Origin of the sequence: Ancylobacter moscoviensis, assembly GCF_007559435.1 — a bacterium.
GTDB lineage: Bacteria > Pseudomonadota > Alphaproteobacteria > Rhizobiales > Xanthobacteraceae > Ancylobacter > Ancylobacter moscoviensis.
On sequence record NZ_VMBP01000004.1, the window covers coordinates 1 to 110,811 of the forward strand.

At 66.3% G+C, this 110,811-nt stretch carries 116 protein-coding genes, 3 tRNA genes and 2 riboswitches (1 of these 121 only partly in view); of the genes, 64 read left to right on the plus strand and 55 right to left on the minus strand.

Annotated elements, in window-relative coordinates; genetic code table 11:
- From FO470_RS12365 to FO470_RS12525, 33 genes are all read left to right on the plus strand, one after another.
- Window positions 1-76, plus strand: a 76-nt coding sequence (locus tag FO470_RS12365; RefSeq protein ID WP_144343697.1) for an EF-Tu C-terminal domain-related protein, incomplete at its 5' end; no start/stop codon positions are given.
- Window positions 77-177: 101 nt separating this feature from the next.
- Window positions 178-486: a 30S ribosomal protein S10 gene (gene rpsJ / locus FO470_RS12370; protein ID WP_013166261.1), complete on the plus strand. Its 309-nt coding sequence runs from the start codon at window positions 178-180 to the stop codon at window positions 484-486.
- A gap of 22 nt (window positions 487-508) precedes the next feature.
- Complete coding sequence (gene rplC, locus FO470_RS12375) at window positions 509-1,261, plus strand: 50S ribosomal protein L3 (protein ID WP_144343291.1); 753 nt, start codon at window positions 509-511, stop codon at window positions 1,259-1,261.
- Entirely contained in the window at window positions 1,261-1,881 is a 621-nt protein-coding gene (gene rplD / locus FO470_RS12380; RefSeq protein WP_144343292.1) for a 50S ribosomal protein L4, read from the plus strand. Before rplC ends, rplD begins: the two co-directional genes overlap by 1 nt.
- Window positions 1,878-2,174: a 50S ribosomal protein L23 gene (locus FO470_RS12385; RefSeq protein ID WP_144343293.1), complete on the plus strand. Its 297-nt coding sequence runs from the start codon at window positions 1,878-1,880 to the stop codon at window positions 2,172-2,174. Before rplD ends, FO470_RS12385 begins: the two co-directional genes overlap by 4 nt.
- A gap of 23 nt (window positions 2,175-2,197) precedes the next feature.
- A complete protein-coding gene (gene rplB / locus FO470_RS12390) occupies window positions 2,198-3,031 on the plus strand; it encodes a 50S ribosomal protein L2 (protein ID WP_144343294.1) in 834 nt (277 codons plus the stop codon).
- 17 nt (window positions 3,032-3,048) lie between these two features.
- Window positions 3,049-3,327, plus strand: a complete 279-nt coding sequence (gene rpsS / locus FO470_RS12395) for a 30S ribosomal protein S19 (RefSeq protein ID WP_144343295.1) — start codon at window positions 3,049-3,051, stop codon at window positions 3,325-3,327.
- A gap of 10 nt (window positions 3,328-3,337) precedes the next feature.
- Window positions 3,338-3,718, plus strand: coding sequence for a 50S ribosomal protein L22 (gene rplV / locus FO470_RS12400; protein ID WP_144343296.1), 381 nt, complete (start codon window positions 3,338-3,340; stop codon window positions 3,716-3,718).
- Window positions 3,718-4,425, plus strand: coding sequence for a 30S ribosomal protein S3 (rpsC, locus tag FO470_RS12405; RefSeq protein WP_144343297.1), 708 nt, complete (start codon window positions 3,718-3,720; stop codon window positions 4,423-4,425). Before rplV ends, rpsC begins: the two co-directional genes overlap by 1 nt.
- A gap of 30 nt (window positions 4,426-4,455) precedes the next feature.
- The gene (gene rplP, locus FO470_RS12410; protein ID WP_144343298.1) at window positions 4,456-4,869 is read left to right on the plus strand and encodes a 50S ribosomal protein L16; all 414 of its coding nucleotides are present in this window, start codon (window positions 4,456-4,458) and stop codon (window positions 4,867-4,869) included.
- An 11-nt stretch (window positions 4,870-4,880) separates the two neighbouring features.
- Entirely contained in the window at window positions 4,881-5,090 is a 210-nt protein-coding gene (rpmC, locus tag FO470_RS12415) for a 50S ribosomal protein L29 (RefSeq protein ID WP_144343299.1), read from the plus strand.
- Window positions 5,091-5,100: 10 nt separating this feature from the next.
- Window positions 5,101-5,349 (plus strand): 30S ribosomal protein S17, encoded by a 249-nt coding sequence (rpsQ, locus tag FO470_RS12420; RefSeq protein WP_013166271.1) that lies wholly within the window; start codon window positions 5,101-5,103, stop codon window positions 5,347-5,349.
- A 76-nt stretch (window positions 5,350-5,425) separates the two neighbouring features.
- A complete protein-coding gene (gene rplN / locus FO470_RS12425) occupies window positions 5,426-5,794 on the plus strand; it encodes a 50S ribosomal protein L14 (protein WP_018390610.1) in 369 nt (122 codons plus the stop codon).
- Window positions 5,794-6,111 carry a 50S ribosomal protein L24 gene (rplX, locus tag FO470_RS12430; RefSeq protein ID WP_144343300.1) on the plus strand — a complete coding sequence of 106 codons (318 nt, stop codon included), beginning with the start codon at window positions 5,794-5,796 and terminating at the stop codon, window positions 6,109-6,111. Before rplN ends, rplX begins: the two co-directional genes overlap by 1 nt.
- Window positions 6,104-6,661: a 50S ribosomal protein L5 gene (gene rplE / locus FO470_RS12435; protein WP_144343301.1), complete on the plus strand. Its 558-nt coding sequence runs from the start codon at window positions 6,104-6,106 to the stop codon at window positions 6,659-6,661. Before rplX ends, rplE begins: the two co-directional genes overlap by 8 nt.
- 59 nt (window positions 6,662-6,720) lie before the next feature.
- Window positions 6,721-7,026, plus strand: a complete 306-nt coding sequence (gene rpsN / locus FO470_RS12440) for a 30S ribosomal protein S14 (protein WP_144343302.1) — start codon at window positions 6,721-6,723, stop codon at window positions 7,024-7,026.
- Window positions 7,027-7,039: 13 nt separating this feature from the next.
- Window positions 7,040-7,438, plus strand: a complete 399-nt coding sequence (rpsH, locus tag FO470_RS12445; RefSeq protein ID WP_144343303.1) for a 30S ribosomal protein S8 — start codon at window positions 7,040-7,042, stop codon at window positions 7,436-7,438.
- Window positions 7,439-7,458: 20 nt separating this feature from the next.
- A complete protein-coding gene (gene rplF, locus FO470_RS12450; RefSeq protein ID WP_144343304.1) occupies window positions 7,459-7,992 on the plus strand; it encodes a 50S ribosomal protein L6 in 534 nt (177 codons plus the stop codon).
- 12 nt (window positions 7,993-8,004) lie between these two features.
- Window positions 8,005-8,367 carry a 50S ribosomal protein L18 gene (gene rplR, locus FO470_RS12455; RefSeq protein WP_144343305.1) on the plus strand — a complete coding sequence of 121 codons (363 nt, stop codon included), beginning with the start codon at window positions 8,005-8,007 and terminating at the stop codon, window positions 8,365-8,367.
- Between the two features lie 42 nt (window positions 8,368-8,409).
- Complete coding sequence (gene rpsE / locus FO470_RS12460; protein WP_013166279.1) at window positions 8,410-8,961, plus strand: 30S ribosomal protein S5; 552 nt, start codon at window positions 8,410-8,412, stop codon at window positions 8,959-8,961.
- Between the two features lie 26 nt (window positions 8,962-8,987).
- Window positions 8,988-9,179, plus strand: a complete 192-nt coding sequence (rpmD, locus tag FO470_RS12465; RefSeq protein WP_144343306.1) for a 50S ribosomal protein L30 — start codon at window positions 8,988-8,990, stop codon at window positions 9,177-9,179.
- A 20-nt stretch (window positions 9,180-9,199) separates the two neighbouring features.
- Window positions 9,200-9,691 carry a 50S ribosomal protein L15 gene (gene rplO / locus FO470_RS12470; protein ID WP_144343307.1) on the plus strand — a complete coding sequence of 164 codons (492 nt, stop codon included), beginning with the start codon at window positions 9,200-9,202 and terminating at the stop codon, window positions 9,689-9,691.
- A gap of 58 nt (window positions 9,692-9,749) precedes the next feature.
- Window positions 9,750-11,081 carry a preprotein translocase subunit SecY gene (gene secY, locus FO470_RS12475; protein ID WP_144343308.1) on the plus strand — a complete coding sequence of 444 codons (1,332 nt, stop codon included), beginning with the start codon at window positions 9,750-9,752 and terminating at the stop codon, window positions 11,079-11,081.
- Complete coding sequence (locus FO470_RS12480; protein ID WP_144343309.1) at window positions 11,078-11,662, plus strand: adenylate kinase; 585 nt, start codon at window positions 11,078-11,080, stop codon at window positions 11,660-11,662. The genes secY and FO470_RS12480 overlap by 4 nt, the downstream gene beginning before the upstream one ends.
- Window positions 11,663-11,851: 189 nt before the next feature.
- Window positions 11,852-12,220: a 30S ribosomal protein S13 gene (rpsM, locus tag FO470_RS12485; protein ID WP_013166284.1), complete on the plus strand. Its 369-nt coding sequence runs from the start codon at window positions 11,852-11,854 to the stop codon at window positions 12,218-12,220.
- Window positions 12,221-12,336: 116 nt separating this feature from the next.
- Window positions 12,337-12,726 carry a 30S ribosomal protein S11 gene (gene rpsK, locus FO470_RS12490; RefSeq protein WP_144343310.1) on the plus strand — a complete coding sequence of 130 codons (390 nt, stop codon included), beginning with the start codon at window positions 12,337-12,339 and terminating at the stop codon, window positions 12,724-12,726.
- Between the two features lie 129 nt (window positions 12,727-12,855).
- A complete protein-coding gene (locus tag FO470_RS12495; RefSeq protein ID WP_144343311.1) occupies window positions 12,856-13,872 on the plus strand; it encodes a DNA-directed RNA polymerase subunit alpha in 1,017 nt (338 codons plus the stop codon).
- 74 nt (window positions 13,873-13,946) lie between these two features.
- Window positions 13,947-14,378, plus strand: a complete 432-nt coding sequence (gene rplQ / locus FO470_RS12500) for a 50S ribosomal protein L17 (RefSeq protein WP_144343312.1) — start codon at window positions 13,947-13,949, stop codon at window positions 14,376-14,378.
- Between the two features lie 135 nt (window positions 14,379-14,513).
- Entirely contained in the window at window positions 14,514-15,962 is a 1,449-nt protein-coding gene (locus FO470_RS12505; protein WP_144343313.1) for a DegQ family serine endoprotease, read from the plus strand.
- A gap of 7 nt (window positions 15,963-15,969) precedes the next feature.
- Complete coding sequence (locus FO470_RS12510; RefSeq protein ID WP_144343314.1) at window positions 15,970-17,286, plus strand: replication-associated recombination protein A; 1,317 nt, start codon at window positions 15,970-15,972, stop codon at window positions 17,284-17,286.
- Between the two features lie 15 nt (window positions 17,287-17,301).
- The gene (crcB, locus tag FO470_RS12515; RefSeq protein ID WP_144343315.1) at window positions 17,302-17,685 is read left to right on the plus strand and encodes a fluoride efflux transporter CrcB; all 384 of its coding nucleotides are present in this window, start codon (window positions 17,302-17,304) and stop codon (window positions 17,683-17,685) included.
- Between the two features lie 48 nt (window positions 17,686-17,733).
- Window positions 17,734-18,825: an RluA family pseudouridine synthase gene (locus FO470_RS12520; protein WP_144343316.1), complete on the plus strand. Its 1,092-nt coding sequence runs from the start codon at window positions 17,734-17,736 to the stop codon at window positions 18,823-18,825.
- Between the two features lie 125 nt (window positions 18,826-18,950).
- Entirely contained in the window at window positions 18,951-19,739 is a 789-nt protein-coding gene (locus FO470_RS12525) for a polysaccharide deacetylase family protein (RefSeq protein ID WP_144343317.1), read from the plus strand.
- Window positions 19,740-19,831: 92 nt separating this feature from the next.
- On the opposite strand, the gene FO470_RS12530 is transcribed toward FO470_RS12525, so the two are convergent.
- Window positions 19,832-19,916: transfer RNA gene (locus FO470_RS12530), tRNA-Leu, on the minus strand.
- 187 nt (window positions 19,917-20,103) lie between these two features.
- On the opposite strand from FO470_RS12530, the gene lipB reads away from it, so the two are divergent.
- Window positions 20,104-20,859 carry a lipoyl(octanoyl) transferase LipB gene (gene lipB / locus FO470_RS12535; RefSeq protein ID WP_144343318.1) on the plus strand — a complete coding sequence of 252 codons (756 nt, stop codon included), beginning with the start codon at window positions 20,104-20,106 and terminating at the stop codon, window positions 20,857-20,859.
- Here lipB and FO470_RS12540 read toward each other — a convergent pair.
- From FO470_RS12540 to FO470_RS12555, 4 genes are all read right to left on the minus strand, one after another.
- A complete protein-coding gene (locus tag FO470_RS12540; RefSeq protein WP_144343319.1) occupies window positions 20,843-21,265 on the minus strand; it encodes an ATP-binding protein in 423 nt (140 codons plus the stop codon). The genes lipB and FO470_RS12540 overlap by 17 nt on opposite strands.
- A gap of 50 nt (window positions 21,266-21,315) precedes the next feature.
- Window positions 21,316-21,651, minus strand: a complete 336-nt coding sequence (locus FO470_RS12545; protein WP_144343320.1) for an STAS domain-containing protein — start codon at window positions 21,649-21,651, stop codon at window positions 21,316-21,318.
- Window positions 21,652-21,825: 174 nt separating this feature from the next.
- Window positions 21,826-23,535 carry a uracil-xanthine permease family protein gene (locus FO470_RS12550; RefSeq protein ID WP_144343321.1) on the minus strand — a complete coding sequence of 570 codons (1,710 nt, stop codon included), beginning with the start codon at window positions 23,533-23,535 and terminating at the stop codon, window positions 21,826-21,828.
- Between the two features lie 194 nt (window positions 23,536-23,729).
- Window positions 23,730-24,929: an EAL domain-containing response regulator gene (locus FO470_RS12555; RefSeq protein WP_144343322.1), complete on the minus strand. Its 1,200-nt coding sequence runs from the start codon at window positions 24,927-24,929 to the stop codon at window positions 23,730-23,732.
- A gap of 362 nt (window positions 24,930-25,291) precedes the next feature.
- Between FO470_RS12555 and FO470_RS12560 the strand changes: the two genes are divergently transcribed.
- Window positions 25,292-25,579, plus strand: a complete 288-nt coding sequence (locus FO470_RS12560; RefSeq protein ID WP_144343323.1) for a hypothetical protein — start codon at window positions 25,292-25,294, stop codon at window positions 25,577-25,579.
- 66 nt (window positions 25,580-25,645) lie between these two features.
- Here the strand turns inward: FO470_RS12560 and FO470_RS12565 are convergent, their stop codons facing one another.
- Together FO470_RS12565 and FO470_RS12570 are read right to left on the minus strand one after the other, a co-directional pair.
- Complete coding sequence (locus tag FO470_RS12565) at window positions 25,646-25,897, minus strand: GlsB/YeaQ/YmgE family stress response membrane protein (RefSeq protein WP_144343324.1); 252 nt, start codon at window positions 25,895-25,897, stop codon at window positions 25,646-25,648.
- A gap of 93 nt (window positions 25,898-25,990) precedes the next feature.
- Window positions 25,991-26,884 carry a LysR family transcriptional regulator gene (locus tag FO470_RS12570; RefSeq protein ID WP_144343325.1) on the minus strand — a complete coding sequence of 298 codons (894 nt, stop codon included), beginning with the start codon at window positions 26,882-26,884 and terminating at the stop codon, window positions 25,991-25,993.
- A 165-nt stretch (window positions 26,885-27,049) separates the two neighbouring features.
- Between FO470_RS12570 and FO470_RS12575 the strand changes: the two genes are divergently transcribed.
- On the plus strand, window positions 27,050-28,096 hold the full coding sequence (locus FO470_RS12575; RefSeq protein ID WP_144343326.1) for an NAD(P)-dependent alcohol dehydrogenase: 1,047 nt from the start codon (window positions 27,050-27,052) through the stop codon (window positions 28,094-28,096).
- A gap of 114 nt (window positions 28,097-28,210) precedes the next feature.
- Here the strand turns inward: FO470_RS12575 and FO470_RS12580 are convergent, their stop codons facing one another.
- The 4 genes from FO470_RS12580 to FO470_RS12595 are packed head-to-tail and all read right to left on the minus strand — an operon-like array spanning window position 28,211 to window position 31,735.
- Entirely contained in the window at window positions 28,211-29,056 is an 846-nt protein-coding gene (locus FO470_RS12580) for a metal ABC transporter permease (RefSeq protein ID WP_144343327.1), read from the minus strand.
- A complete protein-coding gene (locus tag FO470_RS12585) occupies window positions 29,053-29,874 on the minus strand; it encodes a metal ABC transporter permease (RefSeq protein ID WP_272482975.1) in 822 nt (273 codons plus the stop codon). Before FO470_RS12585 ends, FO470_RS12580 begins: the two co-directional genes overlap by 4 nt.
- A 35-nt stretch (window positions 29,875-29,909) precedes the next feature.
- Complete coding sequence (locus tag FO470_RS12590) at window positions 29,910-30,815, minus strand: manganese/iron ABC transporter ATP-binding protein (RefSeq protein ID WP_144343328.1); 906 nt, start codon at window positions 30,813-30,815, stop codon at window positions 29,910-29,912.
- Window positions 30,812-31,735, minus strand: coding sequence for a metal ABC transporter substrate-binding protein (locus FO470_RS12595; RefSeq protein ID WP_144343329.1), 924 nt, complete (start codon window positions 31,733-31,735; stop codon window positions 30,812-30,814). The genes FO470_RS12590 and FO470_RS12595 overlap by 4 nt, the downstream gene beginning before the upstream one ends.
- A 132-nt stretch (window positions 31,736-31,867) precedes the next feature.
- A riboswitch (cobalamin riboswitch) is annotated at window positions 31,868-32,067 on the plus strand.
- A 114-nt stretch (window positions 32,068-32,181) separates the two neighbouring features.
- Between FO470_RS12595 and FO470_RS12600 the strand changes: the two genes are divergently transcribed.
- Both FO470_RS12600 and FO470_RS12605 read left to right on the plus strand, forming a co-directional pair.
- Entirely contained in the window at window positions 32,182-35,049 is a 2,868-nt protein-coding gene (locus FO470_RS12600; protein WP_144343330.1) for a ribonucleoside-diphosphate reductase subunit alpha, read from the plus strand.
- Window positions 35,050-35,177: 128 nt separating this feature from the next.
- A complete protein-coding gene (locus tag FO470_RS12605; protein WP_144343331.1) occupies window positions 35,178-36,299 on the plus strand; it encodes a ribonucleotide-diphosphate reductase subunit beta in 1,122 nt (373 codons plus the stop codon).
- 58 nt (window positions 36,300-36,357) lie between these two features.
- On the opposite strand, the gene zigA is transcribed toward FO470_RS12605, so the two are convergent.
- The 3 genes from zigA to metE all read right to left on the minus strand — a co-directional run bounded on the left by zigA (window position 36,358) and on the right by metE (window position 40,827).
- Entirely contained in the window at window positions 36,358-37,572 is a 1,215-nt protein-coding gene (zigA, locus tag FO470_RS12610; protein WP_144343332.1) for a zinc metallochaperone GTPase ZigA, read from the minus strand.
- A 127-nt stretch (window positions 37,573-37,699) separates the two neighbouring features.
- On the minus strand, window positions 37,700-38,455 hold the full coding sequence (locus FO470_RS12615) for an acyl-CoA thioesterase (RefSeq protein ID WP_144343333.1): 756 nt from the start codon (window positions 38,453-38,455) through the stop codon (window positions 37,700-37,702).
- Window positions 38,452-40,827: a 5-methyltetrahydropteroyltriglutamate--homocysteine S-methyltransferase gene (gene metE / locus FO470_RS12620; protein WP_144343334.1), complete on the minus strand. Its 2,376-nt coding sequence runs from the start codon at window positions 40,825-40,827 to the stop codon at window positions 38,452-38,454. The genes FO470_RS12615 and metE overlap by 4 nt, the downstream gene beginning before the upstream one ends.
- A 113-nt stretch (window positions 40,828-40,940) precedes the next feature.
- Window positions 40,941-41,145: riboswitch (cobalamin riboswitch) on the minus strand.
- A gap of 154 nt (window positions 41,146-41,299) precedes the next feature.
- Here metE and FO470_RS12625 point away from each other — a divergent pair.
- Window positions 41,300-42,625 (plus strand): NAD(P)/FAD-dependent oxidoreductase, encoded by a 1,326-nt coding sequence (locus tag FO470_RS12625; RefSeq protein WP_144343335.1) that lies wholly within the window; start codon window positions 41,300-41,302, stop codon window positions 42,623-42,625.
- A 15-nt stretch (window positions 42,626-42,640) separates the two neighbouring features.
- Here FO470_RS12625 and FO470_RS12630 read toward each other — a convergent pair whose 3' ends face one another.
- Genes FO470_RS12630 through FO470_RS12640 form a run of 3 tightly spaced genes read right to left on the minus strand, consistent with a single transcriptional unit; the run spans window position 42,641 to window position 46,563 of the window.
- Entirely contained in the window at window positions 42,641-43,900 is a 1,260-nt protein-coding gene (locus FO470_RS12630; protein ID WP_144343336.1) for an MFS transporter, read from the minus strand.
- Entirely contained in the window at window positions 43,897-44,295 is a 399-nt protein-coding gene (locus tag FO470_RS12635; protein ID WP_144343337.1) for a hypothetical protein, read from the minus strand. Before FO470_RS12635 ends, FO470_RS12630 begins: the two co-directional genes overlap by 4 nt.
- Window positions 44,296-44,298: 3 nt before the next feature.
- On the minus strand, window positions 44,299-46,563 hold the full coding sequence (locus tag FO470_RS12640) for a TonB-dependent receptor (protein WP_144343338.1): 2,265 nt from the start codon (window positions 46,561-46,563) through the stop codon (window positions 44,299-44,301).
- Between the two features lie 190 nt (window positions 46,564-46,753).
- Here FO470_RS12640 and FO470_RS12645 point away from each other — a divergent pair, with 190 nt between their 5' ends.
- Window positions 46,754-47,716: a helix-turn-helix transcriptional regulator gene (locus FO470_RS12645; protein WP_144343339.1), complete on the plus strand. Its 963-nt coding sequence runs from the start codon at window positions 46,754-46,756 to the stop codon at window positions 47,714-47,716.
- A 15-nt stretch (window positions 47,717-47,731) separates the two neighbouring features.
- Here the strand turns inward: FO470_RS12645 and FO470_RS12650 are convergent, their stop codons facing one another.
- On the minus strand, window positions 47,732-48,619 hold the full coding sequence (locus FO470_RS12650) for a helix-turn-helix domain-containing protein (protein ID WP_244616645.1): 888 nt from the start codon (window positions 48,617-48,619) through the stop codon (window positions 47,732-47,734).
- Window positions 48,620-48,826: 207 nt separating this feature from the next.
- Between FO470_RS12650 and FO470_RS12655 the strand changes: the two genes are divergently transcribed.
- The 6 genes from FO470_RS12655 to FO470_RS12680 are packed head-to-tail and all read left to right on the plus strand — an operon-like array spanning window position 48,827 to window position 57,613.
- Window positions 48,827-51,073: a TonB-dependent siderophore receptor gene (locus tag FO470_RS12655; protein ID WP_144343340.1), complete on the plus strand. Its 2,247-nt coding sequence runs from the start codon at window positions 48,827-48,829 to the stop codon at window positions 51,071-51,073.
- Window positions 51,074-51,086: 13 nt separating this feature from the next.
- On the plus strand, window positions 51,087-51,896 hold the full coding sequence (locus tag FO470_RS12660) for an ABC transporter ATP-binding protein (RefSeq protein WP_144343341.1): 810 nt from the start codon (window positions 51,087-51,089) through the stop codon (window positions 51,894-51,896).
- Entirely contained in the window at window positions 51,893-52,786 is an 894-nt protein-coding gene (locus tag FO470_RS12665; protein ID WP_144343342.1) for an iron-siderophore ABC transporter substrate-binding protein, read from the plus strand. The genes FO470_RS12660 and FO470_RS12665 overlap by 4 nt, the downstream gene beginning before the upstream one ends.
- Window positions 52,779-54,737, plus strand: a complete 1,959-nt coding sequence (fhuB, locus tag FO470_RS12670; RefSeq protein WP_144343343.1) for a Fe(3+)-hydroxamate ABC transporter permease FhuB — start codon at window positions 52,779-52,781, stop codon at window positions 54,735-54,737. Before FO470_RS12665 ends, fhuB begins: the two co-directional genes overlap by 8 nt.
- On the plus strand, window positions 54,730-55,827 hold the full coding sequence (locus FO470_RS12675) for a siderophore-interacting protein (RefSeq protein ID WP_144343344.1): 1,098 nt from the start codon (window positions 54,730-54,732) through the stop codon (window positions 55,825-55,827). Before fhuB ends, FO470_RS12675 begins: the two co-directional genes overlap by 8 nt.
- A 49-nt stretch (window positions 55,828-55,876) precedes the next feature.
- On the plus strand, window positions 55,877-57,613 hold the full coding sequence (locus tag FO470_RS12680) for an ABC transporter ATP-binding protein (protein WP_144343345.1): 1,737 nt from the start codon (window positions 55,877-55,879) through the stop codon (window positions 57,611-57,613).
- A gap of 36 nt (window positions 57,614-57,649) precedes the next feature.
- Here the strand turns inward: FO470_RS12680 and FO470_RS12685 are convergent, their stop codons facing one another.
- The 9 genes from FO470_RS12685 to FO470_RS12725 all read right to left on the minus strand — a co-directional run bounded on the left by FO470_RS12685 (window position 57,650) and on the right by FO470_RS12725 (window position 65,315).
- Window positions 57,650-58,819, minus strand: coding sequence for a mandelate racemase/muconate lactonizing enzyme family protein (locus tag FO470_RS12685; RefSeq protein ID WP_144343346.1), 1,170 nt, complete (start codon window positions 58,817-58,819; stop codon window positions 57,650-57,652).
- A gap of 52 nt (window positions 58,820-58,871) precedes the next feature.
- Window positions 58,872-59,216, minus strand: a complete 345-nt coding sequence (locus tag FO470_RS12690; protein WP_144343347.1) for a RidA family protein — start codon at window positions 59,214-59,216, stop codon at window positions 58,872-58,874.
- A 30-nt stretch (window positions 59,217-59,246) separates the two neighbouring features.
- Entirely contained in the window at window positions 59,247-60,734 is a 1,488-nt protein-coding gene (locus FO470_RS12695; RefSeq protein WP_144343348.1) for an FAD/NAD(P)-dependent oxidoreductase, read from the minus strand.
- Window positions 60,731-61,042 carry a (2Fe-2S)-binding protein gene (locus FO470_RS12700; RefSeq protein ID WP_144343349.1) on the minus strand — a complete coding sequence of 104 codons (312 nt, stop codon included), beginning with the start codon at window positions 61,040-61,042 and terminating at the stop codon, window positions 60,731-60,733. Before FO470_RS12700 ends, FO470_RS12695 begins: the two co-directional genes overlap by 4 nt.
- A complete protein-coding gene (locus tag FO470_RS12705) occupies window positions 61,023-62,147 on the minus strand; it encodes an NAD(P)/FAD-dependent oxidoreductase (protein WP_144343350.1) in 1,125 nt (374 codons plus the stop codon). Before FO470_RS12705 ends, FO470_RS12700 begins: the two co-directional genes overlap by 20 nt.
- A 62-nt stretch (window positions 62,148-62,209) precedes the next feature.
- Entirely contained in the window at window positions 62,210-63,046 is an 837-nt protein-coding gene (locus tag FO470_RS12710; RefSeq protein WP_144343351.1) for a lysine/arginine/ornithine ABC transporter substrate-binding protein, read from the minus strand.
- 31 nt (window positions 63,047-63,077) lie between these two features.
- Window positions 63,078-63,893, minus strand: coding sequence for an ABC transporter ATP-binding protein (locus tag FO470_RS12715; RefSeq protein WP_144343352.1), 816 nt, complete (start codon window positions 63,891-63,893; stop codon window positions 63,078-63,080).
- Window positions 63,886-64,620: an ABC transporter permease gene (locus FO470_RS12720; RefSeq protein WP_144343353.1), complete on the minus strand. Its 735-nt coding sequence runs from the start codon at window positions 64,618-64,620 to the stop codon at window positions 63,886-63,888. Before FO470_RS12720 ends, FO470_RS12715 begins: the two co-directional genes overlap by 8 nt.
- Window positions 64,620-65,315: an ABC transporter permease gene (locus tag FO470_RS12725; RefSeq protein ID WP_144343700.1), complete on the minus strand. Its 696-nt coding sequence runs from the start codon at window positions 65,313-65,315 to the stop codon at window positions 64,620-64,622. The genes FO470_RS12720 and FO470_RS12725 overlap by 1 nt, the downstream gene beginning before the upstream one ends.
- A 208-nt stretch (window positions 65,316-65,523) precedes the next feature.
- Here FO470_RS12725 and FO470_RS12730 point away from each other — a divergent pair, with 208 nt between their 5' ends.
- Window positions 65,524-66,423: a LysR substrate-binding domain-containing protein gene (locus FO470_RS12730; protein ID WP_272482973.1), complete on the plus strand. Its 900-nt coding sequence runs from the start codon at window positions 65,524-65,526 to the stop codon at window positions 66,421-66,423.
- Window positions 66,424-66,707: 284 nt separating this feature from the next.
- Here the strand turns inward: FO470_RS12730 and FO470_RS12735 are convergent, their stop codons facing one another.
- Complete coding sequence (locus tag FO470_RS12735) at window positions 66,708-66,938, minus strand: hypothetical protein (RefSeq protein ID WP_144343354.1); 231 nt, start codon at window positions 66,936-66,938, stop codon at window positions 66,708-66,710.
- A 193-nt stretch (window positions 66,939-67,131) separates the two neighbouring features.
- Between FO470_RS12735 and FO470_RS12740 the strand changes: the two genes are divergently transcribed.
- A complete protein-coding gene (locus tag FO470_RS12740) occupies window positions 67,132-68,205 on the plus strand; it encodes a sensor histidine kinase (protein ID WP_144343355.1) in 1,074 nt (357 codons plus the stop codon).
- 56 nt (window positions 68,206-68,261) lie between these two features.
- Here the strand turns inward: FO470_RS12740 and FO470_RS12745 are convergent, their stop codons facing one another.
- From FO470_RS12745 to FO470_RS12780, 8 genes are all read right to left on the minus strand, one after another.
- Window positions 68,262-69,575 (minus strand): aspartate aminotransferase family protein, encoded by a 1,314-nt coding sequence (locus tag FO470_RS12745; RefSeq protein ID WP_144343356.1) that lies wholly within the window; start codon window positions 69,573-69,575, stop codon window positions 68,262-68,264.
- On the minus strand, window positions 69,572-70,609 hold the full coding sequence (locus FO470_RS12750; protein WP_144343357.1) for a phosphotransferase enzyme family protein: 1,038 nt from the start codon (window positions 70,607-70,609) through the stop codon (window positions 69,572-69,574). The genes FO470_RS12745 and FO470_RS12750 overlap by 4 nt, the downstream gene beginning before the upstream one ends.
- A gap of 59 nt (window positions 70,610-70,668) precedes the next feature.
- Window positions 70,669-71,604: a proline iminopeptidase-family hydrolase gene (locus FO470_RS12755; protein WP_144343358.1), complete on the minus strand. Its 936-nt coding sequence runs from the start codon at window positions 71,602-71,604 to the stop codon at window positions 70,669-70,671.
- Between the two features lie 2 nt (window positions 71,605-71,606).
- Window positions 71,607-72,434, minus strand: a complete 828-nt coding sequence (locus FO470_RS12760; RefSeq protein WP_144343359.1) for a DeoR/GlpR family DNA-binding transcription regulator — start codon at window positions 72,432-72,434, stop codon at window positions 71,607-71,609.
- 24 nt (window positions 72,435-72,458) lie between these two features.
- A complete protein-coding gene (locus FO470_RS12765; protein ID WP_186291947.1) occupies window positions 72,459-73,259 on the minus strand; it encodes an ABC transporter permease in 801 nt (266 codons plus the stop codon).
- Window positions 73,259-74,164, minus strand: coding sequence for an ABC transporter permease (locus tag FO470_RS12770; protein WP_144343360.1), 906 nt, complete (start codon window positions 74,162-74,164; stop codon window positions 73,259-73,261). The genes FO470_RS12765 and FO470_RS12770 overlap by 1 nt, the downstream gene beginning before the upstream one ends.
- A gap of 3 nt (window positions 74,165-74,167) precedes the next feature.
- Window positions 74,168-75,289, minus strand: coding sequence for an ABC transporter ATP-binding protein (locus FO470_RS12775; RefSeq protein ID WP_144343361.1), 1,122 nt, complete (start codon window positions 75,287-75,289; stop codon window positions 74,168-74,170).
- Between the two features lie 273 nt (window positions 75,290-75,562).
- The gene (locus tag FO470_RS12780) at window positions 75,563-76,717 is read right to left on the minus strand and encodes an ABC transporter substrate-binding protein (protein ID WP_144343362.1); all 1,155 of its coding nucleotides are present in this window, start codon (window positions 76,715-76,717) and stop codon (window positions 75,563-75,565) included.
- 257 nt (window positions 76,718-76,974) lie between these two features.
- Here FO470_RS12780 and fabG point away from each other — a divergent pair, with 257 nt between their 5' ends.
- Window positions 76,975-77,754, plus strand: coding sequence for a 3-oxoacyl-ACP reductase FabG (gene fabG / locus FO470_RS12785; RefSeq protein ID WP_144343363.1), 780 nt, complete (start codon window positions 76,975-76,977; stop codon window positions 77,752-77,754).
- Window positions 77,755-78,162: 408 nt separating this feature from the next.
- Here fabG and FO470_RS12790 read toward each other — a convergent pair whose 3' ends face one another.
- A complete protein-coding gene (locus FO470_RS12790; RefSeq protein ID WP_186291948.1) occupies window positions 78,163-79,104 on the minus strand; it encodes an Lrp/AsnC family transcriptional regulator in 942 nt (313 codons plus the stop codon).
- 448 nt (window positions 79,105-79,552) lie between these two features.
- Here FO470_RS12790 and FO470_RS12795 point away from each other — a divergent pair, with 448 nt between their 5' ends.
- The 6 genes from FO470_RS12795 (at window position 79,553) to FO470_RS12820 (ending at window position 86,236) form a co-directional block, all read left to right on the plus strand.
- Window positions 79,553-80,980 carry a cytosine permease gene (locus FO470_RS12795; protein WP_144343365.1) on the plus strand — a complete coding sequence of 476 codons (1,428 nt, stop codon included), beginning with the start codon at window positions 79,553-79,555 and terminating at the stop codon, window positions 80,978-80,980.
- Between the two features lie 66 nt (window positions 80,981-81,046).
- Window positions 81,047-82,126 carry an LLM class flavin-dependent oxidoreductase gene (locus FO470_RS12800; protein WP_144343366.1) on the plus strand — a complete coding sequence of 360 codons (1,080 nt, stop codon included), beginning with the start codon at window positions 81,047-81,049 and terminating at the stop codon, window positions 82,124-82,126.
- Window positions 82,126-82,650 (plus strand): flavin reductase family protein, encoded by a 525-nt coding sequence (locus FO470_RS12805; protein ID WP_144343367.1) that lies wholly within the window; start codon window positions 82,126-82,128, stop codon window positions 82,648-82,650. Before FO470_RS12800 ends, FO470_RS12805 begins: the two co-directional genes overlap by 1 nt.
- On the plus strand, window positions 82,647-82,958 hold the full coding sequence (locus FO470_RS12810) for an EthD family reductase (protein ID WP_144343368.1): 312 nt from the start codon (window positions 82,647-82,649) through the stop codon (window positions 82,956-82,958). The genes FO470_RS12805 and FO470_RS12810 overlap by 4 nt, the downstream gene beginning before the upstream one ends.
- Before the next feature lie 22 nt (window positions 82,959-82,980).
- The gene (locus FO470_RS12815) at window positions 82,981-84,480 is read left to right on the plus strand and encodes an aldehyde dehydrogenase family protein (RefSeq protein ID WP_144343369.1); all 1,500 of its coding nucleotides are present in this window, start codon (window positions 82,981-82,983) and stop codon (window positions 84,478-84,480) included.
- A 103-nt stretch (window positions 84,481-84,583) separates the two neighbouring features.
- Window positions 84,584-86,236, plus strand: a complete 1,653-nt coding sequence (locus FO470_RS12820) for an amidohydrolase (RefSeq protein WP_144343370.1) — start codon at window positions 84,584-84,586, stop codon at window positions 86,234-86,236.
- A gap of 133 nt (window positions 86,237-86,369) precedes the next feature.
- On the opposite strand, the gene FO470_RS12825 is transcribed toward FO470_RS12820, so the two are convergent.
- Window positions 86,370-87,134 carry a tetratricopeptide repeat protein gene (locus tag FO470_RS12825; RefSeq protein ID WP_186291949.1) on the minus strand — a complete coding sequence of 255 codons (765 nt, stop codon included), beginning with the start codon at window positions 87,132-87,134 and terminating at the stop codon, window positions 86,370-86,372.
- A gap of 490 nt (window positions 87,135-87,624) precedes the next feature.
- On the opposite strand from FO470_RS12825, the gene FO470_RS12830 reads away from it, so the two are divergent.
- The gene (locus FO470_RS12830; RefSeq protein WP_144343372.1) at window positions 87,625-87,909 is read left to right on the plus strand and encodes a hypothetical protein; all 285 of its coding nucleotides are present in this window, start codon (window positions 87,625-87,627) and stop codon (window positions 87,907-87,909) included.
- Between the two features lie 255 nt (window positions 87,910-88,164).
- Here the strand turns inward: FO470_RS12830 and FO470_RS12835 are convergent, their stop codons facing one another.
- The 13 genes from FO470_RS12835 to otnC all read right to left on the minus strand — a co-directional run bounded on the left by FO470_RS12835 (window position 88,165) and on the right by otnC (window position 98,906).
- A complete protein-coding gene (locus FO470_RS12835; protein ID WP_244616642.1) occupies window positions 88,165-88,908 on the minus strand; it encodes a GntR family transcriptional regulator in 744 nt (247 codons plus the stop codon).
- Between the two features lie 150 nt (window positions 88,909-89,058).
- Window positions 89,059-90,135: an aldo/keto reductase gene (locus FO470_RS12840; protein ID WP_144343373.1), complete on the minus strand. Its 1,077-nt coding sequence runs from the start codon at window positions 90,133-90,135 to the stop codon at window positions 89,059-89,061.
- A 35-nt stretch (window positions 90,136-90,170) separates the two neighbouring features.
- Entirely contained in the window at window positions 90,171-91,085 is a 915-nt protein-coding gene (locus FO470_RS12845) for an SMP-30/gluconolactonase/LRE family protein (protein ID WP_144343374.1), read from the minus strand.
- A gap of 58 nt (window positions 91,086-91,143) precedes the next feature.
- A complete protein-coding gene (locus FO470_RS12850; RefSeq protein WP_144343375.1) occupies window positions 91,144-92,091 on the minus strand; it encodes a 3-hydroxyacyl-CoA dehydrogenase in 948 nt (315 codons plus the stop codon).
- 137 nt (window positions 92,092-92,228) lie between these two features.
- Window positions 92,229-92,648 carry a Rid family hydrolase gene (locus FO470_RS12855; protein ID WP_144343376.1) on the minus strand — a complete coding sequence of 140 codons (420 nt, stop codon included), beginning with the start codon at window positions 92,646-92,648 and terminating at the stop codon, window positions 92,229-92,231.
- A 24-nt stretch (window positions 92,649-92,672) separates the two neighbouring features.
- A complete protein-coding gene (locus tag FO470_RS12860; protein ID WP_144343377.1) occupies window positions 92,673-93,434 on the minus strand; it encodes an SDR family NAD(P)-dependent oxidoreductase in 762 nt (253 codons plus the stop codon).
- A 53-nt stretch (window positions 93,435-93,487) separates the two neighbouring features.
- The gene (locus FO470_RS12865; protein ID WP_144343378.1) at window positions 93,488-94,231 is read right to left on the minus strand and encodes an amino acid ABC transporter ATP-binding protein; all 744 of its coding nucleotides are present in this window, start codon (window positions 94,229-94,231) and stop codon (window positions 93,488-93,490) included.
- Window positions 94,228-94,884, minus strand: a complete 657-nt coding sequence (locus FO470_RS12870; protein WP_144343379.1) for an amino acid ABC transporter permease — start codon at window positions 94,882-94,884, stop codon at window positions 94,228-94,230. Before FO470_RS12870 ends, FO470_RS12865 begins: the two co-directional genes overlap by 4 nt.
- 2 nt (window positions 94,885-94,886) lie before the next feature.
- Complete coding sequence (locus tag FO470_RS12875; RefSeq protein WP_144343380.1) at window positions 94,887-95,549, minus strand: amino acid ABC transporter permease; 663 nt, start codon at window positions 95,547-95,549, stop codon at window positions 94,887-94,889.
- A gap of 54 nt (window positions 95,550-95,603) precedes the next feature.
- Window positions 95,604-96,428, minus strand: coding sequence for an ABC transporter substrate-binding protein (locus FO470_RS12880; RefSeq protein WP_144343381.1), 825 nt, complete (start codon window positions 96,426-96,428; stop codon window positions 95,604-95,606).
- A gap of 62 nt (window positions 96,429-96,490) precedes the next feature.
- Window positions 96,491-97,582, minus strand: coding sequence for an LLM class flavin-dependent oxidoreductase (locus FO470_RS12885; RefSeq protein ID WP_144343382.1), 1,092 nt, complete (start codon window positions 97,580-97,582; stop codon window positions 96,491-96,493).
- A 48-nt stretch (window positions 97,583-97,630) separates the two neighbouring features.
- The gene (locus FO470_RS12890) at window positions 97,631-98,140 is read right to left on the minus strand and encodes a flavin reductase family protein (RefSeq protein ID WP_144343383.1); all 510 of its coding nucleotides are present in this window, start codon (window positions 98,138-98,140) and stop codon (window positions 97,631-97,633) included.
- Between the two features lie 91 nt (window positions 98,141-98,231).
- Window positions 98,232-98,906 (minus strand): 3-oxo-tetronate 4-phosphate decarboxylase, encoded by a 675-nt coding sequence (gene otnC / locus FO470_RS12895; RefSeq protein ID WP_246659582.1) that lies wholly within the window; start codon window positions 98,904-98,906, stop codon window positions 98,232-98,234.
- A gap of 69 nt (window positions 98,907-98,975) precedes the next feature.
- On the opposite strand from otnC, the gene ltnD reads away from it, so the two are divergent.
- The 4 genes from ltnD (at window position 98,976) to FO470_RS19865 (ending at window position 102,443) form a co-directional block, all read left to right on the plus strand.
- Window positions 98,976-99,905 (plus strand): L-threonate dehydrogenase, encoded by a 930-nt coding sequence (ltnD, locus tag FO470_RS12900; protein ID WP_272482974.1) that lies wholly within the window; start codon window positions 98,976-98,978, stop codon window positions 99,903-99,905.
- Window positions 99,906-99,966: 61 nt separating this feature from the next.
- A complete protein-coding gene (gene otnK / locus FO470_RS12905) occupies window positions 99,967-101,235 on the plus strand; it encodes a 3-oxo-tetronate kinase (RefSeq protein ID WP_144343385.1) in 1,269 nt (422 codons plus the stop codon).
- 85 nt (window positions 101,236-101,320) lie between these two features.
- Window positions 101,321-102,076 carry an SDR family NAD(P)-dependent oxidoreductase gene (locus FO470_RS12910; RefSeq protein WP_144343386.1) on the plus strand — a complete coding sequence of 252 codons (756 nt, stop codon included), beginning with the start codon at window positions 101,321-101,323 and terminating at the stop codon, window positions 102,074-102,076.
- Window positions 102,077-102,263: 187 nt separating this feature from the next.
- The gene (locus FO470_RS19865) at window positions 102,264-102,443 is read left to right on the plus strand and encodes an NrsF family protein (protein ID WP_186291950.1); all 180 of its coding nucleotides are present in this window, start codon (window positions 102,264-102,266) and stop codon (window positions 102,441-102,443) included.
- A gap of 37 nt (window positions 102,444-102,480) precedes the next feature.
- Here the strand turns inward: FO470_RS19865 and FO470_RS12915 are convergent, their stop codons facing one another.
- The 4 genes from FO470_RS12915 to FO470_RS12930 form a co-directional block, all read right to left on the minus strand.
- A complete protein-coding gene (locus tag FO470_RS12915; RefSeq protein ID WP_186291951.1) occupies window positions 102,481-103,878 on the minus strand; it encodes a diguanylate cyclase domain-containing protein in 1,398 nt (465 codons plus the stop codon).
- Window positions 103,879-104,131: 253 nt separating this feature from the next.
- A tRNA-Asn gene (locus tag FO470_RS12920) sits at window positions 104,132-104,207 on the minus strand.
- 92 nt (window positions 104,208-104,299) lie between these two features.
- Window positions 104,300-106,099 carry an ABC transporter ATP-binding protein gene (locus tag FO470_RS12925; RefSeq protein WP_144343388.1) on the minus strand — a complete coding sequence of 600 codons (1,800 nt, stop codon included), beginning with the start codon at window positions 106,097-106,099 and terminating at the stop codon, window positions 104,300-104,302.
- 240 nt (window positions 106,100-106,339) lie between these two features.
- Window positions 106,340-106,413, minus strand: a tRNA-Cys gene (locus tag FO470_RS12930).
- Between the two features lie 316 nt (window positions 106,414-106,729).
- Here FO470_RS12930 and FO470_RS12935 point away from each other — a divergent pair.
- The 4 genes from FO470_RS12935 to FO470_RS12950 form a co-directional block, all read left to right on the plus strand.
- Window positions 106,730-107,392 carry a protein-L-isoaspartate O-methyltransferase family protein gene (locus FO470_RS12935; RefSeq protein ID WP_144343389.1) on the plus strand — a complete coding sequence of 221 codons (663 nt, stop codon included), beginning with the start codon at window positions 106,730-106,732 and terminating at the stop codon, window positions 107,390-107,392.
- Between the two features lie 173 nt (window positions 107,393-107,565).
- Window positions 107,566-108,975: a TolC family outer membrane protein gene (locus tag FO470_RS12940; protein WP_144343390.1), complete on the plus strand. Its 1,410-nt coding sequence runs from the start codon at window positions 107,566-107,568 to the stop codon at window positions 108,973-108,975.
- A gap of 203 nt (window positions 108,976-109,178) precedes the next feature.
- Window positions 109,179-110,357, plus strand: a complete 1,179-nt coding sequence (locus FO470_RS19780) for a DUF2497 domain-containing protein (protein WP_144343391.1) — start codon at window positions 109,179-109,181, stop codon at window positions 110,355-110,357.
- Window positions 110,358-110,481: 124 nt separating this feature from the next.
- Window positions 110,482-110,811, plus strand: the beginning of a protein-coding gene (locus FO470_RS12950) for a valine--tRNA ligase (RefSeq protein WP_144343392.1). The gene runs 2,508 nt beyond the window's last position; the window shows 330 of its 2,838 coding nt (coding positions 1-330); the start codon lies at window positions 110,482-110,484; its stop codon lies off the right edge, out of view.

The window sequence follows — 110,811 nt, forward strand, 5'->3', positions numbered from 1 at the left end:
AGAGAAGCTGCGCTTCGCCATCCGTGAAGGCGGTCGCACCGTCGGCGCCGGCGTCGTCGCCGCAATCATCGAGTGATGATTTAAACAATCCCGAGGGGCGCGGGATCGCCTGCGCCCCTTTTTCGTGGAGCTCGTTACAGAGCCCGACTGACGAGCCCTCTGGGAGCCTGAAGTCAAATGAACGGCCAGAACATTCGGATCCGCCTCAAGGCGTTCGATCACCGCATCCTGGACGCCTCGACGCGCGAAATCGTTTCGACGGCGAAGCGCACGGGCGCCCAGGTCCGCGGTCCCATTCCGCTGCCCACGCGGATCGAGAAATTCACGGTCAATCGTTCGCCGCACGTGGACAAGAAGTCCCGTGAGCAGTTCGAGATGCGGACGCACAAGCGTCTGCTGGACATAGTCGACCCGACCCCCCAGACGGTGGACGCGCTGATGAAGCTCGACCTCGCCGCGGGTGTCGACGTCGAGATCAAGCTCTGAGAGAAGGCGAAGGGACACGGCCATGCGGTCAGGCGTCATCGCCCAGAAGGTCGGCATGACCCGCATCTTTAACGATGCAGGTGAACATGTTCCGGTCACTGTGCTGAAAGTCGATAATTGCCAGGTGGTTGCTCACCGGACCGTCGAGAAGAACGGCTACACGGCCGTCCAGCTCGGCGTCGGTCAAGCGAAGCCGCAGAACACCACGCGCGCCCTGCGCGGCCACTTCGCCGTCGCGAAGGTCGAGCCCAAGCGCAAGCTCGCGGAGTTCCGCGTCGAGGAGAACGGGCTGATCCCGGTCGGCGCCGAGCTGACCGTCGACCATTTCGTGGTCGGTCAGTTCGTCGACGTGACGGGCACCTCCATCGGTAAGGGTTTTGCCGGTGGTATGAAGCGCCACAACTTCGGCGGTCTGCGCGCCACGCACGGTGTGTCGATCTCGCATCGTTCGATCGGTTCGACCGGCGGCCGTCAGGACCCGGGCAAGACCTTCAAGAACAAGAAGATGCCTGGCCACCTCGGTGCCGAGACGGTCACCACCCAGAACCTCAAGGTCGTGCTGACGGATGTCGAGCGCGGTCTGATCGCGGTCGAGGGTGCGGTGCCCGGCAACAAGGGCGGCTGGATCATCGTGGCCGACGCCGTGAAGAAGCTGCTGCCGGCCGAAGCGCCGAAGCCGGGCAAGTTCCGGCTGCCGGGCGCGGAAGCGGCCAGCGAGGCGCCGGTGGCTGATGTGGCGCCCGCGACCGAGGCTCCGGCCGAGGAGAACGTGTGATGGAACTCGCCGTCAAAACTCTTGAGGGGGCCGAAGCCGGTTCCGTCACCCTGTCGGACGAGATCTTCGGTCTCGAGCCGCGCCAGGACATCCTGCACCGCGCTGTGGTGTGGCAGCTCTCGCGCCGCCAGGCCGGCACGCACGAGACCCTGACCCGCTCGGAAGTCAACCGCACCAAGCGGAAGATGTACAAGCAGAAGGGCACCGGCGGTGCTCGCCACGGTGCGGCTTCCGCTCCGCAGTTCCGCGGCGGCGCCAAGGCGTTCGGTCCGGTGGCCCGCAGCCACGCGATCGAGCTGCCGAAGAAGGTCCGGGCTCTCGCCCTGAAGCACGCCCTGTCTTCCAAGGCGAAGGACCAGCAGATCATCGTCCTCGACGATGCCACGCTGTCCGAGCCGAAGACCAAGCTGCTCAAGGAGCGTCTGGCGGGTCTTGGCCTGTCGAACGCCCTCGTGGTTTCGGGCGCCGAGGTGGATGCCAATTTCGGCCTCGCCTCGCGCAATGTCACCCACCTCGACGTGCTGCCCGTCCAGGGCATCAACGTCTACGACATCCTGCGTCGTCAGACTCTGGTGCTGACGAAGGCGGCTGTCGACGCTCTGGAGGCGCGCTTCAAATGAGTCTCGATCCGCGCCACTACGACGTGATCGTGTCCCCGGTCATCACCGAGAAGGCCACGAGCGCGTCCGAGCACAACAAGGTCGTCTTCAAGGTTGCTCTGTCGGCCACCAAGCCGCAGATCAAGGAGGCGGTCGAGAAGCTTTTCGACGTGAAGGTCGAGAGCGTGAACACGCTGGTCCGCAAGGGGAAGACGAAGTTCTTCCGCGGCCGCAAGGGCGTGCAGAACGACGTGAAGAAGGCGGTCGTGACCCTCGCCGAGGGGCACTCCATCGACATCACGACGGGTCTGTGAGCCGGAATTAAGGGACCAGAGACATGGCGCTCAAAACCTTCAAGCCGGTAACGCCGAGCCTTCGCCAGCTCGTCATCGTCGACCGCTCGGGCCTGTACAAGGGCAAGCCGGTCAAGACGCTGACCGAGGGTAAGTCGGAGGCGGGCGGCCGCAACAACACTGGTCGCGTGACCGTGCGCTTCCGTGGCGGCGGTCACAAGCAGGCCTATCGCGTCGTCGACTTCAAGCGCACCAAGCGTGACGTGGCGGCGACGGTCGAGCGTATCGAGTACGACCCGAACCGCACGGCGTTCATCGCACTCATCAAGTATGAGGACGGCGAGCTCAGCTACATCCTCGCGCCGCAGCGTCTTGCGGTTGGCGACCAGGTGATCTCGTCGAAGAACGTCGACGTGAAGCCGGGCAACGCCGCCCCGCTGGGCAACCTGCCGGTCGGCACGATCGTGCACAATGTCGAGCTGAAGATCGGCAAGGGCGGCCAGATCGCCCGTTCCGCCGGCTCGTACGCGCAGATCGTCGGCCGCGACCAGGGCTACGTGATCATCCGCCTCAACTCGGGTGAGCAGCGTCTGGTGCATGGCGAGTGCGTGGGCACGGTGGGCGCGGTGTCCAACCCCGACCACATGAACATCAATCTCGGCAAGGCCGGCCGCAAGCGCTGGCTCGGCCATCGCCCGCACAACCGCGGTGTCACGATGAACCCGGTCGACCACCCGCACGGCGGCGGCGAAGGCCGCACCTCGGGCGGCCGTCATCCGGTCTCCCCGTGGGGCTTCCCCACGAAGGGCAAGAAGACCCGGAAGAACAAGTCGACCACCAAGTTCATCGTGTCCAGCCGGCACGCCCGCAAGAAGTGAGCGAGGGAATCTGAACTATGTCTCGATCGGTCTGGAAAGGTCCGTTCGTCGACGGCTACCTCCTCAAGAAGGCGGAAGCCGCGCGCACGTCGGGTCGTCACGACGTCGTCAAGATCTGGAGCCGCCGTTCCACGATCCTCCCGCAGTTCGTGGGGATCACGTTCGGCGTGTACAACGGCAACAAGCATGTGCCGGTCTCGGTGACCGAGGACATGGTGGGCCACAAGTTCGGCGAGTTCGCCCCGACCCGTACCTATTACGGGCACGCGGCGGACAAGAAAGCCAAGCGCAAGTAAGGGCAGGGTCATGGGTAAGGCAGCTCGTCCGCGCACGCTCGCGGATACGGAAGCCAAGGCGGTTGCGCGTAACCTTCGCGTCAGCCCCCAGAAGCTCAACCTCGTCGCCGGTCTCATCCGGGGCAAGAAGGTCTCGGTCGCTCTGGCCGACCTGCAGTTCTCGCGCAAGCGGATCGCCGGCGACGTGAAGAAGTGCCTGGAGTCGGCGATCGCCAATGCCGAGAACAACCATGAGCTGGACGTTGACGATCTCATCGTCGCCGAGGCCCATGTCGGCAAGGGCCTGGTCATGAAGCGCTTCGCGGCGCGCGCCCGTGGTCGCGCCAGCCGTATCGAGAAGCCGTTCTCGCATATCACGATCGTGGTGCGTGAAGTCGAGGAGAAGGCCTGATGGGTCAGAAGGTCAACCCGGTCGGGCTGCGGCTCGGCATCAACCGCACCTGGGATTCGCGCTGGTTCGCCGGCAAGGGCGAATACGGTCAGCTGCTGCACGAGGACATCAAGATCCGCGAGATGCTGCTGAAGCTGCTGAAGCAGGCGGCCGTCAGCAAGATCGTGATCGAGCGTCCGCACAAGAAGTGCCGCGTGACCATCTACTCGGCCCGTCCGGGTGTGGTGATCGGCAAGAAGGGCGCCGACATCGACAAGCTGCGCAAGAAGGTCTCCGAGATGACCAGCTCGGAAGTCTTCATCAACATCGTCGAGATTCGGAAGCCGGAAATCGACGCGCGCCTCGTCGCCGAATCGATCGCCCAGCAGCTTGAGCGCCGTGTGGCGTTCCGTCGCGCCATGAAGCGCGCGGTGCAGTCGGCGATGCGTCTGGGCGCGGAAGGTATCCGTATCAACTGCTCCGGTCGCCTCGGCGGCGCGGAAATCGCGCGTCTCGAATGGTATCGTGAAGGCCGCGTGCCGCTTCACACCTTGCGCGCGGACGTGGATTACGGTACGGCCACCGCCTTCACGACCTACGGCACCTGCGGTGTCAAGGTCTGGATCTTCAAGGGCGAGATCCTGGAGCACGATCCGATGGCGCAGGACAAGCGCCAGTCGGAAGGTGAGCCGTCGGGTGGTCGCTCGTCTCGTCGCGACGCGGCGTGAGCAGAGTGAAGAAGGAATAAGAGGCGCGATATGCTGCAACCAAAGCGCACAAAGTTCCGCAAGCAGTTCAAGGGCCGCATCAGCGGTACCGCGAAGGGCGGGACTGACCTCAATTTCGGCCAGTTCGGGCTTAAGGCCCTTGAGCCGGAGCGCGTAACTGCGCGTCAGATCGAAGCCGCGCGTCGCGCGCTGACCCGTCACATGAAGCGTGCGGGCCGCGTGTGGATCCGGGTGTTCCCGGACGTGCCGGTGTCGTCGAAGCCGACCGAAGTCCGCATGGGTAAGGGCAAGGGCGCACCGGATTACTGGGCGGCCAAGGTCAAGCCCGGTCGCATCATGTTCGAGATCGACGGTGTGACCCAGGACATCGCCCGCGAGGCGCTGCGGCTGGCGGCGGCCAAGCTGCCGATCAAGACGCGTTTCGTCGAACGCATCGCCGAGTGACGGAGGAAATGATGACGAAGATCTCCGACGTTCGGACGAAGACGGCCGACGAGCTCCAGGATGAGCTGCTGAACCTCAAGAAGGAGCAGTTCAACCTGCGCTTCCAGAAGGCGACGGGTCAGCTCGAGAACACGGCGCGGGTGCGTCAGATCCGCCGCGATATCGCGCGGGTCAAGACCGTCCAGGCGCAGAAGGCCGCTCCCGCGGCCAAGGCTAAGTGAGGAGAGGGCGATGCCGAAGCGTTTGCTGCAGGGCGTCGTGGTGAGCGACAAGCAGGACAAGACCGTCGTGGTCCGGGTCGAGCGCCGTTTCACCCATCCGCTGCTGAAGAAGACCGTCCGTCGTTCCAAGAAGTACCATGCCCACGATGAGGGCAACGTCTGGAAGGAAGGCGACACCGTCTGGATCGAGGAGCACCGCCCCTTGTCCAAGCTCAAGAACTGGATCGTGGTCCAGGGCGAGAAGCGGGCTGAAGTCTGAACGCCCGGATAACGGGATTGAGGGGCGTGCGCCGGCTTAACGGCTGCACGCAGTTTTTGCGAGAAATAGGTGCGTCATGATCCAGATGCAGACCAATCTCGACGTGGCGGACAACTCCGGTGCGCGTCGCGTTATGTGCATCAAGGTGCTCGGCGGTTCGAAGCGCAAATATGCCCATGTCGGCGACATCATCGTGGTGTCGGTGAAGGAAGCCATTCCGCGCGGTCGCGTGAAGAAGGGCGACGTGATGAAGGCGGTCGTGGTTCGCACGGCCAAGGACATCCGTCGCGTCGACGGCTCGGTGATCCGCTTCGACCGCAATGCGGCCGTGCTGATCAACAACAACAAGGAGCCGGTCGGCACCCGTATCTTCGGGCCGGTTCCGCGCGAGCTTCGCGCCAAGAACCACATGAAGATCATTTCGCTGGCGCCGGAGGTGCTTTGATGGCCGCGAAGATTAAGAAGGGCGACAAGGTCGTCGTTCTCGCCGGCCGCGACAAGGGCCGCACCGGCGAGGTGTTCGAGGTGCTTCCGAAGGACGGCACCGCGCGCGTGCGCGGTATCAACCTCGTGAAGCGCCACCAGCGGCAGAGCGCGAACCAGGAAGGCGGGATCATCTCCAAGGAGGCCCCGATCGACCTGTCGAACATCGCGATCGCCGATCCGAAGGACGGCAAGCCGACCCGCGTCGGTTTCCTTGTGCAGGCGGACGGCACGAAGGTGCGCGTCGCCAAGCGCTCGGGGGAGAAGATCGATGGCTGAGACCAGCTACAGCCCGCGGCTGAAGGCCTTCTATGACGACGTTGTCCGTCAGAAGATGGTCGAGCAGTTCGGCTACAAGAACGTCATGGAAGTCCCGACGATCGACAAGATTGTCATCAACATGGGCGTTGGCGAAGCGACGGCGGATACCAAGAAGGTGCAGAACGCTGCGGCGGACCTCGCGCTGATCGCCGGCCAGAAGCCGGTCGTCACCCGCGCCCGCAAGGCGATCTCCAACTTCAGGCTGCGTGAAAACCAGCCGGTTGGTGCCAAGGTCACGCTGCGCAAGGCGCGGATGTTCGAGTTCGTCGACCGTCTCGTGAACATCGCCCTGCCGCGCGTGCGTGACTTCCGCGGCCTGAACCCCAAGAGCTTCGATGGCCGTGGCAACTACGCCCTCGGCATCAAGGAGCACATCGTGTTCCCCGAGATCAACTACGACAAGGTTGATCAGATGTGGGGCATGGACATCATCGTCTGCACGACGGCGAAGACGGACGACGAGGCGCGCGCGCTTCTGAAGGCCTTCAACTTCCCGTTCCGTCAGTAAGCATCCCCTTCCGGCCGTGGGGCGGGAGCCCCAAACGCGGAGACTAGGAGCAAGATCATATGGCGAAGAAGAGCGCGGTCGAGAAGAACGAACACCGCCGGAAGCTCGCGAAGAACTATTCCGGCAAGCGTTCGCGTCTCAAGGCCCTTATCAGTGACAAGGAACTGCCGATCGAGGAGCGCTTCGCAGCGGTCCTCAAGCTCGCGCAGCTCCCGCGCAATTCGGCGAAGGTGCGCATCCGCAACCGGTGCGAAGTCACCGGCCGCCCGCGTGCGTTCTATCGCAAGCTGAAGATGAGCCGCATCGCGCTCCGCGAACTTGGTTCGCAGGGCCAGATCCCCGGCCTCGTCAAGTCGAGCTGGTGAGGAGGGGCGATCCATGTCCACGACTGATCCGATCGGCGATCTGATTACCCGCATCCGCAACGCGCAGATGCGTCGTAAGGAAAAGATCACCACGCCGGGCTCGCGCCTGCGCGCCAGCGTTCTCGAAGTTCTGGCCTCCGAAGGCTTCATCCGCGGCTATACCGCGGGCGAGCCGGTCAACGGCCGTACCGAGTTCGAGATCGAGCTGAAGTACTATGACGGCGAGCCGGTGATCCGCGAGATCGCCCGCGTCTCGAAGCCTGGCCGGCGCGTCTACTCGTCGGTCAAGACCCTTCCCCGCGTCGCCAATGGTCTTGGCGTCGCTGTCGTCTCCACGCCGCAGGGCGTGATGGCGGACCACGAAGCCCGCGACAAGAACGTGGGCGGCGAGGTCCTCTTCACGGTCTTCTGATCGGGGAGGAGAGAGAGCACATGTCCAAGATCGGTAAAGCTCCCATTACTGTTCCGGCCGGCGTCACCGCCACGGTGGATGGCCAGACGGTGAAGGTTAAGGGCCCCAAGGGCGCCCTCGAAGTGAAGGTCGTCGACGAGATCGGCGTGAAGCTGGAGGGCGGCGCCCTCCTGTTCTCGCTGAACGGCGAGACCAACCGCCACAAGGCGATGTGGGGCCTTTCCCGCACGCTGGTGTCGAACCTCGTCGAAGGCGTGACCAAGGGCTTCGAGAAGAAGCTCGAAATCAACGGTGTCGGCTATCGCGCCGCGGTGCAGGGCAAGAACCTGAGCCTGGCGCTCGGCTTCAGCCACGACGTGAACTATCCGATCCCGGAAGGGATCCAGATCACGACGCCGAAGCCGACCGAGATCGTCGTGACCGGCATCGACCGCCAGAAGGTCGGTCAGGTCGCCGCCGAGATCCGCGAGTTCCGCGGTCCCGAGCCCTATAAGGGCAAGGGCGTGAAGTACGCGGGTGAGTTCATCTTCCGCAAGGAAGGCAAGAAGAAGTAACGGACCCGAACCATGGCTCAGTACCAGGACGCTACCGAGCGCCGCAAGGCGCGTGTCCGTCGTGCTCTCCGCGCGACGGCGAACGGGCGGCCGCGCCTTTCGGTGCATCGCTCGTCGAAGCACATCTATGCGCAGATCATCGACGACGCGCGCGGCGTGACGCTTGCGGCCGCCTCGACGCTCGAGAAGGACCTGCGGGGAAGCCTGAAGACCGGCGCGGATATCGCGGCGGCCCAGGCGATCGGCAAGCTCGTGGCGGAACGTGCCGTCGCAGCCGGTGTGAAGGATGTGGTCTTCGACCGCGGCGCCTTCATCTATCACGGCCGCGTCAAGGCGCTCGCCGATGCCGCCCGCGAGGGCGGCCTCAACTTCTGAGATCACGAGCGGGATCCCCCGCAGAACGACGAGGATAAGATCATGGCTCGTGAACGTGAGCGTGAACGCGAGGATCGCGACAACACGTTCGTGGACAAGCTGGTCCACATCAACCGTGTCGCGAAGGTTGTGAAGGGCGGCCGTCGCTTCGGCTTCGCCGCGCTGGTCGTCGTGGGCGACCAGAAGGGCCGCGTCGGCTTCGGCCACGGCAAGGCCCGTGAGGTGCCGGAAGCGATCCGCAAGGCGACGGAAGCCGCCAAGCGCGCGCTGATCCGCGTGCCGCTGCGCGAAGGTCGAACGCTGCACCATGACGTGCACGGCCATCACGGCGCCGGCAAGGTCATCCTGCGCGCTGCTCCGGCCGGTACCGGCATCATCGCCGGCGGCCCGATGCGCGCGGTCTTCGAGACGCTCGGCATGCAGGACGTGGTGGCGAAGTCTTTCGGCTCGTCCAATCCGTACAACATGGTCCGCGCGACCTTCGAGGCCCTGAAGAACCAGGATAGCCCGCGTCTGGTTGCGGCTCGCCGCAGCCTGAAGGTGTCGCAGCTTCAGTCGCGCCGCCGCGTCGACGACGCGGAAGCGACCGACTGACGCCTGAGAGGTCAAGGAAACTTATCATGGCGAAGAGCACCAAGACGGTCACGGTGGAGCAGGTCGGCAGCCCGATCCGCCGCCCTGACGATCAGCGGGCCACCCTCATCGGTCTCGGCCTCAACAAGCTCGGGCGTCGTTCGACGCTCGAAGACACCCCGGCCGTGCGTGGCATGATCCAGAAGGTTCGCCACCTCGTCCGCGTCGTCGAAGCGTGACGGCGGGAAGGAGACAGGCGATGAGCAGCCTCAACGAGATCAAGGACAACGCCGGCGCCCGCAAGAAGCGCATGCGCGTCGGCCGTGGCATCGGTTCCGGCAAGGGCAAGACCGCCGGCCGTGGCGTGAAGGGTCAGACCTCGCGCACCGGCGTCGCGATCAAGGGCTTCGAAGGCGGCCAGATGCCGATCCATCGGCGCCTGCCCAAGCGCGGCTTCCACAACATCTTCGCGCTGGACTGGAACGAGGTCACCCTCGGTCGCATCCAGACGGCGGTCGATGCCGGCAAGCTGGACGCCAAGGCGACCATCACCCAGGCGACGCTCGTCGAGGCGGGCGTGCTGCGCCGCGCCAAGGCTGGTGTGCGCGTGCTCGGCTCCGGTGAGCTGAAGGCGAAGGTGACGCTTGAAGTCGCGCATGCGACCAAGTCCGCCCTCGCGGCGGTCGAGAAGGCCGGCGGCAAGGTGACGCTGCTCGCGTCCAAGGCCGAGACTGGCGAAACGGCGGCCTGACGCTTAAGTCAGGCCTATCCGTACACTTGCAGAGCACAGACGAGGGAGCGAAGCCACCATGGCCTCGGCAGCAGAACAGCTCGCGGCTAACCTCAATTTCGGTGCTCTGGCGAAAGCCGACGAACTGAAGAAGCGCATCTGGTTCACGCTGGGTGCGCTTCTCGTGTATCGGCTGGGCACCTATATCCCGATGCCCGGGATCAATCCCGACGCGCTCGCCGACGTCTTCCGCACGGCGCAGCAGGGCATCATCGGCCTGTTCAACATGTTCTCGGGCGGCGCGGTCTCGCGCATGGCGATCTTCGCCCTGAACATCATGCCGTACATCTCCGCCTCCATCATCATCCAGCTGCTGACCACCGTCTCGCCGACGCTGGAAGCGCTGAAGAAGGAAGGCGAGGCGGGCCGTAAGCAGATCAACCAGTACACGCGCTACCTCACGGTGGTGCTCGCCGTGTTCCAGTCCTACGGCATCGCCGTCGGTCTCGAAGGCTCCGGCGCCGTGGTCTCGGATCCCGGCTGGTTCTTCCGCATCTCCACGGTCATCACCCTGACCGGCGGCACCATGTTCCTGATGTGGCTCGGCGAGCAGATCACCTCGCGCGGCATCGGCAACGGCATCTCGCTGATCATTTTCGCCGGCATCGTGGCGGAACTGCCCTCGGCGATCGCCAACACGCTGGAACTGGGCCGCCAGGGCGCGCTGTCGACCGGTATCATCCTCGCGGTGATCCTGATGGCCGTCGCGGTCATCATGTTCATCGTGTTCATGGAGCGTGCCCAGCGCCGGCTGCTGATCCAGTACCCGAAGCGCCAGGTCGGCAACAAGGTGTATGAGGGCCAGTCCTCCCACCTGCCGCTGAAGCTGAACACGTCGGGCGTCATCCCGCCGATCTTCGCCTCGTCGCTGCTGCTGATCCCGACCACGGTCGCGAGCTTCATGCAGGGGCAGGGGCCGGGATGGCTCACCACGGTGACGACCCTGATCGGCCACGGCCAGCCGCTCTTCATGCTGCTGTATGTGCTGCTGATTGTGTTCTTCTGCTTCTTCTACACCGCGATCGTGTTCAACCCGACCGAGACCGCGGACAATCTGAAGAAGCACGGTGGCTTCATCCCCGGCATCCGTCCGGGCGAGCGCACGGCCGAGTACATCGACTATGTGCTGACTCGCATCACCGTGATCGGTGCGGCTTACCTTGCGATTGTGTGCCTGTTCCCGGAGATTCTGATCTCCTACGCAGCGGTGCCGTTCTATTTCGGCGGTACATCGCTTCTCATCGTGGTGAGCGTGACCATGGATACGGTCGCGCAGGTCCAGGGACATCTGCTGGCGCATCAATATGAGGGGCTGGTCAAGAAGGCCAAGCTCAGGGGGAAGCGCCGATGAGGCTCATTCTGCTCGGGCCGCCGGGGGCGGGTAAGGGCACGCAGGCTCAGCGTCTGGTCACGCGCCACGGGATCGTCCAGCTCTCGACCGGCGACATGCTGCGGGAGGCGGTCCGCAACGGGACGCCTATCGGGCTCAAGGCCAAGGCCGTGATGGACGCGGGGCAGCTCGTTTCGGATGAGATCGTGGTCGGGATCATCTCCGACCGCATTGACGAGCCGGATTGCGCCCGCGGGTTTATCCTCGACGGTTTCCCGCGCACGGTGGCTCAAGCGGAGGCTCTTGACCGCATCCTCGCGGAGAAGGGCCTCAAGCTTGACGCGGTGATCGAGCTCAAGGTTGATCAGGACAAGCTGGTCCATCGTATCATCCAGCGCGCCAAGGAGACGGCGGCGCGCGGCGAGCCGGTGCGCAAGGACGACGATCCGGAGGTCTTCAAGACCCGGCTCGAAGCCTTCAACCGGGATACCGCCGTGGTCGCGCCTTACTATGCGAAGCGGGGCCTTCTGGTGGCTATCGACGGCATGCAACCGATCGACGAGGTCACCAAGGCGATCTCGGACGTGCTCGAGACGGTCTGAGGTATACGTCCGCGCGGCTTGACATGGGGGCGGAATCGCTCTATGTGCCGCGCTTCACTTAAGCGGATGCCGCGCATCGACATCAAACGCTGATGTCGCGCGGCTTCGTGCGTATCTCTGCAAGGGCCGGTCTCCACCGGACGCGGAGTTTGTCAATTCCGGCTTGCCGGATCACATGGAGAGAGCGACGTGGCTCGTATTGCAGGCGTAAATATCCCGACCAACAAGCGCGTCATCATTGCGCTTCAGTACATTCACGGCATCGGTGCGAAGAACGCCGCCGATATCGTTGAGAAGGTCGGCATTCCGCTCGATCGCCGGGTCAACCAGCTGACCGACCAGGAAGTGCTGCAGATCCGTGAGACGATCGACCGCGACTATCTGGTCGAAGGCGACCTGCGTCGCGAAGTCTCGATGAACATCAAGCGTCTGATGGACCTCGGCTGCTACCGCGGCCTGCGTCATCGTCGCGGCCTGCCGGTGCGTGGCCAGCGTACCCACACGAACGCCCGCACCCGCAAGGGTCCGGCCAAGCCGATCGCCGGCAAGAAGAAGTGAGTTGAGCGGGCTTCGGCCCGCTTTTCCGCGCCGGAGCCCTGGGCGGCCGGCGCATTCGACACGAATATTGTCCCGAGCGCCTGGAATGACGGGCGCGCCTGAAGGATCGAAGGTTTATGGCTAAAGAAGCTGCCCGCATCAAGCGCCGCGAGCGCAAGAACATCGCCTCCGGCGTCGCGCATGTGAATGCGTCGTTCAACAACACCATGATCACCATCACCGACGCGCAGGGCAACACGATCTCCTGGTCGTCGGCCGGCGCCATGGGCTTCAAGGGCTCGCGCAAGTCGACCCCGTATGCGGCGCAGGTCGCGGCCGAGGATTGCGCCCGCAAGGCCGCCGAGCACGGCATGCGCACCATCGAGGTCGAGGTGTCGGGTCCGGGTTCGGGCCGTGAGTCGGCGCTGCGCGCCTTCCAGGCCGCAGGCTTCACCGTGACGTCGATCCGCGACGTTACGCCGATCCCGCACAATGGCTGCCGTCCGCGCAAGCGTCGGCGCGTCTGACGCTTAATCATCCAGCGGCGCGCGAGCGCCGCAGGGGCCGCTGCGTTTGGCATTCCCTATCCGGCAGAGACCGGGGGCGGAGCTGCCGGCCAGGGTGTCCGGGGCACCGTCGAAACCAAGGGTGACGTCGTGATTCAGAAGAATTGGCAGGAGCTGATCAAGCCCGAGAAGCTCGAGGTCGCGGTCGGCAGCGATCCGAAGCGCCTCGCGACCGTTGTCGCCGAGCCGCTGGAGCGTGGCTTTGGCCAGACGCTCGGCAATGCGCTGCGCCGTATCCTGCTGTCCTCCCTCCAGGGCGCGGCGGTGACGTCCGTGCATATCGACGGCGTCCTGCACGAGTTCTCCTCTATTCCGGGCGTTCGCGAGGATGTCACCGACATCGTTCTGAACATCAAGGACATCGCCATCAAGATGGCCGGCGACGGCCCGAAGCGGATGGTGGTGAAGAAGCAGGGTCCGGGCATCGTCACCGCCGGTGACATCCAGACGGTGGGCGATGTGCAGGTGCTGAACCCCGAGCTCGTGCTCTGCACGCTCGACGACGGCGCCGAGATCCGCATGGAGTTTACGGTCGACACCGGCAAGGGGTACGTGGCGGCGGATCGCAACCGTCCCGAGGACGCGCCGATCGGCCTCATTCCGGTCGACAGCCTGTACTCGCCGGTCAAGAAGGTCTCCTACAAGGTCGAGAACACCCGCGAGGGCCAGATCCTCGACTATGACAAGCTGACCATGACCATCGAGACCAACGGTTCGGTCAGCCCCGAGGACGCGCTCGCCTTCGCCGCGCGCATCCTGCAGGACCAGCTCGAGATCTTCGTCAACTTTGAGGAGCCCAAGCGCGAAGCGGAAAGCCCTGCCATGCAGGAGCTGCCCTTCAACCCGGCGCTGCTGAAGAAGGTGGACGAGCTGGAGCTGTCGGTCCGTTCGGCGAACTGCCTGAAGAACGACAACATCGTCTACATCGGCGACCTGATCCAGAAGACCGAGGCGGAGATGCTCCGCACCCCGAACTTCGGCCGCAAGTCGCTGAACGAGATCAAGGAAGTTCTCGCGAGCATGGGCCTGCACCTCGGCATGGAAGTGCCTGGCTGGCCGCCGGAGAACATCGAGGATCTCGCCAAGCGGTTCGAAGATCACTACTGAGCATTGAACGCGGCGTTCGAGCCGCTACAACCATCATCGGCTCGAAAGCCGTCGCACGTTAGGATTTAGTCGCCATGAACCACGGCAAAGCCCATCGCCGGTTCAACCGGACCGCTGAGCACCGCAAGGCCATGTTCGCCAACTTGGCGCAGGCGCTCATCACCCATGAGCAGATCATCACCACCCTGCCGAAGGCCAAGGATCTTCGCCCGGTGGTCGAGAAGCTGATCACCCTCGGCAAGCGTGGCGGTCTGCACGCCCGCCGCCAGGCCATCGCCGAAGTGCGCGACGTTGCCGTCGTGCGCAAGCTCTTCGACGTGATCGGCCCGCGCTACAAGGAGCGCAACGGCGGCTACACCCGCATCATCAAGGCGGGCTTCCGCCATGGCGATTCGGCGGCGATCGCGGTGATCGAGCTGGTCGACCGCGACGAGGCGGCCAAGGGCGCGGCGGATCTCGCCCGTCACGAGGCGGCGAAGGCGGAAGAAGCCACCGCCGCGGCGTGAGCCGGCACACAGAACGAATTGGGACGAGGGGCGGCCAGGAGCCGCCCCTTTTCTTTTGGCGCACAGACGAGGGAAGGGTGCCGCGGATGCTGCTTGCCCTTTCTCCGCCGCAGGCCGGGGACTATATCTGGCGATATGAAACGCTTCGTCCTCATCACCGCCGCTCTTCTCGCCGCCGCTCCGCTCGCCGCGCAGCCGGCTCCCACCGTTCCGGTGCCGGGGGCTGCCGCCGGCGGCCCGCGCGTGCCGACCTCGCGGGCGGAGATCGGCCTCAGCTTCGCGCCGGTGGTGGCCCGCACGGCGCCGGCCATCGTCAACGTCTATGCGATGCGGGCCGTGCAGGCCCGGCGTGGCCCTTCGCTGCTGGAAGACCCGTTCTTCCGCCGCTTCTTCGGCATGCCGCAGGGCCCGGGATTCGGCGGCCCCAGCGAGCGCGTGCAGCGCTCCCTGGGCTCGGGCGTGATCGTCGACCCGTCGGGCATCGTGGTGACTAACAACCATGTCATCGAGGGTGCCGACGAGGTGCGCATCTCGCTTGCCGACAAGCGCGAATTCGACGCCGACATCCTGCTGCGCGATCCGCGCACCGATCTCGCGATCCTCAAGCTGCGGGACGGCAAGGCCAGCTTCCCGGCGGCGCAGCTCGGCTCCTCGGATGACCTTCAGGTCGGCGACATCGTGCTCGCCATCGGCAATCCGTTCGGCGTCGGCCAGACGGTGACGCAGGGCATCGTCTCGGCGCTTGCCCGCACGCAGGTTGGCATCACCGATTACCAGTTCTTCATCCAGACCGATGCGGCGATCAATCCCGGCAATTCCGGCGGCGCGCTCGTGGACGGTGCCGGCCGGGTGATCGGCATCAACACGGCGATCTTCTCTCGTTCCGGCGGCTCGCAGGGCATCGGCTTCGCCATTCCGGCGGACATGGTGCGCGTGGTGCTGGAATCGGCGCTTGGCGGCGGCAAGTCGGTGCGTCGCCCGTGGCTCGGCGCCAGCCTGCAGGCGGTGACGGCCGACATCGCGGAAGGGCTCGATCTGCCGCGGCCGGTCGGCTCGCTGGTCCAGAGCATCCGCCCCGGTAGCCCCGCCGAGAAGGGAGGGCTGCGCGTCGGCGATCTCATAACCAGCATCGCCGGGCAGGAGGTCGATGACCCCGACGCCTTTGGCTACCGCTTCGCGACCCGTCCGCTGGGCGGCACGGTGGAAGTGGCCGTCGTGCGGCAGGGCAAGGCGATGACACTGTCGATCCCGCTCCAGCCCGCGCCCGAGACGACGCCGCGCGAGGAGGTGACGCTTTCCGGTCGCTCGCCGCTCACCGGGGCAACAGTGGTGAATCTCTCCCCCGCCGTGGTCGAGGAGATGCGCACTATCGACGCCGACAAGGGCGTGGTGGTGACGGCGATTGCCGAGAACACACCGGCCGAGCGCACCAGCCTGCGGGCGGGCGACGTGATTCTGGAGATCAACGGCGTCGCGGTCGAGACTACCGCCGATCTCGTGCGCGCTACGGCGAAGCCGGCCCGCATGTGGCGGATCACCGTTCAACGCGGCGGCCGCACGCTGACCGCCATGGTTCCGGGCTGAGGCTGCCTTGTCCGATCTCTTCGCTACCGCCGGACTGGAAGGCGCGGCCCCGCGGCCGCTGGCGGATCGTCTGCGCCCGCAGCGCCTCTCCGAGGTCGTCGGGCAGGAGCATCTGACGGGGCCGGAAGGCGCGCTGACACGTATGATCGCGAACCGCTCGCTCGGCTCGCTGATCTTCTGGGGGCCGCCCGGCACCGGCAAGACCACGGTCGCCCGGCTGCTGGCGCGCGAGACCGACCTGCACTTCGAGCAGATCTCCGCCATCTTCACCGGCGTCGCCGACCTCAAGAAGGTTTTCGAGGCGGCACGGGGGCGGCGGGCCATCGGGCAGGGGACGCTGCTCTTCGTCGACGAGATCCACCGTTTCAACCGTGCCCAGCAGGATGGCTTCCTGCCGGTGATGGAAGACGGTACCATCACCCTGATCGGTGCGACGACGGAAAACCCGTCTTTCGAGCTGAACGCCGCGCTGCTGTCCCGCGCCCGCGTGCTCGTCTTCAAGGCGCTCGACGCGGAGGCCATCGAAAGGCTGTTGCAGCGCGCGGAGACGCTGGAGGGGCGGCGCCTGCCGCTCGATCCCGATGCCCGCGCGGCGCTCGCCGGCATGGCGGACGGCGACGGCCGCTATCTCCTCGGCCTTGCCGAGGAGCTGCTGTCCCTGCCGGAGGGGCCGGACCTCGACGTGGCGGGCCTCGCCGCCACCATGCAGAAGCGGGCGCCGATCTACGACAAGGGGCAGGACGAGCACTACAACCTGCTGAGCTGCTTCCATAAGAGCCTGCGCGGCTCGGATGTGAATGGCGCCATGTACTGGGCCGCTCGCATGATCACCGGTGGCGAGGACCCGGGAACCGTCTTCCGTCGCCTCTGCTGCGCGGCGTCCGAGGATGTCGGCATGGCCGATCCTCAGGCGATGCCGATGGTCGTGGCCGCGTGGAACGCCTTCGATCGCGTGGGCTGGCCGGAAGGCCGCCTGTTCCTCGCCCAGGCCATCGCCTATGTCGCCACCGCGCCGAAGTCGAATGCCGCCTATTCGGCCTTCAACGCGGCTTTGGCGCTGGCACAGAAGACCGGCTCGCTGCCGCCGCCCAAGCACATCCTGAATGCGCCGACCAAGCTGATGAAGGAACTCGGCTACCACGCCGGCTACCGCTACGATCACGATTTCCCCGATGCCTATGCCGGGCAGGAGTTCTTTCCCGAGGAACTCGCCGGCGATCCGCGGACGGATTTCTACGCGCCTAACGAGCGGGGCTTCGAGCGCGAGGTGAAGAAGCGGCTGGAATACTGGGCGCGCCTGCGCGCCGAGCGGCAGGGCAAGTGATTTGGGAGGCGGCCGGTGAATGCGATTGCACTGGTGTTCGTCGGGGCCGGCATCGGCGGCGTGCTGCGGCATCTGGTGAATGTCGCCGGGCCGCGAGTCTTCGGCACCGGATTCCCGGCCGGAACCCTGCTGATCAACGTGCTCGGCTCGTTCCTCATCGGCTGCGTCGCGGGCTGGCTCGCCTTCAAGGCGGGAGAAAGCTGGAGCCAGAACGTGCGGCTCTTCGTCGTCACCGGCGTTCTCGGCGGCTTCACCACCTTCTCCGCCTTCTCTCTGGAGACCGCCTTGCTGGCGGAGCGCGGGGAGATGGGCCTCGCGGCGCTCTATGTCGGCGGTTCCGTCGCCCTTTCGCTCTTTGCCGTGTTCGGCGGGCTCGCGCTGATGCGGGCTCTCGCGTGACGCGGCGCTGCGTCTCGGCTATGTGCTGGGGCGAGGAGAAAACCATCCATGGCCGTTGAGACACGCCGCGTCGACCCGGACGAAGAGGGCATGCGGCTCGACCGCTGGTTCAAGACGCATTTCCCCGACCTGTCCTTCGGTCATCTGCAGAAGCTGCTGCGCAGCGGGCAGGTGCGGGTGGACGGCGGCCGGGTGAAGACCAATTCGCGCCTTTCCGCCGGCCAGAGCATCCGTATTCCGCCGCTGGAGGAGAAGCCGCAGCTTTCCGCCGCCGACCATCTGGAGGCCGAGGAGCGCGTCGCGCGCGGCGAGGCGCCGGTCCGTCCGGCGCGGAATGGTACGCCCGCTCGCGGGGAGGGCGTCGTGGCGCCGGCGGTGAAGCGCGCCAGCGCCGACGACAAGGACGCGGTCGCGCTGCGTCAGATGACGCTCTACGAGGATCGCGACGTGCTCGTGCTCAACAAGCCCTACGGCCTCGCCGTGCAGGGCGGCTCGGGCACCTATCGGCACGTCGACGGCATGTTGGAGGCGCTGCGTGGTGATGACGGCCAGAAGCCGCGCCTCGTGCACCGCATCGACAAGGACACCTCCGGCATCCTTCTGGTGGCCAAGAGCCGCCTTGCGGCCTCCACCTTGGCCAAGACGTTCCGCTCGCGCTCGGCGCGCAAGGTCTACTGGGCTCTGGTCCCCGGCGTTCCGCGCCCGTCGCAGGGGCGCATCTCGACCTATCTCGCCAAGGACGAGGCGGCGGAGCGGATGCGCGTTGCCCGCCACGGCGACGACGAGGCGAGCCACGCCATCTCCTACTACGCCGTGGTGGACCATGCGGCGCAGAAGCTGTCCTGGCTGTCGCTGAAGCCGGTCACGGGCCGCACGCACCAGCTGCGCGCCCATGCGGCCCATATCGGCCATCCCATCGTCGGCGATCCGAAATATTTCAACGTCGAGAACTGGCCGCTGCCGGGCGGCCTGCAGAACCGGCTCCACCTGCTGGCGCGGCGGCTCGTCATCCCGCATCCGCGCGCCGACCGGCTGATAGACGTTTCCGCGCCGCTGCCGCCGCATATGCAGCAGAGCTGGAACGTGCTCGGCTTCGACGCTTCGCAGTACGATCCCATCGTCGAGGCGCCGGAGAGCTGACCCGCTCCATTCAGCCATGCGGCGCGCGACGGGCTGGAACGCTCGCCGGGCGTTCTCGAACGGATGGCGCGGCGGCGGGCGATGGGCTAGGGATTTGGCGCTGTCATCTTTCGGGAAGCCCTGCCATGTCCTGCCTCGCGAGCCGCGTTGCCATCGTCCTGGCGGTGTGCGGGCTCGCCGCGGCGCCGGCCTTGGCGGCGCAGGATTGCGAGGGCAGACTCGGCACCTCGCGCGTCATGGAGGTCGACCCCACGGGCGGGCTCCAGGTCGGCACCAAGCATTTCCCGCAGACCCTCGACCTCGCCGACAAGGAAGTCGTGCTCACCTTCGACGACGGGCCTCTGCCCGGCACGACCCCGGCCGTGCTGAAGGCGCTGGCCCGCGAATGCGTGCGTGCGACCTTCTTTCTGGTCGGCCGCAACGCGGCGGCGCATCCGGACCTCGTCCGCCGCGCGATCGCTGAGGGGCACACGGTCGGCCATCACAGCATGACCCACCCCATGACGCTGGCCGACATGCCCTTCGACAAGGCGGTCGCCGACATCGACCGGGGCCTGCGGGCGGATGACAAGGCGGCCTATGGCGTCGCTGGCGCCCGCCCGCCCGTGCCGTTCTTCCGCTTCCCCGGCTTCGGCTCCTCGCCGGAGTTGCTGGACTATCTGAAGGGGCGGGGAATCGGCGTATTCGGCGCCGATTTGTGGGCGTCGGACTGGAATCCGATGACGCCGGACGAGCAGCTCAAGCTGGTGATGACCCGGCTCGACCATGCCGGGCGGGGAATCATCCTGTTCCACGACACCCGCAGCCAGACGGTGAAGATGCTGCCGGCCTTCCTGGCGGCGCTGAAGGAGAAGGGCTACCGGGTGGTGCACGTCGTGCCGCCGCCGGCCCGTTCCGCCGCCGTGCCGCAATAGGCGCTTCCAACCGAACCGTTTTTCCGATGCCGGGTGCCGAAAACGACAACGGCGACCCTGAAGGTCGCCGTGCGTTCCGAACCCGGATTGTTTGGTGCGGTCGAGAGGACTCGAACCTCCACGGTGTTACCCACTGCCACCTCAAGGCAGCGCGTCTACCAATTCCGCCACGACCGCATTGCTGGCACCGAGGCTGCTTCGTCAGCAGCCGGCGCGAGCGGGGCATCGTCTAACAGATCGAATGGGGCTCCACAAGGGCCGCGACGCCCGCGACGCCGGTCCGCCGCCGCCTGTGGACAGCCGTGCCCGGCACGCATGGCGGAGGCAGGAGACAGAAGACGGGGCAGTGACTATGTATCCTGTCATGACCGATGCGCCGCACCTCACCCCGAACCCCGCCGCCATGGCGCGCGATGTGCTCTCGCCCGTGCTTCTCGCCGGGCCCGGCAATCCGCCGGTGCGCTGGCGTGTCTCGGTGGAGCCCGTCGCCTATCCCGACGCTCTGGCGGAGATGGACCGGCTGGCCGAGGAGATCGCGGCCGGGCGTGCCGACGAACTGGTCTGGCTGCTGGAGCATCCCCCGCTCTACACCGCTGGCACCAGCGCGCGGCCGGAGGATCTTGTGGACGCGGAGCGATTCCCGATCTTCCAGACGGGGCGGGGCGGGCAGTTCACCTATCACGGCCCCGGCCAGCGCGTGGCCTATGTGATGCTCGACCTCAAGCGCCGCGAGCCGGACCTGCGCCGCTACGTCGCCGCGCTGGAGGAATGGCTCATCCGTGCGCTCGACGCCTTCAACGTGAAGGGCGAGCGGCGCGAGGACCGCGTCGGCGTCTGGGTGCGCCACCCGACCAAGGCCGGGGAGGGCGAGGACAAGATCGCCGCCATCGGCATCCGCGTGCGCCGCTGGGTGACGATGCACGGCATCTCGCTGAATGTGGAACCGGAGCTGTCGCATTTCGCGGGCATCGTGCCCTGCGGGGTGCGCGAGCACGGCGTCACCAGCCTCGTCGAGCTGGGGCTGCCGGTGACGATGGAGGATGCCGACCTCGCGCTGCGCCGCGCCTTTGAGACGGTCTTCGGGCCGACGATCGCCGAGGAGGCTACGCCGTCAGCTTGAAGCCGAGGGTCAGCACGTTGCGTCCACCCTCGCGCCGGTAGGCGAAGCTGTCGCAGAGCGTGCGCACCAGATGCACGCCGAGCCCGCCTATGGGGCGTTCCTCGACCGTGCCGGTGAGGTTCGGCGCCGGGGCGGCGAAGGGATCGAAGGCGTCGCCATCGTCGCTGAAGGTGAGTTCCAGCCGGTCGCCGGTGCGGCGGATATGTACGCCGATGTCGCCGGTGCGCCCGTCCGGGTAGCCGTGGTCGACGGCGTTGTTGAAGAACTCGTCGACCGCGAGCTCCAGCCGGTAGGCCGGCGTCGGCGGGATGTCCGCCTGCTCGATGAAGGATTCGAGCCGGCCGATCAGCGGTTCGAGCTGGCTGAGGTCGTTCGTCAGGCGGATGTCGAGCTCAAGGTCAGTCAACGGCCCGTCCCCCATTCCGTCGCGCCGCCGATGAAGCCGGTGGCGCCCGATCAGGTGAAGGTGGCGAGGGCCGCTTCGCGGCTCTGATGGATCGGAATCAGCGTCGAGAAGCCGCTGACGTCGAACACTTCATGCACCTGCGGGATCAGGCCACACACCGCCAGCGTCGCGCCGGAGCTGCGCGCCAGCTTGGTGGCCTTCAGCACAACGCGCAGGCCGGCCGAGCTGATGTAGGTGAGATCGGCGAAGTCCAGCAGGATGACGCTGCCGTCGTCCGGCGCCGCCGCCAGGAACTCGTCCAGCTTGGGAGAAGAGCTGCTGTCGAGCCGTCCCCGTACGGCGGTGACCACGACATTGCCCTCGACGATACGGTCGATCTGTATCACGTCCCAACTCCAAGAATGCCGCTGCAGGACGCTGCCGGGACAGGACCGGGGGCATGTTCCGTGCCCGCTTCGCCTGCCGGTCCGCCTGTCGCGTGCGGATGCCTGAGAAGTACCGGCAACGCGCTAGCCGCGCAAGCGTGTCCGGCGGGTCTCGATGCCGTCGCGCGGCGTCCGTCAGTGCTCGAAACGAAGGGTGAGGATCTGCCGTTCGCCCTCCTTGCCGAGCACCAGCCGGTCGGCGCGCTTGCTCAGCATGTAACCCACGAAACGAGCCACCGCCTGCGCGTCGCCGAGCAGGTCCTCGGGCGCGGGGCGGTGGGTGGGAATGGCGATCGCCTCGCCCTCGTAGAGCAGGCTGACGTCGAAATTGGTCTCATCGAAGCGGGCACGCATTTCGACGCCCTTCTCGGCGACGCCGGTGTCGAGCAGCATCTCGACGGCTTCCGCCACCACCGGAATGGCGGCGGCGATCACGTCGCGCCGCGCGCCCCACAGGTCACCCTGGCGTTCGAGGAACTCGGTTGTCGCCACGAACGGGTTGTCGCCCGGCACCACCGGACGCGACGCCTCCTGCCGGATGCCGATGCGGAAGAACAGGTTCAGCGCGATGGCGACGCCGGTCGAGACCGAGAGCGGGGATTCCAGAATGGGCTGCATCCAGTCCGGCGTGGCGTGCACCAGCTCCGGCAGGATCGCCACGGCGAGGCCGGTGAGGACCGCGAGGCCGACGGTGAAGATGCGCCGGTCGCTCAGGCGGCGGGAGAGGATGAGTTCCATGCCGGCCACGATGAGGAAGGCCGCCGCATAGATCAGGATCGCGCCGATGACCGGGGCGGGGATGATCGTCAGCGCGCCAATCAGGCGCGGCGAGAAGGTCGCGAGCAGCATCATCGCGCCGGCCACCACGCCGACGCGCCAGGCGGTGGTGCCGGTGGCGAAGGCGACGCCGATGGCGGCGGAGGAGGAGGCGCTGGCGAAGCCGCCGGTGACGGCGGCACCCATGTCCGCGACGGTGTTGGCGCGGATGGCCCGTCCCGCCTGCGCGAGGTCGGCCCGCCGCCAGTCGGCGTCGTCCATGCGCTGCATCGAGACGACCGTGCCGAGCATGTCGACGGCGGAGATGATGCCGGTGAGGATGGCCGCCGGTACGAGCGCCCAGGAGAAGAAGCTGATGCCGGGCAGGCCGAGCTTGGGCAGGTCCACATAGGGCAGGGTGGAGAAGGTCTCCGCCGGGGCGGGGGCCACGCCGACATAGGCCGCCAGTCCCCAGCCGACCCCGGCGCCGATGGCGACGGCGAAGAGGCGCAGCAGGCCGCGCGAGAAGATGGCGAGCAGGATGATGATGACCAGCGACACGAGGCTGACCAGCGGATAGCGCAGATCCAGCGCTGCGCCGCCGCTTTCCGCGGCCAGGTTGAACACGCGGCGCAGCGCCGGCTCGGCCAGAGCGACGCCCAGCATGGTGACGGCGACGCCGCAGATCTCCGGCGGGAACACCGCCCGCAGCGCGCCCATGAAGCGGGAGAGGGTGAGCTGCGAGACGGCGGCTATGAGGCTCATTCCCGCATACAGCGCCGGCCCGCCGGCGGCCATGGACTGCACGGCGAGCGGCAGGTGTGCCATGTTCGGGATCTGAATCAGCAGCAGCCCCGCGCCGACCCTCGGCAGGCATTCGATCAGCGTCGCCAACGCCATGAAGATGATGCAGCTGGTGATCAGCATCTGGGTGTCCTCGAAGGACATCCCGGCCTCGGCGGCCGCCACCAGCGGATAGACGAGGAACAGCAAAGCGAGGCTGGCGTGCTGTATGGCGAGGATGACCAGCGTGCCGAGCGGGAGCTTCTCGTTGACCGAGTAGAGAATGTTCGAAGGTTTGCGCGGCATGTCGGCGGCGACCATGGGAGGGAGGGCAGAAGGCGCCGCAGTCGCCGCGTCGGTACTCGCTGCGATGGACCGGACCGTCCCCCCAGCATGCGCCGCCGAGCAGGAATCCGGCGGGGCGACTATAGACCTCGCCCGGCGGCCGGCAAGGCCGCGGGAATGCGTCCCTTGTGCTGATGCGGGATGCCCGCGGGCCGCTATTCCGAGGCGACCGGCCGCCCGCTCATGTTCTGGTGCGACAGCCACCAAGCGCGGGCGCGCTCGTGCGGCAGCGGCCGCGCGAACAGGTATCCCTGAACCAGATCGCAGGACCAGTCCTGGAGCAGCGACAGGGTGCGCTCGTCCTCGACGCCCTCGGCGACCACGCTGAGGCCGAGATTATGGCCAAGGTCGATGATCGCCTTGACGATGATCCGCGTGTGTTCGGAGGAGGTGCAGTCCGAGATGAGCGAGCGGTCGATCTTCAGCTCGGCGAAGGGGAGGCGCTGGAGCTGGACCAGCGAGGAATAGCCGGTGCCGAAATCGTCGAGCGACAGGAGGAAGCCGCGCAGCCGCAGCCGCGTCAGCACGTCGAGCGCGCGGGCGGGGTATTGCATCGCCGCGGTCTCGGTGATCTCGATCATGATGCGATGGTGGCCGACGCCGGCCTTGGTACAGCGCTTCCACAGCCGGTCCGCCAGCGAGATGTCCTCGACGTCCGAGGCGGCGAGATTGATGGCGAGCGAGGCATCTATGCCGGTCTCGTCCCAGCTCTTGAGCGTCTCCAGAGCCAGGTTGAAGAGGTGGTCGGAGAAGGCGAGGCTCAGTCCGGACGCGGCGATCTGGGGGATGAAATCGTCGGGCATCACCAGCCCGCGGCTCGGGCTGTGCCAGCGCATCAGTCCCTCGAAGCCGATCGGCGCGTAGCCGGGGCCGTCGTGGTCGTTGCGCAGGAGGCGGACCTTGGGCTGCAGATAGAGCTGGAACTCCCCCCGCTCCATTGCGTTGGTGAGTTCGCCCCGGGTCGGCAGCAGGTGGATACTTACCCGGAGGCGCTCGAAGACCTGCCGGAGATCGTCGAGCCGTACCGGCTTGCTGACGATGTCGCTGACCTCGAGGTCGTGCGCCCGGGCGAAATGGCGGGCGGATTCGAGGACCTTCCGGTCGACGCCGCTCATGATCACCACCGGACGGCGGAACTTCATCGCCGCCAGCCGCCGCAGCACCTCGATGCCGTCGAGCGTGGGCATCTGCAGGTCGATCACCACGCTGGCCTCGGGCCATGTGGGTATGGCGGAGAGAAAGGCCTCGGGTTCGCTGAAGGTGGTGCCCTCGAAGCCGCTGAGTTCCGCCACCGTCGCGACGTACTCGCCGATCTCCGGTTCGTCGTCGAGGATGAGAATCTTGTGCTCAGGCATCGTTCTCACCGGCCAGGTCAGGGGAAGCGACCGCCGCCCCTCTACTCACCAACGCGGAAGGCATACGTAGAATAACGTAATGTTGTCGCCTTGCCAGCACCTATCGGCAATTGCATTGAGATTGCGCGATAGGAAGCCTTAGGGAGGAGCGTGGGCTCCTCGGCTCTGCTGGTGCCTGACTTTCTGGTCGTCGCCGCTTTGCTGCAGTGCAGCTTGCCGTTGTGGCCGGCGCGTGGCGTCATACCCGTTGGCCTCGCGCGGCGGGACGCCGAGCCGGGCGAACCGACGCGGTGGAAGAAGAGTTGTCTCCCGCTCGACCGCGTTCCGAAGATCACCTTCCCGCACCGTCCGGAGGAGTCCCGATGAACACCGCCAATCTGCAGATGGAAGGCACGCTGCTGGCGCTCGCCGCGATATGCGAGGCGCTGAAGGCGAAGGGCCTTCTGACCGGAGACGAGATCACCGCCGCGCTCAAGAGCGCCGAGAAGGGGGCCTCCACGCGGGGTTCCTGCATGAGCGGCGCCAATGTGGAGGCGATCCGCTTTCCGATCCGCTTCCTGCGTCTGGCGATGGAGCGCGATGGCCAGAGCCTCGATTACGCGGCCATCGCCGCCGGTGTCGGGCGCACGCGCGAGCGTGCACCGCTCTGAGGGATCGAGGACGGGCAGGCATCGGGGAAACGCCGCCGCACCGGCGGGCGCGGCGGCGGAGCGCCTCTAGCTTCGTATGACCCGCACGAGCCAGATGAGGATGCAGGCACCGAGAACGCCGGCGATGAGATAGCCCAACCAGCCGCCGAAGCCGACGCCGATGAAGCTGAAGATGAAGCTCGCCACGGCGGCACCGATGATGCCGAGAACGATGTTCATGAAGATTCCGGTGCCGGTCTTCATGATGCCCGAGGCGATCCACCCCGCGAGACCGCCGATGATGATCGCGGCGATCCAACCGATTTGTGCGTCTTCCATAATCGCTCTCCCAAGAAGCCCCGCCAGACATGGCGATGGCGGAAGAACGCCGCGGGCTACCTCCCGGTTCCCCGTCGAGCCCACATGGGAGCCTCACTCGCGGTAGCGCAGGGCCTCGACCAGCAGGCGGAAGGCCGGCGAGGTCTGGCGCCGGCTCGGATAATAGAGGTGGTATCCAGGGAAAGGCGGGCACCAGTCCTCCAGCACCCGTACCAGCCGTCCTTCGGCGACCAGCGTGCCGAACAGGTCCTCGGGCAGGCAGGTGAGTCCCAGCCCGTTCAGCGCCGCGTCGATGATCATCGACGTCTCGTTGCAGATGAACTGGCCGTCAACCCGCACGTTCAGCGGGCGCCCCTTGCGCTCGAACTCCCACGCATAGAGGCCGCCGAGCGTGGGAAGGCGCAGATTGATGCAGGAATGTCGGGTCAGCTCATGAGGCGTCTTCGGCTTGGGGTGGCGGGCGAAATAATCCGGCGACCCGACCACCGCCATGCGCAGGTCCGGCCCGATCCGCACCGCCACCATGTCCTTCTCGACCTGCTCGCCGAGGCGGATGCCGGCGTCGTAGCGCTCGGCGACGATGTCGGTCAGGCGAAGATCGACGGAGATCTCGATCTTGACGTCGGGATACTCGGCCATCAGCCGCGAGGCGGCCGGCATGACGATGCTGGCCGCCGGATGCGGGCTCGCGGTCAGCCGTACCGTGCCTGCCGGCCTCTGGCGCAGGGCGCCGATGGCGTTGATCCGCTCCTCGATGTCGTTGAAGGCGGGGCGCAGCGTGTCGAGAAGCTGCTCGCCCGCCTCTGTGGGCGCGACGTTGCGCGTGGTGCGGGTGAGCAGCCGCACCCCCATGCGCTCCTCAAGACGGCGGACGGTATGGCTGAGCGAGGACTGCGAGGTTCCGAGCCGCGCCGCCGCGCGCGTGAAGCTGCGCTCTTCGGCAACGGCGAGGAAGGCACTGAGGTCACCGAGTTCGTCGCGTCTCATTCATGAGCTCAGAATATAGGTACATGCGGAATTCCGGCTCTAAACCATGCCGGACGCCGGCGATAAATTCACAATGACGCGCGTGGGCCGCCCGGAAATCCCGGTTCGCGGCCCCGTTTCTCTTCGTGCGCGTCATCCCGGAACCGACCGTCAACGGAAGCATCCATGAAGACCATCGGCTTTGCCTGCACCTCGGCTGACGTGCCGCTCGCGCCCCTTTCCTTCGAACGCCGCGCCCCGCGTGCGAACGACGTTGTGATGGAGATCCTCTATTGCGGGGTGTGCCATTCCGACCTGCACTGGGCCAAGAATGACTGGGGCTGGACGGTCTTTCCGGCCATTCCCGGCCACGAGATCATTGGCCGCGTCATCGAGACCGGCACGGACGTGACCCGCTACAAGGCCGGCGATTTCGTCGCCGTCGGCTGCATGGTCGACAGCTGCCAGCATTGCGACCAGTGCCGCAAGGGCGAGGAGCAGCTCTGCCGGGAGGGGCAGACCGGCACCTATGGCGGGTTCGACCGCTTCACCAAGGAACACACGCTTGGCGGCTATTCCAAGCATCTGGTGGTGCGCGAGGAGTTCGTCCTGCGCGTGCCGGACGGGCTGGACCTCGCTCGCGCCGCGCCGCTGCTCTGCGCCGGCATCACCACCTATTCGCCGCTGCGCACGTGGAATGTCGGCCCCGGCAGCCGGGTCGGCGTGATCGGCCTCGGTGGCCTCGGCCATATGGCAGTCAAGCTCGCCTCCGGCATGGGTGCGCATGTCACGGTGCTCAGCCGGACGCCGGACAAGGCGAAGGACGCTCACGCCCTGGGCGCCAACGCGCTGCTGGTCTCCACCGACCCGGAGGCGATGGCGAAGGCGGCGAACGGCTTCGATCTCATCATCGACACCGTTCCGGTCCGACACGACCTTAATCCCTACATGCCGCTGCTCGACGTCGACGGCACGCTGGTGATCGTCGGTCAGCTCGGCCCGGTCGACGAGCCGAACACGGTGCCCATGGTGCTGGGGCGCCGCCGTATCGCCGGCTCGCCCATCGGCGGCATCCGGCAGACGCAGGAGATGCTCGACTTCTGCGCCGCCAAGAACATCCTGCCGGATGTCGAGATGATCCGCATGGACGAGATCAACCATGCCTTCGAGCGCATGGAGCGGTCGGATGTGCGCTATCGCTTCGTGATCGACATGGCTTCGCTCTCCCTGTGAGCGGATAGCGTCACCGTGGAGAACGCCACGCCCGCGTGCGCCGCGCGGGCGTGGCCGCCGGGGAGGGGCGCCGGCCGCGGAGACGAGACGGCAGCCTTCCCCTGGCGCGGATGTTCAGGCCGCTCCCGTCGCCTCGGTACGCGATGCGGTCGTCAGGCTTCGGATGAAAGCGCCGACGAAGAGCACGCTCATCAGCAGCACGATGGTCGGGGCAGGGGCACTGTCGAGGAAGAACGACAGATAGACCCCGAGCAGCGACCCCCCCACGGCGATCGCCAGCGACGCCAGCAGCATCGAGCCGAAACGTCGTGTCAGCAGGAAGGCGATGGCACCCGGCGCGATCAGCATGGCGATGGCGAGGATGATGCCGACCGCCTTCAGCGCGCCGACGATGGTCAGCGAGATCAGGCAGAGCAGCCCGTAATGCAGCAACCCGACGCGCAGGCCAGCCACCTTCGCCTGTATGGGGTCGAAGGCGTGCAGCAGGAAGTCCTTCCATTTCACCGCGAGGACGCCGGCGGTGATGGCGGCGATGGCGGCGGTCTCCGCGATGTCGCGCCAGGAGACGCCGAGCATGTCGCCGAACAGGATGTGGTCGAGGTGCACTTCCGACTGGATCTTCACGTAGAGCACGAGGCCGACGCCGAACATACCGGAGAACACGATGCCCATGACCGTGTCCTGCTTGATCCGGCTGTTGTCCTTCAGGAAGCCCGTCGCCACGGCGCAGAACATGCCGGCGACGAAGGCACCGATCGTGTAGGGCAACCCCACGATATAGGCGAGGACCACGCCCGGGAAGACGGCGTGCGAGACCGCGTCGCCCATCAGCGACCAGCCCTTGAGCACGAGAAAGCAGGACAGCAGCGCCATCGGAACGGCCACGAGGCCGGAGATGACGAGCGCGTTGACCATGAACTCGAACTGGAAGGGCGTGAGCAGCGTGTCGATCATGGTCACAGCCCCGCCTTCAGTGCCTGTGCCGCCCGCCGCCGCGCCGCCAGCATGCCGTGCTTGGGGGCGAAGACGAAGGCCGTGAGGAAGATCAGCGTCTGCAGCACCACGATGATGCCGCCGGTGGCGCCGTCGAGGAAGAAGCTCGCATAGGCCCCGACCGCGCTCGTCACCGCGCCGATGGCTACGGCGATGGCCAGCAGCCGCGGAAAGCGGTCGGCGAGCAGATAGGCGGTGGCGCCCGGCGTCACCACGAGGCAGATGACGAGGAAGGCGCCCACGGTCTGGAGCGCGGCGACCGTGCAGGCCGACAGCAGGGTGAAGAACAACACCTTCAGCGCCGTGGGGTTGAGACCGATCGAGCGCGCATGCGCTTCATCGAAGAACACGGCCATCAGGTCCTTCCACTTCGCCAGCAGGATCGCCAGCGAAACGACGCCGATAAGGACGAGTTGCAGCGTGTCCTCCGGCGTGATGGCGAGGATGTTGCCCAGCACGATGGTCTGGATGTTCACCGAGGTCGGCGACAGCGAGACCATGAACAGGCCGAGCCCGAAGAAGGAGGAGAAGATCAGCCCGATGATGGCGTCCTCCTTCAGCCGCGTGCGCTGGTTGAGGAAGAGCATGGCCGCCGCCGCGAGGCCGCCGGAGAAGAAGGCGCCGATGGCGAAGGGCAGGCCGAGCATGTAGGCGCCGGCCACGCCGGGAACGATGGCGTGCGAGAGCGCATCGCCGATCAGCGACCAGCCCTTGAGCATGAGGTAGCAGGAGAGGAAGGCGCACACCGCGCCGACGAGGGCCGAGACCCAGATCGCGTTGCGCATGTATTCGTAGCCGAAAGGCTCGCTGAGCAGGTCGATCACGGCTTTCCCTCCGTGGCCTGTTCCTCGCTGGTTTTCGGCTGCATCGCGCCCTTCTCGCCATAGAAGACGAGCGGGCGTTCGTCGTCGGTCAGCACGGCGAGCTGGCGGCGGTCGTCATCGTCGTGCAGCCCGGCGCCGCCGAGCACGAAATGGCGCAGCACGCCGCCGAAGGTGCGCTCCAGATTAGCCTCGGTGAAGGTCTCGGCGGTGGGTCCATAGGCCAGCACCGTGCCCTTGATCAGCACGGTGCGGTCGCAGAATTCGGGCACGCTGCCGAGATTGTGGGTGGAGACCAGCATCACACGGCCCTCCGCGCGCAGTGCCTTGAGCAGGGCGATGATGGCGTCCTCGGTCTTCACGTCGACGCCGGTGAAGGGCTCGTCGAGCAGGATCACCTTGGCGTCCTGCGCCAGAGCGCGGGCGAGGAACACACGCTTCTTCTGGCCGCCGGAAAGCTCCCCGATCTGCCGCTTGCGGAACTCGCCCATGTTGACGCGGGCCAGCGCCGTATCCACCGCCGCCCGGTCGGCGGCGCGCGGGATGCGCAACAGGCCCATATGCCCGTAGCGCCCCATCATCACCACGTCCTCCACCAGCACGGGGAAGTTCCAGTCGACCTCCTCGGCTTGCGGCACATAGGCGACGAGATTGCTCCTGAGCGCCGCGTCGACGCTGCGGCCGAGGATGGAGATCGTGCCGCGCGCGACGCGGACGAACCCCATGATCGCCTTGAACAGGGTCGATTTGCCCGAGCCGTTCACCCCGACCAGTGCCGTGATGGTGCCGGTCGGGATCTCGAAGCTGGCGTCGCGCAGCGCGGTGTGGCCGTTGCGGTAGGTGACGGTGACGTCCCGCACCGCGAGCCCTTCGGCGGCGCGGGACCGGACGAGTGGCGCGTTCATTGCGAAAGCCCCTCGGCAAGGCCCTTTTCCACCGTGCCGGTGGTCACGCGCAGAAGGTCGATATAGGTCGGCACCGGCCCGTCCGGCTCGCTGAGCGAGTCGACGTAGAGCACGCCGCCATAATGGGCGCCTGCCTCGCGGGCGGCCTGACGCGCGGGCTTGTCGGAGACGGTGCTTTCGCTGAACACGGTGGGGATGCCGTTCTTGCGCACGGCATCGATCACCTTACGCACCTGCTGGGGCGTGCCCTGCTGGTCGGCGTTGATCGGCCAGAGATAAAGCTCCTTCAGCCCGAAATCGCGGGCGAGATAGGAGAAGGCGCCCTCGCTGGACACGAGCCAGCGCTTGTCCTCGGGAATGGACGCGAGCTTCTCGCGGATCGGCGCCACGGAAGCCTCGATCTGCTTCTTGTAGGCATCGGCGTTGGCCGTGTAGGTGCCGGCGTTCGCCGGGTCGTACTTCACGAAGGCGTCGCGGATGTTGTCGACGTAGATCAGCGCGTCCTTCGGCGACATCCAGGCATGGGGATTGGGCTTGCCCTTGTAGGGCCCCTCGGCGATGCCCATCGGCTCGACCCCCTGCGAGACCACCACGCTCGGCACGTCCTTCAGGTTCTGGAAGAAGCGCTCGAACCACAGTTCGAGATTGAGTCCGTTCCACAGCACGAGCTGCGCCCCCTGGGCGCGCTGGATGTCGCCGGGCGTCGGTGCGTAGTTGTGGATTTCCGCGCCGGGCTTGGTGATCGATTCCACCACCGCGGCGTCGCCGGCGACGTTGCGCGCCATGTCGGCGATGACAGTGAAGGTGGTCACGGCCTTGAACTTCGGCCCTGCGGCCTCCTGCGCCAATGCGCCGGAAACTCCCACACTCAAGAGACCAATGGCCGCGAGGCCGGCCAGAACCACGCGCCTGCTGCGCATATCTCACTCCTTCTTGCGAATGACTTGCAAGAGCATCTTATCGAACGTCGCTCGGTATGCAATTGCGAATTAATTGCATCTGAGGCTTTTTACGCGTGTGCGCTACCAATTGACAATTCTGTCGCGTAAGCCCCTACATATGGGCGTCACGGTCCTTCGAGTCGGAAGATGAGGAGGCTAAGAGGGAATCCGGTGTGACACCGGAGCTGCCCCCGCAACTGTAAGCGGCAAGCCGACGTCCCATGTCGCGTCACTGAGGCAACTGCCTCGGGAAGGCCGGACGAAGGCGACGACCCGCGAGCCAGGAGACCTGCCGCGACCCAGATGAAACGTCCTCGGGCGGGGTGTCCCGGTGGAACGCTGTGGTCGTGCCGCCGGCTTGTTCCGCCCGTCCGCCCATGTCGTTTCCGCTCGGCCCTTGCCCCATGCAACGGGGTTTGCAGCCGATGACTCTCGCTCTCGAAGCCGAACGTCCGTCCTCCCGGATTCCCGAACCGCTCGTCTCCGCCTCCGGCGCCGGTACAGCGACGCCGGGCTTTCAGGTGATCCGCCGCAACGGCGCCGTCACGCCCTTCGACGCCTCGAAGATCGCGGTGGCGCTCACCAAGGCCTTTCTCGCGGTGGAGGGGACGAATGCCGCCGCCTCGCGGCGCGTGCACGACATCGTGGCGGGGCTGACGGAGCAGATCGTCACCGGCCTGACGCGGCGGGCAGACGCGGGCCGCACCTTCCATGTCGAGGACGTCCAGGACCAGGTCGAACTGGCGCTGATGCGCGGCGAGCACCACAAGGTCGCCCGCGCCTATGTGCTCTACCGCGAGGAGCGGGCGAGGGAGCGCGCCGTGGCGGTGGTGCCCGGCACAGCACCGGCCTTGCACATGACGACGGACGAGGGGATGCGGGTGCCGCTCGACGAGGTCCGGCTCGCGACGGTCGTGGGCGAGGCCGTCGCCGGGCTCGCCGACGTGTCCGCCGAGGCGATCCTCTCGGAGACCCGTCGCAACCTCTATGACGGCATCAGCGCCGACGAGCTGGCGCTGGCGCCCATCCTCGCCGCCCGTACGCTGATCGAGACCGAGCCGAACTACGCCAAGGTCTCCGCCCGCCTCCTGGGCGACAAGCTGCGCCGCGAGGCGCTCACTTTCCTCGCCGGCCGGCCCGAGCAGGCGACGCAGGCGGAAATGGCGGAGCGCTACGCGGACTATTTCCGCGCCTATGTCGCTCGCGGCATCGAGGAAGAGCTCATCGACCCGGAACTCGGCCGCTTCGATCTGGAACGGATCGCCGCCGCGCTGCTGCCCGAGCGCGATCTCCAGTTCGACTATCTCGGCCTGCAGACCCTCTACGACCGCTATTTCCTGCACGCGCGCGGCACCCGTTTCGAGCTGCCGCAGGCCTTCTTCATGCGCGTCGCCATGGGGCTGGCTCTACGCGAGGTCGACCGGGAGGCGCGGGCGATCGAGTTCTATCGCCTGCTGTCCTCCTTCGATTTCATGGCCTCGACGCCGACTCTGTTCAATGCCGGCACGCTGCGCCCGCAGCTCTCCTCCTGCTTCCTCACCACCGTGCCGGATGATCTCGACGGCATCTTCAAGTCGATCAAGGACAACGCCCTGCTGGCCAAATATTCCGGCGGGCTCGGCAATGACTGGACCCGCGTGCGCGGGCTCGGGGCCCATATCAAGGGCACCAACGGCGAGAGCCAGGGCGTGGTGCCGTTCCTCAAGGTCGCCAACGACACCGCCATCGCCGTCAATCAGGGCGGCAAGCGCAAGGGTGCCGTCTGCGCCTATCTCGAGACCTGGCACATCGACATCGAGGAGTTCCTCGATCTGCGCAAGAACACCGGCGACGACCGTCGCCGCACCCATGACATGAACACCGCCAACTGGGTGCCGGACCTGTTCATGCAGCGGGTCGAGGCGGACGGGCCGTGGACGCTGTTCTCGCCCGACGAGACGCCGGAGCTGCACGACCTCTACGGCCCGGCCTTCCGGGACGCCTACGAAGCCTATGAGGCGAAGGCGGCGCAGGGCGGCATGAAGGTGTTCCGCACCGTGCGCGCGCTCGATCTGTGGCGGCGCATGCTGACCATGCTGTTCGAGACCGGCCATCCGTGGGTGACGTTTAAGGACCCCTGCAACATCCGCTCGCCGCAGCGGCATGCCGGCGTGGTGCATTCATCCAACCTGTGCACCGAGATCACCCTGAACACGTCGAACGACGAAGTAGCGGTGTGCAATCTCGGCTCGGTCAACCTGCTGGCCCACGTCACCAGGGACGGCCTCGACCATGCACGCCTCGCCCGCACGGTCGCGACGGCGATGCGCATGCTCGACAACGTCATCGACATCAATTTCTACACCATCCCCGAGGCCCGCCGCTCGAACCTGAAGCACCGGCCGGTCGGCCTCGGCATCATGGGCTTTCAGGACGCGTTGCAGATGCTGCGCATCCCCTACGCCTCCGACGACGCGGTGCGTTTCGCCGACGAGAGCATGGAGGCGGTGAGCTTCCACGCCATCACGGCTTCAGTCGACCTCGCCGCCGAGCGGGGGCGCTATCCGGGCTTCGAGGGCTCCCTCTGGTCGCAGGGCGTGCTGCCCATCGACAGCGTGGAACTGCTGGCGCAGGCGCGCGGCGGCGCGGAGTTCGACCGCTCTGCGACGCTCGACTGGGAGAGCCTGCGCACGCGGGTGAAGACCGCCGGCATGCGCAACTCCAACTGCATGGCCATCGCGCCCACCGCCACCATCTCCAACATCTGCGGTGTGTCGCAGTCGATCGAGCCCGCCTACCAGAATCTCTTCGTCAAATCGAACATGTCCGGCGACTTCACGGTGGTGAACGCCGCGCTGGTGCGCGACCTGAAGGCCCGCGGCCTGTGGGACGAGGTGATGGTCTCCGATCTCAAATATTATGACGGCAGCGTTGGCCAGATCGACTGCATCCCGGACGACCTCAAGGCGCTTTATGCCACCGCCTTCGAGATCGATGCCGCCTGGCTGATCGAAGCGGCGTCGCGCCGGCAGAAATGGATCGATCAGGCGCAGTCGCTGAATCTCTACGTCGCCAATCCCTCGGGCCGCAAGCTCGACGAGACCTATCGCCTCGCATGGAAGCGCGGGCTGAAGACGACCTATTACCTGCGCTCGCGCTCGGCCACTCATGTCGAGAAATCGACGCTGAAGGGCACGGACGGCAAGCTGAACGCGGTCTCCGCCGTGCTCGCCGCCGCTCCCATCGCCGTGCCGGAAATCGTCCTCGGCAAGGCGTGCTCGATCGACGATCCCGAATGCGAAGCCTGCCAGTAGGCCGCTCCCGTTTCATCACGACGTCATGCCCGGCCTTGGGCCGGGCATCCACGCCCTTCCAGCGCAACAGAAGTCGTGGATGGCCGGGCCAAGCCCGGCCATGACGGCACTCTTGAGGAATTCATTCCATGCTCGACTGGTCCGATACCACATCCGCTGCCGCACCCATCCACCCCGCCTTCGCGCCGCCAGCCGGTGACGCCACCGGCCTTGGCGCCATCGAGCGCGGTGCGGCCCGCGTGACCGTCGACGAGAAGCGGATGATCAGCGCCCGCGCCGACGTGAACCAGCTCCTTCCGCTCAAATACAAATGGGCGTGGGAGAAATACCTCTCCGGCTGCAACAATCACTGGATGCCGACCGAAGTCTCCATGCAGGCCGACATCGCTCTGTGGAAGTCGAAAGACGGGCTGACAGAGGACGAGCGGCGCATGCTCAAGCGCAATCTCGGCTTCTTCGCCGCCTCGGAAAGCTTGGTGGCCAACAACATCGTGCTGGCGATCTACCGCCACCTCACCAATCCGGAATGCCGGCAATATCTCCTGCGGCAGGCCTTCGAGGAGGCGGTGCACACGCACACCTTCCAGTACATCGTCGAAAGCCTCGGCCTCGATGAGGGCGAATTGTTCAACATGTACCGCGAGGTGCCCTCGATCACCGACAAGGCGGCCTGGGCGCTCAGGCACACGCAGAGCCTCGACGACCCGGCCTTCCACACGGGCACGCCCGAGGCCGACCAGCAATTCCTGCGCGACCTCGTCGCCTTCTACGTCGTGTTCGAGGGTATGTGGTTCTACACCGGCTTCGCGCAGATCCTCTCGCTCGGCCGGCGCAACAAGATGGTCGGCATCGCCGAGCAGTACCAGTACATCCTGCGCGACGAGAGCATCCACCTCAACTTCGGCATCGACGTGATCAACCAGATCAAGGCCGAGAATCCGCATCTCTGGACGAAGGACTTCCAGGACGAGGTGCGCGGCATGCTGAAGGACGCCGCCGAGCTGGAGGCCGCCTATGGCCGGGATACCATGCCGCGCGGCTTCCTCGGGCTGAACGCGGCTCTGTGCGAGGAGTACATGCACTTCATCGCCAATCGCCGCTGCGCCCAGCTCGGTCTCGCGCCGGTCTTCGCGGAGGCGGACAACCCGTTCCCGTGGATGAGCGAGGCGATGGACCTGAAGAAGGAGAAGAACTTCTTCGAGACGCGCGTCATCGAGTACCAGAACGGCGGCGCGCTAGCCTGGGACTGAGCGGGGCTGCGCTTTCGAGGATCGCCGGCGGCGCTCCGTGCGCGCCGCCGGCTTCGGTTCACGCCGGAACGCGCTCCCAGGAGGGAAACGGATCCGGCAGGTGCTTCAGCGTTTCGGGATCGAACAGCGTCGGCCTCAGCGGGCCGACGAGGCACTCGTCCAGCGCGGCGCGGATCGCCGCCTCGTCCATGTTCACGCCGATGAAGACGAGTTCCTGCCGCCGGTCGCCATAGCCCGGCGTCCAGTGCGCGCGCAGCCAGCTCCGCCAGTCGGGCTGGGTCGGCCAGTGCTCGGTGGGAATGGCCGCCCACCACTGGCCGATCGAGCCGGTGCGGCAGATGGCGCCGGCCAGCGACATCTCGCCCACCCGGCGCGGGCGCGTCGCCAGCCAGAACAGCCCCTTGGCCCGCACCAGACCCGGCCATGTGCGGGCGAGGAAGGCGTTGAACTTCTCCGGGTGGAAGGGCCGGCGGGCGCGGTAGACGAAGCTGGAGACGCCATATTCCTCGGTCTCCGGCACATGGTCGCGGAAGCCGTTCAGCTCCTTGAACCAGGTCGGGTGCTCGTGCGCCTGCTCGAAATCGAAGCGCCCGGTGCCGAGGATGTCCCTCAGCGGGACATTCGCCTGGTCGGTCTCGATGATGAGCGCGTCGGGGTTGAGCGCCTTCACCACCGCCCGCACCTCGCTGCGGCGGGCGGGCGCGACGTCCGACACCTTGTTGAGCACGATGACGTCGGCGAACTCGATCTGGTCGGTGAGCAGGTCGACCAGCGTGCGCTCGTCATCCTCGCCTGCCGTCTCGCCGCGGTCGCGCAGGAAGTCGCGGCTGCCGAAGTCCCGCAGCAGGTTCGCCGCGTCGACCACCGTCACCATCGTGTCGAGCCGGGAGACGTCGGAGAGGGAGAAGCCTTCCTCGTCGCGGAACTCGAAGGTCGCGGCGACGGGCAGAGGCTCGGCGATGCCGGTGGATTCGATCAGCAGATAGTCGAAGCGGCCCTCGCCGGCGAGGCGGCGCACTTCGGCCAGCAGATCGTCGCGCAGGGTGCAGCAGATGCAGCCATTGGTCATTTCGACCAGCTTCTCCTGCGTGAGCGAAAGGTTGGCGCCGCCCGAGCGCACGAGTTCGGCGTCGATGTTCACCTCGGACATGTCGTTGACGATGACCGCGACGCGCAGGCCCTCTCGATTGGCGAGGACATGGTTCAGCAGGGTGGTCTTGCCCGCGCCGAGGAAGCCGGAAAGCACCGTTACCGGAAGGCGAGAGTCAGACATTTATGCGCGCTCCACTTGCATATTGATATATTATATCATTTGCACAGGAGGGGAGATCGATCAAGCTTGGGAAGCTGGCGGGGACACCGGAGAGTGACCCCGCCAGCCGTCATAATGCCGCGTTTCGTCAGGACGCGACGGCGACCGGCCGGTGGTCGGCATCCACCGCCACCATGACGAATTCGCCGGTGCCGCAGAGATGGCGCTCGCCGGTCGCGAGGCTTTCGGACCACAGGCGGACGGCCACCGTCATCGAGCTGCGGCCGGTGCTGGCGAGCCGGGCCTCGACCTCGGCCACGTCGCCGGGTGTGATCTCGTGGCGGAAGTCGACACGCCGGGAGGAAGCCATCACCACCGCCCGGCGGGCGTGGCGCGTCGCCACCACGAAGGCCGCCTTGCCCATCGTCGCGAGGGCGCTGCCGCCATGGAGGCTACCGTAGTGGCTGGTCTGCTCGGGCATGACCAGATCGGCCATGCGCAGCACGCCGGGTTCTTCCGGCGCCGGTGGGGGCGGTGGCGGCATGGGCGCGGGCGTACCGACCGCGACCATGTTGAAGGTCCCGCGCGTGCAGCGCCGCCGCTCGCCGGTCAGCGGCGCCTCGGCGACGAGCTCGACCTCGACGCCGAGCGAGCGCCGCCCGACCCGTGCCACCCTCCCGGTCAGCTCGACGATCTCGCCGAGCCGTGCCGGCGCGACGAAATCGATCCGCTCGCAGGAGGCGGTGACGAAATCGGCGCGCGCGTGCCGGGTCGCCGCGATGAAGGCGACCCGGTCCATATGCGCGAGCGCGGCGCCGCCGAACAGCGTGCCGTGATGGTTGGTGGCGCCCGGGAAGACGATGTCGACGAGACGCGTCTCTCCCGGGCTCGCGCGTCCGGTCATTCCGCCGCCCGCGCCGCGCCGGGGCGCAGGCGCCGTGCGGCTCCCACCATGTTGACCAGTGCCGGGCGCACTTCCTCCCATTTGCGGGTCTTCAGGCCGCAGTCGGGATTGACCCAGACCTGTTCCGGCCGCAGGCGCTGCGTCGCCCGGACGAGGAGTTCCTCCATCTCCTCCACGCTCGGCACGCGCGGGGAGTGGATGTCGTACACGCCCGGCCCGATCTCGTTCGGGTAGCGGTAGCTCACGAACGCCTCGAGCAGCTCCATCTTCGAGCGCGAGGTCTCGATGGAGATGACGTCCGCGTCCATCGCGGCGATGGCGGCGATGATGTCGTTGAACTCCGAGTAGCACATGTGGGTGTGGATCTGCGTCGCGTCGGCGACGCCGGAGGCGCAGAGGCGGAAGCTCTCGACCGCCCAGCCGAGATAGGCGTCCCAGTCGGCGCGGCGCAGCGGCAGCCCCTCGCGGATCGCCGCCTCGTCGATCTGGATCATCGCGGCGCCGGCCTTCTCCAGGTCCGCCACCTCGTCGCGAATGGCGAGGGCGATCTGCCGGCAGGCAAGGCTGCGCGGAACGTCGTCGCGCACGAAGGACCAGTTGAGGATCGTGACCGGCCCGGTGAGCATGCCCTTCATCGGCTTGTGCGTGACCGACTGGGCGAACTTCCACCATTCCACCGTCATCGGCGCCGGCCGCGCCACGTCGCCGAACAGGATGGGGGGGCGCACATAGCGCGAGCCGTAGCTCTGCACCCAGCCGTGCCGGGTGAAGGCAAAGCCCGAGAGCTGCTCGCCGAAATACTGCACCATGTCGTTGCGCTCGAACTCGCCGTGAACGAGCACGTCGAGGCCGATCTCGTCCTGCCAGCGGATCGCCGCCGCTGTCTCCTGCTTGAGGAAGGCCTCGTAGGCGGCGTCGCCCAGTTCGCCCTTGCCGTGCGCGGCGCGCGCCTTGCGCACCTCGGCCGTCTGCGGGAAGGAGCCGATCGTCGTGGTCGGGAACGGCGGCAGGCGGAGCCGGTGGTGCTGCGCCTCCGCCCGCGCGGGGAAGGGGCTCTGGCGCTGAGTCATGTCGGGCGTCACCGCGGCGAGGCGAGCCGCCACGGCGGAGCTGTGCACCTTGGCCGAGGCCCGGCGCGCATCGGCGGCCGCGCCCGACGCCATGAGCTTGCCAAGCACCACCTCGCGCCCGCCCGCCAGCGCGGTGGCGAGGGTGGTCAGCTCGTCCATCTTCTGCACAGCGAAGGCGAGCCAGCTCTTCACGTCCGGGTCGAGCTCGGTCTCGCGTTCGAGGTCAATGGGGACGTGCAGCAGCGAGCAGGAGGGGGCGATCTCCACATGATCGGTGCCGCGCCGGCGCACCACCGGCTCCAGCACGTCGAGCAGCTTCGGCAGGTCGGCGCGCCAGACGTTGCGTCCATCGATGACGCCGAGGGAGAGCACCAGCCCGGCCCGCGCCTTTTCCGACACGGGTCGCAACTGCTCCGGCGTGCGGGCGAGATCGAGGTGCAGCCCGGCGACCGGAAGCGCCAGCGCCGTGTCGAGATTGTCGCCCAGCTCGCCGAAATAGGCGGTGAGCATGATCTTCAGCCTCGGCAGCGCGTGGGCGAAGAAGCCGTAAGCCTCGCGCAGGGCGGCGCGCGTCGGCTCGTCGAGGTCGAGCACGAGGCAGGGCTCGTCCATCTGCACCCATTCCGCCCCGGAGGCGGCCAGCCGGCGCAGCACCTCGACATAGACCGGCAGCAGGTCGCCGAGCAGGCTCAGCGGGTCGAGGCCGGGATCCTTCGCCTTGCCGAGCTTGAGGAAGGTGACGGGGCCGAGCAGCACCGGCCGCGTCGGGTAGCCGAGGGCCTTCGCCTCGCGATACTCGTCGACCGGCTTGGTGGAGGCGAGGGTGAAGCGCTGCCCGGCGGAGAATTCCGGCACCATGTAGTGGTAGTTGGTGTCGAACCACTTGGTCATTTCCAGCGCCGGCACCCCGTGCCCGTGACCGTGCTCCTGGCCATGGTCATGCCCGTGCGCGCAGGCCCCGGCGTCGCCCTGGCTGCCGCGTGCCATGGCGAAATAGGTATCGAGCGAAACCGGTCCGCCGGACCAGCCATAGGCATTGGGGATGGCACCGACCATCACGGCGGTGTCGAGCACGTGGTCGTAGAGCGAGAAGTCGTTCGACGGGATGTTGGTCACGCCGAGCGCCTTCTGCCGCGCCCAGTTAGCGGCGCGCAGGCGCGCGGCGGAGTCGAGCAGCGTCTGCGCGTCGCTCCGGCCCGCCCAGTAGTCTTCGAGCGCGGCCTTGAGTTCACGGCGTGGACCGATCCGCGGCGTGCCGAGGGTGGAAACCGGCACCGTGCCGGACGAGTATGGGAAGTTCATCGGCTAACCCCATGAAAAATGGGGGCAAAGGCCGAGCGGACGCATAGGCGCGTGCGGGACGGCGCTATGAGCCGGCGGACGCGCGAACGCACCACCGGGACACCCCGCCCAGGGACGATTATGGTGCCGTGGCAGGTCTCCTGGCTCGCGGGTCGTCGCCTTCGTCCGGCCTTCCCGAGGCAGGATGCCTCAGTGACGCGAAATGGACGTCGGCTCGCCGCTTACAGTTGCGGGGGCAGCGCCGGCCTTGCCCGAAGGCGCACCGGCTTCCCTCTTGGCTCCGGTTGGGGCCGGAGAACCACGACGCTGCGAAGATGAGCCGGCGGCGGCCGGATGTCAATGAATGATATAAGGACATCTTTATGTCCGCATATCGAAACCATCCGTCGCGGTCGATCTTGTCGTTTGACGCCGGCGGGTCGAACGTGGCCGGCGTTCGGCCACGGTACCTGGAGTCGGAAAGGAGCCTGCCATGTCGGCGACGCACGCTGAGGACAGCCGCCATCACCTCGTTGTCGTCGGTGCAGGCTTCGGCGGGCTCGAGGCGGTCCACCGGCTGGCGGGCGCGCCGCTGCGCATCACCCTGATCGACCGGCGCAACCATCATCTGTTCCAGCCACTGCTCTATCAGGTGGCGACGGCCTCGCTCGCGACCTCGGAGATCGCCTGGCCGATCCGTCACCTCCTGCGCCGCCGCCGCGAGGTCACGACCCTGCTGGCGACGGTCGCGGGCGTGGACAAGCAGGCGCGCCGGGTGCTGCTCGATGACGGTTCCTTCCTGTCCTACGACACGCTGGTTATCGCGACCGGCGCGCGCCACGCCTATTTCGGCCATGACGCCTGGGAGTCCTTCGCGCCGGGCCTGAAGACGCTGGAGGACGCCACCACCATCCGGCGGCGCATCCTGCTGGCGTTCGAGCGCGCCGAGCGCGAGGCCGATCCGGCCCGCCGCAAGGCCCTGCTGACCTTCGTCATCATCGGCGCCGGCCCCACCGGGGTCGAACTGGCGGGGACCATCGCCGAGCTGGCGCACATGACACTCGTGGACGAGTTCCGCAGCATCGACACACGGGAGGCGCGCGTCGTGCTCATCGAGGGCGGCCCGCGCGTGCTGGCGGCCTTTACGGAGGACCTGTCCACCTATGCCCAGCGTTCGCTCGAAAAGCTCGGCGTCGAGGTCGAGCTGGGCAGCCCCGTCACCGAATGCACGGCGAACGGCGTCGTTTATGGCGGAAAGACCGTGCCCGCTGCCACCATCATCTGGGCCGCCGGCGTTCAGGCTTCCCCGGCGGCGGAGTGGCTCGGCGTCGCCGCCGACCGGGCCGGGCGCGTGCAGGTGGAGGCGGACCTCACGGCGCCGGGCAACCCGGAGATCTTCGTCATCGGTGATACCGCCGCCGTCGTCGCGCCCGACGGTTCGCCCGTTCCCGGCATCGCCCCGGCGGCGAAGCAGCAGGGCGGGCATGTCGCGCAGACCATCCGCGCCCGGCTTGCCGGGCAGTCCGGGAGCTCGCCGTTCCGCTACCAGCATGCCGGCAGCCTCGCCACCATCGGCAAGCGGCTGGCGGTGATCGACTTCGGGCGGATCAAACTCCGCGGCGCCCTCGCATGGTGGATATGGGGTCTCGCCCACATCTACTTCCTGATCGGCGTCCGCAACCGTCTGAGCGTTGCCCTGAGCTGGCTATGGATTCATACGCGCGACCAGCGCAGCTCGCGCCTGATCACGCAGGGGAGCGCATCGCCGAAGCCCGCGGCTTCCATGCCGGCAAGGGCGAGCGAGGGGACGGAGCTCTGAGGCGTCGTCGTCGGCTCAGGAGGCGGGACGCGCCACCTGCCCGGCGTCGAGCTGGTGGCGCGTGAACAGGACGGCGGCCAGCGAGAGTGCCGCCGACAGGGCGAACAGCGCGCCGTAACCGATGCGGTCGGCGATGATGCCGGCGAGGCTCGACCCGACGAGGTAGACCACCAGCTGGGCGCAGGCGAGCACGGTGAAGTCGGTACCCGGTTGGTCCTTCGACGCCACCGCCATGAACAGGCTGTAGAGCGCGACGATCTCCATGTAGCGGATCAGCGTCTGGAAGGCGGCGGCTCCGAACAGGGTCGGCCAGCCGGTCACCAGATCGAAGGCGTGGAGCGCGAACAGGGCGAAGCACACCGTGCGCAGCCCGCCCAGCAGCGTGAGCACGCCCGGGGTCCCCAGGCGCAGCAACAGCACCGCCGCGAGGCCGGAGCCGACGAGCCCGGCAGTCGCAGCCGCGCCGCCCGAGAGATAGCCGACGATGTCGAGCGGCACGCCGCGGTCGACGAGATAGGGGCCCTCCATCGCCTTCACGAAGCCCTCGCTCGCCCGGTAGACCAGCGCGACGATCAGGATCTCGCGCGCCTCCGGCCGGGCCCAGAACGCCTTGAGCGACGGGCGCGGCCGCGGCTCTCCCGGCGCGGCATCGTCGCTCTCCCGCATGGCGAAGGCGGCGGCGAGGGGGAGCAGCGAGAGCGCGGACATGGTCCAGATCATCGGCCGCCAGCCGAGGTGATGGTAGATGACGAGGCTGAGGGTGCCGCCGATGACGACGCCGAAGGCCACCGCGCCGCCCTGTATGGCATTGCCGAAGGGCCGGTCGCGCACCGCGAGCTGGCGGGTGGCGTAGCCGTCCGTGGCGATGTCCTGCGTCGAGACCAGCAGCGAGATGACGAAGCCGATGGCGAGGAACGCGCCCGTGTCCGTCGGCTCGATGAAGGCGAGCAGCCCGATGGCGAACACCGTGCCGGTCTGGGTGATGAGGATCCAGCCGGCACGATGGGCGCGGGCGATTGGGCGCAGCCGGTCGACCCGGGAGGCCCAGAGGAATTTCAGCACCAGCGGCAGCATCAGCACCGACAGCAGCCCGATGGCGGTGCGCGAGACGCCCTGTTCGCGCATGATCGGCGGGATGGCGGCCACCAGCAGGTAGCTGGGGATCGACTGGGCGAGATAGAGCCCCGCCAGCACGATGAACAGGCGCAGCCGGCCGATGGGCGGCGTCCCGGCCTCGCCGGGCAGGGGGCGGGCCTCTGCGAGTTCCCCGCTCATAGGGCATGTGTCTCCGGCTGCGTCGTGCGTGAGGGCCGGTGCCGCTCCACGAAATCCCGCGCCGTCGCTTCATCCGGCGAGGCGAGGAAAGGGAACGACCACAGCCGGCGGAACATCACCGCGCTCTCCTCGGTGGCGCCCGGCCGTACCATCGCGCAGGCGCGGCAGCGCTCCTCCATCTGTGCGCGGGTGCGCTTGAACCACAGAGCCTGCCCCTTCTCGCCCTCGCGCGACAGGGCGGGGCCGCCGCCGAAGATCGCCAGCAGCACGAAGGGGTGCGCCATCAGCGCCAGTCGCTCCAGCGCGGCGAGATAGGCACGCTCGTCGTCGGCGGCGTAGGGCTGGTGGAAGCGGAGCACGGCGAGGTCCCCCGCCTCTATGTCGAGCGAGACCATCGGTCAGAAGGTCTTCGAGAAGCCGACCGTGACGGTGCGGCCCCAGCCATAGACGTCGTAGCTGCGGGTGGCGCTCGCCGAGGGGTTCGCATAGGTCTCGTCGAGCAGGTTGTCGACCGAGACATAGAGCGTGCCGCCGGCGAAGGGATGGGCGAGGGCAGCGTTCAGCGTGGCGCCGCCGTCGATCTCGAAGGTCTCGGTGCCGTCGAAGCGGTCGCGCCCGCTCCAGAACTCCACTTCGAGACGGACCACCGTCCCTGTGTCGAAGCGGTAGTTCCCGTACACGGTGCCGCGGAACGGCGTGGCGATGCGGTTGTTGGGAAGCCACGCGTCGATCGTGCCGTCGCCGTCCGAGTCCCACTCGCCCTCGCGCCAGGCGAGGTTGGTGCCGAGCGCCAGATTGCTGGTGACCTCGTATTCGCCGGTGAACTCGACGCCGTAGGTGATCTCCTTCGACTGGCCGATGGTGTTGGTGGAGGCGACGAAGTTCACGCCCTCGTCCGAGGTCGAGTAATAGCCGGCGAGGCTGCCCCGGAAGCGGCCGAGGCTGCCGCGCACGCCGATCTCGTAGTTGTTGACGATCTGCGCCTCGATGCCGAGGTCGTCGAAGCTCACGCTCATCTGCTTGGGGCAGGTGTAGGGGATCGGGCGCAGCCGGGCGCCGAGATAGCAGCCATAGGTGAGGATCTGCGAGGTGCCCTGCGCGCCGGCGCGGCGGGTGAAGGCGCCGATGTCCGGCAGCGCGAAGCCCTGGCTGAAGCCGCCATAGATGTCGATCGTGTCGGTCAGCTTGTAGGTGGCGCCGATGTTGAAGGTGGCGGCGGAGTAGTCGTAGTTGCCGCCGGTGACGGCGAGTTCCGGCAGCACCGCATAGCCCAGCCCCGGAAAGCCGAGGAAAGCGGCCGGCCGGGTGAAGTCGTTCACCTCCACGTCGAGATATTCGTAGCGCATGCCGCCGCGCACCACGAGCCGTTTGCCGATGGGGAGCTGGAGCTGCGCGAAGCCGGCATAGGTCATCTGGTTGAGCGGGGTGAACACGTCCTCGCCGTTGGTCAGCGTCTGCCAGGTGTCGTCGTGGACGATGTCGGTGCCCCAGGTCAGCTTCGCGCCGTCGAGAATGGGAAGCGGCGTGTCGACGGTCAGGTTGAAGCCGGCGCGCTCGGAGTAGAGGGCCGTCTGGTTGTAGGGCGAAGTCGGGCTGCCGAGATTGCCCGAGTAATAGACCATGAAGTTGTTGTTTATGTCGAACTCGCTGTAATTGAAGCGCTTTCGAATGTCGTTGTAGTAGGCGAGCATGCTCAGGTCGCCGAGTGCGAAGGCGCTGTCGGTGTAGCGCAGCGAGAAGGACTTGGTGTCCTCCAGAACGCTCTCGCCGCTATAGGGATTGCCGATGTCGGGCGCGGCGAAGGGGCCCGAATAGTCGGTCATCCACTGCGGGTCCTGGTTCAGGTAGATCCAGTTCGCCTGCGCCTCGATGCGCTTGCTGGCATCGAAGTCGTAGCCGATCTTCCCGAGGAAGTTGCCGCGTCCGTAATTGTCGCCGCCGCCCTGGCCGAGCATGCCGTCGGAGGGCAGCAGGCGGCCGTTGCCGTCATAGGTGTTGTTGGCGAAGGCGCCGGTGGCGGTGACGAGGTAGTCGAAGCCGCCCGGCGCGCGGCCGGAGACGGTGCCGGAGATTTCCGGCGCCAGCGACTCGCCCGGCTTGGCGGTGAAGGCGCGCAGCGCCGTGTTGATCGAGACGGTCGGCGCGCCGTCCGTCGGGCGCTTGGTGATGAAGTTGACCGTGCCGCCGGTGGCCCCGGCGCCGTAGGTGCTGGCGGCGCCCGCCACCACCTCGATACGCTCGACCGAGTTGAGGTCGATGAGCGCCAGCAGCCGCGAGACGTTGCGCAGCGGGATGTTCATCGGCACGCCGTCGATCATCACCAGCAGCTCGCGGCCGCGGAACGTCTCCGAGGCGCCGGAGATCGTCTGCGTGGACACGCTGTAGCCGGGGACCAGCTTGGCGAGCACCGCCGCGGGATTGTTGGTGAGCTGGAGCTGCTGCTCGATCTCGTTGCGCTCGATGACCCGCACCGTCTGCGGCACGTCGCTGATCGGGCGGTCGGCGCGGGTCGCCGTCACGGTGACGGTATCGAGGTCGATGGTCTCGCCGCCGGCGGATTCCTGGGTCTGTTCCGGTGCCGTCTGGGCGAGCGCCGGCGCCGCCGCTACGAGCGAGAGAAGACTGAACGAAGCCAGAAGCAATCCGCGCGAGAGAGCGATCATATCTTTGAACAATTCTGATAAGGCAGCTCATGCCCGAAAGGCAATTGCGCCGAGTTGCGTGTATCGCTCTTCTAGATACTGTCGTATACGATTTGCTTGGGCGGACGCGAAACGAAATATGGACTAAAGCGAACTCGGTGACTTAAGATCGATCTGTCGCGCTAGGGCAACATCTTAGAAATATTCCATAATGAGCGAGCGTTATGAGCCGGTCTGGTTCACGACCGAGGGCGTGCCTCCCCGCCGGCGCGCGGAGGTGGTGGCCGAGGCTTTCGCGCGGCTGATCGGCGACGTCGCGATCGACTTTCCGCTGCGGCCGCGCAGGCCGGTGCGTATGGTGCATTGCGCCCTGCCGGGCGCGCTGATCACCACCTGCATCGAGCTGCGCGCCCATCTGCGTCTCGGCGAGGGGGCGACCGGCGGCGACGTCGTCCTCGCCCGGCCGGTCGGCGGCGCGATCCGGGTGCGGCAGGGCGGGCGCGAGGCGGTGGTGGTCGAGCGCGACGCCACGCTGATCTCGCTCGGGCAGCCCTTCGAGATCGACGCCACCGGCGCGGAGCGCTTCGATTTCCTGCGCATCGCGGCCCCGGCGGTGGCGCGGCGGCCGGCGCTGGCACCGAGCCTGCTGCAGCCCGCCCTTGCCACCGACAACCGGCTGGTGCTGCTCACCCACTATGCCGGCGCGCTGCTGCAGGGGATGATCCCCCTCGACACCGAGCGCCATGCCCGGCTTGCCGGCAATCATCTGCGCGATCTTGCCGGCACGCTGTTCGGCCTCGACGAGCCGGTCGACGCGGCGTTGAGCCCGGCGGTCCGCCTGGCCGCGGTGAAGGAGCAGGTTGAGCGCGAGTTCATGCGTCGCGACCTGTCGGTCGAGACGGTCGCGCAGAGCCAGGGCGTGACGTCGCGCTATGTGCAGAAGCTGTTCGCCGGGGAGGGCACCACCTTCACCCGCTATCTGCTGGAGCGGCGGCTGGATGCGGCCCATGCGGCCCTGCGCGGCGTGGGCCGTGGCGCGATCGGCGCCATCGCTTTCGACGCCGGCTTCGGCGATCTCTCCTATTTCATCCGCTCGTTCCGGCGCCGCTTCGGCGTCCCGCCCTCGCAGGTGGCACGCGCATCCGGCGCGACGCCCGATGCCGATCGCCCCTGACCACCCGCCGCGCGGTCAGCCGCGCCGGTCGCGGCGCCAGGCCGCCGGGGGCGCGCCGAGATTCTGCCGGAACACCCGGGTGAAATGCGCCTGGTCGCAGAAGCCGGTGGCGACGGCGACCTCGGTCAGCGACATGCCGGTGTCGAGCAGCAGCCGCTGCGCCCGCTTGAGGCGCGCATCGGTCTGCCACTGGTGCGGCGGCACGCCGGTGGCGGCCTTGAACGCATGGCTGAAATAGCTGGAGGACAGGCCGACGAGCTGCGCCAGCTCCTCCAGCCGAATCGCGTCCGCGCAATGGGCGTCGATGTAGTCGATCACGCGGCGCAGTTGCCAGGAGGCGAGGGCAGAGCGCTTGCGCCCGGCGCGCGGGCTGGATCGCAGGAAATCGATGAAGAACGCGGTGGTCAGGCTGTCGCCGTACAGTTCGTGGAAGGCGAGGGGCGTCTGGCATTCCGCCGCGATCATGTTGGCGAAGGTCATAAGCCGGTCGTCGGTGAACATCAGCCGGGGCGTCTCGAACGCCTCGCGGGAGACCTCGTCGGCGAGCCGCGTGCGCAGCGCCTCGGCGTCGAAATGCAGGTCGAGGTGGCGCAGATAGGTCGTGCTGGTGAAGCGCGACCAGAGCGGCATGCCGGCCGGGATGAAGCTGATCTGGCGCGGCGCGTGGCGCTTGGGTACCTGCGCGTGGCCGGGGGAGAGCAGCAGCTCGAATTCGCCGCCCGTCTGGTCCAGCAGCACGAAGAGGCGGGGATGCTCGGAGATGTATTCCGCCCGCGCGCCGACCGCGCCTTCCGCTTCCCACAGCTCGACCAGCACACCGTTCCACGAGCGGCGGTGGCCGTCGGTGAGCACGGAGATGCCCTCACGCCGTGAGGTCATGTTGGGGATGAACGCTGCGGACATCGCTTTCCTCGCTCTCCCGACTGGAATGCCTGATCGATCGTGTCACAAACAAACCAAAAACGTACAAGATGTGACAGAGACGGACAATCATCTGGAAGCATTGATTGTTACGAGATGCCAAACGCATCTGGCGAACATCGAAGGATATACCTCTTTTGAATGTTTCCGAGCTGCGCGTCATTTGCAGGTTTATTTGGAACGTTTGCAATGTATGGGAAGTCCTTCAAGCTCCTGCTGCTGAGCAGCACTATGGCGACGCTGCCCTTGTGGGGCGCGGCCATGGCCCAGCAGGCGTCGTCCTCCGGCGAAACCGCGGTCGAGCTCGACACCATTTCGGTGGAGGGGCAGCAGAACGGCACAGGGCCGGTGAACGGCTATGTCGCCACGCAGACGACGTCCGGCATGAAGACGGACGTGCCCATCGTCGCCATCCCGCAGTCGGTCTCGGTGATCGGCCGCGACGAGATCGACGACCGCAAGGCGCTCAAGGTGGACGAGGCGCTGCGCTACACCGCCGGCGTGCACTCTTCGCCCTATGGCGGGCCGGATCCGGACACCGACTGGTTCTACATCCGCGGCTTCAACGCCACCCAGACCGGCATCTTCCTCGATAACCTGTCGCTTTACAGCTACGGCTTCGGCGGCTTCCAGATCGATCCCTTCCTGCTGGAGCGCATCGAGGTGCTGAAGGGCCCGGCCTCGGTGCTCTACGGCGGGTCGAGCCCCGGCGGCCTGGTCAATCTCGTCAGCAAGCGCCCGCGCGACGAGCGTTTCGGCTATGTCGAGACCGGCATCAACAATTTCGGCAACGGCTACTTCGCCTTCGACATCAACGACACCTTCGGCGCCGTGAATCCGCTGGGCGAGGGGGCCGCGACCAAGGCGCCGGCGTCGTCCGATCCGGTCTGGCTCTATCGCCTCACCGGTCGCATCGCCGGCGGCGACCAGCACACCGACTACAGCCACGATTTCCGCGGCGTGTTCATGCCGCAGATCACCTACCGGCCCTCGCAGCAGACCGAGCTGAACGTGTACGCGCAGATCGCCGCGCTCGATCAGGTCAATGTCGGCGGCGGCTTCCTGCCCTATTACGGCACGGTGCAGAACGCCTCCTTCGGCAAGATCAGCCGCGACGCCTATTTCGGCGAGCCGGGGCTCGACAACAGCCGCTACACGCAGCTCCTCGTCGGCTACGAGTTCAAGCACGAGTTCGAGAACGACTGGATCTTCAATTCGAGCGCGCGCTACGGCCATCTCAACAAGCGCGAGATCGGCCCTTACCCCTACGGCTACTACAACCCCGCCACCGGCTACGGCGGCAACGCGCAGCCGCTGACGCCCAACAACCTGCTCTACCGCATCGGCTTCGAGGGCATCAGCGGCGTCAACAGCTTCGCCACCGACAACCATTTCCGCCGCGAGTTCGCCACCGGCGCGGTAGAGCACGACTTCCTGTTCGGCGTCGACTACACGCTCTACCGCCTCGACAACGAGCAGTCCTCCGGCGGGGCGACGCCGATCAGCGCCACGGACCCGATCTACGGCGTGCCGCAGGGCCCGAGCGCGATCTATCTCGACCAGATCCTCACCCAGCAGCAGCTCGGCGGCTATGTGCAGGACCAGATGCGTTTCGGCGGCGGCTGGATCGTCACCTTGAACGGGCGCTACGACTACGTGAATACCGAGTCGGAAAGCCCCGCCACGCTGGCCTTCTCGCCGAACTACAAGACGCATGACGGCGCCTTCACCGGCCGTGCCGGCCTCGCCTACGAGTTCGCCAACGGCCTGACGCCCTATGCTGCGGTCTCCAGCTTCTTCAATCCGGTGGTGGGCGTCGATGCCGACAACACCGGCTTCAAGCCGGAGGAGGGCTACCAGTACGAAGCGGGCATCAAATACCAGCCGACCTTCATGGACGCGCTGATCACCGCCTCGGTGTTCCAGATCACCCGGCAGAACGTCACCGTTCCCGACGTCGACAACATCTTCTTCGACACCCAGCTCGGCGAGGTGCGCTCCACCGGCTTCGAGCTGGAGGCCAAGGCCAACGTGACGAGGAATTTCCGCCTGATCGGCACACTGACAGTGATGGACATGGAAATCACCAACGACACCAACCCGCTGATCATCGGCAACGAGCCGATGCTGGTGCCCAACGTGATGGCCTCCGCCTGGGCGGACTACAAGTTCGACCAGGGCCCGCTGAAGGGCGTGAGCATCGGCGGCGGCGTGCGCTATGTCGGCTCGTCCTGGGTGGACGACGAGAACACGCTGAAGGTCCCCTCGGTCACGCTGTTCGATGCGGCCATCCGCTACGATCAGGAGACGTGGGGCGTGGCGCTCAACGTCAACAACATCTTCGACGAGGTCTATGTGTCGGGCTGCCAGGGCATTTCCGGCTGCGGCTACGGCGACAGCCGCACCATCACCCTGTCGGCACACTACAAGTGGTGAGACTGCGCGCCTGATGCCCCGTTCCGCCCCGACACCCGCCTCCGGCGGCCCCGGCCTCTTCGACCTCGTCGACGCGCGCTACGACGTGCCCGGCCGGGCCATCCTCGGCCCGGTGTCGCTGCGGCTGGAACCCGGGCATGTCTACGGCCTCGTCGGGCCGAACGGCTCCGGCAAGAGCACCCTCATGCGCCTGCTCGCCCGCGATCTCGCGGCGACGGGCGGGGAGGTGCGCTTCGGCGGGCTCCCGGCCGGCGCGTGGGGCGAGCGTGGCTTCGCCCGCCGGGTCGCCTTCATGCCGCAGTTCACGCCGCCCGCCGACGGGCTGAACGTGCGCGAGCTGGTGGCGCTCGGGCGCTATCCCTGGCACGGCATGCTGGGCCGCTTCACCGCCGCCGACGCCGACAGGGTGGAGGCGGCCATCCACAGCACCGGGCTGGAGGCCCTCGCCGAGCGCGCGGTCGACACGCTCTCCGGCGGCGAGCGCCAGCGCGCCTGGCTCGCCGTGATGCTGGCGCAGGACACCGAATGGCTCCTGCTCGACGAGCCGACCTCGGCGCTCGATCTCGCCCATCAGGAGGAGATTCTGCGGCTGGTGCACGCGCTCAGCCGCGAGCGGGGGCTGTCGGTGGTGGTCGTGCTGCACGACATCAACCTCGCCGCGCGCTACTGCGACGAGATCGTCGCGCTGGGCAACGGCCGGATCGTCGCCCGCGCGCCGGCCGGCGAGATCATGCTGCCGGAGCGTCTCACGGTGATCTACGGCCTGCCCATGGGCGTCTTCGCCCATCCGGTCAGCGGCGCTCCCATCGGCTACGTCGCGTGAGCGTCCCGCGTGCCATAAGCCGTCGCTCCGTGCTGGCGACGGCCCTTGCGCTGGCCGCCGGCGGCGTGCGGGCGCAGGGCCTCGCGTCCCCGCGCGCGGCGACGCTCGACTGGGCGATACTGGAGACGCTGCTGGCGCTCGGCCACCCGCCCGTCGCCGCGACCGAACTGGTCCAGTTCCGCGAGGTGGCGGTCGAGCCCCCGGTGCCGCCGGGCGTGGCCGATCTCGGCCTGCGCGGCCTGCCGAACCTCGAGACGCTGCTGCTGGCGCGGCCCGACATCATCTTCAACTCGAACTTCTATGCCGCGCTGGAGCCGCGCCTTGCCCGCATCGCGCCGGTGGAGAGCTTCACGCTCTACGTGCCGGGGCAGGCACCCTACGAGCCGATGCTGGCGATGACCCGCGCCATCGCCGCCCGGCTGGGAATCCCCGGCGCCGCCGAGGTGCTGATCGCCCGCACGCAGGCCGGCCTCGACGCGCAGCGCGAGCGTCTCACCGCCGTCCAGCGGCCGGTACTGGCGATCAATTTCGGCGATGCGCGCCATTTCCGCACCTTCGGCTTCGACAGCATGATCGGCGAGGCGCTGGCGCGGCTCGGCCTCGCCAATGCGTGGAGCGGACCGACCGGCTATTCCGCTACGGCGCCGGTGGGCATCGAGACCCTCGCACGCTACCCAGATGCATTCGTCGCGGCGGTCGCTCCCCATCCGCCGGATGCGGTCGCGGTGTTCGAGCGCAGCGCCTTCTGGCACGCCTTGCCGGCGGTGAAGGCGGGCAGGGTGCTCTGGCTCGGATCGGTGGATCCGTTCGGTGCGCTGCCCTCCGCGAGCCGCTTCGCCCGGCTGCTGACCGAGGCGCTGGTGCGGGCGGAAGGCGCGGGCCGTGGCTGATACCGTGGCTGATTTGCGCTTCTCCCGCCTGTGGGGCGGGGCCGCGCTCCTCGCTCTGTGCGCGGCCGTCGCCGCGGTCCTGACGCGGCCGGGCGTGCCCGGCCTCGACGACGTGGTGCTCTGGCAGGTCGCGCTGCCGCGCGGTGCCGTGGCGCTGCTGGCGGGCGGCGCGCTCGGGCTTTCCGGCGCCCTGCTCCAGCGCGTGCTGCGCAACCCCATCGCCGATCCCTCGACGCTCGGCATCGCCGCCGGAGCCCAGCTCGCGCTGACGCTCGTCCTTGCCTTCGCGCCGGGACTGGCCGTCGCCGGCCGGGAGACGATCGCGCTGGCCGGCGGTGCGGGGGCGGCCGTGCTCGTCCTCGCACTCGGCTGGCGCCGGGGGCTCGATCCCGTCACCGTCGTCCTGTCGGGCATGATGATCGCGCTTGTCGCGGGGGCGGTCAGCGCGACGCTCGTTCTGGCGCGGGGCGAGTACGTGCTCTCGCTCTACATCTGGGGCGCGGGGTCTCTGGCGCAGCAGGGATGGGGCAGCGTCGCGACCATCGGCTCCCGCCTCGTCCTCGGTCTCGCCGCCACGGCGCTGCTCGCGCGGCCGCTGGCGCTGCTGGGGCTCGACGATGCCGGCGCCCGCAGCCTCGGCCTCGGCCTTGCCGGTGCCCGGCTGGCGGCAATGACGGTCGCCGTCTGGCTGGCCGCGACGGTGACGGCGGAGGTCGGGGTGATCGGCTTCGTCGGTCTGGCGGCGCCGGCCTTCGCCCGCCTCGCCGGTGCCGGCACCTCGCGCCAGATCATGACGCTGGCGCCGATCACCGGCGCGCTCGTGCTCTCTCTCGCGGACAGCTTCGTCCAGCTTGCGGGGACGGACGGGCACGACCTCGCGCCGACCGGCGCTGCCACGGCTCTGCTCGGCGGCCCGCTGCTGCTCTGGTTGCTGCCGCGCGTCCATTCGGTGGATCGGCTGCGCCACAGGACGGCGGCGGCGGCGCGCCGGCTGCGGCGGCCGGCATGGGCGCTCGCGGGCATCGCCGGCGTGGTTCTTCTCGTCGCGCTGGGCGCGTTGACCATCGGCCGGGCGGCGAACGGGTGGCACGTCGCGGGCGGCGAGCTGTTCGCCGAGCTCCTGCCGTTCCGCGCTCCCCGGCTCGTCGCCGCTGGCGGGGCAGGAATGATGCTGGCCGCCGCCGGTCTCGTCATGCAGCGCATGACCGGCAATCCGATGGCGAGCCCGGAAGTGCTCGGCGTCAGCGCCGGCGGCGGCGTCGGGCTGGCGGTGCTGCTGTTCGCCGGTGCCGCCACCGGGCCGCTGGTGCTGGTCGGCATGGGCGCCGGCTCGCTCGCCGTGTTGCTGGTGATGCTCGCGGTGGCCGCGCGTTGGGGCTTCGGGCCGGAGCGTCTGCTGCTCGCCGGCATTGCTTGCGGCGCGCTGTGCATGGCGGTCATCTCCACCGTGCTCGCGAGCGGCGGCATGACGGCCTACATGCTGCTCGTCTGGATGTCCGGCTCGACCAACCGCGTCGGCCCGTTCGAGGCGTGGACCGCCGTTGGCGCGGCACTGGTGCTGGTCGCGCCGCTTTTTCTTCTGGCGCGATGGATGACCGTGCTGCCGCTGGGCGCGACGGCGAGCCGGAGCCTCGGCATGCCCGTGCGCCGGGCGCGGCTGGTGCTGGCGGTGCTCGCCGCGCTGCTCACGGCGGCGGCTTCCTTCGTTGTCGGCCCGTTGAGCCTCGTGGGCCTCATGGCGCCGCATCTCGCCCGTCTGATGGGCTTCGTCCGACTGCGCGAGCAACTCGCCGCCGCCCTGCTGCTCGGGGCGCTGCTGCTGATCCTTGCCGACTGGCTGGCGCGCCTCGTCGTGTTTCCCTATCAGGTGCCCACCGGCCTCTTTGCCGCCCTCATCGGCGGGCCCTACCTCATCTGGCTGCTTCACCGTGGAGGAACGCAGCGTGACTGAGACCCTTCTCGTCGCCGAGGCGCGCGTTCCGCTCGCCGATCCCCGGGGCATGGTGGAGACGCTGTGCGCGCATTTCGTCGAGCATGCACATGTCACCCGCACCGCCGAGGGCGGCCTGATCGAGAGCCCGTTCGGCCGCGCCGAGCTGCGCGCCGGGAAGGCGCATCTGCATCTGCGGGCGGAAGGCGTCGATGCCACCGCGCTCTATGTGGTCAAGAACGCGCTGGCGGAGCATCTCGCCATCTTCGCGGGCGACACGGCTTCCCGCTTCTCCTGGTCGGGAGACGCGGCGGGCCAGCACCGCATCCCGTTCTTCCATGAGATGCGGGTCGTAGGCGCCCAGCAGCTCACGCCGAAGATGCGCCGCGTGACCCTGGCGGGCGGCGATGTCGCGGCCCTCGACGGGGAGGCGGGCCTGCATGTGCGCCTGCTCATTCCTCCCGCCGGGCGTCCTCCCGTCTGGCCGGTCGCCGCACCGGACGGGAGGACGCTCTGGCCGAAAGGCGAGGACGCCCTGATCCGCCGCGTCTACACGATCCGGCGCCTCGATCCCGCAGCGGGCACGATCGATGTCGACATGGTGCTGCACGAAGATGACGACGCCCCCGGTTCGCGCTGTGCGGCCAGGGCTCAGCCGGGCGATCCGGTCGGGGTGATGGGACCGGGCGGCGGCCTGCCGCCGGACGCGGACTGGCATGTCCTTGCCGGCGACGAGACCGCGTTGCCGGTCATCGCCCGCATCGCCGAAGGGCTGCCGGCGGGCCGACGGGTCATCGCCCTCGTCGAAGTGGCCGATATGGCGGAGGAACAGCCGATCGCTTCGCACACCGATCTTCAGCTTCGGTGGCTGCACCGCGACGGCGCTCCGGCGGGCACGACGGACTTGCTGGAGCGCGCGCTTCGGGCCATGGAATGGCCGGTCGGGGGGCGTGGGCATGTGACGGTCGGCTGCGAGCATCGCGCCGCGCGGGCCATCCGGAGCTGGCTGCGCGCGGAACGCGGCATGGCGAAGCAGGACGCGCAGGTCGCCGCCTATTGGCGGCTGGGGCGCAGCGGCGACACCGCCGTCGAGGAGCAGGACCGGGAATGATACGTTCGATGATGGCCTCGGGGTGGTGCGCCGACAGGGAGCGCGCCGCATGCTGAAGGCCTTCTTCTCCTACTATCGGCCGCACAAGCGTCTGTTCCTGATCGACTTCGGCTGCGCCGTGCTTTCCGGGCTGCTGGAACTCGGCTTCCCCATGGCGATGAAGGCCTTCGTCGACCTGCTGCTGCCGCAGGCCGACATCCAGCTCATCCTGCTCGCGGCCGTCGGGTTGCTCGCCGTCTACGCGCTCAACAGCGGGCTGATGGCGGTCGTCACCTATTGGGGCCATGTGCTCGGCATCAACATCGAAACCGAGATGCGCGAGCGGGCCTTCGAGCACCTGCAGAAGCTCTCCTTCCGCTTCTACGACAACTACAAGACTGGCCACCTCGTCGCCCGCGTCACCAAGGACCTTGAGGAGATCGGCGAGATCGCCCATCACGGGCCGGAAGACCTGTTCATCGCGGTGATGACCTTCGTCGGCGCCTTCCTGCTGATGCTGTGGGTGCACCCGCCGCTGGCGCTCCTCACCGCGCTCATCGTCCCCTTCACCGCGCTGATCGTCGCCCGCTACGGGGGACGCATGACGCGGAACTGGCAGGCACAGTTCGGCCGTGTCGGCGCCTTCAACGTGCGGCTGGAGGAGAACATCGGCGGCATCCGCGTGGTGCAGGCCTTTGGCAACGAGGATTACGAGCGCCGTCTCTTCGCCGGCGACAACGCCCGCTACCGCGACACCAAGCTCGACGCCTACCGCATCATGGCGGCGAGCCAGGCGCTGAACTACATGGCGATGCGCCTCGTGCAACTCGCGGTCATGCTCGCAGGCGCCTGGTTCGTCGTGCAGGGCACGCTGTCGATCGGCGGCTTCGTCGGCTTCCTGCTGCTGGTCTCGGTGTTCTACCGGCCCCTCGACAAGATCGCGGCGGTGATCGAGACCTACCCGAAGGGCATCGCCGGCTTCCGCCGCTATCAGGAATTGCTCGGCACCGAGCCGGATATCGCGGACCGGCCGGGCGCGCAGGCGGTGGGCCATCTGAAGGGTGACATCGGCTTCGAGGACGTGCGCTTCGGCTATACGCCGGACCGGCCGATCCTGACCGGCATCGACCTGCCCATCCACGCGGGCGAGACGGTCGCCTTCGTCGGTCCCTCCGGGGCCGGCAAGACGACGCTGCTGTCGCTGCTGCCGCGCTTCTACGAGATCGATGGCGGACGCATCACCGTCGACGGCATCGACATTCGTGACATGACGCTCGCCTCGCTGCGTCGGAACATCGGCATCGTCCAGCAGGACGTGTTCCTGTTCGGCGGCACCATCCGCGAGAACATCGCCTATGGCCGGCTCGATGCCTCCGAGGAGGACATCCTCGCCGCCGCCCGCCGCGCCCGGCTCGACACGCTGATCGCCGAGCTGCCGGAAGGGCTGGACACGCTGATCGGCGAGCGTGGGGTGAAGCTGTCCGGCGGGCAGAAGCAGCGTCTCGCCATCTCCCGCATCTTCCTCAAGGACCCGCCGATTCTGATCCTCGACGAGGCGACCTCGGCGCTGGACACCCATACCGAACGGGAGATCCAGCGCTCGCTCGACGAACTGGCGCGCGGGCGCACCACGCTGGTCATCGCCCACCGCCTCGCCACCGTGCTCGACGCCGATCGCATCGTCGTCGTCACGCCCGACGGTATCGCCGAGCAGGGGACGCATGAGGAACTGCTGGCCCGCGGCGGGCTCTACCGGCGCCTCTACCAGGCCCAGTTCGGCGAAGGGCCGGCGCTGGTCGGCGGCTGAGCCGGAGCCGCCGGGAAGGGCGGCTCCGCAGCGCGCTCACGCGGTGGCTGTCGCGCCGCTGTCGAAGACCTTGAAGGGCGCAATGGCCTTGTGATCGATGATCGCCCCGAGGCCCGGCGCGGAAGAGACGCCGGCCACGCCGCCGCGTATCTCGCGCTCGAGCGGGTTCTCCAGCACCTGCACATAGGAGTTCGAATCCGAGAAATACGGATAGATCTCGAGATTCATCGCATTGGGGATCACGGCGCAGAGCGCGAGCGAGGCGGCCGAGCACAGCGAACTGGCGCAATTGTGCGGCGACACGCGGGCGTTGTAAGTCTCCGCCATGCCGGCGATCTGCACCGCCTCCAGCAGGCCGCCGCAATTGGCGATGTCGGGCATGACGATAGAAACCGCGCCGGTGTCGAGCACGTTGCGGAAGCCCGCGCGCCCGTAGACCCGCTCCCCAACCGCGATCGGGATGGCGGTTCGCGCCGCCGTTCGGGCGAGGCCCGCCAGATTGAAGGGGTCGACCGGCTCCTCGATCCAGCGGATATCGAGATCGCGACACACGTCGAGGAAGCGGACGAGCTGATCGTCGCAGACCCCGCCCGACAGGTCCAGCATGATCTCGATCTCGGGGCCGACCTCGGCGCGCAGCGCCTTCACCCTTTCCACCGCTCGGTGGAACCGGCTGTCGTCGACCATGCGGGCCGACACGTGGCGGAAGGTTCCGTCCGGCAGCTCGTGCGCGAAGGGGTAGCACTTCAGCGCGCGGTAGCCGTCCTTGAGTGGTCGGGCGGCGGCGCGCGCCCACTTCGCCACGTCGTCATATTCGTGGTTCCAGCCATTGGCGTAGACCTTCACCTCACTGCGCACCGGGCCGCCAAGCAGTTCGTGGACGGGCACGCCCAGGGCCTTGCCCTTGATGTCCCAGAGCGCGAGCTCGATGGCGCTGATCGCCGCGAAGGTGATCGCGCCGCCGCCCTTGGCCCAGAAGGAATGGTCGTAGAGATCCTGCCAGATGGCCCGGACGTGCGAGGGATCGCGGCCGGCGAGATGCGGGGCCATGTCCTCCAGCATGCCGGCGACTGCCGCCGCACCATAGCCATAGGCGACGCCCGCCTCGCCGAAGCCGGTGATGCCTTCGTCGGTGCTGATTTCGACGAGAACGGGACGCAGGCCGCCGCCCTCCACGCGATAGATCGCGACATGGGTGATCTTCATGAAAGACGCCTTGCGGGTAAGAGGAACGGCGGCGGGTGAGTGCCGAAGGGGGTTATTTGTGCGCCGTCACCACGATCTCGATCAGCGTGTCGCCTCCGAGATCGGCGACGCCTACGGTCGCCCGTGCCGGCAGGTTTTCAGGCGCCACCCACGCTTTCCAGACAGCGTCCATCTCCGGCTTGCGGTTGAGGTCGGTCAGGAAGATCGTCGCCGAAAGCAGCTTGGTCTTGTCCGTGCCGGCTTCCGCCAGATAGGTGTCGAGCTTCGCCAGGATCTCGCGGGTCTGCCCGGCCATGTCGAGACTCTCGTCGTCGCAGGTCGTGCCGCCGACGAACACCATGCCGTTATGCTCGACGACGCGGTGCATGATGGGAGTGCGAAGCTGTCTCGTCGCCATTGTCTTCTCCTTGTCAGATGGATCGGGAATTCAGTGGTCGCCGTCCGCCGTCCGCCCGGTGACCGCGATGAGGGCCTCCGGCGTCTGCGGCATTGCGGCCAGCTCGGAGAGCCGCAGCGGCTTCACCGGCGGGCGCAGTCGATAGACGCCGATCTCGGCCGGACTCACGCTGCGCTCGGCCGCCATGATCTCGGAGACCGTGAGCGCACACATGCGCCCTTGGCATGGTCCCATGCCGCAGCGCAGGAAGGTTTTGAGCTGGTTGGGGCCGGGCACGCCGAGCGCGACGGCCTCGCGCACCTGGCCCGCCGTTACCTCCTCGCAGCGGCAGACGATGGTTTCGTCGTCCTGCGGCGCGCGGAACGGCTCGGCGGGCAGGTAGAGGTTGTCGAGGAAGGCTCGCCCGCGGGCGAGCCGCCGCCTCTGCGTCACCAGCGCGGCCAGGTCGTCGCCTGCCTCGGGCGCGAGGCCGAGGTCGCGCAACGCGGCCCGCGCGGCAATGCGGCCGGAGACCTCCGCATGTTCGGCGCCGCCGATGCCGGCGCCGTCCCCAACGACGAACACGCCCGGCAGCGAGCTGCGTCCCTCGCCGTCGGTCGTCGGTTGGAAGGCCCGCTGCGTCTCGTTCCATTCGATGGCGCAGCCGGCGGCGCTGGCAAGGTTGATGTTCGGCACCACGCCTTGGTGCAGCAGCACGCAGTCGGCGGCGAGGGTGCGCTCCCGGCCGCCCCTGCAATAAGTGACCGCCTCGGCGCTTCCCTGCCCGGTGATGCGCAGCGCCGTGACGCCGGATACCACCTTCAGCGAGCGGCGAACCTTCCACAGCAGGCCGAGGCCCTTGGAGAGGTAGGGCGACCGCAGGAAGCCGGGCAGATGGCGGAGCGCCGGAAGGCGCCGTTCCCGGTCGCTCGTGTCGAGCAGTTCCACGATCCGCGTGCCGGCGTCGAGAAGCTGGGCGGCCAGCAGGTAGATCAGCGGTCCGCAGCCGGCGAGAACCACGCGTCCTGTCGGGACGATGCCCGCCGATTTGAGCGCGATCTGCGCCGCGCCCGCGGTCATCACGCCCGGCAAGGTCCAGCCCGGCACGGGCATCGGGCGTTCCATGGCACCGGTCGCCAGCAGCACCGCGCGCGCGTCGATCCGGCGGGCGGCACCACCCAGCGAGACGCCGATCCGGGCGAGGCCGGTCGCTTTCTCATCCCTGTCCTGTGGCGCCGGATCGAGGCTCCAGGCGGTCGCGGTGGGAGCGTAGTCGAGGGTGGCGGCGAGGAAGGAATCGGCAAGCGCCTTACCCTTCCAGTAGTCGCGTCCGAGGAACGGCAGCTCCTGCGGGTCGTTGCGCGTGATAGCGCGATAGATTTGTCCACCGGGCGTGCCGTTCTCGTCGAGCAGCAGCACGCGGGCTCCGGCCTCGGCGGCCTCGGTCGCGGCGGCGAGGCCCGCCGGGCCGGCGCCGATCACCGCGAGGTCGTACGCCTCGTCGAGCTGTTCGACATGGGAGAGAAGCCGCGCGCTCATGCGGCGCTCTCCGCAGCGATGGCAGGGGCGCCGTCCTGGCTCTCGACAACCATGCCGTCGCGCACCTCGATCAGGCAGCTCTGGCGGTTGTGTACGCCGTCCACCGTGACCAGGCAGTCGAAGCAGACTCCCATCAGGCAATAGGGCGCGCGGGGTTCGCCGCCGACCACGCTGGTGCGGAAGGCGCTGACGCCGGCGGCCAGAAGCGCCGTCGCGAGGCTCTGCCCCGGCGCGGCGCGCAGGGCGCGACCGTCGAAGGAAAAGGTCACGGTATCGGAGGGGGAGGGCTCACGCAGCCTGCGGAACATGGAACCTCCGCGAATCGAAAGGGGAGAGCTCGGTTGACAGCGCACCGGCAGCGATCTGCGGCGCAACGACGAGCGCGTGGTTAGCCGCCAGTGTCACGCCGGAGTGGCAGAGTGTCAGGAAGGCGCCGGGATGGGTTGCCGACTGCTCGTAGATGGGCAGGCCGTCCATCGACTTGATGCGGAAGCCCGACCAGCTTCGCACCACATTCAGGTTGGTGAGGGCCGGAAAGACGCGTAGGGCGCGGTTGGCGAGAACGGCGCTGATGTCCTGATTGGTAGCGATGGAAGCCGTATCGGTCTCCTCGCTGTCGCCGATCATGACGCCGCCTTCGTCGGTCTGGCGGATCGTGGCGGAGGTATAGGGGAAGAAGGGAGCACATCGCTCCGTGACGATGATCTGCCCCTTGCTGCGCTTGAGCGGCGCGCTGAGCCCGACCATGGGCGCCAGATACGCGTTGCCGACGCCGGCGGCGAGCACGACACGCCGGGCGAACACCTCGCCCCAGTTTCCATGCAGTCGGAAACCCCCGGCCTGCGGCTCTATCCGCGTCACCGTGCTGTGGGAGCGGTAGGATGCGCCGGCGGCCTGCAGTGCCGCGTGCAGGGCACGGAAGAGGCGCAGCGCGTTCACGTCGCCATCGGCTTTCGAATAGACGGAGCCCACGACCTCGGCTCCGACCGATGGCACGCGATCGCGCGTCTCGCCGGGGCCGAGCACCTCATAAGGCTCGGCTTTACCGGCTGTCTCGCGTGCGATGGTCTCCATCTCCGCACGCATCGCGTCGAGTTCGCCGCGTGACAGGGCAAAGCTGAACGCGCCGCGCTGGCGCAGGCCGATATCGATCCCGGTCTGCGTGCGCAGCGCCACGGCGAACTCCGGCCATCTCCCGGCCGAAGCGCTGGACCAGAGAGCGTAGTGCGCCGCGCCACGTCCCTTCCCCTGTACCCAGACCAGCGCGAAATTGGCGCGCGATGCCCGCAGGTCGAGATCCTCGCCGTCGAGCACCAGCGGGCGCAGGCCGCAGCGCGTCAGCCCCCAGGCGATCGACGCGCCGACCAGCCCGCCGCCGATGACGGCGATATCCCATGCGTCGGTATTGGCCATGAATCGTTCCGTCATGCCCTTGAGGCCGGTGCGGCCGGATAGGTCGCACCGGATCGCCAAGTTCAGCCGCGGGGGCTGACGTCGACCTTGAACCACTTCTCGGAGAGGCGCTTGACCGTGCCGTCGGCGATCGCCGCCTTGATGGCGTCGTCGAACTTCGCCTTCAGCGCGGAGTCGTCCTTGCGCAGGCCGACCGCGATAACGCCGAACACGCCACCCGAGAAGATCGGGCCGGCGAGCTGCGCGCCCTTCATGTCCGGCTTGTCGAGCGCGGCGGCGAGCACGGTGGCGTTGGCGACAACCGCGTCGAGACGACCGCTCATCAGGTCGAAATTGTGCTCCTCGGTCGTCTTGTACTCGCGGATATCGGCGATGTCCTGGAAGTAGGTCTCCATGAAGGTCGAGGCGGTGGTCGCGCCCTGCACGCCGACGACCTTGCCCTTGAGCAACACCTTCATTTCGTCGATGCGAGTCTTGGCGCCGGCTTCCTGGGTGTCGAGCGAATAGGTCTCGCCGGTGCCGGGAAGTTTGCCGAGCGGGGAGTCCGAGAGCACGGCGAAACCGTTGATCCCGGCGGCGTAGGGCGTGGAGAAGGAGATGACCTTTTCGCGCTGCGGCGTCACGCTCATCGCCGCCATGATGGCGTCGTACTTGCGGCCCTCGAGGGCGGGAATGATGCCGTCCCAGTTCTGGGCGACGATCTCGCACTTGACCTTCATGCGCGCGCACAGCTCATCGGCGAGTTCGATCTCGAAGCCCTGCAGCTTCCCGTTCGGACCGGAGAAGTTCCACGGTGCATAGGCGCCCTCGGTGGCGATGCGGACCACTGGCCCCTCGGCGGAAGCGGCGGTGGTGGCCGCAAGCAGCGCGGCGGCGGTGAGAAAGGCCTTGAATTTCATATGTCTACCCTCTGGTTGGTTTTGTCGGCAGCTAACACGGTGCGGACGTTTTCCAGCCCTCGCGCGACAGGAACTGTCGAAGGCGGTCCGAACGCGGATTGGCGAACAGCTCTGCGGGCGGGCCTTCCTCCTCGACCACGCCGCGGTGGAGAAAGACGACGCGGTCGGAGACCTCGCGGGCGAAGCCCATCTCGTGCGTGACGATCAGCATCGTCCGGCCTTCCGCGGCGAGATCGCGGATGACCTTCAGCACCTCGCCCACCAGCTCGGGGTCGAGCGCGGATGTGGGCTCGTCGAAGAGCATCAGGCTCGGCTTCATGGCGAGCGCGCGGGCGATGGCCGCTCGCTGCTGCTGCCCGCCGGAGAGATGCGCGGGATAGTGATGGCGCTTGTCGGCGATGCCGACCCGGGCGAGCAGCGCCTCGGCCTCGGCGAGGCATTCCCGGCGGTCGCGCTTCTGCACGTGCACCGGCGCCTCGACGAGGTTTTCAAGGATCGTCAGGTGGGACCACAGGTTGAAGGACTGGAACACCATGGTCGCCTTGGCGCGTAGTCGGCCCACCTGCGCCATGTCGGCGGAGCGCGGTGGCTGTCCCGGCCGACGCGTGATCGCGATGGCCTCTCCCTGGATCGCGACGGTGCCGGCATCCGGGATTTCGAGCATGTTGATGCAGCGCAACAGGGTGGACTTCCCCGATCCCGACGCGCCGAGGATGGAGACGACCTCGCCGTCCTGTGCGGCGAGCGAGACGCCGTGCAGCACCTCATGATGCCCGTAGCTCTTGCGGATGCCGGCGAGTTCGACGGCGGGCGTGTTCGGCCGTCCGGCCAGGGTCGGGTCAGCCATGCCGGGGTGCCTCGGTTTCGGGGCTCTGCGCCGGAGCGGGAGCCGCCCGCTTCTCCGGTGAGAGCGCGGTCTGGAGCGCGGCACAGAGCCGGGCGATGAGGAAGTTGATGGTGAGGTAGATGGCGCCGGCGCCGATGAAGACCTCGACCGGCCGGTAGCTCTGCGAGATCAGCTTGGCCGCCAGCCCCGTCACCTCCAGCAGGGTGATGGTCGAGGCCAAAGCCGTCGACTTCACCATGAGGATGATCTCGTTGCTGTAGGCCGGCAGCATTTGCCGAAACGCCTGCGGCAGGATGATGCGCCGGAAGGCGAGGGGGCGGGACATGCCGAGGGCGCGCGCGGCCTCGATCTGCCCGACCGCCACGGAGTTCAGCCCGCCCCGGATCAGCTCGGCGCTGTAGGCGGCGGTGTTGAGTGCGAGGGCGATTACCGCGCACCAGTAGGCTTCCCGCAGGAAGGGCCAGAGCATGCTCTGGCGCAGCACCGGGAACTGGCTGAGGCCGTAATAGACGATGTAGATCTGCACCAGCACCGGCGTGCCGCGGAAGGCGAAGATGTAGAACCGCGCGGGATAGTCGAGCAGCGGGTTGCCGCTCACCCGCATCAGCGCCAGCGCGAACGCCAGCATCGCACCGGAGGAGACCGAGAGCACCGTGAGCTGCAGCGTGAGCGGCACGCCGCCGATCAGCGTGGAGAGCGTGTCGAGGAAGAAGGGAAGGTCGAGCATCACGCCGGCCTCCGGACGCCGCGCATGGCGCGCTTCTCCAAGGCCTGGAAGCCGATGCCCGAGACGAAGGTGATCAGGAGATAGAGCGCGGCGGCGGTGAGGAAGAAGCTGAAGGGCTGCCGCGTCGAGCCCGCGCCGATCTGTGCCTGCCGCATCAGCTCGATCAGTCCGACGACGGAGATCAGCGCCGATTCCTTGAGGACGAGCTGCCAGACATTGGCCACGCCCGGAATGGCGAAGCGGATGGCCTGCGGCAGGACGACCCGGCGAAAGAGCAGGAAGGAGGACATACCGTAGGCGCGGGCGGCTTCGATTTCACCCCTAGGGAGCGCTTCGACTGCGCCGATGAAGACCTGCGTCTGGTAGGCGCCCGAGACGACGCCGATCGCCAGTGCGCCGGTCAGGAAGGCGGGTGCGCCGACGAAGCCCTGCGCGCCGAACATCGATGCTACCGAGGTGATGAGCGAGCTGGAGCCGAAATAGAAGAGATAGATGACCAGGAGGTCCGGCACGCCGCGGAACACGGTCGTGTAGACCTCGGCGGTCCAGCGCAGGGAGCCGAAGCGGGAGAGCTTCGCCGCCGCGCCGCAGCACCCGAACAGGACGCCGGCGACGAAGCCGACGATGCTGACGCCGATCGTCATGCCGGCGGCCGCGAGCATGTCGCGACCCCACCCATCCGGGCCGAAGCCCATGAGCTGGAAGTACTGCAAGCACGTAGCCCCTCGGCTCCACGCGCATGTTGCCCATGCGTCGAGGATGGCGACGGCGATAGCCGGCGCATCTGGTTCTGGTTTGCGGGAAGCGACCGTGAGTGGATGAATTCCCGTGGTGCGACGGAAGCTTGCATTGCAGCCGTATTCCGTCAAATTCGTAATCAGGCCTCATGAATAAACAAATGTTATGAAATCACGGATCAATCTTCGGCAGGTGGAAGCCTTTCGCGCGGTGATGCTGACCGGCCGGATGACGGCGGCGGCCGAGCTCATGTCCGTCACGCAGCCCGCGGTGAGCCGGCTGATCCGCGATTTCGAGGATGCCACGCGGCTTCGCCTGTTCGAGCGCCGGGGCAACCAGATCAGCCCGACCCCGGAAGCAGTCACGCTCATGCGTGAGGTCGAGCGTTCATTCGTCGGCCTCGACCGGATCGCCTTTCTGGCACGGGAGATCGGCCGGCAGGCGGCCGGCACGCTGCGCATCGCCGCCATGCCGGCGCTGGGAAACGGGATATTGCCGCGCTTTCTCGCCCGCTTCCTGCGCGACAAGCCGAACCTGAACGCCTCGCTCAGCGGACTGCCGTCCACCGCCGTGATCGAGGCGGTGGCGGCCGGCCAAGCCGATATCGGCTATGCGGACGGTCCGCTGGATCGGCCGGGCTTCATCATCGAAACCCATCCGATCGCCGCCGTCGTGGCCATCCCGGCCGATCATCCGCTGGCGGCAAAGGAGCTCATCGAGCCGCAGGATCTGCGCAACCAGCGCATGATCAGCCTGGAGCCGGGCACGGTCTTCGCGATGCGCGTCGAGGTGGCTCTTGCCGGCGTGCCGCGTCTCTCGACGCTGGAGACCCGCCTCTCGCATACCGCGCTCAGCCTCGTCGACGAGGGGGCTGGCATCGCCATCATCGATCCTACCTCAGCCAGCGAGTTCCGTGGACGCAACGTTGCCGTGCGGGCCTTCAGCGTGTTCATCGATGCCGGCTTCCTGGCCATCCGTCCCGAGCACCGCGTCACCTCGGCGCTCGTCGAGCAGTTCGCGAAGGAGTTCTGGATCTATCACGACGAGCTGGTCGGACGGCGGTGAACGGGTAGGAACTGAAGGCGGTCGCTGCGGCTCCCATCCCTCTCTTCGCCGCGCTTTCCGACGAACAGAAGCATCGGATTCCGGCCTTTCTCGGCCTGCGCGAAAATGCCAGCGGCCTGCCACAGCCGACCGCCGAGCTGTGGATCTTCGAGGAGGGGCAATAGCTTCCGCCATCCGGCTGCGGAAGATGGATCGGGGAGGGGATCTCCCTGATCCATCCGGGAGAATGCCGCCTCCGGAGTGAAGGAAAGCAAGAGCCGCATGAACGGCGACCTGAACCGCCGCTATGGGCGGTGCCGGTGCCGCGCGTACCAGATCCAGCCGGTGACGAACGCGGCGAACAGGCCGAGCCACAGGAGCGGGAAGGCGACGAATATCGCCGCATAGGCACAGGCGCCCTCGAAACAGGTGCCGAGCAGGCCCGCATCGGCCAGAAGGGCCGCGAGGGCGGCGGCAGCGCCGCCAGTCAGCGTAACGCCGCCCGCGAGTACCAGCAGTCGAACGAACCAGATCAAGGCGCCATGATCCCCTTCAAGTCGCGCTCGCCAACGTAACCCCTCCTCGCGGCACAAGTCCCGTGAGCCGATTGAAGTTTTTCCGCTGGCGCCGTTCTATCGGGGCGCGCGCGATCCGCTCGCTTCTCCCGATCAGCTGTGTGCATATAGGCAGCGAACATCCGGGGCGTGAATGGTGAATTCGGACGACACGATGTTTCTTGGCAGTGGTGAGGGCATGGTGGCTGCCGTCCGCGCGTTTGATTGGCCATCCAACCCGCTGGGGCCCATCCACACCTGGCCCGCGGCTCTCAAGACGGCGGTCGGGCTGGCCTTGAGTTCCGGCTTTCCCAAGGCCGTCATATGCGGTCCGGAGCTCATCACCATCTATAATGACGCCTTTGCGCCGATCCTCGGCGACAAGCCGGATTGCCTCGGCCGTTCGTTCCGCGACATCTGGAGCGAGGTCTGGCATCTCATCGGCCCGCTGCAGGAGAGGGCCTATGACGGTCATTCGACCTTCATCGAAGACTACCCGCTGGTCATCAACCGGCGTGGCTATCCCGAACAGGCGTATTTCACCTTCGCCTACACCCCCATCCGGGACGAGGTGGGCCATATCGTCGGCATGATGGATACCGTCATCGAGACGACGGCCAGGGTCGAGACGGAACGAAACATCAAGCTGATCAATGCGGAGCTGGGGCACCGGATCAAGAACACGCTGGCCATCGTGCTCGGCATCGCGCGCCAGACATTCCAGGTATCGGCGTCGGCCTCCGATGCGGAGGAAGCGCTTAACCAGCGCCTGATGGCGCTGAGTGCCGCGCATTCCACCCTCAATCGGCTGAGCTGGACCAGCGCGCCGATCGTGCGGGTGATCGAAGGCGCGCTCGCTCCTTACAGCGCGCAGGCCGAGCGGATCCGGCTGGAGGGGCCGCCGGTCGATCTTTCCGCCAAGCAGTCGCTCTCGCTGTCCCTCGCCATCAATGAACTCGCCGCCAACGCGCTGAAATATGGGGCGTTGTCCAACGACGAGGGCCACATCCTCCTTCGCTGGAGCGCCGGCCGGCCGGGAACCGATGACGAGTTCCGGCTCGTGTGGGAGGAAGTGGCCGGTCCTATCGTCCGATCCTCCGGCCGCGTCGGTTTCGGGACGAAGCTGGTGCGGGCCGTGGGGATGGAGTTCGGCGGCGACAGCCGCATGGAGATGCGGCCGGAAGGCGTCCGGTTCGAGCTGGCGACGACGATGCGGCGCATCCACGTCGATGATCAGGGCGAGGGCTGATCCGCTCGCGCGGGACGGCAGCCATTGCTGCGGAGGAGGGCACTGGGCATGCTCTCTCAGCCTAGCAACTCCTCCATCGCGTCGGCCAGCATGTCGGCATGGGCGATGGTGATGCAGAGCGGCGGGCGGATCTTCAGCACGTTGCCATACTGGCCGGCAGCGCCGATCAGGATGCCACGGTAGCGAAGCCCGTTGATCAACCCCTTGGCGATCGCCGGCGCCGGCCCGTCTTCCGTGCCGAACTCGACGCCGAGATAGAGCCCGGCCCCGCGCACGGCGGTGATCGGCGCCTTCGCCTGCAACCGCTTCAGCCGGGCCATGAGATGGCGGCCGACATGGGCGGCATTGGCGATCAGCCCGTCCTCCTCGATCGCCTCCAGCACCGCGAGCGCGGCGGCGGTGGCGAGCGGGCTTGCGGCGAAGGTGTTGAAGTAGCCGAAATCGCCGCAGAACGCGGAGAGGATTTCCGGCCGCGTCACCACGCCCGCGATGGGGTAGCCGTTGCCCATCGGCTTGCCCATGGTCACGATGTCGGGCTCGATGCCGTGGCGGGCGAAGCCCCACATGCCCGTGCCGGTGCGCCCGAAGCCGGGTTGCACCTCGTCGGCGATGAACAGTCCTCCGGCGGCATGCGTGACCTCGATCGCGGCTTTCAGGAAGCCGGGCGGATCGGCGTAGACGCCGTCCGAGGAAAAGATGGTGTCGACCAGCAGTCCCGCGAACTTTATGCCGTCGGCCTCCATGCCGGTGATGGCGGCGGCGACCGCGTCGGCGAAACCTTGAGCCATGTCGTTGCCGAAGATCGCCGGGTCGGGCGGCGGCACGGTGCGCACATGGCTCGGCGGCTTGCCGTGCTTGTAGGAGGAGGGTGAGACCTCGGTCACCGTGGCGGTGTTGCCGTGATAGGCGGTCTTCGTCACCACGAAGCCCGTGCCGCCGCTCATACGCTTGGCGAGGCGCAGGGCGAGGTCGTTGCTTTCGCTGCCCGTGCAGGTGAGCACGAGATTGCTCAGGGAGGCGGGGAAGGTGGCGAGCAGCTTCTCCGCATAATCGTGCGCGACGTCGAACAAATAGCGCGAGTGGATGTTGAACTCGCCCACCTGCCGGCGCACCGCCTCGACCACCTTGGGATGGCAATGCCCGACGGTCGGCACGTTGTTGTAGAAGTCGAGATAGGCGCGCCCGTCGGAGGCGTGGAGATAGGCGCCTTCGGCCCGCACGATCTTCAGCGGCTCGTCGTAGAACAGCACCGAGCCGGCGCCGAAGCTCTTCTTCCGGCGCTCCACCAGCGCGGCGACGTCGGGCGCGAGGGAAGCGCCGCCGCCGGAAAAGGCATTGAGCGAGAGGATCTGCAGTTCCGGGCTCTTCATGAGGCCGTACTCCCGGGTACGATGTCCGCGCCATCCGCGTCATAGGTGGCAAGGAAGATGCGGGCGAGGTCGACAGTGCCCGACGTATAGGCTTCGCCCAGCGCCAGCGCTGTCGGCGTTTCCGAGTGCGAGGCGATCCAGGCGGTGAGCAGCATCCGCCGCAGCATGATGAAGACCGGCAATATGGCGCAGTCCTCGTCAGCAAGGGGGGCGACCGTGCGGTAGCCTTCGATCCACGCGGCCTGCAACTCGGGAATGTAGGGCTCATGCTCGCTGAAGCTCACCGAGGCGGCGAAGTCGTAGAGGAACCACGAGAAGCCGCAATCGTCGAAGTCGATCACCGACAGCCGGTCGCCGTCGACCAGAAGATTGGCGACGCGCATGTCGGCATGGACGAGGCCGAAGCGGCTTTCATCCGTGCCGTAGTCCTCGATCAGGCGGCGTAGCACGCTCGCCGTGCGCTCCAGCACCGCGCGGCCCTCGGTGTCGAGGCCGAGGCCGGCACGCCAGTCGCCCCAGAACCGCACCTCGCCCAGCATCGCCTCATAGTCCCAGCGCTTGCGCACGAAGCCGTCGGGGCGCTGCCAGCGTTTCGCATGGGCGTGCAGGCGCGCGTTGATGGCGCCGAGCTCGCGATACCAGCGAGGAAGGTCCTCGCCTTCCGCCGGCTCGCGTCCCGGCAGCAGGTTGAAGGCGACGACATGGCGGGTGCGCCCGTCATCGTCGATATCGGCGATCAAGGCACCATCCGTCTGGGGAACCGGCGTCAGCGTCGGGACCACGCCGTCCCGTCCCAGCGCTGTGAGCCAGGCAAGCTCGGATTCGATCTCCGCGCGGCTGTGGTAGCCCGGCCGGTGCACACGGAAGACGAGGTCGCGCCCTGCCGCCGGATCGTGCGCGCGAAAGGTCGCGTTCTCGGAAATGGTCAGCAGCTTGAGCTGCGTGCCGCCGGACAGTCCCCAGCGCGGCAGGGCGGCTCGCAGGCCGCCCTCCAGCCGCGTCAGGAATGCCTCGTCATACATGGGTTCGGTCATCGTCGGGGCTTCATCAGGTCCTGAGGATCGGGCATCCATGATCGGCAGGGCGTCGAGGCTCATGGCACTGCGCCGGACACCGCCGTTACCGGGCCATCGGATGTGGCTGCTCCGGCATGGCGGGCGAGGAAACTGAGCAGCGCCGCATCATAGGCGGCCGGCTCCTCGTAGAAGGGCATGTGGCTGGAATTGGGAAAGACCACCAGCTCGGCATGAGCGAGGTTCTGTTTCATCCGCAGCGCGCAGGCTGGGGTGATCTCATCATGCCGGCCGACGGTGATGAGGACCGGGCAGGCGATGCGCGGGAGATCGGGAACACGGTTCCAGTCCTTCAGATTGCCGATATAGAGGAACTCGTTCGGCCCCTGCATGGCCATGTAGGGCGCCAGGTTCCAGTCGTTCAGCGAGGCGAGGAGCGGCGCCGGCCATTCCTGCAGCCGGCAGACATGGCGGTAGTTCAGCAGCGTGATCGCCGCCTGATATTCGGGATGGTCGTAGCTGCCATCCGCCTCGTGGGCGAGCAGCATCTCCACCGTCTCTGGGCCGAGCGAGGCGCGCAGCCGGTGCATCTCGCTCATCAGGTGCGGCAGGTCGGCGGCGGTGTCCTCGAGGATCAGCGTCTTGAGCGCCTGCGGATAGGTCAGCGCGTATTCGATGGCGAGCCAGCCACCCCATGAGTGGCCGAGCAGGTGCACCTTGCAGAGGCCGAGCACTCGCCGCACCGTCTCGACCTCCTCGACATAGCGGCCGATCGTCCACAGCGCCGGATCGTCCGGCCTGTCGGAGGCGCCGCAGCCGAGCTGGTCGAAGGCGACGACGCGGTAGCCGTGCTCGCTCAGGAAGGAATGCGCGTCACGGAGATAGTCGCAGGGCAGGCCGGGACCGCCGTTCAGCAGGAATACGACCTCGTTGCTCGTTCCGTAGCTGTAGGCGACCACCTTATGGCCGTCGACATCGACGTCGATCCGCGCATCGGCGGGAAGGGTCTGCCACATCGCTAGGCCCGCCCCGCGCTGGATGAATCCGCCACCGTTATCTCCACGCCCGCCCGGACCAGCGCCCGCGCGACGGCTCCGTCCGGCGCGCGGTCGGTGACGAGGCGCTGTATGTCCGGGATGCGCGCCCAGATGGCGAGCGAGGGGATGCCGAACTTGCTGTGGTCGGAGACGACGATGGTCTCTGCCGCCCGGTTCATCATCGCCTTGTAGACCGAGGCGGCGGGGGCCTCGGCGTCGGCGAGGCCGTCGGTGGTGATGCCGGAAATGCCGAGCAGCGCGCGGTTGATATTGTAGTTCTGGAGGAACTCGGTGGTCTCCACGCCGACCATCATGCCCTCGCGCGCGTTGTAGCGGCCGGGGCACATGATGATCTCGATGGTGGGATTGGCGGCGAGCACCGTCGCCACCGAGAAGGAATGGGTGATCACGGTGAGGTCGCGGCACTCGGCCGACATGCGGCGGGCGACATGGGTGGTGGTGGCGCCCGCGCCGATGGCGATTACTTCCCGCGGCTTGATGAACTTCACCGCGGCGGCGGCGATGGCCTCGCGCTCGGCCACCATCATCCGGTGCCGTTCGGTGACGGCCGGCTCCGAGGCGAAGGGGCGCACCGCGCCACCATAGGTGCGGTTGAGCAGGCCGCGCTCCTGCAGCTCGAACAGGTCGCGGCGGATGGTTTCGGTGGAGACGTCGAGTTCCGCCGCGAGGTCGCCCACCCTCAGCGTCGCCGAGGCGCGCATCTCGGCGAGAATGCGATCCTGTCGTGCCGCCTTGTCGAGGCGAGGGCGCCGCCGCTCGGCGCTTCGGATGATGTCGTCGCTGCTCATGCACATTCACTCATGCGGCTTCACTCACGCTGCCGCCCGCCGACGCACCAGAAGGCCGATCAGCCCGCCCGCGAGCAGCAGGGCCGCCGCCCCGAGCGTCGCCATGGTGCCGAGCGCCGGGACCATGGGGGTATAGCCGGCCACCATCTTGGCATAGAGCCATTCGGGAATCGTCGAGTCCGCGCCCGTCGTATAGAGCGACAGCGGGAAGTTGCTCCAGGAGAGCAGGAAGGCGAACAGCATTCCCGACCATATGCCCGGCCAGAGCAGGGGCAGCGTCACCTCGCGCAGCACCTGCAGCCGCGAGCAGCCGAGATCGAAGGCGGCTTCCTCCAGAGAAGGGTCGAAACCGTAGACCTGGATGGCGATGACCAGTGTCACGACGGGAACGATCCACACCGTGTGGGCGAACACCGCCGTCGCCCAGCTCGTCTGGATGCCCACCGCGTTGAAGCCGAGCAGCATGGCGAGGCCGAGCACGGGCTGGGGAAAGAAGATCGGCAGGAGGATCAGCTTCTGGTAGAGCCGGCGGCCCTTCCAGTCGTAGCGGGCGAAGGCGAGGGCGCCGAAGGTGGCGATGACCACCGAGACGACCGTCACCAGCAGGGCGACGAGGATCGACGTCTTCACGATCATGCCGATCTCGATGGAATCGACCGTCTTGCTCCACCAGTCGGTGGAATACTGCTTCACCGGGAAGCCGAAATACCGGCTCTTGTTGAAGCTCGCCAGCGCGCCGCAGGCGATGGGCAGGTAGATCACCACGAGGACGAAGAGCGTCCAGCCCCAGATGGCGGCGTCGCGGCGCTTGTGGGTGATGGCCATCAGCGCCTCCCCAGCATGCGGTCGAGGTCGAGCTTCGACAGGGCGAAGAGCGTCAGCCCGCTGATGAAGACGGTGACGATCACCGCCAGCGCCGAGCCGAGCGGCCAGTTCTGCGAATAGGTGAAGGCGATCTCGATGTCGTGCGAGATGACGATGATCGACTGCCCGCCGAGGATCTTGGCCTCCGCCGTGGCGCCGATGGCCAGCACGAAGGTGAGCAGCATGCCGATGAGGATGCCGGGCATGGCGAGCGGCAATTCGATCTCGCGCCAGATGAACAGCCGCCCGGCGCCGAGGTCGCGCGCGGCGTCGACGAGGTCGCGCGGCACGAGGGCGAGGCCCAGCGTCATCGGGAACAGCATGAAGGGCAGGTAGGTGTAGACCATGCCGAACAGGGTGATGCCCGGCGTGTACAGCACCTCCGGCCCGCCGGAGAAGCCCAGCCATTTCAGCGTGCCGTCGAGCACGCCGTTCTTGATGTAGAACAGCACCCAGCCATAGAGCCGGACGTTTTCCGACACGAAGAGCGGGAAGACGAACAGCACGCTGATCAGCGGCGCGGCACGGCCGAACACGACGTTGAGGCCATAGGCGATGGGATAGGCCACCACCGCGAGAATGGCGACGGTCGCCAGCGCGAAGCCGCAGGACCACAGGAAGGACAGCCATACCGTGTTCGAGGGATCGAACAGGGTGGCGAAGTTCTCCAGCGTGAAGGAGCGGAACACGTCGAAGGAGCGCGGCGTCGCGAAGGCGTAGCCGAGAATGGCGACGAGCGGCGCCAGGAACCCGATGCCGAGCAGGATCGCCACCGGCAGGGCGCAGCGGGCACCGGCGGAGAGAGCTCGCGCACGGTTCAGCTCGGCGGCGGTCTCGGGGGCGTGGGCGAGGGCGATGTCGGCCATCGCTCAGCCCTCCAGCGTGAAGGCGTCGGCGGCGTCCCAGCCGAGCGTCACTTGGCTGTCGGCGCTGGGGGGCAGGGCGCGGGCGCGGGAGAGTTCGACCAGCATCACCTTCTCGCCGTCCTTGGCGTCCACCCGCACCTGGTACTGGATGCGCGAGCCGAGGGAGTATTCGTTGTAGACGGTGCCCTCGAGCCGGTTGTCGGCGGTGTCGCCGGGGCCGAGGAAGCGCATGAACTCGGGACGGACGACGATGAAGGCCTCGTCGGTCGCGACGCCGTTCCGGGGCGGGGCGACCTGGAAGGTTCCGGGCACGTCGCGGCCCGACCAGACGCCATCCGTGCCGCGCCCGACCTTGATCGTGTTCACCTCGCCGACGAACTCGCAGACGAAGCGGTCGACGGGCGCGCCGTAGATTTCCTCCGGCGTGCCGACCTGCACCAGCCGGCCGGCGCGCATCACGCCGATGCGGTCGCTCATCACCATCGCCTCCTCCAGCGAATGGGTGATGTAGATGAAGGTCTTGCCCGTCTCGCGGTGGAGGTCCTTCAGCTCCTTCTCCAGCGCCTTCTTGAGCTTGTAGTCGAGGGCGGAGAGCGGCTCGTCGAAGAACAGGACTTCCGGGTCGTAGGCGAAGGCGCGGGCCAGCGCCACGCGCTGGCGCTCGCCGCCCGAGCACTTCATGACGTTCTTGTCGAAATAGCTCTCGGGCAGGCGCACGACGCGCATCAGCTCCAGCGCGCGCGCCTTGCGCGCCGCCGCGTCGACGCCCTTCACCTTGAGCGGGAAGGCGATGTTCTCGCCGACGCTCTTGTGCGGGAACAGCGCCAGCGACTGGAAGACGAGACAGGTCGGGCGCCGGTTGGGCGGCACGTCGTTGATCAGCTCGCCATGCAGCGTGATGTTGCCCTCGCTCGGTGTGTCCATGCCGGCGAGCATGCGCAGCAGCGTCGTCTTGCCCGAGCCGGAGGGGCCGACGATGGTGAGGAACTCGCCCGCGCGCACATCGAGATCGATGCCTTCGACAGCGGTGAAACCACCGAAGGTTTTGCGCACGCCGACCAGCTGGAGGATCGGCTTGGGGGGCGCTTCCACGAGGGCGGTTTCGGTCGGCGAGGTCTGGAGCATGTCGTCTTCCGTGATGGCCCGGCGGCGGGCGGTCGTCGCCGGTGGTGGGATGGCCGAACGTTTCGATCCTAGGCAGCGGCTGGCCACTGTCAGGCCGTCATCCCCGGGCTTGGCCCGAAGTCGGCATTCGCCGACTTTGGCTTCCCACGAACGGAATTCGGGTAAACCCGAACTCCGGGGATCCACGCCTTCGATCGGCCTCGGCGCCATAGAAATCGTGGATGGCCGGGCCAGGCCCGGCCATGACGAACCTACTTCGCCGTAGCCCGCGCCTTACCCCCGAAGCCGCTTGGCCGCGTTCATCAGATCGAGCGCCTTGTCGTAATCGGGCACGATGTCGTACTCGACCGAGCGGGCCATCTCCTCTTCCAGGCTGTCCCACTGGATCGCGTCGAGCTCTTCCTTGGTGAAGAGGTCGAAGCAGGCCTTGTTGCCCATCTGCGAGACCGGGTTGAACGTTCCCTCGGCGAAGGCGACGGTATGCGCGACCTCGGGATCCTGCACGTATTTCAGGAACTCCAGCGCCAGCGGCGAGAGGTTCGGATTGTTCACCGTCGAGGTGATCTCGATCCACGAGATGCCGCCCTTGCCGCTGGCGAGCGGACCCTTGAGCGGGGTGATCGCGCGCAGGTTCGGATGGCCGTCGGCGCGGGCCGGCGAGACCGAATAGGTGCCGCCGGTCAGATGCAGGTCGATCTCCCCGGAGATCAGCGCTTGGTTCATCGAGGCGATGTCGCCGATCAGCTTGGCGCCCTTGAAGACGCGCTTGGCGGTCTCGTCGAACTTCGTCATCTCCTCCGGCGTGTGTTCCTTGAATGGATCGATGCCGGCGACGATGAAGAGGTTGAAGACGTTCCAGTCGTCGGATTCAAGGATGCCGTACTTGCCGGCGAGGGCGGGGTCGTTGAAGAGGTCCCAGCCCACCTCCTCGGCGGTCTTGCGGCTGACCTTGTCGGTGTTGACGACGAAGCTGTAGGGGCCGAAGCGCTGGGCCATGCCGATCAGGTCCTTGCCGTCGTCGCTCATCGCCCATTTATAGGGCGGCTTGAAGCTCGGCAGCATCTTGTCGAAGAACGGCTCGAACTCCGCCTTGGGCAGCGGCTTGATCAGCTTCTCGGGCAGCATCACCTTGCGTGCCCAGGGGTTGTTCACGTTGATCAGATCCCAGGTGTTGATCTCGCCGGCGCGCAGCCGGTTGATCATGGTGGGATCGTTGGTGAGGCTCTCGGCCTTTACCGTGGCGCCGGTCTTGGAACGGAACGGGTCGAGCACCTGCGCGGAGTTGTAGCCCTCCCAGCACAGGATGTTCAGTTCCTTCTCGCGCGCGGCGAACGCCTTGTTGGCGTTCATCAGGGGGCCGGCGGCGGCGAGAGCCCCCAACCCCGTGCCCATGCCCTTCAGCAGCGACCTTCTGGAAATACCGGCCATCTCGAAGTCCCTCTGGATTGTTGGCGCGGATGGTTTGCCGCCGCGCGTTCGATGCCGCACCGGAGCGAGCCGATGTGGTTCTTATGTTGGACTGTGTGCGATCCTAAACACCCTGTTTTGGGCTTTACAACACCAATTTTGCAGCGCAACGTGATGAAAAGGCAGGCAGCCCAAATCGACGGCATTCGTGCCGGCGATGTGGCGCGCTGACCTGACAAGCCTTTGATCATCCAGAAAAATTGGGGAATGGCCTGAACATGTTCACGTCGCTCGCGGGAAAAACCGTCATCGTCACCGGCGCCAGCAAGGGCATCGGGCGCGGCATCGCGCTACGTTTCGGGGAGGCGGGGCTCAATGTGCTGGTGGTCAGCCGCTCGCTCGCCGAGGCCGAGAAGGTGGCGGCCGAGATCGGGCCGAACGCCTCGGGCTTCGCCGCCGACGTCACCAGCGAGGAAGAGACGCAAGCGATGGCGAAGGTCGCGGTCGAGCGCTACGGCTCCATCGACGTGCTCTGCGCCAATGCCGGCATATTCCCGGCCGCCAAGCTCGGGGCGATGACAGCGGCCGATTTCGACTTGGTGATGAACACCAACCTCAAGGGCACCTTCCTCTCCGTCTCCGCCGTGCTGCCGGCGATGAAGGTGCAGAGAAAGGGGCGGATCGTGCTGACCTCCTCCATCACCGGACCAATCACCGGCTTCCCCGGCTGGACGCATTATGGCGCGTCGAAGGCCGGTCAGCTCGGCTTCATGCGCACGGCGGCGATCGAGCTGGCGCCGTGGAACATCACCGTCAACGCGGTGATGCCCGGCAACATCCTCACCGAAGGCATGGAGGGCATGGGTGAGGCCTACATCGCCTCCACCGCCGCCAGCGTGCCGATGAAGAAGCTCGGCAGCGTGTTCGACATCGCCAATGCGGCGCTGTTCTTCGCCAGCGAGGAGGCGGCCTACATCACCGGGCAGGGCATGGTGATCGACGGCGGCCAGGTACTGCCGGAATCGCCCATGGCGCTCGACGAGATGGGCACGGCCTGACGCAGGGTCGGCAGAAAGGAGACGGCGGCCGGATGCCGCCGTCTCTCTGCTCGCCGTTGTTCGCGCCGGTAGCCATCAAGCCTCGGAGGAGGATGCGTGCTCCTCGCATGGGCTTTGGCTGTCGAAGAGTACCGAGCATTTTTGCCCTTCGGACTCACAGCTCAAGGGCGCAGTTGCGGCGCATACGACGTGGGCACCTCGAAATAGATAGGGGATGATTGCCCGACGCCATTCCTGAGCCACCAAGCCGGAACTGGCGCTTCAGATAATGGCTGAGCCGCCGGTGACGTCAGCATGCGGCAAGCTTGGGTAGAATGCGCCCCTGTGCCGGTTCCTTCGCTGAGCCGCGGATGCATTGCACCGTGCCGTTTCACTGACACAAGCAAGTGTCTTTAGCTGGCTCTGTTGTCAGTCGATGTCGGACAGAATCTTGTAGTGAAGATCGAGATAGTAGAACAGCTCGGCATTGGCGATGCGCCGGTCGGACCGGAAGCGCTTGTCGATGGCGGAATAGAGCTGGCTATCATTGTCGCAGATGACCTCGACGAAGAGATCGAAGCGTCCCCCGCAGATGAAGACGTAGGAGACGCTCGGATCGTCGGCGAGATGGCTTGCCACGTCCTCGCAGCGGGCGCCCGACGCGATCTTGAGGCCGAGCCAGGCGACGCTCCGGCCGACGGCCAGCGGGTTCATGATGGCGAGGATGCTCAGCTGGCGCGCCTCCAGCATGGCGGAGACGCGGGCGCGCACCTGCGTCTCGGAAATGCCGAGCCGGTCCGCGGCCACCCGGAAAGGCATTCGCCCGTCCGTGCTGAGCACCATGGCGAGCCGGCGGTCGAGCTCCGAAAGCGGCGATGAGCGCACGCCTGAGGCCGGGCCTTCGGCAAGGAAGCGCGCCTTCTGGTAGAACAGCGAGAAGCAGGGGAAGATCTCCATCGAGCGAACGCCGGCGATGGGGCCGATCTGCCGCTCGATGACATGGCGCAGCCGCTCGGGGCTGGTTGCCAGTATCTCCACCATGATCGAATAACGCCCGGTGGTGACGACGACGTAGTCGATGTCGCGGATTCCGGCGATCTCCGCGGCGATCTGTGAGGCGGGCACCGCCGGGTCGGTCGTGAGCCCTACCATGGCGATCGCCTCGAAGCCGAGCATGCGCGGGTCGGTCAGGCCGATGATGCGGATGACGTCGCTGGAGAGCAGCGCCGACACGCGGTTGCGCACCGTCTTCTCGGAAAGGCCGAGCCGGCGGCCCAACTCGACGAAGGGAACGCGCCCGTCGACCTGCAGCTCGGCTATCAGCGCCCGGTCGGTCGCGTCGAGCTCGATTCCCCGTGTAAGTCCCGGCACATACCCATCCTTCTGCGACGGCGGCATTCACCCATAGGAGCCCCGGTCGGGGGAGGCAAGCTGGTCGTGCGACCCCTGAGCGACGCGGTTTCCGGCAATGGAGCCCGGTTTCCTCGCGATAAACGGAATTGACAACGGCCGATAATGCGGAATACGGTTTGATTTAAGTCAAAAAGAACGAAAAATACCACCGAAAGCGCAGTATGTCGCGTCATAAGGCAAAGCCAATGACGAGGTCATGTAATTTGCGCGGCAGATATGGCCAATAAGAACAATATATCCCAGATCAGAGGTGAACATGAGCAGTAACGAAAATGATCTGTCGAGTCGTATTGCCTCCTAGAGGATGAGAAGAACCAGGGGCAGAGCTTCGACATGCTGACGTGGATGCAGGTCATCGCGGCCTGTCTCGTCATTCCGGCGATCATCCTGGGCTGGGGTTGGTAGCATGAGCTCGATCCTCGCCCATGACGCGCCGGCGGCGGGCACCGCTTCCGCCGATGTCGACAAGACGGCCTATCCCATGCTGCTCGCCGAGCGCACCTGGGGCTCGTGGCGGCTGCTCTTCTCGCTCACCACCGTCGCCGCGGCCACCTGGTGCTACATCATCGGGGAGTATGTCGGCTACTATCTCGGCTTCTGGCAGTCGCTGGCGGTGCTCGTCGGCGGCAGCATGATTGGCATCTTCCTGGTCATCATGGCCCTGATGCCGACCTGCATCCGCTTCGGTGTGGATTCCATCGCCGCCTGCAAGCCGCAGTTCGGCACGCGCGGCTGGATCATTCCCTTCGCGCTCCAGTATCTGTCCATTTTCGGCTGGAACTCGCTGCTGCTGATCTTCTTCGGCCGCTCCTTCGCGCAGTTCCTGGTCGCGGTGGGCGCGCTCCCGGAAGGCGACCACGGATTGGTCAGCGCGCTGGCGACGCTGGTCGCCTGCTCCATCTCCTTCACCATCCTGCTCAAGGGCTCGCGCGGCGTCGACCGTGTGGCGCAGATCCTCGTCGTTCATGTCGTCGTCGGCTTCTGGATGCTGTGGCTCATCGTCTCCCAGCGCTGGGACACGCTGGTCTCGGCGGTTCCGCAATACGCGGCGTCCGACGCGCAGTGGAACTACGCGACCGGCATCGAGCTCGCCATCGCTCCCGCACTGTCCTGGTGGCCCTATTTCGGCGCCATGGTCCGCATGACGCCGAGCGCCCGCAAGGCGGCGGCGCCAGCGATGATCGGCTTCGGCCTGGTGGTCGGCCTGCTCAGCATGATTGGCGTCGCCGGCGTACTGGTGCTGCAGATCTCCGATCCGGCGCAGTGGATGGCGACCATCGGCGGCCCGACCTACGCGGTGATCTCGCTCGCCTTCGTGACGGCGGCGAATCTCGGAACGGCGGTGGCGGGAATCTACGCCTCGGCGATCGGCCTTCGGCACTACAGGACGCTGGAGAAGGCGCCCTGGCCGCTGCTGCTGCTGCTCTCTGTGGGCCCCGTGGCGCTGATCGGGGTTGGCTTGCCGACGCTGTTCTTCGACAATTTCGGCACCTTCCTCGCTTTCATCGCCATTGCCTTCGCCCCGCTGTGCGGCATCCAGATCGCCGACTATTGGTTCCTGCGCCGAGGCCGTGTCAGCATCCGGGCGATCTACGACGCCCGCCCCGGCGCCGACTATTACTATTGGGGTGGCTTCAACCCGGCGGCGATCCTCTCCCTGCTGATCGGCATCGGCACCTATCTGTGCCTGCTCAACCCGCTCAGCTACGCCTCGGCCTGGCCCTATGAGATCACTACCGCCTCACTGCCCGCGGCGTTCGTCGCCGGCCTCGCATTCATCGTCATCACCCGGCTTCTCGTCGTCCGTGCCCGCAAGGGCGGCTACGAGGCCTGACGTGCCGGCGGCGGGCCGCTCCCGGCGCCCGCCGCTCCGGTCCTCTCAGAAATTCAGGAGTGCCCCATGAGAATAGGTCTGCTGCAGGAAGGCGAGACCATGCCGGGCGTGAGCGTCGCCCAGCGCTACGAGGAAATGATCGCCGAGGTGGTGAGGGCCGACGAACTTGGCTTCTACAGCTGGGGCACCTCGGAGCAGCATTTCTCGCCGCCCCGTTTCACCGTCTCGGCGCCGGAGGTCCTTTATGCCGCCATCGCCCGCGAGACGAAGAATATCCGCCTGCGCATCATGTGCTCGGTGCTGCTGAAGTGGAACCACCCGATCCTGGTCGCCGAGCGCCTTGCTACCCTCGACATCGTGTCGAAGGGCCGTGCCGAGATTGCCACCGCCCGCTCCAACAACCTCACGACGTTGGAAGCCTTCGGCGTCTCGCCCGCCGAGACGCGCGCCCAGTGGGAAGACAGCATCGAAGTGCTCGTGAAGGCCATGTCGCAGCCGACGCTGGAGCATGACGGCCCGGTGTGGAAGATCCCGCCGCGCCAGATCGTGCCGCAGCCGCTGCAGAAGCCGCACCCCGCGCTCTGGGTCTCGGCCTCCAGCGTCGAGACCCATCGTCTCGCCGGCCGGCGCGGCATCGGCGTGCTGACCTTCGAGAACTATTTCGGCTTCGACTATCTGCAGTCCTGCATCGATGCCTATCGCGAGGGTCTGAAGGAAGGCACTTCGATGGCACCGGGGCGCACCGAGTCGGCCGGCCTCTACGTCGCGACCGCCTATTGCGCGGAGACCCGCGAGGAGGCGCGCCGCATCGCCCGCGACGTGGCGCTCGGCTATTTCCGGTTCATCCTCGATCTCTACGTGCCCCTCGGGAAGCGCCAGTCCTACCAGTATCTCGACGAGAAGATGACCCGCCTTCTGGAGAACGACGGCAATCTCGACTTCCTCGTCAACGAGACGCCCTCCGTGATGATCGGCACCCCCGACGACTTCGTGAAGCGTCTGAAGGAGCTGGAGCAGCGCGGCGTCGACGAGGTGCTGCTGCGCGTCGACGGGGTTCCCCATGCCGATATCCTGCGCTCGTATGAGCTGATCGGTCGCGAGGTGATCCCGCATTTCCGCAAGACCGAACTGCGGGCGGCCGAGTGATGAGCCCCGCGGCCTGCTCCGTGCCGGCCCGGCCCGACGCCGCCGGCTTCAAGGCGCTGATGGCGTCCATGCCTCAGGCCGTCACCGTCGTGACCACGCTGTCGCCGCAGGGCGAGCCGGTGGGAGCGACGCTTTCCTCGGTGATGTCGCTCTCGCTCGACCCGCCGATGATGGTCTGCGCCTTCGACCGCGGCTCGGCGACGCTCGCCTGTCTGCCCGAGGGCCAGCCCTTCCTGCTCCACCTGCTGGCGGAGGGTCAGGAGGCGCTGGCCTATGCCTTCGCCGGCAAGGGAGGCGCGGAGAAGTTCGCCGGGACGGACTGGGCGCGCGGGCCGCTCGGCCTGCCGCGGCTGGCGAACGCCGCCGGCGTCGTAGCCTGCCGCGTCGCGGCCCGGCATTCGGGCGGCGACCATGTGCTCGTCACCGCCGAGATCAGCGCCATCGACCGGCCGGACGACATCCATCCGCTGCTCTATTTCCGCCGCGCCCTGCACCCCACCCGCCATCTGAGGACACCCGCATGAAGCGTGTCATCGTTCTGTACGGCACGCCGGAGGACCCGGCCGCCTTCGACCGCCACTATGCCGAGGTCCACACGCCTCTCACCACGGCGATGCCGAAGCTCGCCGGCTTCGAGATCAGCCGCGGCCCGGTGGCGGCGAACCCGCCGGCCGACGCGCCCTATCTCGTCGCCACGCTGAGCTATAGCTCAGACGAGGACATGGCGGCCTCGCTCGGCTCGCCGGAAGGGCAGGCGGCGGTCGCCGACCTCGCCAACTTCGCCACCGGCGGCGTGCGCCTTCTCACCATCGACGTTCAGACGGTCCTGTGATCGCGAGACGAGGCATATCTCCATGACCATCAGTTTCGATCCCTCCGCCTTCCTTTCCGCCACGGTGAAGTCCTTCCTCGCGGGGCCGATGCAGCTTTTCATCGGTGGAACCTTCCGGGACGCCGCCTCGGGCGAGACCTTCGACACGCTCGATCCCGCCACGGGCGGCAAGATCGCCTCCGTCGCCCATGCCGGTCCGACCGACGTCGATGCCGCGGTGAAGGCGGCGCAGACCGCTTTCGCCGGCTGGAGCCAGACCGCGCCCGGCGAGCGCGAGCGCATCCTCCATCGCTTCGCGGATCTCATCGAGGCGCGCGCGGCCGAATTCGCCGAGATCGAGAGCATCGACAGCGGCAAGCCGGTGACGCACATCAAGTTCGTGGACGTGTCGCTGGCGGTCGGGGCGCTGCGCTACAATGCCGGCTGGTGCAGCAAGATCGAGGGCGGCGTGCTGCCCGTCACCCAGCCGTCCATGCACTGCTATACACGCCGCGAGCCGCTCGGCGTGGTGGCGGCCATCGTGCCGTGGAACTTCTCGCTCTGCCAGGCGGCCTTCAAGATCGCCCCGGCGCTCGCCGCCGGCTGCACGGTGGTGCTGAAGCCCGCCGAGCAGACGCCGCTCGCCGCCATCTATCTCGCGCGCATCGCCGCCGAGGCGGGGCTGCCGGACGGTGTGCTGAACGTGCTTCCCGGCTTTGGCGAGACCACCGGCGCGGCGCTCTGCGCCCACCCTGGCATCGAGAAGATCGCCTTCACGGGTTCGGAGGAGGTCGGCAAGCTGATCGCCCGCAATGCCACCTCGACGCTCAAGCACGTCTCGCTGGAGCTCGGCGGCAAGAGCCCGCACATCATCTTCGACGACGCCGACATCGAGGCGGCGGCGCAGACCGCGGCGATGGCCATCTTCTTCTACGCCGGTCAGGTCTGCACCGCCGGCTCGCGCCTGCTGGTGCAGAAGAAGGTGTTCGAGAAGGTCGCCGACACCGTCGTCGCCGAGGCCCGCAAGCTCAAGCTCGGCCACGGCCTGGTGCCGGACACCACGCTCGGCGCTCTCGTCTCCCCCGAGCAGCGTGCGCGGGTGATGCGCTACGTCGAGGGTGCCCGCGACAGCGGCATCGAGATCGCCACCGGCGGGCGTATCCCGGCCGAGTTCGCCGAGGCGGGCTGCTTCTACGAGCCGACCGTGCTGGTCGACCCGTCCGACGACGCCAAGGTCGTCGCCGAGGAAATCTTCGGGCCGGTGCTGGCGCTGCAGTCCTTCGATACCATCGAGGAGGTAGCCGAACGCGCCAACCGCACCACCTACGGCCTCGCCGCCGGCGTGTGGACCCGCGACGTCGGGCGCGCCCATGCGCTGGCCGCCAGCCTCAAGGCCGGTTCGGTGTGGGTGAACACCTACAACCAGTTCGACGCGGCGGCGCCCTTCGGCGGCTACAAGCAGTCGGGCTATGGCCGCGACAACGGCCGGGAGGGCATCGAAAAGTACCTTCAGACCAAGGCCGTCTGGGTCAACTACGCCTGACTTCTCGCTCTGCCCGGTGGCGGCGCCTGTGCGCCGCCACCGCCCTCGCGTGCATCCCGTGCGGATGCGTGTCTCCTTGTCATGCCCCGCCGCAGGTTCCGCCATGTCCATCGAAGAAAAGGTCGTCCTCGCCCGCCGGGTCATCACCATGGAGCGTGACGCGGCAACCGATTGGGAAGGCATCCTCGTGCGCGGCGAGCGGATCGTGCGGCTGGTCCGCCGACGCGACCTGGCCGACCTCGACGACGGCACCCGCGAAATCATCGACCTTGGCGACAGGGTTCTCATGCCCGGCTTCGTCGACGTCCACGCCCATGCCGAGGTCGTCTGCCGCACCGCCTACCGCACCGTCGACTGCCGGGCGCCGGAGTGCGACACCGTTCCCGCCGTGCTGGACACGCTCGCCGGCGCCGAGCCGGGTGGACGCTCGGACTGGATCGTTGGGCAGGCCAATCTCTTCTTCGACCGCAAGCTGAAGGAAGGCCGGCTTCCCACCCGCGGGGAACTCGACACGGTGAGCCGGGAGCGGCCCATCGCGCTGCGCGCCGGCGGGCACATCACGGTTCTGAACACCCGCGCGCTGGAGGTGGCCGGCATCGACCGGACCTTCGTGCCGCCCACCCACAGCATCACCGGGCCGGTGACGGTGGAGCGCGACGCCCATGGCGACCCCACCGGCATCGTCAAGGAAATGGACGTCCTGCTGCCGCTGCCGTCGCCCTCCGCCACGGAGCTTGCCGAGGCGATCGAGGACGGGCTCGGCCGTTATTTCACGCGCTACGGCGTCACCACCATCGGCGAGATTTCCGAAACCGTCGGCGGTTTGCAGGCGATGAACGAGCTGGCGCTGGCGGGGCGGCTGCCGGCCTCCATGCGCATCTATCTCTGGGTGCCCGGCACGATGTCGCTGGAGCAGGTGCCGCACTGGCGCGACCACCTTTCCTTCACGGCCCCGGAAAGCGCGATCCGCATCCAGGGGGTGAAGATGTTCTCCGATGGCGGCTTCTCCGCCCGCAGCGCGGCGGTGAACTGCTGCTACAAGGATGCTGGCGACTTCCGCGGCAACATCGCCTTCCCGAAATATTTCCTGCGCCGGGCCCTGCGCATATGCCAGGACAACGGTCTCCAGCTCGCCGTCCACGCCAATGGCGACCGCGCGCAAGACTGGCTGTCGCGCAGCGTCGCGGAACTCGGCGGCGCGGGAGGCGGGCGCCAGCGCGTGCGCATCGAGCATGCCGGCAATCTCATGCCCAACCCGCAGACCGCAGAGCTGTGGGCGGCGGCCGGCATCGTGCCGGTGCCGCAGCCGGTCTTCCTCTACACCTTCGGCGAATATTTCCCGGACTATCTCGGCGAATACGGTCTCAAGGGCCGCTTCCCCTTCCGCACCTTGCTGGAGGCCGGCTGGCGGCTGTCGGGGTCTTCCGACGTGTGGATCGGCTCCGAGCGCGAGGCCACTAACCCGTTCTTCAGCATCTGGTGCTGCCTGATGCGGCAGACCTATTCTGGCGGCTTCATCGACATCGACGAGGCGATCACGCTCGAGCAGGCGCTGCGCATGCACACCATCGACGCCGCCTCGGTCCTGGGCGAAGAGGACCAGAAGGGCAGCCTGGCGCCGGGCAAGATGGCCGACATCATTGCGCTGGACCACGATCCGTTCGAGATCGACGTCGATGCGCTGCGCGGAATCGGCGTTGATTTCGTCATGGCACGGGGATCGGTCGTGCGTTCCAAGACAGCCGGCCGCTTCTGAGCATCGCACAATGCAGCACTGCGGCGCGCAGTGACCCAGCTGAGACATTGGAAGTGTCTGCTCTCCGGGAGGATGACATTCGTCTTGTAAGAAGCTCCGCGCTCGCTTTGGCCTGCAGTCCCCCGCGACTCCCTCACCGCAGCCGCTCGGCGAGCCGAGCGAGTTCGGCGTCGTCCGGGCGCAGGCTTACCAGTCGGGGAATAAGCGTCCGGGCCCGGTCGATGTCACCGGACTGAAGCGCCTCATTCAGTGCCAGCGTCAGCAGCGGGGCATCATTGGGCGTGCGACGGAGCGCGTCCGACACAACGGCCGCGCTCTCGGCCCGACGACCGGTCGAACTGAGCGCTACAGCGTAGACATAAGCGTAGCGCGGATTTTCCGGGGCGAGGGCCACGGCGCGCGCCAGGTGGTCCACGGCTTCCGGATAATGTCTCTGGCGGATGAGCGCGAGCGCCAAAGCATGGTATGGCGCGGCAGCCTCCGGCTGCGCGGCGATGGCGCGGCGAAGGGTCTCTCGCGCCTCGTCCTCGCGTCCCTGGAGACGATACAATTCGGCCAGATTGATCATCAGCCCCGCATTGGCCGGCTGGAGCTTCAGCCCGGCCAGGAATTCCACCTCCGCGCCCGCCACATCGCCACGCCGCAGCAGGAAATTGCCGAGATTGGCACGCGCCTCCGCGCGATCGGCGTTGAGCCGCTGCGCCGCCTCATATTCGCGCCAGGCCGCTTCCAACTTTGTCCTGTCCGCTTCCGTGAGCGTGGATGTCGGCTGATCGGCGAGCTGGCTCGCCGCCTCGATCCGCGCGCCCGCGACGGGATCCGTGAGCAGCGGTGAAACGCGGCGCCACCGGACGTCGAGCGGCTGCCCCGCCTGTCCGCGCAGGCCCGCTATGCGCACCAGCGGATCGGGATCCGCGAGGGCTTTGGCTATGGCCTCTTCGCTGGCAATGGAGGGAAAACCCGGTAGCTCGGAAACGGCCGTCGCCCGGACGATGGCTGGAACGGCGGGAGGGTTTGCCAGCGCGATCGGCGCTTGACGAAGCTCTCGATGGTCGACTTGGCCGTGCCCTCATTTCACGACGCGAGGATATCGTACAGCGCCGGCACGGTGGAGAGAGCCAGCGTGCCGATAATCGCCAGCACATGTGAAAGTCGCTTCATCTCTTCCCGGCGCGCATGAGGCTACATGAATGCAAATATAGCGCACTCCGGTAACGCTACTCGGCAGATATACTGCCCCAATCAGCTTTCGATATTCGTGCGTCGTAACATATTGCGGCTTGCGTTTAATCCGTTTTGGAGTGTTGCCCCTTCGCTTCGACCGTCGGTCCGCAGACCGGGCGACTTGGGATCAGTCCCGATTTTGACCAGATTAGCCGGGATTTTGCTTGTCATTTTGCGTCAAGGGCGCGTGTAACGTGAGCTACTCGGGAAGCACGCCCCTCGTCCAGGCCAAAGGGTTCGGCGGCTTGCCCGAGCGCGTGGAGCGCGAGGCGGGTGAGCGCGTCCCGTTCGACATCTTCGAGAAGGAAAAGCTGCCGCTCGCCCTGCGTGAGGCACCGAACATGCCGATGCCGCTCCACTCCATGGCCAGCCTGTTCGCCCGAGGCGCCGATGCGTTGGATTGCCGGACCTTTGGCCTCGACATCGGTGAGCAGATGACTCATCCGTGATGTTCACTGCCAGCCGGGCGCTCTGGGTGTCCGTTTCAGAGACGCAGGGCAATGCGTCATTGGTGCGTCATCTCTGTTGCAAGCTACCTCACCGATCCTGAGAGGCGGTCGGTGAGGCTTCCATGAAAGCACGGACTAAACATTGATAGGAAAAACCTCGTTAATTCAATATTAACAATATAAATTATTACTCAAATCGCGAATATAATTCGCCCGAATTTGCGAAATAAGCTATTTTCAACCAAATATTTTCTCTTAACTCTTTCCCCGCGCGGCCTGCCGAGGCCTCCGGGCTCCGTCCGACTCCATGTCCTTGATCAGCGAGAGGTAGCGCTCGACTGCCTTGTGGAACTTGGCCTGCCAGATTCTCTGCGCTTCCTCGCGATCACCGTCGCGGATCGCCTCGTAGAGCTTGACGACGTACTTCTCGGAGTCGCCTTTGCGGTCGGTGTAGACAACGGAAAGCAGATTATTGAAGCGCCTGACATCCCCCGTGAGCTCGGAGAAGTATCGCATCGTGCGCTGAAGCCCGGTGGCATCGATGATCGCCTGCTGGAACTCGAAGTCGTTCATCAGCGTATGCGACTGATCCTCCAGCCCTGCGTACTTCGCCGAATTCTGGGCAAGCTTCTCAAGCTGCTTCAGCACACTTGGCGATACCCTGCCGGGCTCCGACAGCAGATGGTCGAGGGCAATCCTGCCGAGCGCCATCCGGATGTTGTAGACGTCGATGACGCTGTGCGGGTCCACCGCGCTGACTGACGCGCCTTTGTTGCGCTGAATCTCGACGAATCCTTCGCGAGCCAGAAGGCGCAATGCCTCGCGCACGGGGTGCCGCGAGACATTCAACATGTCGGTCAGTTGCTGCTCCACCAGCCGGTCACCGGGCTTGAAGTGCCCGGCGATGATGGCGTTGCGGATCTGCTCCGCAGCAAACTGCGTGCTCTCCGGCTGTGTCATGGGAGTCAGAATGGCGCCGGTCGCGCTTGCATGTCGCATCGAGAACCCCATAGGCGACCGCTGGAGATCGGCTGCGCGGCCATCGAAGATGTAGATTATATACGAACCCGATCGCTCGATGAGAAGCCCGTCGCGAGGAGTTCCACACGGGAAAGGTGCAAAAACGAAATCCGCCAGTCTTGCTTGATATTACCCTGCCGATAGCCCCGCATTACGCGTCACGTAGTTGCGTTGCAGGACCCAGTCCGCGTCACTGAACCGATCCCGAGCAAAATTGAACTGGTGCCAATACGGATAGATGGAGGGAATGGCGCTCACATCGTCGAGCCGCCTTGTCTCTTCCGGCGTCAACTCCAGCTCGACCGCCGCGATATTGTCCCGGAAATGCGCTTCCGTGAGGCCCCCGACGACCAGCGACGTGATTGCCGGGCGATCCAGTAGCCATGCGAGGGCGACCTGCGCCGCGGTGACACCGCGAGCATCGGCGATCGCCACGAGTTCGTCGACGATACGCCAGAGCCGTTCCACATCACGTATGGGAGGCTCGGTCCAGCCCTTGGCCTGCCTCGATCCGGGTGGTGTCGGCTGGCCGCGACGATGCGCCCCCGTCAAGAGACCGCCGGCGAGCGGGCTCCAGATGAGCACGCCGAGGCCCTGGTCCACCGAAATCGGCAGCAGTTCGTACTCGGCTTCGCGCGCTTCCAGGGTGTAATGTATCTGCTGCGTGACGAAGCGCTGATATCCATGGCTGTCGCTTGTGCCGAGCGCCTTCATGAGTTGCCAGCCGGCATAGTTCGAGCAACCGATGTAGCGGATCTTGCCGGCGGTCACGAGAGTGTCCAGCGCGTGCAGCATTTCCTGCAGCGGCGTCAGTCCATCCCATTCATGCATATAGTATATGTCGATGACGTCCGTCTTGAGACGTTTCAGGCTCCTCTCGCACTCTCGGATCAGGTGATAGCGCGAGACGCCTTCATCGTTGGGACCGCTCCCGATGCGCATCCGTGCCTTCGAGGAGATCAGTACATCCTGACGGCGGCTGCCGAGCGCTTCGGCAAGGATCTCCTCGGAGCGCCCCGTAGAATACATGTTCGACGTGTCGAATACGTTGATGCCGGCATCGAGGCAAAGTCCGACGAGCCGGCGCGCCTCGTCCACGCCGTGACTGCCCGCAGCGGAGAACATGCCTTCTCCACCGAATGTGAAGGTACCCATGCTCAATGCGGATACCTTGAGGCCGGTTCTGCCCAGATTGCGATACTTCATGATCCAAACTCTCTTCTCGCGTGGCGAGGGGAACCTTACTTCGCGCCGGCAGCGCGTGTGTTCAGGTAGACAGCGTAAAGACTGCTGCTCGCCGTAATGAAAAGGCGATTGAGCTTCGGGCCACCGAAGGTGATGTTCGCAACCGGCTCCGGGATCAGAATCTTCCCAAGCAGTTCCCCCGTACCCGCATAGCAATGGACGCCATCGCCCGCGGAAACCCAGATGTTCTCGTCGATGTCGAGCCGGATGCCGTCCGGGACGCCCGGATCGATATCCGCCAGCACCCCTTGGGACGTCAGCTTTCCTCCGGCACCAACCGAGAACTTCCGGATATGATGCGGCTTGTCACGGCCATGGGAGCGTCCACTGTCGGCGACATAGAGCGTCGTTTCGTCGGCCGAGAAGGCGAGCCCGTTCGGCATGTCGAAGTCGTCCACGACCACGGAGAGTTCGCCGTCCAGCGGATCAAGCCGGTAGACGTTCCGCGCGCCCGTCTCGCTTTCGGCCTTGTGGCCTTCATAGTCCGTGAGGATGCCGTACAGCGGATCCGTGAACCACACGGCTCCGTCGGAACTCACCACGACGTCGTTGGGGGAATTGAGGCGCCTGCCCCGATAGTTGTCCGCCAGAACCGTTATGCGGCCGTCATACTCGGTCCGGGTGACACGCCGGGCTCCGTGCTCGCACGAGATGAGACGGCCCTCACGGTCGCGGGTATTTCCATTCGAGAAATTGGACGGATACCGGAAGATGTCGACGTGACCACTCTGCTCGTCCCACTTCAGCATCCTGTTGTTCGGTATGTCGCTGAAGACCAGAAAGCGTCCGTCGGCGAAATAGACCGGCCCTTCGGCCCAGCGCGTGCCGCTGTACAGGCGCTCGAGCTGGCACACCGGAATGATGAACGCGCTGAAGCGCGGGTCCAACGCCTCGAAATAAGAAGTACTCACGGTGGATTCCTCCCATGCGGCCGGTCGGCCTTTCCTCCGCCGGCACGTCTTTTCACTTTCAAGCCGTCCGGGCTCCGAGGACGCGTTTCTTCGCTGACACGAAGGATGCGAGGCAGCGGTCGCGCCAACCCCGCTTCTCGGTCAGTTTCTCCATTGGTGTCGCGGCGCGCATCGCTGCATTGATCTTCGCCACGAGCTGCGGAGACCAGCTACGTGGATCCGCCTGCTCCCTGGCAAGGTTCTCGTACATGGGGCCAAGGTTCCGGCAATACTCGGAGACACCCTGGCTTGCATTAAGATCGATGGTTTCAAACGGCCCCATGAAAAACCAGCGAAGGCCGAGCCCGTCCTTTATCGCCTTGTCGACGGCATCGACATCGCAGACGCCGTCCTCCACGAGGCGGAACGCCTCCCCGAGAACCGCGCTCTGCAGGCGATTGACCAGGAATCCATTGATCTCGCGGGTCAGTGTCACGGGAGATTGGCCGACGTCTCGCATCAACACGACGGCGCGCTCCACGGCGGAAGCCTCGGTCCATGGAGCGGGGATGATCTCGACGAGCGGGATCAGATGCGGCGGATTGATCGGGTGAACCACCAGACAGCGCGCGGCGTTGCGAAGCCCCTCCGTAAAGGAGGAGGCCGGCAGTCCCGACGTGGAACTGCCAATCACTGTCAAGGGAGAGACAAGCTCGTCCAGTGTCACGTAGAAGGACCGCTTGAGCTCGACACGCTCCGGCAGGCTTTCCTGGATGTAGTCGGCTCCCACGACTGCCGCGGCCAGATCCGTCGTGGTGTGAAGCCGTGCCATCACCACGTCGATGGGGTCCGGTCCGGCGAGATCTTCCTTCGTGAGGTCTCCCAGAGCCTGTCGTACGAACGTCGTTGTGGCCGCCAGAGCACTTTCGGAAATGTCGAAGACGCGAACGTCGTACCCTGCGCGCGCAAATACCAGAGCCCAGGAAGATCCGACGACTCCCGTGCCAAGAACCGCTACCGTCGCCATCGGCGTTTCTCTCCGTCTCGCAGTTTTCGTGATTGTTTTTGGATGCCGGCCCCCACGGCCGCAGCGCGGACCGATCGAGAGGGCTGGCCAATGTGCATCGGCGCGTTACGCGCCGATGCGCTCCTCGTCTCTTCCGATCAGAGCGAGATCGACAAATTCTTCACGGCGAGGGCTCCCGCACCGCGATAGGCGGTAATTTCGATTTCGAAGAGATACTCAGGGCCGCCAAGCGGGTTGCAGCTGACGCAGCTTGCAGGATCGACACCGCGGAACACTTCCCCCATATAGGCCATGACTTCCGGGACGTCTTCCTGGCGGGTGATGAAAAGCCGACGGCGGACAACATCGGCGAGGCTGCAACCGACTGCAGCCAGCGCGCCCTCGACGTTCTTTATCGCGTTCCTCGCCTGCTCCAGCGTGGTGTCCGGCATGACGCGCGTCGTGAAATCCCGACCAGACGTAAGGGACATGAATATCCAGTTGTCCAGTGCGACGATCCGCGAATAGCTTTCCTTATGCTCGAGGATGCTGCCCGACTTGAGCTTTACGATTTCCATTTTTCTTCCGATGCGGTTCTGAATTCAAATATAGACGCCGCCGTCGATCGAGACGGTCTGGCCGGTGATCATGCTTCCGGCGAAACCGAGGAAGATCATGAGTTCGGCGACATCCTTCGTGGTGCAGACACGCTTCAGCGGCGTATTGGCGAGGACCGCGTTATGACGCTCTTCGGACCACTCCATGATCCAGGAACTGTCGACGACGCCGGGAGCGACCGCGTTGACCCGCACCTCTGGCGCCAGGGCGTGGGCGAGGTTCTTGGTCAGGTTGATGACGCCAGCCTTCGAGGCGCTGTAGGCGGGAGTGCTGGCGATCGCGCCGAAACCGGCGATCGACGCCGTGTTGACGATCGCCCCCTTCGACGCCTTCAGGGCCGGCGCCGCCGTCTTGGCGCACCTGAACACGCCCATCAGGTTCACGTTCAGCAGGTTGGCCCACAGTTCTTCCGTGATCTGGTCGAGATCGGAAATCGGAACCGGCGTGTTGCGGCCGGGGGTGCCGGCATTGTTGATCAGAAGATCGAGGTGGCCGAGGTCGTCGATCGCCTTGAGGACCATCCGCGAGGCATCGTCGGCATTGCCAACATCTCCGGGCGCACCGATGACGGCGAGCCCCTGCTTCTTGAATTCTGCCAGGGCGGCCTCGCCGCGGGAGTCCGACGGCAGATAGTTGATGGCCACCTTTGCGCCGCTCTCAGCCATGATGCGCGCAGCTTCGAGGCCGATGCCGGAGCCTCCTCCGGTGACGAGCGCCGTCTTTCCCGTGAGATTATACGAGATCATCTTACTACCTTTGATGTGCAGTGTCGGATGGATATCGATCAGGCGCCCGAACTTCAGGCGACCTCTAATGGCTTGCGCTTTTCGCGACGGAGGAACTTCTGCGTCTGTTCCTTCTGCGGATTGTCGATGACCTCCTCCGCCGTCCCGATTTCGCAGACCTCGCCTTGGTGCAGGAACGCCACGCGGTCAGCGGACTCGCGGGCAAAATTGATGTCGTGCGTGACGACGACCATCGTCATGCCCTCGCTCTTGAGCAAACGCATCGTCTCGAGCACTTCGCCGACTAGTTCGGGATCGAGCGCGGACGTGACCTCGTCGAACAGCATGTAGCTCGGCTCCATGGCGAGCGCGCGCGCGATGGCGAGGCGCTGCTGCTGGCCGCCGGACATCTGCGAGGGAAGGCTGTCCGCCTTGTTTCCCAGGCCGACATGGTCGAGATGCTTCTGCGCCAGAGCGAGCGCCTCCTTGCGGCCGCGTTTGGCGACGACGCGAGGCGCGAGGGCGACGTTCTCTAGCGCCGTCAGATGCGGAAACGCATTGTACTGCTGGAAAACGATGCCCAGCTTGCGGCGGAGCATGTTGATGTTGGTCTTCGGATCATGGACGCTGATCCCGTCGACGATGATCTCGCCGCCCTGTATCGGCTCAAGCCCGTTGATGCATTGAAGAAGAGTTGATTTGCCTGAACCGCTCGCGCCGATCAGGCAAAGGAGCTCGCCCTTGTTGACGTCGAGATTGATGCCCTTCAGTACCGCCAGTATCCCGAAGGTCTTTCGTACGTCCTTGATTTCAATCATACGACGATCTTCCTCTCCAGACGGCGGCTGTACCGGGAAACCGGATAGCAGATGATGAAATAGAAAAGACCCGCCCCTATCAGCAGCAACCAGGTTTCGTGCGTCCTCGTGATGAGGATCTGGGTAGCTCGCATATATTCGACGTAGCCGACCACGCCGGCCAGAGCGCTGTCCTTGATCAGGCTGAGCACGAGGCCGATCCACGGCGTCAGTGCTGTCCTGAAGGCCAGTGGCATCGATATGTGCACCAGTTCCTGAAAGCCGTTCATGCCGAGCGAGCGGGCGCTCTTGCGGTATTGAACCGGGACCGAAAGAAGGCCTGCCCGGACCACCTCGGCGGTCACCGCCGCCATCCAGGCGCTCAGCGCGAAGGTGCCGAACCAGAAAGGCGAAGCGCCGAAGCCGAGGATCGACAGGAAGCTGTTGGCGAGGATCAACTGAATGATCATCGGTACGCTACGCAGAATGTCGATAAACGGCGAGGTGGCGATCCTCATGGTGACGGACACGGTCCGCAGCCAGCCAAGAACGATCCCGGCCAGCGTGCCGATGATGGTGGCGGTGACGGCCAGCCTGACGGTGTTGAGAAGTCCCTGGGCCAGGAAATAGGCGTCCGACCAGGCGAGGCCTTGATTTGCGAACTGAAATTGCACGCTTAGCTCCTGTAGACGAGCCGGAACGCCAGCTGGGCCGAGAACTGCAGTGCTTTGGCGATGAGATAGTAAATCAACGCGGTCACCAGGAAGAATTCGAACGTCCGGAAAGAGTTGGACTGAGCATATTGCGTCGCTCCCGAAAGTTCCGGCAATCCGACCAGCATACCAAGCGAGGTGTTCAGCATCCCCCAAATGCCTTGCGTGACATAGGCAAGGAAGATCACCTTGAACATCTGCGGAAAGATCACATGGATGAAACTCTGCGCTCCCGTCATGCCGAGAGAGCGCGCGGCCGGCAGTTGCTGTCGCGGAATGGCTGACAGGCCACCCCTGAAAATCTCCGTCATGTATCCCGCGTTGTTGAAGGAGACGGAGATGAGGACGGCAGCGTAGCTGGAGATGTTGATGTGAAAGGCGCCCAGCCCGAAGTAGAAGACATAGAGCTGAAACACGGCTGGTGTGTTGCGCGACAGTTCAACCCAGCATGTCGAAAAGCGGTAGGCCCATCCCTCGCCGTGTTGGCGCGCGACGGCCATCGGCATAGCGATCAGCGTGCCGATGATGAAGGCGAGCAGGGTGATCTGGACCGTCACCCAGGCTCCGGCCAACAGAAGGGGAAGCGAATCCCAGACGATGGACCAGTAAAACTGATAGCCGTTCATGCAATCATCCCATGGAGATGCCGGCGGGTTTTCCCGCCGGCACAAGCCTTGTGGTTAGAAGTTGATGCCTTCGGCTGTCAGCGGCGGCAGCGGACCATCGCCGTAGTACTTGTGGTACACTTCGGCCCAGCGGCCGTTAGCAACCTGCGTAAAGACGAAGATCCGGGCCCAGTTCAGGAATTGCTGGTCGTCACGCTTGACGGCGATGGAGCCGAAGTCCGGAAGCGGCGCCAGGCCGGCCATGACGAATTCCGGGAACTGACCGCTCTGCGCCAACTGGTTGAAGACGGCGACGTTGATCACGATGGCGTCGATCTTGCCCTGCTGGAGGGCCATGAACTGCTCGGCATCGCTGGCGTAGCCAGTGTAGGTCGCGCCGGAATCCTTCCAACCCTTTTCAAGCTCTTCCCGGAAGAGTTTCTCGGGCGTGTTGCCAACCACGGAGCCGAGCTTCTTGGATGCCAGATCAGAATACTGGGTGATGCCGGTACCCTTGCGGGTAACAACAGCCATAACATTGTTTGTGTAGGGTTGGGTGAAGGCAACGGTGAGTGCACGGGCCGGCGTCGGCGTCGTGGAGGCGATCAGCACGTCGATGCGGTTCGAAACCAGCGCCGGTATACGATCCGGCGACGGCGTTTCGATGATCTCCGGCTCGGCGCCGAGCGCCTTCGCCATGTCTTTGCAGTAGGTGACGTCGTAGCCGTCAGGTTCGTTTTTGGCGTCGCGGAAACCCGCGGGCGGGCTGTCCAACATGACGCCGCAGCGCAGCTTCTTGGACTGCACGATCTTGTCCAAAGCGGACTGCGCGCTCGCCGGGCCCGCAAACGCCAATGCGAGTACGGTCGTTGCGGTCAGTGCATAAGCAAGTGTCTTCATACAGAACTCCCCTCTTTTTGGAATTTGTTCGAGTATTGCAGAGTGCACGCTGCGCCGTGTGCTCAGCCTGCCTTCTTTACCGTCTCGCTCCCGACACCAATATCGGAGAGCGGGCCCAGCTCCTTTTCGATCAGCGGTACAACCTCGCTCTTGAAGCGCACGATGGACTTGTGCGCACGTTCGAGGGACATGCAGCCGAACGAGAAATTGCAGGTATAATTGCTGGGATTCAGCCGCTTGATATCGGCGACCATCTTCTCGGCGACGGCGTGGGGGTCGCCAACGACGGTCTTGTCGGCGTACTCGTCCAGCGTGTACTCGCCATCATAGGCTTGGTTCTTGATGAAGCCGCTTTCATCGAGCGGAAGTTCGGCGTGACGCAGATGATGCGCCATCCGGCCGACATAGCGGGCACGCTCTGCCGCCTCCAAGGCCTCGGCCCGGCTGTCGGTGATGCAAACATACTGCATGATGGCCAGCGGCTTGGTCGACGGCTGCTCGCCGATCGACGTCCAGGCGTCGTTCAGGCCATCGACCATCTTGTAGAGAACGGGCGAGCCAAGCGTGCTCGCGGCAAGGAACGGCGTCGCCTTCCACTTCTTGAACCGATCGAGCAGCCTGGGATGCGACGAGGTCACGAAGATCGGCGGCAAAGGCTTTTGCTGCGTGCGTATGGCGAAATGCGTCTTCGGAAGGGAGACGTACTTGCCATTGTACTCGACCTCGCCGTCGACAAGCGCCCGCTCGATCACATCCCAGTATTCGAGGAAAACGTCCACGCGGTCGTCCAGCACGACCTTGTAGCGATCGAACTCGTACTGCTGATAGCCAGTCCCCATGCCGATGACGAGGCGGCCGTCGGTCTGTGTATCGGCGACGGCGATCTCCTGCGCCACGCGAAGTGGATTGTAGAGCGGCAGCACGATCACGCCTGGTCCGAGCTTAATCCTCTTCGTCCAGCCGGCCGCATATGAGCACATCATCAGGGGCGACGGCGAACTGGAGTAGTTCGCGAAGTGATGCTCGGCAAACCATGCGATATCGAAGCCTAATTCTTCGGCGGTCTCGACCATCTTGCGCGTATCGCGCATCACCCCGCGAGACCCGTCCGGGTGGTCACGGAGGGTCATGAGGTTGAACAGACCGAGTTGCATCAAATTCTCCTGAGTCGTGCGCGGTGGCTGGTGGCTGCCGCGCGTGTCTTAACCAGCCTTCTGAAGGGCTAGCGGCGCAGCGACCGCATATGAGCCGTTCTGGTAGATGAGAGGGGCAATATCCGGAGCGAAATGGGCCGCCTTGACACCGCCGATGATGATGTCGTGCGTGGCGTACGAGATGGCCTGCTCGACTTCGCAGAAGAGCGAGGCCTGAGCGTCCGGAAGGTAGGGAATACCGTCGATTTCGGCCCAGCCTCCGATGTCGAAACGCTCTTGCAGAGGCAGTCCGCCACTAAAGGAATTCGAAACATCGGCCTGGGAGGCACGCAGGACATTGATGCAATAGCGCCCCTCGTCTTTCAACGGCGAGCTGATCGACGCTCTTTTGTTTACACACGCCAGGATCGAGATGGGCGAGAAACTCAGCGGAGTGACCGATGTCACAGTAATTCCATACCGTACATCGCCGCTTTTGCAGGAAATTACACAGACCGTCGATGCCAGCCGACGCATAGACTGCCGGAAGTGCTCTGTCCGTTGATCCTGGCTAAGCATTTCTGGGTTCCTCTGAGTTGCCGCTAGATTGACGATTATCTACAATCTGTCAACGCGATTTGACGCTTTCCGCACTGGGATGCCGGCGACGCTACTCGTCGTCGTGGGAGTGAGGGGAGGCGGGTAGATCGAAGTGCCTGGCAAGGTCGTCCACTTGCGAGGGAGACAAGTGCCGCGGGTTCAGATTGCGGAGAAGCAGATGGAGCTTGGCTGTCTCCTCCATCTCCTCGATCGCGTACACTGCCGCTTCCAGATCTTTTCCCGCCACTACCGGGCCGTGATTGGCTAGCAATACTGATGTGTACTTGCCGGCTAGTCCCTTGATGGCGTCGGCGACGGCGGAGTCACCGGGCCTGAAATACGGAACCAGAGCGGTTCGCCCGGCACGCATCAGATAGTACGGCGTCAGGGGGGGCAGCACGGCCGTCGGATCCACGTCGGGAAGCATCGAGAGCGCCACCGAGTGCGTGGAGTGCAGATGCACGACCGCCCGTGAGTGCCTGACGGTGTCATACAGGGCCGCGTGCAGGGGGGCCTCTTTCGTCGGCTTGTCGCCAGCGAGCAGGTTCCCCTTGGCATCCAGCCGCGAGAGCGATGCCGGATCCAGGAAGCCCAAGGAGGCGTTTGTCGGCGTCACGAGCCACCCGCCGTCATCGAGCCGGACGGAGATGTTTCCCGAGGATCCCGGGGTCAGGCCTCGATTGAACAGGGAAGCCCCGTATCGAACGATCTGCTCCCGGATTCGGGTCTCGTTGAAACTCGCCACCACTCGCAGCCCCATTGCAGATTGTAGATAATCTGCATATAAGCGGGCTCGAAGCAAGGGAGTTTCGGCGTGTCTTCCAACGGTTCCGAGGCAAAATCCGGCGTCGCTGTCATCGGTCTGGGATCGATGGGTTTTGGCATGGCGAGTTCGTTGCTCCGCCATGGACACATCGTCTCCGGATACGATCCAGCCCCGGCGGCGATCGCGAAACTGGCGTCGGCTGGTGGCACTTCCGCCCGTTCGCCGGCGGAAGCGGTGCGGGGCGCCTCCATCGTCCTGTGCGTCGTCGTCAACAGTGTGCAAACGGAGGCCGTGCTTTTCGCCGAGAACGGAGTTTTCCCCGTGATGGCGCCTGGATCGGTCTTCGTCTCGTCGGCCACCATGGCGCCGGCCGACGCCCGGCGCTTCGCTGCGCGTCTCGCCGAGCGGGATATTCTCTATCTGGACGCACCTATTTCCGGGGGCGCCGCCAAGGCGGCGACCGGTGCCCTGACCGTGATGGCGTCTGGCAGCATTGCGGCCTTCGATCGGGCGGCGGATGTGCTGGATGCGATCTCCAGCAAGGTCTATCGGCTCGGCAGCGAGCCAGGTATCGGCGCCTCGGTGAAGATGATCAACCAGCACCTGGCCGGCGTTCATATCGCCGCGGCATGCGAGGCGATGGCTCTGGCGTCGAAGCTCGGACTGGATCTGCCCACCGTATACGAGGTCATCACCGCGTCGGCCGGCAATTCATGGATGTTCGAGAACCGGGTTCCGCACATCCTCGAGGGCGACTACAGGCCGCTCAGCTCGGTCGAAATATTCGTCAAGGATCTCGGGATTTTGCAGGATATGGCGCGAGCGGAACGCTACCCGGCGCCGCTCGCCGCTGCTGCACTGCAGATGTACCTGGCGACCTCCGGCGCAGGAATGGGCGCCGAGGACGACGCATCGGTGGCGCGAACATACGCGGCACTGTCTGGCGCCGTACTGCCCGCCGTCAAACCCACCACGTGACCTATCCGCAGCCGAAGCTCGGCAAGACCGGCCGGTTTGCACCGTACAGGAGATGGCTCCCATGACCGCGCTGCTCGCAGCCATCGCGGACGACTACACGGGCGCGTCGGATCTCGCGAACACATGGCGCAAGTCCGGTCTCAGGACCGTGCAGACCATTGGCGTCCCGGCCGACAAGGAAGCCTTCGGCGGGATAAATGCGATCGTGGTGTCGCTGAAGATACGTTCTGCCCCTGTCGCGGAAGCCGTGTCCGGCGCTCTTGCGGCGGAGGCACTCCTGAGGGAGATCGGCGTTCGCCATGTCATGTACAAGATTTGTTCCACGTTCGATTCCACAGATGACGGCAACATCGGCCAGGTTACGGATGCCCTAATGGAACGTGCGGGGCAGGGTTGGGTGTTTGTCACGCCGGCTTTCCCGGAAACCGGTCGGACCGTTTACAAGGGAAATCTGTTCGTCAACGACGTTCCCCTGAACGAAAGTTCGCTTCGCCATCACCCGCTGAACCCGATGCGCGACGCAAACCTCGCCCGCATATTGGCAAAGCAGTCCGAGCGGCCTGTCCGCATCCTTGACGTTCAGACGGTGGCGGCAGGTCTTGGCGCCTGTCGCGAGAAAATCCAGTCCTTTTCCGATATCCGGCCGTCGATCATCGCCGACGCGATCGACGATGCCCATCTTGACGTGCTTGGCCGTCTCGCCTTCGAAACGGCCGTTTCCACGGGAGCGTCAGGTCTCGGCCACGGCCTCGCCAGGGCGGCGCTGGAGGCCTGTCGTTCGGAAGACGGGGCCACCAGCGGCTTCCAGCCGGTAGGGGGCCGCGCCGCTGCGATCGCCGGCAGTTGCTCGGCGCGTACGCTCGAGCAAATCGCGGTTGCCGAAAAGCGTATGCCTGTCCTGCGGCTTGATCCCGAATGTATCGTCGCCGGGTCGGGAGCCGTCGATGAAGCCTTGGCCTTTGCGCGGCGCCATCTTGAAGCGGGACCCGTCCTCATCGCCGCATCGGCCTCTTCCGAAGCCGTCGCTGCGCTTCAGCAGAAGTACGGCAGGATGGAGACGGGGCATGCGATCGAGCGCGTCCTGGCGACGATTGCTCTTGGCCTCGTCAATGAGGGCGTTCGTCGTCTCGTTGTCGCTGGCGGGGAAACGTCCGGCGCCGTGGTCGACATGCTCGGCATACGATCCTTCGAGGTCGGGGAGGAGCTTGCTCCCGGCGTGCCGATGCTTCGCACCTTCGGTCAGCCTGGAGGCGATCTCGCCATGGCATTGAAATCCGGCAATTTCGGCGGTCCCGACTTCCTTCCCGAAGCGCTCTCGCGACTCGCTTGAGGTTTCAAGCGAGCTATGCCGAGCGATTGCCTTACCTGAACGCCGCCGAACCGTGACGTGATCGAAAGACAACCTGGAGGACACCATGGGCAACAGCTTTGAAGGCAAGACCGTCGTAATCTCGGGCGCGGCCGGTGGCGTTGGCCGTGCCGCCGTCGCGCAGTTCGTTGAGAACGGTGCTCGTGTCTGCGCGACCGACATCGCCACTTCCGTCACCGATCTCGAACGCGGCTCGTCCGGTCAGATCGTCGCTGTGCCCGCCGATGTCACGAAATCCATGGAGGTGGAAAAGATCTTCGCCGCCGCGGAACAGCGTCTGGGTCCGGTGGATGTACTGGTCAGCAATGCCGGGTTCATCATCTCCAAATCCGCCCACGACACTACGGAAGACGAATGGGATAGCGTCATGAACGCGAATGCCAAGTCCTTCTTCCTGATGTCGAAGCGCGCGCTGCCGGTAATGCTGCAGCGGGGCGCAGGCTCGATCGTCGCCACCGGCTCCATTTCAAGCGTCGTCGGTCTGCCGGAACAGGCCGCCTACTGCGCAGCTAAGGGCGCGCTGCTGCAGCTCGTTCGCCAGATGGCGGTCGACTACGCGTCCCGCGGGATTCGGGTGAACGCCGTAGGCGCAGGTTCGATCAATACTCCGTTCCTCACGCGCTACCTCGAAGGTCTCGAAGATCCCGCTGCCGGCGAGGCGGCGATCAAAAGTGCTCATCCGCTGGGCCGCTGGGCCGAACCGAAGGAGATTGCCGATGCGATCTTCTATCTGTCAGGCCCGGCGGCATCCTTTGTGACCGGGCAGATCCTGATGGCTGACGGCGGATACAGCGCTCGATAGCTCTGGCGAAGCATCAGGCCGGGGCCGGAGTGCCGGAGGAAACGATAGACCACCGAGGCCCATATGGGGGCGGATGGTGTTGTCGTGCCATTCAAGCGATTTCTTCGCAGAAGCCTAGGATCGTCCGGCTGACCAGCTCGATGCCGTTGCCGGAGAGACGATCATGCGGGGCCGACCGCGGCGGACGATGACCTGGTTCGCCCGCCTTTCTCCGTGTTTCTTCGCTGGGCTTCTCGCAGGGGCTATCGGTGCGTTGGCCTACACGGGCGCCTGCGTGAACGACGGTGCTGCTTTCTTCGTCCTGTGGTGCATGGTGGTTATGGCACCGTCGGCGGGATCGGCGCTGCCATCGGGCCAAGGTCGCTAGCTTGGTAGAGGCCAGGAAGTCGTGAAAGGTGACCGCGCTAGCCTTGGGCAGAACCGTTTTCATTCGGTCGGCACGCTGCATAGCGATAACAGCCACGCCCAGCTTGCTTGGCCTCATAGAGAGCGCCGTCCGCCGCAGCTTGCAACGCTGCGGGGGCAAGTCCGCACTCAGGCACACGGGCGATGCCAATGCTGATGCCGAGGCTAATGGAATGACCGCCATATTCCACGGGGACGCCCAGGGCGCGAATGAGACGCTCGGCCACACGGTCAACCTCGCGTGGGTTCGTGCTGACTTCCAGCAGCGCTGCAAACTCATCGCCCCCGACCCGCGCTACAATGTCCTGAGGACGCATCCCACCTCGAAGGCGTATTGCCACCTCGCGCAACACGGCGTCTCCGGCCTGATGGCCAAGCGTGTCGTTCACGCGCTTGAAATGGTCGACATCCAGATAGAAGAGCGCGAAGCGCTGACCGGTAGACCTGTTTCGTGCGACTGCCTCGTTCAAATGCTCTTCGAGCAATGCCCGATTGGCCAAGCCTGTCAGCACATCATGCGTAGCCTGACGCGTGAGCCGCGCTTCGAGCTTTTTGCGACGGTCCATGCCACGTACTGAGGCGACATAGCCGTTTGGCTCGCCTGTGGTGCGATCGTAGGTCAGGCGGATTGAGGCTTCCATCCAGACCCATGATCCATTCTTGTGGCGCTGGCGTATCTCGCTCTCGCCAACATCGAAATTGCCCTCACGAATTCGCTGCATCATCTCGCGAAAGCGAGGAGCATCGTCAGGGTGCACGATGTCCGCAGCTTGGCGCCCGATCAGTTCTTCCGGCTCATAGCCGAGCAACGTATTGACGGAGGGCGATACATAGAGCCGCACCCCTTCAAGGTCGCCCCGCACGATGGTGTCGGTCGAACTCTCCGCCAACAGGCGGAAATCAGCTTCTTGCTGCTTCGCCGCCTGTAGTTCACGGTGGAGACGCAGAATCTCGTGCGCGATGCGGCCGAGATCTCGTAGGTGATCGTCCCCCGTGTCTTCGATTGTTCGAGGTCGGGTATCAAACAGGCATAGGCGCCCCTCGGCGGACGATCCTAAGGGGATGCTCGCAAAGAACCTGAGCCCCGGCATTCGGCGGGTCCAGGCGGACTCCGTGTCGGCCGTATCGGAACTGAAGTCGGTTATTGCCTTCAAGTCCTCACCGAGGCCCCCGAACTCCTCTATGGTTTTTGGAAATATCCAGTCGCGCGGCACGGCGCGCGGATCGGCATCGATCCAATGGCCGGCATTCCTTGCGAGAACCACGGACGCGGCATGTACCCCCAACAGGGCACGCGCGACTCGGCATAGGGCGTCGTATCCCGCGACATCCGATGTTTCGCCGGTGGCATCTTGGGTCAGGAGAGGCCCTTGTCCAACCGTGATCCCGGTGCGCATCGACCATCCAGAGGGCGACATGTCGACGCCCGCAACGTTACCCCATTCGACGGGAGCACAAGTAAGAGGCGCAATCCAGTGCCCTGTTGCTGCCGGAACGCTTGAGTACGTTGTCGACGTATAGGAGGCGTCCTGCTCTCCCTTGGGCGCCGATTCTGGCCCTTAGGGCCGCTTCGAGGCCGCGAACGCGGTGGGGACGACAAAATCGCCAGCCGACAAAATTCAACAATATCAAGGCTTTGAAAGAAAATAATGGCTCCCTGAGCAGGACTCGAACCTGCGACCATTCGATTAACAGTCGAACGCTCTACCAACTGAGCTATCAGGGACCGGGGACGCGCGAAGCGTCGCGGAGGCCGGCGATATAGCAATGCGGGATCCGTTTGTGAAGTCGGAACCCGCATCCCATGTGGATATGTCGTCAGGCGCTGAGGCGTTCCTGCTGTCCGGCGAACTGGAGCTGGTGCAGCGTGAAGTAGCGCCCGCGCTTGGCGACGAGCTCGTCGTGGCGTCCGCTTTCCACCACGCGGCCCTTCTCGACCACGCAGATGCGGTCGGCGTTGATCACCGTCTGCAGGCGGTGGGCGATCACCAGCGTCGTGCGGTTGCGCTGCAATTCGTGGAGCGCCTTCTGCACTTCCGCCTCGGATTCGCTGTCGAGCGCGGCGGTCGCCTCGTCGAGCAGGAGGATAGGGGCGTCCTTCAGGAAGGCGCGGGCGATGGCGATGCGCTGGCGCTGGCCACCGGACAGCTGCGCGCCATGCTCGCCGACAAAGCTGTCATAGCCGTTCTCGAAGCCCATGATGAAGTCGTGGGCATGCGCCGCGCGCGCCGCCGCGACGATCTCCTCCTCGCTCGCCGAGGGGCGCCCGGCGGCGATGTTCTCGCGGATCGAGCCTGAGAACAGGAAGACGTCCTGGCTGACGAAGCCGATGGACCGGCGCAGCGACTTGCGGGTGACCTGATTGATCTTCTGCCCGTCGATGGCGATCGTGCCGGACTTGATCTCGTAGAAGCGCTCCAGCAGGTTCATCACCGTGCTCTTGCCGCCGCCCGAGGGACCGACGAGGGCGGTAGTCTGGCCCGCTTCGGCGACGAAGCTCAGTCCGCGCAGCACCGGCTCGTTCTCACGATAGCCGAAGAACACGTCATCGAACTCGATCTTGCCGCTCTCGACCACGAGATCCGGCGTGCCGGGTGCATCCGCCTCGACCGCCGGACGGTCGAGGATTTCGAACAGCATGCGGGCGCCGAGCAGGTGGGTGGTGAGGTCGATGTTCAGGCGGGCGAGGCGCTTGGCCGGCTCGTAGCTGAGCAGCAGCGCGGTGATGACCGAGAAGAACTCGCCCGGGGTGCGGCCGCCGTGCAGGACGCCCCAGCCGGCGTACATCACGACCAGGCCGATGGCGACGCCACCCAGCGCCTCCATGAGCGGGCCGGACTGCGACTGCGCCCGCATCATGCGGTTGGAGGCTTTCTCCATCCGGTCGATGCGCTCGTAGATCTTGGCACGCTGGTCATCCTCCATGGTGAAGGACTTGATGGTGCGGATGCCCTGAAACGCCTCGATCGACTCGGTCATGATCTTGATCGCCGCGTGGAACTCGCGGCTGAAGATCTTCTGAACCTTGCGGATCAGGGCGCGTACGCCGCCGACGGCGATCGGCATGACGACGAGGCCGATACAGGCCATGAACGGGTCCTGGATGATCATCACGGCGGTGAGGCCGATGACCGACAACAGGTCGCGCCCCAGGCTGGTGATGATCAGGTTGAGCACGTTGCGCGCGGCCTGGGCGCCGGTATTGAAGCGCAGCATGATCTCGGCGGTGTGGCTGCCGGAGAAGTAGGCCACGTCCTGGGCGAACAGGCGGTCGAGTACGCGCTTCTGGTTGTCGGCGACGATGCGGTTGCCGACGCGCGCCAGTGCCACGGCCTGACCGTAGGCCGCAAAGCCCTTGGTGATGCTGAGTGCCAGCACCGCGGCTGACAGGATCCAGATGGCCGAGGAACTCTGCTCGACGAAGATGCGGTTGATCACATCGCCCATGAGATAGGCGAGGCCCGACGTCGTGGCGGCCATGATGCCCATGAAGACGAAGGAGATCGCATAGCCCTTCCAGTGGCGGCGACCGTCCGTCAGGAACAGCCTGCCGACCGTATCCCGGGTCTCGGGGCTGATCATGTTACGAAACGCGTTGGCCAACTTGGGTGGCAACATCAGGCAGCTTCCTTTACGCAGCGGCCTTGCCCGGCCGAAGGGTGCCTTCCCGGCACGTTCGGACGCGCAGGGCGGCACGACGGGATCATCAACGACGATCCCCAGTCATTGTCAAACAATGGGAGGCGGCTGTCGCGGCCGACATATGCATGTGCCGTATGGTGCGCCTCACGGCGTCTCCCGGGTGCTGTCGCGACACGTGCCGCCGACACCTTTCGGGCCGGCGGCACGTGCGTGAACTGGAGGCCACGCCCGGAATCGAACCGGGGTGCACGGATTTGCAGTCCGCTGCGTAACCACTCCGCCACGTGGCCGACCGGGGATGCAGGACATCGCCCGATGGACCGGCGCGCCTCATAACAGAGCTCTCGCCGATGAGCAACGCGGGGAGGCGTCGGCGGTGGCACACAGTCGATCGCGACAGTGGACAGCGGCGCTGCGCCGCACGGCGGTTCCGCACGCGGGTACGGCCCGTTTTCTGCGCAGTCGCCGGGTTGCAGGCTTGAAATCTTCAAGCCAAGGCGTGGAGAATGCTTGCATTGGGAACGCGCGTGCCGCAATTCTGGCGCCGGCTTCCTGCGGCGGTATCTGAACGGACCGTCGCCCGTTTCGTTTCGAGGTTGTCGCCGAATGATCGATTTCGCCGAGATGCGCCGCGCCATGGTCGATGCCCAGGTGCGGGCCAACGACGTCACCGACCTGCGCATCGTTGCCGCCATGCTGGAGACGCCGCGCGAGCGTTTTGTGCCAGCTCCGCTGCGCAACTTTGCCTATATCGATGACGACCTGCTGGTTAAGGAAGGCGCTCCGGCTCGCTACCTGATGGAGCCGATGGTGCTCGCCAAGCTGCTGCAGGCGGCAGAAATCGGGCCGGATGCGCTTGTCCTCGATGTCGGTGCAGCGAGCGGCTATTCCACCGCCGTGCTGGCGAAGCTGGCGGGGCAGGTGGTCGCTCTAGAGGAAGACGCCGAGCTGGCGGGGCAGGGCTCTTCCCTCCTGGTCGAGCTCGGGCTGCTCAACGCCGCCTATGTTCAGGGGCCGCTGACCGCCGGTTGGCAGTCGGAAGCGCCTTATGACGTGATTCTGCTGAATGGTTCGGTCGATTCGGTTCCCGAGACGCTGCTGGCCCAGCTCAAGCCGGGCGGCCGACTCGTCGCCGTGGTCGGACATGGGCGCGCGGGTCGCGCGAGCGTCTTCACCAACACCACCGGCGGTATCGGTTCGCGCATCGTTTTCGATGCGGCGGTGCCCACCCTGCCGGGCTTCGAGGCGCGTCCGGGCTTTGTTTTCTAACGGCTGGCAGCCGCTCTGTGGCTGATCTGCCGCGTGTGCGATTTAAATCGTCCGCTGATCAAACCGACCAGTTCACAGCCCTTCTTCGAGCACCTATTCTGCTGTTTCATGCAAAGAGAGTCGCCCTGGGGGCAGGTGGCTCCGATCAGTGAAGCGTTCGCAGAGGTTGGACCATGTGGCTGTCGGCTACCGGGGGGAAGGTTGTCGCGTTCGCGGCGGTCGCTTGTGTTGTAGGATTCGCCGCACCGGCTAAAGCGCAGACCCTCGATCAGGCCCTGGTGGCCGCTTATCGGAACAATCCCACCCTCAACTCCCAGCGTGCGGCGACGCGCGCGACGGACGAGTATGTGCCGATTGCCCTGTCGGGGTATCGGCCGCAGGTCATGGGCAGTGCCTATGTCGGCATGCAGTGGGCGGAGACCCGCATCGATTCGAACGTGGCGGCCCTTCAGGGCACTGGCACGATGAGCAACCGGAAGACCAATCCTTCCGGCTTCGGCGTCACCATCAGCCAGACCATCTATGACGGGCTGAGGACCGCCAATTCGGTGCGCAGCGCCGAGTCGCAGGTGAAGGGCCAACGCGAGCTGCTCCGTAACACCGAGCAGCTCGTGCTGCTCGACGCCGCCACCGCCTACATGAACGTGCTGCAGAACACGGCGCTGGTGGATCTGCAGAAGCAGAATCTCGAAGCGCTGCAGGAAGAGCTGCGCGCGGCGCGTGACCGCTTCTCCGTCGGCGAGATCACCCGCACCGACGTCGCGCAGGCCGAGGCGAGCGTGGCGACCGCGCAGAGCGATCTGGCATTGGCAAACTCGAACCTGAATACCGCCAACGCGGTCTTCTTCCAGGTGATCGGCCTGCGTCCGACCAAGCTGTCGCCCGGCCGGCCGATCGACCGGCTGCTGCCGAAGAGCCTCAATACGGCGGTCGAGTTCGGTCTGACGCGACACCCGGCGGTGAAGGCGGCTGAATTTGCCGTCGATGCCGGCTTCTCCAACGTGAAGGTGGCGGAGGCGGCCTTGTCGCCCACGCTCACCCTCAACGGCACCGCCTCGTCCGACTACAACAGCGCCAACAGCGTCGAGCGGCAGACCGCCGCTTCGGCCACGCTGAACCTCACCGTGCCGATCTATCAGGGCGGCGCGGAATACGCGACGATCCGTCAGAGCAAGGAAACCCTTGGTCAGCTGCGCATCGAGGTGGACGTGAACCGCGAGCAGGTTCGCGCCAACGTCGTGCAGTACTGGGGCGCTCTGGAAGCGGCCAAGGCGGCCATCGAATCGGCGCAGGCTTCCGTGGCGGCGAACGAGATCGCGCTGCGCGGCGTGCGCGAGGAGTGGCGCGTCGGCCAGCGTACCACGCTCGATGTGCTGAACGCGCAGACCGCGCTGTTTGACGCCCGCGCCAGCCTCGTCATCGCCCAGCGCGACCGCGTGGTCGCCTCGTACGCAGTTCTGTCGGCCAGCGGCGAGCTGGGGGCGACCCGCCTCGGCCTCAAGGTTCCGATCTACAATCCGCAGGTGCACTACAATCAGGTGCGTGATGCCTGGATTGGCGTGCGCACGCCCGGCGGCCAGTAAGCGGCATGAGACGAAGCGCGCGCCGGACAAAATCCACAGCCATCGGATTGTCATGGCTTGGCGCGCAGCTTTGGTCGGTGCACGGTTTACAAAGTCTTAATGGGTGATTCGCGCGATGCGCGGCCGCACTGTCCGCGCGCGGCGTCGTCTGAGCGATCGGAAAGAAGCGCATGTCGGTAAGTGCGAGGGCCAACGAGCCGTCCATGGAGGAGATTCTGGCCTCCATCCGGCGGATCATTTCCGACGAGGTCGCCGTCGAGCCAGCATCGCCTCCGCCCAGCCCGGCCCAGCCCGAGCCCCGCTCCGCCCCGCGCGATGCCTTCGCCCCCCGGGAGCCGCTGGCCGGCCGGTCTTCCACATCGGGCCGTGAATCGTCGGGGATCGGTGCTCCGGATCCATCGACGCGACTTTTCGCGCCGGTTGCGGTCCGGTCGCCGGTGAGTGAGCCCGCGTTCTCGCCCCCGCCGCGCCCTGTGCGGAGCGCTCCGGCGCCGATCTCGTCGATGCGCCCGGCCATGCCGCTTACCTCTGTGCCGCTGCCCCTCGTGTCGGCGCCTTTCTCACCCGCTCCGGCCCAGGATCGGTCGGAGACGACCGGCTTCGTCAGGCCGGATAGTGCGCCGGCCGTCGATCCTTTCGCGCCGCGTGCGCGAAGCGCTTCTGCCGCGCCCGCGCTGCATGCGGTGACTCGGGTCGCGCGTGTGACGCTCCCCGTTGAAGCTTCCCCTTCCGTGCCGGAGAGCGACGATCTCGACACGCCGCTCGGTTCGGCCTTGTTCGATCTGGCCCTGGTGGAGCAGGCGGTTCAGGCGGAGCTGGCGCATGTTTCCGCCGAAGCGGCCGCGTCCCGGTTTTCCCCGCTGCCGCCGCGCGGTGCCGAGACGGCCGCTCCAGTTGCCGATGCCGACGCGGCGGCCCTCGCCGTGCCGGTCGGTTCGACCCTCGTAGAGGAGACCATCGAGATGCAGGCCAAGTCCGAAGCAGCCGCGCGGTCCGTCCTGGACGAGGCGGAAGTGATCGCCACCACTCCCACGCGGGAGACGCCGGTACCTTTCCCCCCGCGGACGACGGCGCCGTCGCGTCTGGAAACGCGTCCCGTCGAATCGCGCTTCGGCGCCGCCAGCCGTCCGGCCACCGGCGCGGAGCCGGCGGCTACCGAGGCGACCCGCGAGCGGCTTGTTTCCGGCTCGGCCAGCAACGCTGTTTCGGCGGCTTTCGGCTCGCTGCAGCGGACGGTGACGTCGAACTCTCGCACGGTTGACGATCTCGTGACCGAAGCGATCCGGCCGATGCTCAAGGCTTGGCTCGACGAGAACCTCCCGACGCTGGTCGAGCGTCTGGTGCGTGCCGAGATCGAGCGCGTCGCCCGTCAGGGCCAGTGAGACATGAAGGAGAGGCGGGGCTGATTCCGCCTCTTCCACACGCCGCCTGTCCTTTGGCGTGTTGACTTGAGCCATCGGCTCCGCTTTCTCTCGCACCCTCTTCATTCGAGGTGCCGGAGCCAAAATGCTCGACAACAGGTTCGATCCCGCCGCAGTCGAAGACCGCATCTACCAGACCTGGCTGGATGCCGATGCGTTCAAGGCCGGGCGTCCCGAGCGGGCAGGGGCCGATCCCTACTGCATCGTCATTCCGCCGCCGAACGTGACCGGCTCGCTCCATATGGGGCACGCGCTCAACAACACGTTGCAGGACATTCTCTGCCGTTTCGAGCGCATGCGCGGCAAGGACGTGCTCTGGCAGGTCGGCACCGACCACGCCGGCATCGCCACGCAGATGGTGGTCGAGCGCCAGCTCGCCGAGCGCCAGCTTCCCGGACGCCGCGAACTGGGCCGC

Bases quoted from the DNA above. Each gene is read 5' to 3' on its own strand.
- zigA (WP_144343332.1), bottom strand. From the start codon at position 37,572: ATGTCTGACTCTCGCCTTCCGGTAACGGTGCTTTCCGGCTTCCTCGGC.
- FO470_RS19780 (WP_144343391.1), top strand. From the start codon at position 109,179: ATGGAGGAGATTCTGGCCTCCATCCGGCGGATCATTTCCGACGAGGTC.
- FO470_RS12835 (WP_244616642.1), bottom strand. From the start codon at position 88,908: ATGCGACATGCAAGCGCGACCGGCGCCATTCTGACTCCCATGACACAG.
- rplR (WP_144343305.1), top strand. From the start codon at position 8,005: ATGGCTCAGTACCAGGACGCTACCGAGCGCCGCAAGGCGCGTGTCCGT.
- FO470_RS12660 (WP_144343341.1), top strand. From the start codon at position 51,087: ATGCCCCGTTCCGCCCCGACACCCGCCTCCGGCGGCCCCGGCCTCTTC.
- rpsK (WP_144343310.1), top strand. From the start codon at position 12,337: ATGGCTAAAGAAGCTGCCCGCATCAAGCGCCGCGAGCGCAAGAACATC.
- FO470_RS12750 (WP_144343357.1), bottom strand. From the start codon at position 70,609: ATGACCGAACCCATGTATGACGAGGCATTCCTGACGCGGCTGGAGGGC.
- FO470_RS12605 (WP_144343331.1), top strand. From the start codon at position 35,178: ATGCTCGACTGGTCCGATACCACATCCGCTGCCGCACCCATCCACCCC.
- rplF (WP_144343304.1), top strand. From the start codon at position 7,459: ATGTCCAAGATCGGTAAAGCTCCCATTACTGTTCCGGCCGGCGTCACC.
- FO470_RS12715 (WP_144343352.1), bottom strand. From the start codon at position 63,893: ATGGCTGACCCGACCCTGGCCGGACGGCCGAACACGCCCGCCGTCGAA.
- rpsS (WP_144343295.1), top strand. From the start codon at position 3,049: ATGTCTCGATCGGTCTGGAAAGGTCCGTTCGTCGACGGCTACCTCCTC.
- FO470_RS12595 (WP_144343329.1), bottom strand. From the start codon at position 31,735: ATGCGCAGCAGGCGCGTGGTTCTGGCCGGCCTCGCGGCCATTGGTCTC.
- rplE (WP_144343301.1), top strand. From the start codon at position 6,104: ATGGCTGAGACCAGCTACAGCCCGCGGCTGAAGGCCTTCTATGACGAC.
- FO470_RS12760 (WP_144343359.1), bottom strand. From the start codon at position 72,434: ATGAGCAGCGACGACATCATCCGAAGCGCCGAGCGGCGGCGCCCTCGC.
- FO470_RS12755 (WP_144343358.1), bottom strand. From the start codon at position 71,604: ATGTGGCAGACCCTTCCCGCCGATGCGCGGATCGACGTCGATGTCGAC.
- FO470_RS12925 (WP_144343388.1), bottom strand. From the start codon at position 106,099: ATGTTGCCACCCAAGTTGGCCAACGCGTTTCGTAACATGATCAGCCCC.
- FO470_RS12550 (WP_144343321.1), bottom strand. From the start codon at position 23,535: ATGCCGCGCAAACCTTCGAACATTCTCTACTCGGTCAACGAGAAGCTC.
- FO470_RS12840 (WP_144343373.1), bottom strand. From the start codon at position 90,135: ATGAAGTATCGCAATCTGGGCAGAACCGGCCTCAAGGTATCCGCATTG.
- FO470_RS12480 (WP_144343309.1), top strand. From the start codon at position 11,078: ATGAGGCTCATTCTGCTCGGGCCGCCGGGGGCGGGTAAGGGCACGCAG.
- FO470_RS12770 (WP_144343360.1), bottom strand. From the start codon at position 74,164: ATGGCCGACATCGCCCTCGCCCACGCCCCCGAGACCGCCGCCGAGCTG.
- FO470_RS12645 (WP_144343339.1), top strand. From the start codon at position 46,754: ATGAGCGAGCGTTATGAGCCGGTCTGGTTCACGACCGAGGGCGTGCCT.
- FO470_RS12640 (WP_144343338.1), bottom strand. From the start codon at position 46,563: ATGATCGCTCTCTCGCGCGGATTGCTTCTGGCTTCGTTCAGTCTTCTC.
- FO470_RS12935 (WP_144343389.1), top strand. From the start codon at position 106,730: ATGATCGATTTCGCCGAGATGCGCCGCGCCATGGTCGATGCCCAGGTG.
- FO470_RS12850 (WP_144343375.1), bottom strand. From the start codon at position 92,091: ATGGCGACGGTAGCGGTTCTTGGCACGGGAGTCGTCGGATCTTCCTGG.
- FO470_RS12635 (WP_144343337.1), bottom strand. From the start codon at position 44,295: ATGGTCTCGCTCGACATAGAGGCGGGGGACCTCGCCGTGCTCCGCTTC.
- FO470_RS12710 (WP_144343351.1), bottom strand. From the start codon at position 63,046: ATGAAATTCAAGGCCTTTCTCACCGCCGCCGCGCTGCTTGCGGCCACC.
- rpmC (WP_144343299.1), top strand. From the start codon at position 4,881: ATGACGAAGATCTCCGACGTTCGGACGAAGACGGCCGACGAGCTCCAG.
- rplB (WP_144343294.1), top strand. From the start codon at position 2,198: ATGGCGCTCAAAACCTTCAAGCCGGTAACGCCGAGCCTTCGCCAGCTC.
- FO470_RS12880 (WP_144343381.1), bottom strand. From the start codon at position 96,428: ATGAAGACACTTGCTTATGCACTGACCGCAACGACCGTACTCGCATTG.
- FO470_RS12795 (WP_144343365.1), top strand. From the start codon at position 79,553: ATGAGCTCGATCCTCGCCCATGACGCGCCGGCGGCGGGCACCGCTTCC.
- rplC (WP_144343291.1), top strand. From the start codon at position 509: ATGCGGTCAGGCGTCATCGCCCAGAAGGTCGGCATGACCCGCATCTTT.
- otnK (WP_144343385.1), top strand. From the start codon at position 99,967: ATGACCGCGCTGCTCGCAGCCATCGCGGACGACTACACGGGCGCGTCG.
- FO470_RS12890 (WP_144343383.1), bottom strand. From the start codon at position 98,140: ATGCTTAGCCAGGATCAACGGACAGAGCACTTCCGGCAGTCTATGCGT.
- FO470_RS12590 (WP_144343328.1), bottom strand. From the start codon at position 30,815: ATGAACGCGCCACTCGTCCGGTCCCGCGCCGCCGAAGGGCTCGCGGTG.
- FO470_RS12555 (WP_144343322.1), bottom strand. From the start codon at position 24,929: ATGCCTGAGCACAAGATTCTCATCCTCGACGACGAACCGGAGATCGGC.
- FO470_RS12940 (WP_144343390.1), top strand. From the start codon at position 107,566: ATGTGGCTGTCGGCTACCGGGGGGAAGGTTGTCGCGTTCGCGGCGGTC.
- FO470_RS12885 (WP_144343382.1), bottom strand. From the start codon at position 97,582: ATGCAACTCGGTCTGTTCAACCTCATGACCCTCCGTGACCACCCGGAC.
- rpsH (WP_144343303.1), top strand. From the start codon at position 7,040: ATGTCCACGACTGATCCGATCGGCGATCTGATTACCCGCATCCGCAAC.
- metE (WP_144343334.1), bottom strand. From the start codon at position 40,827: ATGAACTTCCCATACTCGTCCGGCACGGTGCCGGTTTCCACCCTCGGC.
- FO470_RS12915 (WP_186291951.1), bottom strand. From the start codon at position 103,878: ATGCGCACCGGGATCACGGTTGGACAAGGGCCTCTCCTGACCCAAGAT.
- FO470_RS12650 (WP_244616645.1), bottom strand. From the start codon at position 48,619: ATGTCCGCAGCGTTCATCCCCAACATGACCTCACGGCGTGAGGGCATC.
- FO470_RS12875 (WP_144343380.1), bottom strand. From the start codon at position 95,549: ATGAACGGCTATCAGTTTTACTGGTCCATCGTCTGGGATTCGCTTCCC.
- FO470_RS12775 (WP_144343361.1), bottom strand. From the start codon at position 75,289: ATGCTCCAGACCTCGCCGACCGAAACCGCCCTCGTGGAAGCGCCCCCC.
- FO470_RS12625 (WP_144343335.1), top strand. From the start codon at position 41,300: ATGTCGGCGACGCACGCTGAGGACAGCCGCCATCACCTCGTTGTCGTC.
- FO470_RS12730 (WP_272482973.1), top strand. From the start codon at position 65,524: ATGAAATCACGGATCAATCTTCGGCAGGTGGAAGCCTTTCGCGCGGTG.
- FO470_RS12565 (WP_144343324.1), bottom strand. From the start codon at position 25,897: ATGGAAGACGCACAAATCGGTTGGATCGCCGCGATCATCATCGGCGGT.
- secY (WP_144343308.1), top strand. From the start codon at position 9,750: ATGGCCTCGGCAGCAGAACAGCTCGCGGCTAACCTCAATTTCGGTGCT.
- rplD (WP_144343292.1), top strand. From the start codon at position 1,261: ATGGAACTCGCCGTCAAAACTCTTGAGGGGGCCGAAGCCGGTTCCGTC.
- FO470_RS12860 (WP_144343377.1), bottom strand. From the start codon at position 93,434: ATGATCTCGTATAATCTCACGGGAAAGACGGCGCTCGTCACCGGAGGA.
- FO470_RS12520 (WP_144343316.1), top strand. From the start codon at position 17,734: ATGGCCGTTGAGACACGCCGCGTCGACCCGGACGAAGAGGGCATGCGG.
- FO470_RS12705 (WP_144343350.1), bottom strand. From the start codon at position 62,147: ATGGCCAATACCGACGCATGGGATATCGCCGTCATCGGCGGCGGGCTG.
- FO470_RS12575 (WP_144343326.1), top strand. From the start codon at position 27,050: ATGAAGACCATCGGCTTTGCCTGCACCTCGGCTGACGTGCCGCTCGCG.
- FO470_RS12820 (WP_144343370.1), top strand. From the start codon at position 84,584: ATGTCCATCGAAGAAAAGGTCGTCCTCGCCCGCCGGGTCATCACCATG.
- FO470_RS12655 (WP_144343340.1), top strand. From the start codon at position 48,827: ATGTATGGGAAGTCCTTCAAGCTCCTGCTGCTGAGCAGCACTATGGCG.
- FO470_RS12600 (WP_144343330.1), top strand. From the start codon at position 32,182: ATGACTCTCGCTCTCGAAGCCGAACGTCCGTCCTCCCGGATTCCCGAA.
- FO470_RS12525 (WP_144343317.1), top strand. From the start codon at position 18,951: ATGTCCTGCCTCGCGAGCCGCGTTGCCATCGTCCTGGCGGTGTGCGGG.
- lipB (WP_144343318.1), top strand. From the start codon at position 20,104: ATGACCGATGCGCCGCACCTCACCCCGAACCCCGCCGCCATGGCGCGC.
- FO470_RS12745 (WP_144343356.1), bottom strand. From the start codon at position 69,575: ATGAAGAGCCCGGAACTGCAGATCCTCTCGCTCAATGCCTTTTCCGGC.
- FO470_RS12740 (WP_144343355.1), top strand. From the start codon at position 67,132: ATGTTTCTTGGCAGTGGTGAGGGCATGGTGGCTGCCGTCCGCGCGTTT.
- FO470_RS12585 (WP_272482975.1), bottom strand. From the start codon at position 29,874: ATGCGCAACGCGATCTGGGTCTCGGCCCTCGTCGGCGCGGTGTGCGCC.
- FO470_RS12800 (WP_144343366.1), top strand. From the start codon at position 81,047: ATGAGAATAGGTCTGCTGCAGGAAGGCGAGACCATGCCGGGCGTGAGC.
- FO470_RS19865 (WP_186291950.1), top strand. From the start codon at position 102,264: ATGACCTGGTTCGCCCGCCTTTCTCCGTGTTTCTTCGCTGGGCTTCTC.
- FO470_RS12720 (WP_144343353.1), bottom strand. From the start codon at position 64,620: ATGCTCGACCTTCCCTTCTTCCTCGACACGCTCTCCACGCTGATCGGC.
- FO470_RS12695 (WP_144343348.1), bottom strand. From the start codon at position 60,734: ATGAGCGCGCGGCTTCTCTCCCATGTCGAACAGCTCGACGAGGCGTAC.
- FO470_RS12630 (WP_144343336.1), bottom strand. From the start codon at position 43,900: ATGAGCGGGGAACTCGCAGAGGCCCGCCCCCTGCCCGGCGAGGCCGGG.
- FO470_RS12690 (WP_144343347.1), bottom strand. From the start codon at position 59,216: ATGGCGACGAGACAGCTTCGCACTCCCATCATGCACCGCGTCGTCGAG.
- rplQ (WP_144343312.1), top strand. From the start codon at position 13,947: ATGAACCACGGCAAAGCCCATCGCCGGTTCAACCGGACCGCTGAGCAC.
- FO470_RS12810 (WP_144343368.1), top strand. From the start codon at position 82,647: ATGAAGCGTGTCATCGTTCTGTACGGCACGCCGGAGGACCCGGCCGCC.
- rplO (WP_144343307.1), top strand. From the start codon at position 9,200: ATGAGCAGCCTCAACGAGATCAAGGACAACGCCGGCGCCCGCAAGAAG.
- FO470_RS12385 (WP_144343293.1), top strand. From the start codon at position 1,878: ATGAGTCTCGATCCGCGCCACTACGACGTGATCGTGTCCCCGGTCATC.
- fabG (WP_144343363.1), top strand. From the start codon at position 76,975: ATGTTCACGTCGCTCGCGGGAAAAACCGTCATCGTCACCGGCGCCAGC.
- FO470_RS12805 (WP_144343367.1), top strand. From the start codon at position 82,126: ATGAGCCCCGCGGCCTGCTCCGTGCCGGCCCGGCCCGACGCCGCCGGC.
- FO470_RS12725 (WP_144343700.1), bottom strand. From the start codon at position 65,315: ATGGGCTTCGGCCCGGATGGGTGGGGTCGCGACATGCTCGCGGCCGCC.
- rpsE (WP_013166279.1), top strand. From the start codon at position 8,410: ATGGCTCGTGAACGTGAGCGTGAACGCGAGGATCGCGACAACACGTTC.
- FO470_RS12560 (WP_144343323.1), top strand. From the start codon at position 25,292: ATGAACACCGCCAATCTGCAGATGGAAGGCACGCTGCTGGCGCTCGCC.
- FO470_RS12680 (WP_144343345.1), top strand. From the start codon at position 55,877: ATGCTGAAGGCCTTCTTCTCCTACTATCGGCCGCACAAGCGTCTGTTC.
- FO470_RS12685 (WP_144343346.1), bottom strand. From the start codon at position 58,819: ATGAAGATCACCCATGTCGCGATCTATCGCGTGGAGGGCGGCGGCCTG.
- FO470_RS12855 (WP_144343376.1), bottom strand. From the start codon at position 92,648: ATGGAAATCGTAAAGCTCAAGTCGGGCAGCATCCTCGAGCATAAGGAA.
- rpsN (WP_144343302.1), top strand. From the start codon at position 6,721: ATGGCGAAGAAGAGCGCGGTCGAGAAGAACGAACACCGCCGGAAGCTC.
- FO470_RS12615 (WP_144343333.1), bottom strand. From the start codon at position 38,455: ATGACCGGACGCGCGAGCCCGGGAGAGACGCGTCTCGTCGACATCGTC.
- rplV (WP_144343296.1), top strand. From the start codon at position 3,338: ATGGGTAAGGCAGCTCGTCCGCGCACGCTCGCGGATACGGAAGCCAAG.
- rpsQ (WP_013166271.1), top strand. From the start codon at position 5,101: ATGCCGAAGCGTTTGCTGCAGGGCGTCGTGGTGAGCGACAAGCAGGAC.
- FO470_RS12505 (WP_144343313.1), top strand. From the start codon at position 14,514: ATGAAACGCTTCGTCCTCATCACCGCCGCTCTTCTCGCCGCCGCTCCG.
- FO470_RS12815 (WP_144343369.1), top strand. From the start codon at position 82,981: ATGACCATCAGTTTCGATCCCTCCGCCTTCCTTTCCGCCACGGTGAAG.
- FO470_RS12910 (WP_144343386.1), top strand. From the start codon at position 101,321: ATGGGCAACAGCTTTGAAGGCAAGACCGTCGTAATCTCGGGCGCGGCC.
- rpsJ (WP_013166261.1), top strand. From the start codon at position 178: ATGAACGGCCAGAACATTCGGATCCGCCTCAAGGCGTTCGATCACCGC.
- rplP (WP_144343298.1), top strand. From the start codon at position 4,456: ATGCTGCAACCAAAGCGCACAAAGTTCCGCAAGCAGTTCAAGGGCCGC.
- rpsC (WP_144343297.1), top strand. From the start codon at position 3,718: ATGGGTCAGAAGGTCAACCCGGTCGGGCTGCGGCTCGGCATCAACCGC.
- FO470_RS12765 (WP_186291947.1), bottom strand. From the start codon at position 73,259: ATGGCCATCACCCACAAGCGCCGCGACGCCGCCATCTGGGGCTGGACG.
- FO470_RS12865 (WP_144343378.1), bottom strand. From the start codon at position 94,231: ATGATTGAAATCAAGGACGTACGAAAGACCTTCGGGATACTGGCGGTA.
- FO470_RS12780 (WP_144343362.1), bottom strand. From the start codon at position 76,717: ATGGCCGGTATTTCCAGAAGGTCGCTGCTGAAGGGCATGGGCACGGGG.
- rpmD (WP_144343306.1), top strand. From the start codon at position 8,988: ATGGCGAAGAGCACCAAGACGGTCACGGTGGAGCAGGTCGGCAGCCCG.
- FO470_RS12700 (WP_144343349.1), bottom strand. From the start codon at position 61,042: ATGTTCCGCAGGCTGCGTGAGCCCTCCCCCTCCGATACCGTGACCTTT.
- FO470_RS12570 (WP_144343325.1), bottom strand. From the start codon at position 26,884: ATGAGACGCGACGAACTCGGTGACCTCAGTGCCTTCCTCGCCGTTGCC.
- rplN (WP_018390610.1), top strand. From the start codon at position 5,426: ATGATCCAGATGCAGACCAATCTCGACGTGGCGGACAACTCCGGTGCG.
- rplX (WP_144343300.1), top strand. From the start codon at position 5,794: ATGGCCGCGAAGATTAAGAAGGGCGACAAGGTCGTCGTTCTCGCCGGC.